This is a genomic window from Aminobacter aminovorans (assembly GCF_900445235.1).
GTDB classification, from domain to species: Bacteria; Pseudomonadota; Alphaproteobacteria; order Rhizobiales; family Rhizobiaceae; genus Aminobacter; species Aminobacter aminovorans.
The window spans coordinates 3,206,972-3,319,672 of record NZ_UFSM01000001.1 but is presented as its reverse complement, the minus strand read 5'-3'; the positions used below and the strand labels follow the sequence as shown (position 1 = coordinate 3,319,672).

General features: G+C 62.3%; 115 protein-coding genes, 1 tRNA gene and 2 pseudogenes (2 of these 118 only partly in view). 77 read left to right on the top strand and 41 right to left on the bottom strand.

Going from position 1 to position 112,701, the window contains the following annotated elements:
* From tuf to DY201_RS16205, 33 genes are all read left to right on the top strand, one after another.
* A protein-coding gene (gene tuf, locus DY201_RS16365) for an elongation factor Tu (RefSeq protein ID WP_115732107.1) crosses the window boundary here: on the top strand, positions 1–1,121 show its 3' portion. 55 nt of this gene lie to the left of the window's left edge; only the last 1,121 of its 1,176 coding nucleotides appear in the window; its start codon lies beyond the left edge, outside the window; its stop codon occupies positions 1,119–1,121.
* Positions 1,122–1,185: 64 nt separating this feature from the next.
* Positions 1,186–1,494, top strand: coding sequence for a 30S ribosomal protein S10 (gene rpsJ / locus DY201_RS16360; RefSeq protein ID WP_006205468.1), 309 nt, complete (start codon positions 1,186–1,188; stop codon positions 1,492–1,494).
* 58 nt (positions 1,495–1,552) lie between these two features.
* Positions 1,553–2,263, top strand: coding sequence for a 50S ribosomal protein L3 (gene rplC, locus DY201_RS16355; RefSeq protein ID WP_115732106.1), 711 nt, complete (start codon positions 1,553–1,555; stop codon positions 2,261–2,263).
* Positions 2,263–2,883 (top strand): 50S ribosomal protein L4, encoded by a 621-nt coding sequence (rplD, locus tag DY201_RS16350; RefSeq protein ID WP_115732105.1) that lies wholly within the window; start codon positions 2,263–2,265, stop codon positions 2,881–2,883. The genes rplC and rplD overlap by 1 nt, the downstream gene beginning before the upstream one ends.
* Positions 2,880–3,173 carry a 50S ribosomal protein L23 gene (locus DY201_RS16345; RefSeq protein WP_067961884.1) on the top strand — a complete coding sequence of 98 codons (294 nt, stop codon included), beginning with the start codon at positions 2,880–2,882 and terminating at the stop codon, positions 3,171–3,173. The genes rplD and DY201_RS16345 overlap by 4 nt, the downstream gene beginning before the upstream one ends.
* A gap of 22 nt (positions 3,174–3,195) precedes the next feature.
* The gene (rplB, locus tag DY201_RS16340) at positions 3,196–4,029 is read left to right on the top strand and encodes a 50S ribosomal protein L2 (protein WP_115732104.1); all 834 of its coding nucleotides are present in this window, start codon (positions 3,196–3,198) and stop codon (positions 4,027–4,029) included.
* A gap of 15 nt (positions 4,030–4,044) precedes the next feature.
* A complete protein-coding gene (gene rpsS, locus DY201_RS16335) occupies positions 4,045–4,323 on the top strand; it encodes a 30S ribosomal protein S19 (protein ID WP_055976414.1) in 279 nt (92 codons plus the stop codon).
* A gap of 1 nt (position 4,324) precedes the next feature.
* On the top strand, positions 4,325–4,714 hold the full coding sequence (rplV, locus tag DY201_RS16330) for a 50S ribosomal protein L22 (RefSeq protein WP_055976417.1): 390 nt from the start codon (positions 4,325–4,327) through the stop codon (positions 4,712–4,714).
* Positions 4,714–5,433: a 30S ribosomal protein S3 gene (gene rpsC / locus DY201_RS16325; protein ID WP_067961888.1), complete on the top strand. Its 720-nt coding sequence runs from the start codon at positions 4,714–4,716 to the stop codon at positions 5,431–5,433. The genes rplV and rpsC overlap by 1 nt, the downstream gene beginning before the upstream one ends.
* A 27-nt stretch (positions 5,434–5,460) precedes the next feature.
* Positions 5,461–5,874, top strand: a complete 414-nt coding sequence (gene rplP, locus DY201_RS16320) for a 50S ribosomal protein L16 (RefSeq protein ID WP_055976423.1) — start codon at positions 5,461–5,463, stop codon at positions 5,872–5,874.
* Positions 5,875–5,887: 13 nt separating this feature from the next.
* Entirely contained in the window at positions 5,888–6,088 is a 201-nt protein-coding gene (rpmC, locus tag DY201_RS16315; protein ID WP_018427849.1) for a 50S ribosomal protein L29, read from the top strand.
* An 11-nt stretch (positions 6,089–6,099) separates the two neighbouring features.
* On the top strand, positions 6,100–6,339 hold the full coding sequence (rpsQ, locus tag DY201_RS16310; protein ID WP_115732103.1) for a 30S ribosomal protein S17: 240 nt from the start codon (positions 6,100–6,102) through the stop codon (positions 6,337–6,339).
* Positions 6,340–6,407: 68 nt separating this feature from the next.
* Positions 6,408–6,776 (top strand): 50S ribosomal protein L14, encoded by a 369-nt coding sequence (gene rplN / locus DY201_RS16305; protein WP_006205457.1) that lies wholly within the window; start codon positions 6,408–6,410, stop codon positions 6,774–6,776.
* 12 nt (positions 6,777–6,788) lie between these two features.
* Positions 6,789–7,103, top strand: a complete 315-nt coding sequence (rplX, locus tag DY201_RS16300) for a 50S ribosomal protein L24 (protein WP_115732102.1) — start codon at positions 6,789–6,791, stop codon at positions 7,101–7,103.
* Positions 7,096–7,653 (top strand): 50S ribosomal protein L5, encoded by a 558-nt coding sequence (gene rplE, locus DY201_RS16295; protein ID WP_115732101.1) that lies wholly within the window; start codon positions 7,096–7,098, stop codon positions 7,651–7,653. The genes rplX and rplE overlap by 8 nt, the downstream gene beginning before the upstream one ends.
* Positions 7,654–7,680: 27 nt before the next feature.
* Positions 7,681–7,986, top strand: a complete 306-nt coding sequence (gene rpsN, locus DY201_RS16290) for a 30S ribosomal protein S14 (protein ID WP_115732100.1) — start codon at positions 7,681–7,683, stop codon at positions 7,984–7,986.
* 12 nt (positions 7,987–7,998) lie between these two features.
* Positions 7,999–8,397, top strand: coding sequence for a 30S ribosomal protein S8 (gene rpsH / locus DY201_RS16285; RefSeq protein WP_067961896.1), 399 nt, complete (start codon positions 7,999–8,001; stop codon positions 8,395–8,397).
* Positions 8,398–8,432: 35 nt separating this feature from the next.
* Entirely contained in the window at positions 8,433–8,966 is a 534-nt protein-coding gene (rplF, locus tag DY201_RS16280; RefSeq protein WP_067961897.1) for a 50S ribosomal protein L6, read from the top strand.
* Between the two features lie 87 nt (positions 8,967–9,053).
* A complete protein-coding gene (gene rplR / locus DY201_RS16275; protein ID WP_055976445.1) occupies positions 9,054–9,413 on the top strand; it encodes a 50S ribosomal protein L18 in 360 nt (119 codons plus the stop codon).
* 128 nt (positions 9,414–9,541) lie between these two features.
* Positions 9,542–10,111 (top strand): 30S ribosomal protein S5, encoded by a 570-nt coding sequence (rpsE, locus tag DY201_RS16270; protein WP_067961902.1) that lies wholly within the window; start codon positions 9,542–9,544, stop codon positions 10,109–10,111.
* Positions 10,112–10,139: 28 nt separating this feature from the next.
* Positions 10,140–10,337, top strand: a complete 198-nt coding sequence (gene rpmD / locus DY201_RS16265) for a 50S ribosomal protein L30 (protein WP_067961904.1) — start codon at positions 10,140–10,142, stop codon at positions 10,335–10,337.
* 21 nt (positions 10,338–10,358) lie between these two features.
* Positions 10,359–10,832: a 50S ribosomal protein L15 gene (rplO, locus tag DY201_RS16260; RefSeq protein ID WP_115732099.1), complete on the top strand. Its 474-nt coding sequence runs from the start codon at positions 10,359–10,361 to the stop codon at positions 10,830–10,832.
* Positions 10,833–10,965: 133 nt separating this feature from the next.
* The gene (secY, locus tag DY201_RS16255) at positions 10,966–12,306 is read left to right on the top strand and encodes a preprotein translocase subunit SecY (RefSeq protein WP_115732098.1); all 1,341 of its coding nucleotides are present in this window, start codon (positions 10,966–10,968) and stop codon (positions 12,304–12,306) included.
* On the top strand, positions 12,303–12,893 hold the full coding sequence (locus DY201_RS16250; protein WP_115732097.1) for an adenylate kinase: 591 nt from the start codon (positions 12,303–12,305) through the stop codon (positions 12,891–12,893). Before secY ends, DY201_RS16250 begins: the two co-directional genes overlap by 4 nt.
* A 188-nt stretch (positions 12,894–13,081) precedes the next feature.
* Positions 13,082–13,450 (top strand): 30S ribosomal protein S13, encoded by a 369-nt coding sequence (gene rpsM, locus DY201_RS16245; protein ID WP_115732096.1) that lies wholly within the window; start codon positions 13,082–13,084, stop codon positions 13,448–13,450.
* A gap of 130 nt (positions 13,451–13,580) precedes the next feature.
* Positions 13,581–13,970 (top strand): 30S ribosomal protein S11, encoded by a 390-nt coding sequence (gene rpsK, locus DY201_RS16240; protein WP_055976460.1) that lies wholly within the window; start codon positions 13,581–13,583, stop codon positions 13,968–13,970.
* Positions 13,971–14,064: 94 nt separating this feature from the next.
* On the top strand, positions 14,065–15,075 hold the full coding sequence (locus DY201_RS16235; protein WP_055976463.1) for a DNA-directed RNA polymerase subunit alpha: 1,011 nt from the start codon (positions 14,065–14,067) through the stop codon (positions 15,073–15,075).
* A 109-nt stretch (positions 15,076–15,184) separates the two neighbouring features.
* Entirely contained in the window at positions 15,185–15,613 is a 429-nt protein-coding gene (gene rplQ, locus DY201_RS16230; RefSeq protein WP_115732095.1) for a 50S ribosomal protein L17, read from the top strand.
* Positions 15,614–15,808: 195 nt separating this feature from the next.
* A complete protein-coding gene (locus tag DY201_RS16225; RefSeq protein ID WP_115732094.1) occupies positions 15,809–17,290 on the top strand; it encodes a DegQ family serine endoprotease in 1,482 nt (493 codons plus the stop codon).
* A gap of 58 nt (positions 17,291–17,348) precedes the next feature.
* Positions 17,349–18,659, top strand: a complete 1,311-nt coding sequence (locus DY201_RS16220; RefSeq protein ID WP_115732093.1) for a replication-associated recombination protein A — start codon at positions 17,349–17,351, stop codon at positions 18,657–18,659.
* Between the two features lie 279 nt (positions 18,660–18,938).
* On the top strand, positions 18,939–19,268 hold the full coding sequence (locus DY201_RS16215; RefSeq protein WP_115732092.1) for an ArsR/SmtB family transcription factor: 330 nt from the start codon (positions 18,939–18,941) through the stop codon (positions 19,266–19,268).
* Positions 19,261–19,689 carry a YeeE/YedE family protein gene (locus DY201_RS16210; protein WP_115732091.1) on the top strand — a complete coding sequence of 143 codons (429 nt, stop codon included), beginning with the start codon at positions 19,261–19,263 and terminating at the stop codon, positions 19,687–19,689. Before DY201_RS16215 ends, DY201_RS16210 begins: the two co-directional genes overlap by 8 nt.
* A 2-nt stretch (positions 19,690–19,691) precedes the next feature.
* The gene (locus DY201_RS16205) at positions 19,692–20,120 is read left to right on the top strand and encodes a DUF6691 family protein (RefSeq protein WP_115732090.1); all 429 of its coding nucleotides are present in this window, start codon (positions 19,692–19,694) and stop codon (positions 20,118–20,120) included.
* A gap of 60 nt (positions 20,121–20,180) precedes the next feature.
* Here the strand turns inward: DY201_RS16205 and DY201_RS16200 are convergent, their stop codons facing one another.
* The 11 genes and pseudogenes from DY201_RS16200 to DY201_RS28760 form a co-directional block, all read right to left on the bottom strand.
* Positions 20,181–20,801 carry a class I SAM-dependent methyltransferase gene (locus tag DY201_RS16200; protein WP_245432019.1) on the bottom strand — a complete coding sequence of 207 codons (621 nt, stop codon included), beginning with the start codon at positions 20,799–20,801 and terminating at the stop codon, positions 20,181–20,183.
* A gap of 139 nt (positions 20,802–20,940) precedes the next feature.
* Positions 20,941–21,072 (bottom strand): annotated as a pseudogene (locus tag DY201_RS16195) (helix-turn-helix domain-containing protein); the annotation flags it as partial.
* 259 nt (positions 21,073–21,331) lie between these two features.
* Positions 21,332–22,704: pseudogene (locus DY201_RS16190) on the bottom strand (ISNCY family transposase).
* Between the two features lie 252 nt (positions 22,705–22,956).
* Complete coding sequence (locus DY201_RS16185) at positions 22,957–23,775, bottom strand: MBL fold metallo-hydrolase (protein WP_115732088.1); 819 nt, start codon at positions 23,773–23,775, stop codon at positions 22,957–22,959.
* Between the two features lie 4 nt (positions 23,776–23,779).
* On the bottom strand, positions 23,780–24,562 hold the full coding sequence (locus tag DY201_RS16180) for a TatD family hydrolase (protein WP_115732087.1): 783 nt from the start codon (positions 24,560–24,562) through the stop codon (positions 23,780–23,782).
* 11 nt (positions 24,563–24,573) lie between these two features.
* On the bottom strand, positions 24,574–26,115 hold the full coding sequence (gene metG / locus DY201_RS16175; protein ID WP_115732086.1) for a methionine--tRNA ligase: 1,542 nt from the start codon (positions 26,113–26,115) through the stop codon (positions 24,574–24,576).
* Between the two features lie 86 nt (positions 26,116–26,201).
* Positions 26,202–27,257: a DNA polymerase III subunit delta' gene (locus DY201_RS16170; protein WP_115732085.1), complete on the bottom strand. Its 1,056-nt coding sequence runs from the start codon at positions 27,255–27,257 to the stop codon at positions 26,202–26,204.
* A complete protein-coding gene (tmk, locus tag DY201_RS16165) occupies positions 27,254–27,925 on the bottom strand; it encodes a dTMP kinase (protein ID WP_115732084.1) in 672 nt (223 codons plus the stop codon). Before tmk ends, DY201_RS16170 begins: the two co-directional genes overlap by 4 nt.
* Before the next feature lie 113 nt (positions 27,926–28,038).
* Positions 28,039–29,172: a D-alanyl-D-alanine carboxypeptidase family protein gene (locus DY201_RS16160; protein WP_245432133.1), complete on the bottom strand. Its 1,134-nt coding sequence runs from the start codon at positions 29,170–29,172 to the stop codon at positions 28,039–28,041.
* 154 nt (positions 29,173–29,326) lie between these two features.
* Positions 29,327–30,625 carry a septal ring lytic transglycosylase RlpA family protein gene (locus DY201_RS16155; RefSeq protein ID WP_115732082.1) on the bottom strand — a complete coding sequence of 433 codons (1,299 nt, stop codon included), beginning with the start codon at positions 30,623–30,625 and terminating at the stop codon, positions 29,327–29,329.
* A gap of 320 nt (positions 30,626–30,945) precedes the next feature.
* Positions 30,946–31,155 carry a hypothetical protein gene (locus DY201_RS28760; RefSeq protein WP_131922269.1) on the bottom strand — a complete coding sequence of 70 codons (210 nt, stop codon included), beginning with the start codon at positions 31,153–31,155 and terminating at the stop codon, positions 30,946–30,948.
* Positions 31,156–31,296: 141 nt separating this feature from the next.
* Between DY201_RS28760 and DY201_RS16150 the strand changes: the two genes are divergently transcribed.
* From DY201_RS16150 to DY201_RS16140, 3 genes are all read left to right on the top strand, one after another.
* Positions 31,297–31,386, top strand: a tRNA-Ser gene (locus DY201_RS16150).
* Positions 31,387–32,103: 717 nt separating this feature from the next.
* Complete coding sequence (locus tag DY201_RS16145) at positions 32,104–32,385, top strand: hypothetical protein (protein ID WP_115732081.1); 282 nt, start codon at positions 32,104–32,106, stop codon at positions 32,383–32,385.
* A gap of 8 nt (positions 32,386–32,393) precedes the next feature.
* Entirely contained in the window at positions 32,394–32,627 is a 234-nt protein-coding gene (locus DY201_RS16140) for a hypothetical protein (RefSeq protein ID WP_115732080.1), read from the top strand.
* Here DY201_RS16140 and DY201_RS16135 read toward each other — a convergent pair.
* Positions 32,624–32,968: a hypothetical protein gene (locus tag DY201_RS16135; protein WP_131922271.1), complete on the bottom strand. Its 345-nt coding sequence runs from the start codon at positions 32,966–32,968 to the stop codon at positions 32,624–32,626. The genes DY201_RS16140 and DY201_RS16135 overlap by 4 nt on opposite strands.
* A gap of 201 nt (positions 32,969–33,169) precedes the next feature.
* Between DY201_RS16135 and DY201_RS16130 the strand changes: the two genes are divergently transcribed.
* Positions 33,170–34,039: a P63C domain-containing protein gene (locus DY201_RS16130; protein WP_165915859.1), complete on the top strand. Its 870-nt coding sequence runs from the start codon at positions 33,170–33,172 to the stop codon at positions 34,037–34,039.
* 61 nt (positions 34,040–34,100) lie between these two features.
* Here DY201_RS16130 and dgt read toward each other — a convergent pair whose 3' ends face one another.
* On the bottom strand, positions 34,101–35,594 hold the full coding sequence (dgt, locus tag DY201_RS16125) for a dGTP triphosphohydrolase (RefSeq protein ID WP_115733828.1): 1,494 nt from the start codon (positions 35,592–35,594) through the stop codon (positions 34,101–34,103).
* Positions 35,595–36,164: 570 nt separating this feature from the next.
* On the opposite strand from dgt, the gene DY201_RS16120 reads away from it, so the two are divergent.
* Complete coding sequence (locus DY201_RS16120) at positions 36,165–36,569, top strand: hypothetical protein (protein ID WP_131922276.1); 405 nt, start codon at positions 36,165–36,167, stop codon at positions 36,567–36,569.
* On the opposite strand, the gene DY201_RS16115 is transcribed toward DY201_RS16120, so the two are convergent.
* From DY201_RS16115 to DY201_RS16070, 10 genes are all read right to left on the bottom strand, one after another.
* Positions 36,566–36,838, bottom strand: coding sequence for a hypothetical protein (locus tag DY201_RS16115; RefSeq protein WP_115732076.1), 273 nt, complete (start codon positions 36,836–36,838; stop codon positions 36,566–36,568). The two genes, DY201_RS16120 and DY201_RS16115, sit on opposite strands and share 4 nt — an antisense overlap.
* Positions 36,835–37,080: a hypothetical protein gene (locus DY201_RS16110; RefSeq protein ID WP_245432018.1), complete on the bottom strand. Its 246-nt coding sequence runs from the start codon at positions 37,078–37,080 to the stop codon at positions 36,835–36,837. Before DY201_RS16110 ends, DY201_RS16115 begins: the two co-directional genes overlap by 4 nt.
* A gap of 37 nt (positions 37,081–37,117) precedes the next feature.
* Positions 37,118–38,200, bottom strand: a complete 1,083-nt coding sequence (locus DY201_RS16105) for a hypothetical protein (protein ID WP_131922278.1) — start codon at positions 38,198–38,200, stop codon at positions 37,118–37,120.
* On the bottom strand, positions 38,197–38,502 hold the full coding sequence (locus DY201_RS16100; RefSeq protein WP_115732073.1) for a hypothetical protein: 306 nt from the start codon (positions 38,500–38,502) through the stop codon (positions 38,197–38,199). The genes DY201_RS16105 and DY201_RS16100 overlap by 4 nt, the downstream gene beginning before the upstream one ends.
* Positions 38,502–41,804: a phage tail length tape measure family protein gene (locus DY201_RS16095; protein WP_115732072.1), complete on the bottom strand. Its 3,303-nt coding sequence runs from the start codon at positions 41,802–41,804 to the stop codon at positions 38,502–38,504. The genes DY201_RS16100 and DY201_RS16095 overlap by 1 nt, the downstream gene beginning before the upstream one ends.
* Positions 41,797–42,222 (bottom strand): hypothetical protein, encoded by a 426-nt coding sequence (locus DY201_RS16090; protein WP_131922280.1) that lies wholly within the window; start codon positions 42,220–42,222, stop codon positions 41,797–41,799. Before DY201_RS16090 ends, DY201_RS16095 begins: the two co-directional genes overlap by 8 nt.
* Positions 42,223–42,315: 93 nt before the next feature.
* Positions 42,316–42,951: an HK97 family phage prohead protease gene (locus tag DY201_RS16085; protein ID WP_115732070.1), complete on the bottom strand. Its 636-nt coding sequence runs from the start codon at positions 42,949–42,951 to the stop codon at positions 42,316–42,318.
* Complete coding sequence (locus tag DY201_RS16080; protein ID WP_131922282.1) at positions 42,948–43,646, bottom strand: hypothetical protein; 699 nt, start codon at positions 43,644–43,646, stop codon at positions 42,948–42,950. The genes DY201_RS16085 and DY201_RS16080 overlap by 4 nt, the downstream gene beginning before the upstream one ends.
* A 60-nt stretch (positions 43,647–43,706) precedes the next feature.
* Positions 43,707–44,036: a hypothetical protein gene (locus DY201_RS16075; RefSeq protein ID WP_115732068.1), complete on the bottom strand. Its 330-nt coding sequence runs from the start codon at positions 44,034–44,036 to the stop codon at positions 43,707–43,709.
* A 6-nt stretch (positions 44,037–44,042) separates the two neighbouring features.
* Complete coding sequence (locus DY201_RS16070; RefSeq protein WP_115732067.1) at positions 44,043–44,624, bottom strand: hypothetical protein; 582 nt, start codon at positions 44,622–44,624, stop codon at positions 44,043–44,045.
* A 536-nt stretch (positions 44,625–45,160) separates the two neighbouring features.
* Between DY201_RS16070 and DY201_RS16060 the strand changes: the two genes are divergently transcribed.
* Positions 45,161–45,475 (top strand): hypothetical protein, encoded by a 315-nt coding sequence (locus tag DY201_RS16060; RefSeq protein ID WP_115732065.1) that lies wholly within the window; start codon positions 45,161–45,163, stop codon positions 45,473–45,475.
* Between the two features lie 80 nt (positions 45,476–45,555).
* Here the strand turns inward: DY201_RS16060 and DY201_RS16055 are convergent, their stop codons facing one another.
* From DY201_RS16055 to DY201_RS16025, 6 genes are all read right to left on the bottom strand, one after another.
* On the bottom strand, positions 45,556–45,864 hold the full coding sequence (locus tag DY201_RS16055; RefSeq protein WP_115732064.1) for a hypothetical protein: 309 nt from the start codon (positions 45,862–45,864) through the stop codon (positions 45,556–45,558).
* Positions 45,851–46,576, bottom strand: coding sequence for a YdaU family protein (locus DY201_RS16050; protein ID WP_115732063.1), 726 nt, complete (start codon positions 46,574–46,576; stop codon positions 45,851–45,853). Before DY201_RS16050 ends, DY201_RS16055 begins: the two co-directional genes overlap by 14 nt.
* A gap of 190 nt (positions 46,577–46,766) precedes the next feature.
* Complete coding sequence (locus tag DY201_RS29070; protein ID WP_165915860.1) at positions 46,767–46,943, bottom strand: hypothetical protein; 177 nt, start codon at positions 46,941–46,943, stop codon at positions 46,767–46,769.
* A gap of 476 nt (positions 46,944–47,419) precedes the next feature.
* Positions 47,420–48,640: a tyrosine-type recombinase/integrase gene (locus DY201_RS16035; RefSeq protein WP_115733826.1), complete on the bottom strand. Its 1,221-nt coding sequence runs from the start codon at positions 48,638–48,640 to the stop codon at positions 47,420–47,422.
* Positions 48,641–49,043: 403 nt separating this feature from the next.
* Entirely contained in the window at positions 49,044–49,526 is a 483-nt protein-coding gene (locus DY201_RS16030; protein ID WP_115732061.1) for an SRPBCC family protein, read from the bottom strand.
* The gene (locus tag DY201_RS16025; protein WP_245432017.1) at positions 49,519–49,851 is read right to left on the bottom strand and encodes an ArsR/SmtB family transcription factor; all 333 of its coding nucleotides are present in this window, start codon (positions 49,849–49,851) and stop codon (positions 49,519–49,521) included. Before DY201_RS16025 ends, DY201_RS16030 begins: the two co-directional genes overlap by 8 nt.
* A 372-nt stretch (positions 49,852–50,223) precedes the next feature.
* Between DY201_RS16025 and DY201_RS16020 the strand changes: the two genes are divergently transcribed.
* Together DY201_RS16020 and DY201_RS16015 are read left to right on the top strand one after the other, a co-directional pair.
* The gene (locus DY201_RS16020) at positions 50,224–51,015 is read left to right on the top strand and encodes a GGDEF domain-containing protein (RefSeq protein ID WP_115732059.1); all 792 of its coding nucleotides are present in this window, start codon (positions 50,224–50,226) and stop codon (positions 51,013–51,015) included.
* A gap of 225 nt (positions 51,016–51,240) precedes the next feature.
* Positions 51,241–51,519 carry a DUF2218 domain-containing protein gene (locus DY201_RS16015; protein ID WP_115732058.1) on the top strand — a complete coding sequence of 93 codons (279 nt, stop codon included), beginning with the start codon at positions 51,241–51,243 and terminating at the stop codon, positions 51,517–51,519.
* Between the two features lie 57 nt (positions 51,520–51,576).
* Here DY201_RS16015 and xth read toward each other — a convergent pair whose 3' ends face one another.
* The 7 genes from xth to DY201_RS15980 all read right to left on the bottom strand — a co-directional run bounded on the left by xth (position 51,577) and on the right by DY201_RS15980 (position 58,710).
* On the bottom strand, positions 51,577–52,347 hold the full coding sequence (gene xth / locus DY201_RS16010; protein WP_115732057.1) for an exodeoxyribonuclease III: 771 nt from the start codon (positions 52,345–52,347) through the stop codon (positions 51,577–51,579).
* 4 nt (positions 52,348–52,351) lie between these two features.
* A complete protein-coding gene (locus DY201_RS16005) occupies positions 52,352–52,990 on the bottom strand; it encodes an alpha/beta hydrolase family protein (protein WP_115732056.1) in 639 nt (212 codons plus the stop codon).
* Positions 52,991–54,079 (bottom strand): tetratricopeptide repeat protein, encoded by a 1,089-nt coding sequence (locus DY201_RS16000; protein ID WP_115732055.1) that lies wholly within the window; start codon positions 54,077–54,079, stop codon positions 52,991–52,993.
* Positions 54,076–54,951: a non-homologous end joining protein Ku gene (gene ku / locus DY201_RS15995; protein WP_115732054.1), complete on the bottom strand. Its 876-nt coding sequence runs from the start codon at positions 54,949–54,951 to the stop codon at positions 54,076–54,078. The genes DY201_RS16000 and ku overlap by 4 nt, the downstream gene beginning before the upstream one ends.
* 40 nt (positions 54,952–54,991) lie before the next feature.
* A complete protein-coding gene (gene ligD, locus DY201_RS15990; RefSeq protein ID WP_115732053.1) occupies positions 54,992–57,451 on the bottom strand; it encodes a DNA ligase D in 2,460 nt (819 codons plus the stop codon).
* Positions 57,452–57,457: 6 nt separating this feature from the next.
* Positions 57,458–57,694, bottom strand: coding sequence for a hypothetical protein (locus DY201_RS15985; protein WP_115732052.1), 237 nt, complete (start codon positions 57,692–57,694; stop codon positions 57,458–57,460).
* A gap of 104 nt (positions 57,695–57,798) precedes the next feature.
* Positions 57,799–58,710 (bottom strand): LysR family transcriptional regulator, encoded by a 912-nt coding sequence (locus DY201_RS15980; RefSeq protein WP_115732051.1) that lies wholly within the window; start codon positions 58,708–58,710, stop codon positions 57,799–57,801.
* 199 nt (positions 58,711–58,909) lie between these two features.
* On the opposite strand from DY201_RS15980, the gene DY201_RS15975 reads away from it, so the two are divergent.
* From DY201_RS15975 to DY201_RS15945, 7 genes are all read left to right on the top strand, one after another.
* A complete protein-coding gene (locus DY201_RS15975; RefSeq protein WP_115732050.1) occupies positions 58,910–59,884 on the top strand; it encodes an ABC transporter permease in 975 nt (324 codons plus the stop codon).
* On the top strand, positions 59,881–60,786 hold the full coding sequence (locus DY201_RS15970; protein WP_115732049.1) for an ABC transporter permease: 906 nt from the start codon (positions 59,881–59,883) through the stop codon (positions 60,784–60,786). The genes DY201_RS15975 and DY201_RS15970 overlap by 4 nt, the downstream gene beginning before the upstream one ends.
* Position 60,787: 1 nt before the next feature.
* Positions 60,788–61,753, top strand: coding sequence for an ABC transporter ATP-binding protein (locus DY201_RS15965; RefSeq protein WP_115732048.1), 966 nt, complete (start codon positions 60,788–60,790; stop codon positions 61,751–61,753).
* Positions 61,750–62,787, top strand: coding sequence for an ABC transporter ATP-binding protein (locus DY201_RS15960; RefSeq protein WP_115732047.1), 1,038 nt, complete (start codon positions 61,750–61,752; stop codon positions 62,785–62,787). The genes DY201_RS15965 and DY201_RS15960 overlap by 4 nt, the downstream gene beginning before the upstream one ends.
* 20 nt (positions 62,788–62,807) lie before the next feature.
* Positions 62,808–64,382 carry an ABC transporter substrate-binding protein gene (locus tag DY201_RS15955; protein WP_115732046.1) on the top strand — a complete coding sequence of 525 codons (1,575 nt, stop codon included), beginning with the start codon at positions 62,808–62,810 and terminating at the stop codon, positions 64,380–64,382.
* Positions 64,383–64,389: 7 nt separating this feature from the next.
* Entirely contained in the window at positions 64,390–66,327 is a 1,938-nt protein-coding gene (locus DY201_RS15950; RefSeq protein WP_115732045.1) for a CocE/NonD family hydrolase, read from the top strand.
* Between the two features lie 273 nt (positions 66,328–66,600).
* A complete protein-coding gene (locus DY201_RS15945; RefSeq protein ID WP_115732044.1) occupies positions 66,601–67,269 on the top strand; it encodes a DUF2161 domain-containing phosphodiesterase in 669 nt (222 codons plus the stop codon).
* Between the two features lie 9 nt (positions 67,270–67,278).
* On the opposite strand, the gene DY201_RS29275 is transcribed toward DY201_RS15945, so the two are convergent.
* Complete coding sequence (locus tag DY201_RS29275) at positions 67,279–69,303, bottom strand: serine/threonine-protein kinase (protein WP_207904328.1); 2,025 nt, start codon at positions 69,301–69,303, stop codon at positions 67,279–67,281.
* 274 nt (positions 69,304–69,577) lie between these two features.
* Between DY201_RS29275 and DY201_RS15935 the strand changes: the two genes are divergently transcribed.
* Positions 69,578–72,364, top strand: coding sequence for a caspase family protein (locus tag DY201_RS15935; RefSeq protein ID WP_165915861.1), 2,787 nt, complete (start codon positions 69,578–69,580; stop codon positions 72,362–72,364).
* A 14-nt stretch (positions 72,365–72,378) separates the two neighbouring features.
* Complete coding sequence (locus DY201_RS15930; protein WP_115732042.1) at positions 72,379–72,645, top strand: hypothetical protein; 267 nt, start codon at positions 72,379–72,381, stop codon at positions 72,643–72,645.
* Positions 72,646–72,666: 21 nt separating this feature from the next.
* On the opposite strand, the gene tssH is transcribed toward DY201_RS15930, so the two are convergent.
* Positions 72,667–75,462, bottom strand: a complete 2,796-nt coding sequence (gene tssH, locus DY201_RS15925) for a type VI secretion system ATPase TssH (protein WP_115733825.1) — start codon at positions 75,460–75,462, stop codon at positions 72,667–72,669.
* A gap of 270 nt (positions 75,463–75,732) precedes the next feature.
* On the opposite strand from tssH, the gene tssA reads away from it, so the two are divergent.
* The 17 genes from tssA to DY201_RS15840 are packed head-to-tail and all read left to right on the top strand — an operon-like array spanning position 75,733 to position 96,006.
* Positions 75,733–76,899 carry a type VI secretion system protein TssA gene (tssA, locus tag DY201_RS15920; protein ID WP_115732041.1) on the top strand — a complete coding sequence of 389 codons (1,167 nt, stop codon included), beginning with the start codon at positions 75,733–75,735 and terminating at the stop codon, positions 76,897–76,899.
* A 6-nt stretch (positions 76,900–76,905) separates the two neighbouring features.
* Positions 76,906–77,445 carry a type VI secretion system contractile sheath small subunit gene (gene tssB / locus DY201_RS15915; protein WP_115732040.1) on the top strand — a complete coding sequence of 180 codons (540 nt, stop codon included), beginning with the start codon at positions 76,906–76,908 and terminating at the stop codon, positions 77,443–77,445.
* Positions 77,446–77,449: 4 nt separating this feature from the next.
* Positions 77,450–78,952, top strand: a complete 1,503-nt coding sequence (tssC, locus tag DY201_RS15910) for a type VI secretion system contractile sheath large subunit (RefSeq protein ID WP_115732039.1) — start codon at positions 77,450–77,452, stop codon at positions 78,950–78,952.
* A gap of 24 nt (positions 78,953–78,976) precedes the next feature.
* Entirely contained in the window at positions 78,977–79,456 is a 480-nt protein-coding gene (locus DY201_RS15905; RefSeq protein WP_055976595.1) for an Hcp family type VI secretion system effector, read from the top strand.
* A gap of 27 nt (positions 79,457–79,483) precedes the next feature.
* Positions 79,484–80,203: a type VI secretion system baseplate subunit TssE gene (tssE, locus tag DY201_RS15900; RefSeq protein ID WP_115732038.1), complete on the top strand. Its 720-nt coding sequence runs from the start codon at positions 79,484–79,486 to the stop codon at positions 80,201–80,203.
* Between the two features lies 1 nt (position 80,204).
* A complete protein-coding gene (tssF, locus tag DY201_RS15895; RefSeq protein WP_115732037.1) occupies positions 80,205–82,079 on the top strand; it encodes a type VI secretion system baseplate subunit TssF in 1,875 nt (624 codons plus the stop codon).
* The gene (tssG, locus tag DY201_RS15890; RefSeq protein WP_115732036.1) at positions 82,043–83,110 is read left to right on the top strand and encodes a type VI secretion system baseplate subunit TssG; all 1,068 of its coding nucleotides are present in this window, start codon (positions 82,043–82,045) and stop codon (positions 83,108–83,110) included. Before tssF ends, tssG begins: the two co-directional genes overlap by 37 nt.
* Positions 83,107–84,621 carry a type VI secretion system-associated FHA domain protein TagH gene (gene tagH, locus DY201_RS15885; protein WP_115732035.1) on the top strand — a complete coding sequence of 505 codons (1,515 nt, stop codon included), beginning with the start codon at positions 83,107–83,109 and terminating at the stop codon, positions 84,619–84,621. The genes tssG and tagH (DY201_RS15885) overlap by 4 nt, the downstream gene beginning before the upstream one ends.
* A 3-nt stretch (positions 84,622–84,624) precedes the next feature.
* On the top strand, positions 84,625–85,077 hold the full coding sequence (tssJ, locus tag DY201_RS15880) for a type VI secretion system lipoprotein TssJ (protein ID WP_115732034.1): 453 nt from the start codon (positions 84,625–84,627) through the stop codon (positions 85,075–85,077).
* A 40-nt stretch (positions 85,078–85,117) separates the two neighbouring features.
* Positions 85,118–86,452, top strand: a complete 1,335-nt coding sequence (gene tssK / locus DY201_RS15875) for a type VI secretion system baseplate subunit TssK (protein ID WP_115732033.1) — start codon at positions 85,118–85,120, stop codon at positions 86,450–86,452.
* Positions 86,453–86,456: 4 nt separating this feature from the next.
* Positions 86,457–87,776 carry a type IVB secretion system protein IcmH/DotU gene (gene icmH, locus DY201_RS15870; protein WP_115732032.1) on the top strand — a complete coding sequence of 440 codons (1,320 nt, stop codon included), beginning with the start codon at positions 86,457–86,459 and terminating at the stop codon, positions 87,774–87,776.
* 3 nt (positions 87,777–87,779) lie between these two features.
* On the top strand, positions 87,780–91,319 hold the full coding sequence (gene tssM / locus DY201_RS15865; protein WP_115732031.1) for a type VI secretion system membrane subunit TssM: 3,540 nt from the start codon (positions 87,780–87,782) through the stop codon (positions 91,317–91,319).
* The gene (tagF, locus tag DY201_RS15860; RefSeq protein WP_115732030.1) at positions 91,301–91,843 is read left to right on the top strand and encodes a type VI secretion system-associated protein TagF; all 543 of its coding nucleotides are present in this window, start codon (positions 91,301–91,303) and stop codon (positions 91,841–91,843) included. Before tssM (DY201_RS15865) ends, tagF begins: the two co-directional genes overlap by 19 nt.
* Positions 91,843–92,940, top strand: coding sequence for a DUF2169 family type VI secretion system accessory protein (locus DY201_RS15855; RefSeq protein ID WP_115732029.1), 1,098 nt, complete (start codon positions 91,843–91,845; stop codon positions 92,938–92,940). Before tagF ends, DY201_RS15855 begins: the two co-directional genes overlap by 1 nt.
* Positions 92,937–93,962 carry a 3-oxoacyl-ACP synthase gene (locus tag DY201_RS15850; RefSeq protein ID WP_115732028.1) on the top strand — a complete coding sequence of 342 codons (1,026 nt, stop codon included), beginning with the start codon at positions 92,937–92,939 and terminating at the stop codon, positions 93,960–93,962. Before DY201_RS15855 ends, DY201_RS15850 begins: the two co-directional genes overlap by 4 nt.
* Positions 93,959–95,041 (top strand): PAAR-like domain-containing protein, encoded by a 1,083-nt coding sequence (locus DY201_RS29510; protein WP_245432016.1) that lies wholly within the window; start codon positions 93,959–93,961, stop codon positions 95,039–95,041. The genes DY201_RS15850 and DY201_RS29510 overlap by 4 nt, the downstream gene beginning before the upstream one ends.
* A gap of 44 nt (positions 95,042–95,085) precedes the next feature.
* A complete protein-coding gene (locus tag DY201_RS15840) occupies positions 95,086–96,006 on the top strand; it encodes a beta propeller repeat protein (RefSeq protein WP_115732027.1) in 921 nt (306 codons plus the stop codon).
* 30 nt (positions 96,007–96,036) lie between these two features.
* Here DY201_RS15840 and DY201_RS15835 read toward each other — a convergent pair whose 3' ends face one another.
* From DY201_RS15835 to DY201_RS15825, 3 genes are read right to left on the bottom strand one after another with little or no spacing between them, the layout of a single operon-like run.
* Positions 96,037–96,372 (bottom strand): hypothetical protein, encoded by a 336-nt coding sequence (locus DY201_RS15835; RefSeq protein ID WP_115732026.1) that lies wholly within the window; start codon positions 96,370–96,372, stop codon positions 96,037–96,039.
* A complete protein-coding gene (locus DY201_RS15830; RefSeq protein ID WP_115732025.1) occupies positions 96,372–96,797 on the bottom strand; it encodes a DUF6484 domain-containing protein in 426 nt (141 codons plus the stop codon). The genes DY201_RS15835 and DY201_RS15830 overlap by 1 nt, the downstream gene beginning before the upstream one ends.
* Positions 96,798–96,808: 11 nt before the next feature.
* Positions 96,809–99,133 (bottom strand): type VI secretion system Vgr family protein, encoded by a 2,325-nt coding sequence (locus tag DY201_RS15825; protein WP_115732024.1) that lies wholly within the window; start codon positions 99,131–99,133, stop codon positions 96,809–96,811.
* A 202-nt stretch (positions 99,134–99,335) separates the two neighbouring features.
* Between DY201_RS15825 and tagH (DY201_RS15820) the strand changes: the two genes are divergently transcribed.
* The 10 genes from tagH (DY201_RS15820) to DY201_RS15775 all read left to right on the top strand — a co-directional run.
* Positions 99,336–100,430, top strand: a complete 1,095-nt coding sequence (tagH, locus tag DY201_RS15820; RefSeq protein WP_115732023.1) for a type VI secretion system-associated FHA domain protein TagH — start codon at positions 99,336–99,338, stop codon at positions 100,428–100,430.
* Between the two features lie 171 nt (positions 100,431–100,601).
* Entirely contained in the window at positions 100,602–102,134 is a 1,533-nt protein-coding gene (gene tssL, locus DY201_RS15815; RefSeq protein WP_115732022.1) for a type VI secretion system protein TssL, long form, read from the top strand.
* A gap of 31 nt (positions 102,135–102,165) precedes the next feature.
* On the top strand, positions 102,166–105,678 hold the full coding sequence (gene tssM, locus DY201_RS15810; RefSeq protein ID WP_342635197.1) for a type VI secretion system membrane subunit TssM: 3,513 nt from the start codon (positions 102,166–102,168) through the stop codon (positions 105,676–105,678).
* Between the two features lie 129 nt (positions 105,679–105,807).
* A complete protein-coding gene (locus DY201_RS15805; protein WP_115732020.1) occupies positions 105,808–106,575 on the top strand; it encodes a PP2C family protein-serine/threonine phosphatase in 768 nt (255 codons plus the stop codon).
* Between the two features lie 55 nt (positions 106,576–106,630).
* Positions 106,631–107,032 (top strand): DUF1036 domain-containing protein, encoded by a 402-nt coding sequence (locus tag DY201_RS15800; protein ID WP_245518479.1) that lies wholly within the window; start codon positions 106,631–106,633, stop codon positions 107,030–107,032.
* Positions 107,029–109,428, top strand: a complete 2,400-nt coding sequence (locus DY201_RS15795) for a peptidoglycan DD-metalloendopeptidase family protein (RefSeq protein WP_115732019.1) — start codon at positions 107,029–107,031, stop codon at positions 109,426–109,428. Before DY201_RS15800 ends, DY201_RS15795 begins: the two co-directional genes overlap by 4 nt.
* Positions 109,429–109,566: 138 nt before the next feature.
* Positions 109,567–109,905 (top strand): hypothetical protein, encoded by a 339-nt coding sequence (locus DY201_RS15790; RefSeq protein ID WP_115732018.1) that lies wholly within the window; start codon positions 109,567–109,569, stop codon positions 109,903–109,905.
* Between the two features lie 196 nt (positions 109,906–110,101).
* Positions 110,102–110,797: a TerC family protein gene (locus DY201_RS15785; protein WP_115732017.1), complete on the top strand. Its 696-nt coding sequence runs from the start codon at positions 110,102–110,104 to the stop codon at positions 110,795–110,797.
* Positions 110,798–110,996: 199 nt separating this feature from the next.
* Positions 110,997–112,313 carry a 30S ribosomal protein S12 methylthiotransferase RimO gene (gene rimO, locus DY201_RS15780; RefSeq protein ID WP_115732016.1) on the top strand — a complete coding sequence of 439 codons (1,317 nt, stop codon included), beginning with the start codon at positions 110,997–110,999 and terminating at the stop codon, positions 112,311–112,313.
* Between the two features lie 166 nt (positions 112,314–112,479).
* Positions 112,480–112,701, top strand: the start of a protein-coding gene (locus DY201_RS15775) for a multidrug effflux MFS transporter (RefSeq protein WP_115732015.1). The gene runs 1,029 nt beyond the window's last position; the window shows 222 of its 1,251 coding nt (coding positions 1–222); its start codon is at positions 112,480–112,482; its stop codon lies beyond the right edge, outside the window.

Here is a 112,701-nt window from a genome sequence, read left to right as displayed (position 1 = left end):
GTCACGTTGACCACGGCAAGACGTCGCTGACGGCGGCGATCACGAAGTATTTCGGCGAGTTCAAGGCCTACGACCAGATCGACGCAGCGCCTGAAGAGAAGGCCCGCGGCATCACCATTTCGACGGCGCACGTCGAATATGAGACGCCTGCTCGTCACTACGCCCACGTCGACTGCCCCGGCCACGCCGACTACGTCAAGAACATGATCACCGGTGCTGCCCAGATGGACGGCGCGATCCTGGTCGTGTCGGCTGCCGACGGCCCGATGCCGCAGACCCGCGAGCACATTCTGCTCGCCCGTCAGGTTGGCGTTCCGGCCCTGGTGGTGTTCCTGAACAAGGTCGACCTGGTCGACGACGCCGAGCTGCTCGAACTGGTCGAGCTCGAAGTTCGCGAGCTGCTGTCGAAGTACGAGTATCCGGGCGACGACATTCCGATGATCAAGGGTTCGGCTGTTGCTGCGCTCAACGATTCGGACAAGAAGATCGGCGAAGACGCGATCCGCGAGCTGATGGCTGCCGTCGACGCCTACATCCCGACGCCTGAGCGTCCGATCGACCGTCCGTTCCTGATGCCGATCGAAGACGTGTTCTCGATCTCGGGTCGCGGCACTGTGGTCACCGGTCGCGTCGAGCGCGGCATCGTCAAGGTTGGCGAAGAAGTCGAGATCGTCGGCATCAAGGCAACCTCGAAGACGACGGTTACCGGCGTTGAAATGTTCCGCAAGCTGCTCGATCAGGGCCAGGCTGGCGACAACATCGGCGCGCTGATCCGCGGCGTTGGCCGTGAAGACGTCGAGCGCGGCCAGGTGCTGTGCAAGCCGGGTTCGGTGAAGCCGCACAAGAAGTTCGTGGCTGAAGCCTACATCCTGACCAAGGAAGAGGGTGGCCGTCACACGCCGTTCTTCACCAACTACCGTCCGCAGTTCTACTTCCGCACGACCGACGTGACCGGCATCGTGTCGCTGCCGGAAGGCACCGAGATGGTCATGCCCGGCGACAACATCACCGTCGACGTCGAGCTGATCGTGCCGATCGCCATGGAAGAGAAGCTCCGCTTCGCTATCCGTGAAGGTGGCCGTACCGTCGGCGCCGGCATCGTCGCTTCGATCAAAGAATAATCCGAATTAACGATCTGTCGCGGGCGGGAATACGCCCGCGCCGCGCCAGAACAAGGAAGTGACCATGAACGGACAGAATATCCGCATCCGCCTCAAGGCGTTTGACCACCGGGTTCTCGACGCTTCGACGCGTGAGATCGTGTCGACCGCGAAGCGCACCGGCGCCAATGTTCGCGGCCCGATCCCGCTGCCGACGCGGATCGAGAAGTTCACGGTGAACCGCTCGCCGCACGTCGACAAGAAGAGCCGCGAGCAGTTCGAAATGCGCACGCACAAGCGTCTGCTGGACATCGTCGATCCGACCCCGCAGACCGTCGATGCTCTGATGAAGCTCGACCTCGCAGCAGGTGTCGACGTCGAAATCAAGCTCTAAGAGCTAACATGAGCCGCGCGAGCAGATCCAAACGGCTCCTCTGAAGGAAAACGAACCGATGCGTTCAGGTGTAATTGCACAGAAGGTGGGAATGACCCGCGTCTATAATGACGCTGGCGAACACGTTCCCGTCACCGTTCTCCGCATGGAGAACTGCCAGGTCGTGGCACAGCTGACTAAAGAGAAGAATGGCTATACTGCCGTTCAGCTCGGCGTTGGCCTGGCCAAGGTCAAGAATACGACGAAGGCGTTGCGCGGTCACTTCGCTGCCGCTTCCGTCGAGCCGAAGTCGAAGGTTGCCGAGTTCCGCGTCTCCGCCGACAACATGCTTGATGTTGGCGCTGAGATTACCGTTGAGCATTTCGTAGCCGGCCAGAAGGTCGACGTGACGGGCACGACGATCGGCAAGGGCTTCCAGGGCGTTATCAAGCGGCACCACTTCGGTGGCGGTCGTGCAACCCACGGTAACTCGGTCTCGCACCGTACGCACGGTTCGACTGGTCAGCGCCAGGATCCGGGCAAGGTGTTCAAGGGCAAGAAGATGGCCGGCCACATGGGCGACGTTCGCGTCACCACCCAGAACGTGGAAGTCGTCTCGACCGACACCGATCGCGGTCTCATCCTGATCCGCGGTGCGGTTCCGGGTTCGAAGGGTGCATGGATCCTGGTTCGCGACGCCGCAAAGGTTGCGCTTCCTGAGAACGCGCCGAAGCCGGCCGCGATCCGCGCTGCCAGCAACAAGGCTGCGGCCAATGAGGGAGCGGAATAATGGACCTCAAGATTACAACCCTCGCAGGCAAAGATGCCGGCAAGGTTGAGCTCTCGGAAGAGATCTTCGGCCTGGACCCGCGCGAAGACGTTCTCCAGCGCGTCGTGCGCTGGCAGCTCGCCAAGAAGCAGCAGGGCACGCACAAGGCCAAAGGTCGCGCGGAAATCGCACGCACCGGCGCCAAGATGTACAAGCAGAAGGGTACGGGCCGCGCTCGTCACCATTCGGCACGCGCTCCGCAGTTCCGCGGCGGCGGCAAGGCCCACGGCCCGGTCGTTCGCAGCCACGAGCATGACCTTCCCAAGAAGGTCCGCGCTCTCGGCCTGAAGCACGCACTCTCGGCCAAGGCCAAGGCATCGAACCTGATCATCGTCGACGAGCTGACGCTCGCCGAGGGCAAGACCAAGGCGCTGCTCGCGAATTTCGCGACGCTGGGCCTGACCAACGCCCTGGTGATCGGTGGCGCCGAGCTTGACGTCAACTTCAAGCGCGCAGCGACCAACATCCCGAACATCGATGTCCTGCCGATCCAGGGCATCAACGTTTACGACATTCTGCGCCGCGGCACGCTGGTCCTTTCGAAGGCCGCCGTCGAGGCTCTCGAGGAGCGCTTCAAATGACGGATCTCCGCCACTATGACGTGATCGTCAGCCCGGCGATCACCGAAAAGTCGACCATGGCTTCGGAAAACAACCAGGTCGTCTTCAATGTCGCCAAGAAGGCGAGCAAGCCCGAGATCAAGGCTGCCGTCGAAGCGCTGTTCGGCGTGAAGGTGACTGCTGTGAACACCCTGGTCCGCAAGGGCAAGGTGAAGCGCTTCCGCGGCACGATCGGCCGCCAGAGCGACGTCAAGAAGGCGGTAGTGACGCTGGCCGACGGCCAGTCGATCGACGTCGCGACGGGTCTCTGAGCTGGGCTGAGAGGACAGGACAATGGCACTTAAGAAATTCAAGCCAGTAACGCCGAGCACGCGCCAGCTGGTCATCGTCGACCGCTCGGGTCTGCACAAGGGCAAGCCCGTCAAGGGTCTGACCGAAGGCCTGACGAAGTCGGGCGGCCGTAACAACTACGGTCGCATCACGGCTCGCTTCATCGGCGGCGGTCACAAGCGTTCGTACCGCATCATCGACTTCAAGCGTCGCAAGTTCGACGTCGTCGGCACGGTCGAGCGTCTCGAGTACGATCCGAACCGCACCGCCTTCATCGCACTGATCAAGTACGACGACGGTGAGCTGAGCTACATCATTGCTCCGCAGCGTCTGCAGGCCGGCGACAAGATCATCGCTGGTGAGCAGGTCGACGTGAAGCCGGGCAATGCAATGCCGCTCGCAGCGATGCCGGTCGGCACGATCGTCCACAACATCGAGCTGAAGCCCGGCAAGGGTGGCCAGGTCGCTCGTTCGGCTGGTGCTTACGCTCAACTCGTCGGTCGTGACCAGGGCATGGCGATCCTTCGCCTCAACTCGGGTGAACAGCGCGTCGTCAGCGGTCTCTGCATCGCCACCGTCGGTGCCGTGTCCAACCCGGACCACGGCAACATCAACGACGGCAAGGCCGGCCGCACCGTCTGGCGTGGCAAGCGCCCGCACAACCGCGGCGTGACCATGAACCCGGTCGACCATCCGCACGGCGGTGGTGAAGGCCGCACCTCGGGCGGACGCCATCCGGTGACCCCGTGGGGCAAGCCCACCAAGGGCAAGAAGACGCGGTCCAACAAGGCGACCGACAAGTTCATCCTGCGCTCGCGCCATCAGCGCAAGAGCTAAGAAGAGGTAACGCCAGTGACTCGTTCAGTCTGGAAAGGCCCGTTCATTGACGGCTATCTGCTCAAGAAGGCAGAGAAGGTTCGTGAAGGCGGTCGCAATGAGGTGATCAAGATGTGGAGCCGTCGCTCCACCGTCCTGCCGCAGTTCGTCGGCCTCACCTTCGGTGTCTACAACGGCCAGAAGCACGTCCCGGTCTCGGTGAACGAGGACATGGTCGGCCACAAGTTCGGTGAGTTCGCTCCCACCAGGACCTACTACGGTCACGGCGCGGACAAGAAGGCAAAGAGGAAGTAACATGGGCAAGGCCAAAGCTCCGCGCAGGCTTGCTGACAACGAGGCACGTGCGGTCCTCCGCACGATCCGGGTCAGCCCGCAGAAGCTCAACCTCGTTGCCGCGCTTATCCGCGGCAAGAAGGTAGCGACCGCGCTTTCGGATCTGGAATTTTCGCGCAAGCGCATCGCCGGAACGGTTAAAAAGACCCTCGAATCGGCTATCGCCAACGCGGAAAACAATCACGACCTCGATGTCGATGCACTGGTGGTGGCGGAAGCCTTTGTCGGTAAGTCGATCGTCATGAAGCGTTTCCACGCTCGTGGCCGTGGTCGCGCCAGCCGCATTGAGAAGCCGTTTTCGCACCTCACGATCGTCGTTCGTGAAGTCGAAGAGAAAGGGGAGGCCGCATAATGGGCCAGAAAATCAATCCAATTGGTCTCCGCCTCGGCATCAACCGCACCTGGGACTCGCGTTGGTACGCAAACACCGGCGAGTACGGCCAACTGCTCCACGAAGACATCAAGATCCGCAAGTATCTTGAAGCTGAGCTGAAGCAGGCCGCGATCTCCAAGGTCGTGATCGAGCGTCCGCACAAGAAGTGCCGCGTGACCATTCACGCAGCGCGTCCGGGCCTGATCATCGGCAAGAAGGGCGCCGACATCGAAAAGCTTCGCAAGAAGCTGATGGAGATGACGAAGTCCGAGACGCACCTCAACATCGTCGAGGTTCGCAAGCCGGAGACCGACGCTACGCTGGTCGCACAGTCGATCGCGCAGCAGCTCGAGCGCCGCATTGCTTTCCGTCGCGCCATGAAGCGCGCGGTGCAGTCGGCCATGCGCCTCGGCGCAGAGGGCATCCGCATCAACTGCTCGGGCCGTCTCGGCGGCGCTGAAATCGCTCGTATGGAGTGGTACCGCGAAGGTCGCGTTCCGCTGCACACCCTGCGCGCTGACGTCGACTACGGCACTGCCGAGGCAAAGACCGCCTATGGCATCTGCGGCGTCAAGGTCTGGGTGTTCAAGGGCGAGATCCTCGAGCACGATCCGATGGCTTCCGAGCGTCGCGCAACCGAAGGCGAGCATTCGCATGCTGGCGAGCGCCCTGAGCGCCGCCGTCGCGAAAACGCCTGACACGCATAGGAATTTGGAGTTAGAACGATGCTGCAGCCAAAGCGCACAAAGTTCCGTAAGCAGTTCAAGGGCCGCATCCACGGTACCGCGAAGGGTGGCACCAACCTGGATTTCGGCGGCTTCGGACTGAAGGCGCTTGAGCCGAACCGCGTCACCGCGCGTGAGATCGAGGCGGCTCGCCGCGCGATCACCCGCGAAATGAAACGTCAGGGCCGCGTCTGGATCCGTATTTTCCCAGACGTTCCCGTCACGTCGAAGCCGACCGAAGTCCGCATGGGTAAGGGCAAGGGCGCCGTCGACTACTGGGCATGCCGCATCAAGCCAGGTCGCGTGATGTTTGAGATCGACGGTGTCTCCGAGGAAGTGGCGCGTGAAGCGCTGCGTCTCGGCGCCGCCAAGCTCTCGGTCAGGACGCGCTTCGTTCAGCGCATCGCAGAATAAGGAAGGGCTGATCATGAAAGCCTCGGACATCAGGACGAAGACCCAGGACCAGCTCACCGACGAGCTCGCCAGCCTCAAGAAGGAGCAGTTCAACCTGCGCTTCCAGAAGGCGACCGGTCAGCTGGAAAAGACGGCGCGCGTGAAACAGGTCCGTAAGGATATCGCGCGTATCAAGACCATCGCCGCCGAAAAATCGGCCGGCAAGAAGGCTTAAGGACGAAAACCATGCCAAAGCGCATCCTGCAGGGTACGGTCGTCAGCGACAAGAACGAGAAGACGGTCGTCGTCAAGGTCGAGCGTCGCTTCACGCACCCGGTGATGAAGAAGACCGTGCGTATGTCGAAGAACTACAAGGCGCACGACGAAAACAACGCCCACAAGGTAGGCGATCAGGTTGCTATCCAGGAATCGAAGCCGATTTCCAAGGATAAGCGCTGGGTCGTCATTACCCCGGACCAGGCGTAACAACGAATTTTGGACAAGCCGGGGAGGGCGGTAGCCCATCCCGTTAGAGAAGAAGAAGGCGGCCAGTCATGATTCAGATGCAAACAAACCTCGACGTCGCGGATAATTCCGGCGCCCGTCGTGTCATGTGCATCAAGGTGCTGGGCGGCTCGAAGCGGAAGTATGCTTCTGTTGGCGACATCATCGTGGTGTCGATCAAGGAAGCCATTCCGCGCGGCCGCGTAAAGAAGGGTGACGTGATGAAGGCGGTCGTGGTTCGCACGGCCAAGGACATCCGTCGTCCGGACGGCAGCGTGATCCGTTTCGACAAGAACGCGGCCGTTCTTGTCGATAACAAGAAAGAACCTATCGGCACGCGTATCTTCGGGCCGGTTCCGCGCGAACTCCGCGCCAAGAACCATATGAAGATCATCTCGCTCGCGCCCGAAGTGCTGTAAGGAGCCGGAACAATGCAGAAGATCCGTAAAGGCGACAAGGTTGTCGTTCTGGCCGGCAAGGACAAGGGCCGCACCGGCGAGGTGCTGTCTGTCCAGCCGAAGGAAGACAAGGCACTTGTCCGCGGCGTGAACATGATCCGCCGCCACCAGAAGCAGTCCCAGACCCAAGAGGGCGGGATCATTACCAAGGAAGCGCCGATCCACCTGTCGAACCTCGCGCTCGCCGACCCCAAGGATGGCAAGCCGACCCGCGTCGGTTTCCAGGTCCAGAAGGACGGCACGAAGGTGCGTGTCGCCAAGCGCTCGGGAGAAGTCATCAATGGCTAAGGCAACCAACGAGCCGCGTCTGAAGAAGGTCTACAACGAGACCATCCGCCAGGCGATGCAGGAACAGTTCAAGTACGACAACGTCATGCAGATCCCACGCATCGACAAGATCGTGCTCAACATGGGTGTTGGCGAAGCCACTGCGGACTCGAAGAAGCCCGCCGTTGCCGCTGAAGACCTGGCGATGATTGCCGGCCAGAAGCCGGTCATCACCCGCGCCCGCAAGTCGATCGCCGGCTTCAAGGTGCGTGAGCAGATGCCGATCGGCGCCAAGGTGACGCTCCGCCAGGAGCGCATGTACGAGTTTCTGGACCGTCTCGTGAACATCGCACTGCCGCGCGTTCGCGACTTTCGCGGTCTGAACCCGAAAAGCTTTGACGGCCGCGGAAATTACGCTATGGGCCTCAAGGAGCATATCGTGTTCCCCGAGATCAACTACGACAAGGTTGATCAGATGTGGGGTATGGACATCATCGTTTGCACGACCGCCAAGACGGACGAAGAAGCCCGGGCTCTGCTCAAGGCCTTCAACTTCCCCTTCCGGCAGTAACGGCAGCGAGAAAAGGAAAAATCTGAAATGGCAAAGACCAGCTCAGTCGAGAAGAACAATCGGCGCCGTAAGCTTGTGGACCAGTACGCTGCCAAGCGTCAGGCCCTCAAGGACGTCATCATGGATCAGTCCAAGCCGATCGAGGAACGCTTCCGCGCGCAGCTCAAGCTCGCCGCGCTGCCGCGCAACTCGGCCAAGATCCGTATCCGTAATCGCTGCGAAGTGACTGGCCGCCCGCGCGCCTACTATCGCAAGCTGAAGATGTCGCGTATCGCGCTTCGCGACCTGGGCTCGATCGGGGCGATCCCCGGTCTGGTCAAGTCGAGCTGGTAAGGAGCATTTGACATGTCTTTGAGTGATCCTCTCGGCGATATGCTGACCCGCATCCGCAATGCCTATGGCCGCAAGAAGTCGACCGTGTCGACGCCTGCGTCCAGGCTGCGCGCCCGTGTTCTCGACGTGCTGAAGGCGGAAGGCTACATTCGCGACTACAGCCAGACCGACTTCGAAAACGGCAAGTCCGAGATCGAAATTGAGCTGAAGTACTTCGACGGCCAGCCGGTTATCCGCGAAATCGCCCGCGTCTCCAAGCCGGGCCGCCGCGTGTACGTCTCGTCCAAGTCGATTCCGCCTGTTGCCAATGGCCTCGGCATCTCGATCCTTTCGACCCCGAAGGGCGTGATGGCCGACCACGAAGCGCGCGAACAGAACGTCGGCGGGGAAATCCTCTGCCAGATCTTCTGATCTGCCTAGGCTGAAACAAGAAAGGCACGAGGACTATGTCTCGTATTGGCAAGAAACCCGTTCAGCTTCCGCAGGGCGTCACCGCTTCCGTCGACGGCCAGACCGTCACGGCGAAGGGCCCCAAGGGCGAGCTGAAGTTCGTGGTCAACAACGAAGTTCTGGTCACGATGGAAAACGGCGAAATCGCTGTTCAGCCGCGCGACCAGTCGAAGGACGCGCGCTCCAAGTGGGGCATGTCGCGGACCCAGATCGTCAACATCCTCACCGGTGTTAAGGACGGCTTCGAAAAGAAGCTTGAGATCACCGGCGTCGGTTACCGCGCAGCACTCCAGGGGAAGAACCTGCAGCTGGCACTTGGCTTCTCGCACGACGTCGTCTATCAGACGCCGGAAGGCATCACCATCACGGTGCCGAAGCCGACCGAAATCGTGGTCAACGGCATCAACAAGCAGCAGGTTGGCCAGGTTGCTGCCGAGATCCGCGAATATCGCGGTCCCGAGCCCTACAAGGGCAAGGGCGTGCGCTATGCAGGCGAGAAGATCGTCCGCAAAGAAGGCAAGAAGAAGTAACAACAACGCCGCGGTGCGCGGTCGCGGGAAGCATTTGGGCTTACCGCCGATGGCCGCGCCCGTTTCAGAAGGCAAGGAACACCTATTATGGCTTCGAAAGAAACCACTCTGCGCCGTTCGGCGCGCATCCGCCGGCAGATCAAGAAGGTCGCCAACGGCCGTCCGCGCCTGTCAGTTCACCGCACGTCTAAGAACATCTATGTTCAGGTCATCGACGACGCCAACGGCCGTACGCTCGCTGCCGCTTCGACCCTCGAGAAGGATCTCAAGGGCTCTCTCAAGACCGGCGCCGACACTGCTGCAGCAACTGCTGTTGGCAAGCTGATTGCCGAGCGCGCTTCGAAGGCCGGCGTCAAGGACGTCGTTTTCGATCGTGGCGCCTACATTTACCATGGCCGCATCAAGGCACTTGCCGAAGCTGCGCGTGAAGGTGGTCTCAACTTCTGATGCAGTTTACGGCGCAGCGCGTGGCGCTGCGCCGCATCACTGACCAGTTGCAATGAATCCGGCGACGCTATAGACGCCGGATTTGGTTTTTAACCCCCGTGCTTCCGGAAAAAAATAAGGATAGGAATATGGCACAAGAACGTAGGGAAGGTGGTCGCGACCGTAGCCGTGACCGCGAAGAGCGCGACAGCGAATTCGTCGATAAGCTCGTCCACATCAACCGCGTTGCCAAGGTCGTCAAGGGCGGCCGGCGTTTCGGTTTTGCAGCACTCGTCGTTGTCGGCGACCAGAAGGGCCGCGTTGGCTTTGGTCACGGCAAGGCGCGCGAAGTGCCGGAAGCGATCCGCAAGGCAACCGAATCGGCCAAGCGCGACATGATTTTCGTGCCGCTCCGCTCGGGCCGCACGCTGCACCACGATGTCGAAGGCCGTTGGGGCGCTGGTCGCGTTCTGCTGCGCTCTGCCAAGCAGGGTACCGGCATCATCGCCGGCGGTCCTATGCGCGCTGTCTTCGAGACGCTCGGCATGCATGACGTCGTCGCCAAGTCGATGGGTTCGTCGAACCCGTACAACATGGTTCGTGCGACCTTCGATGCGCTGAAGAGCCAGATGCATCCTAAGGATGTGGCTGCACAGCGCGGCATCAAGTATTCGACGCTTCAGGCCCGCCGCGGCACCGCCGTTGCGGCTGAAGAATAGTCGCTCGAGCTGACCAGGGACAATGACCATGGCCAAGAAAGCAACCAAGACCATCACCGTCGAGCAGATCGGTAGCCCGATCCGTCGTCCGAAGGAACAGCGTGCAACGCTGGTCGGCCTCGGCCTCAACAAGATGCATCGCAAGCGCACGCTGGAGGATACTCCTTCGGTGCGTGGCATGATCGCAGCTGTCCAGCACCTCGTCCGCGTTGTGGACGAGGCGTAAGCCGAGCGCAGGAGATAGAAGATGAAACTCAACGATCTGCGTGACAACGCCGGCGCGACCCACTCCAAGAAGCGTCTTGGCCGTGGCATCGGCTCCGGCTCCGGTAAGACCGGCGGCCGCGGCGTCAAGGGCCAGAAGGCTCGTTCGGGCGTCGCGATCAACGGCTTCGAGGGTGGCCAGATGCCGCTCTATCGTCGCCTGCCGAAGCGCGGCTTCACCAACATTTTCGCCAAGAGCTACAACACCGTTTCGCTGGCCCGTATCCAGGTTGCGATCGATGCCAAGAAGCTCGACGCGAAAGAGACCGTGACGGCGGAAGCTCTCGTCAAGGCCGGCGTGATTCGCCGCGTCAAGGACGGCGTCCGCATCCTCGGCGACGGCGAACTCAAGGCCAAGGTGGCCTTCGATGTTGCCGGCGCTTCCAAGCCGGCGATCGAGAAGATCGAAAAGGCTGGAGGATCGGTGAAGCTGCCTGAAGTGGCAGCCGCCGAGTAAAAGGCTTTGCAAAGTAAGCGGCGGTAGAGATACCGCCGCTTGCATGTTTGCCTCCCGGAGCCTATCTCGTGGCTTCGGTGACACGCGCCGCGCCCATCGCGGCATTTCGGCGTGACCAAGCGGAGTACCCTGAATGGCATCGGCTGCTGAACAACTAGCATCCAATCTGAATTTCGCAGCCTTCGCCAAGGCCGAAGACCTCAAGAAGCGTATCTGGTTCACGCTTGGCGCGCTTTTGGTCTACCGCCTCGGTACCTACATCCCGCTTCCGGGAATCAACCCCGACGCATTCGCGCAGGCTTTCACCCAGCAGAGCCGCGGCGTGCTCGGCATCTTCAACATGTTTGCCGGTGGTGCTGTCGAGCGCATGGCGCTCTTTGCGCTCGGCATCATGCCCTACATCTCCGCCTCCATCATCATGCAGCTCATGACGTCGGTCGTGCCGTCGCTTGAAGCGCTGAAGAAGGAAGGTGAGCAGGGCCGCAAGGTCATCAACCAGTACACCCGCTACGGCACCGTGCTGTTGGCAGTCGTCCAGGCCTATGGTATTTCCGCCGGCCTCGAGGGCGGCAACGGCATCGTCACCGATCCGGGCATGTTCTTCCGCGCCTCGACTGTTATCACGCTTGTCGGCGGCACCATGTTTCTGATGTGGCTTGGTGAGCAGATCACTGCGCGTGGCATCGGCAACGGCATTTCGCTGATCATCTTCGCCGGCATCGTCGCAGGCCTACCGAGCGCCATCAGTGGCACGCTGGAACTCGGTCGCACCGGTGCTCTGTCGACCGGCCTTATTCTCGCGATCATCGTTCTGGCGATCGTCGTCATCGCACTGATCGTCTTCTTCGAGCGCGCCCAGCGTCGCCTTCTGATCCAGTATCCGAAGCGCCAGGTCGGCAACCGCATGTTCCAGGGCGATACGTCGCACCTGCCGCTCAAGCTGAACACCGCAGGCGTCATTCCCCCGATCTTCGCGTCGTCACTGCTGCTGCTGCCGGCCACCGTCGCGGGCTTCTCGAACACCGCCACGCTGCCCGGCTGGGTGAGCACCGTCATGGCCGCTCTCGGTCATGGTCAGCCGCTCTACATGCTGCTCTACGCCGCGATGATCGTGTTCTTTGCCTTCTTCTACACGGCGATCGTCTTCAATCCGAAGGACACGGCCGATCAGTTGAAGAAGCACTCGGGCTTCATCCCCGGCTATCGTCCCGGCGAGCGCACTGCGGAATACATCGACTACGTGCTGACCCGCGTCACCGTCATCGGCGCTGCCTACCTGGTCGTCATCTGCTTGATGCCCGAGTTCCTGATTTCGGCAACCGGCGTTCCGTTCTACCTTGGTGGTACTTCGCTTCTGATCGTGGTCAATGTAACCCTTGATACCGTGGCGCAGATTCAGGGTCACCTGATCGCCCACCAGTACGAGGGGCTGATCAAGAAGTCGAAGCTCCGTGGAGGTAAGAGGGGAAGATGAAGCTTATATTGCTGGGACCGCCCGGGGCGGGGAAGGGCACTCAGGCGCAGAGGCTGGTCGAAAAGCACGGCATCCCACAGCTTTCCACCGGTGACATGTTGCGGGCCGCAGTGAAGGCCGAGACGGAAGTTGGCAAGCGCGCAAAGGCCGTCATGGACGCCGGCGAACTGGTTTCGGACGAGATCGTCAATGCCATCGTCGCCGAGCGAATCGACCAGGACGACTGCGCCAAGGGCTTCATCCTCGACGGTTATCCGCGCACGCTAGCGCAGGCCGATGCAGTCGCTGACATGCTGGCCGAACGCGGCCTGCATCTCGACGTGGTGATCGAACTCGTCGTCGACGACAAGGCACTCGTTGGCCGGATCCTGAAGCGCGCCGAGGAAGCACAGGCTGCTGGCCAACCGGTTCGCAAGGACGACAACGCCGAGGTGTTCGAAGAGCGCTTGCGCGAGTACTACAAGAAGACCGCGCCGCTGATCGGCTACTACTACGCAAACGACCTGCTCAAGCAGGTCGACGGAATGGCCGATATGGACGACGTTACCGCGCAGATCGAAGCTGTTGTCGCTGAGGTCACGCACTAAAAACAGCTGCCATGCTTGACTGACGGGCCGTACTGGAGTATGGCGGCCCGTCTTCCATTCAGGCATGATGTTGTGTGCCCACTAGGGTACAAAGTCATATTGATACGGAAAACCCGCATGGGCCGGCCTCCACCGGACGCGGGGCAACTTGAAGCGCCGGCATTGTCCGGCCCAAATGGAGTGAAGAGATGGCTCGTATAGCCGGCGTTAATATTCCGACCAACAAGCGCGTTGTGATTGCGCTTCAGTACATTCATGGCATTGGCAAGAAGTTCGCAGCTGAGATCGTCGAGAAGGTCGGCATCCCGGCCGAGCGTCGCGTTAACCAGCTGACCGATGCTGAAGTTCTGGCGATCCGCGAAACCATCGACCGCGACTACCAGGTCGAAGGCGATCTGCGCCGCGAAGTTTCGATCAACATCAAGCGCCTGATGGACCTCGGCTGCTACCGCGGCCTGCGTCACCGTCGTTCGCTTCCGGTTCGTGGCCAGCGCACGCATACCAATGCGCGCACCCGTAAGGGTCCGGCCAAGGCAATTGCCGGCAAGAAGAAGTAATTTCGTTCCCGGCGGGTTTCGGCCCGCCGGTTTCGCCTTTTATGGGCGGGTGTTCGGCCTGACACCTTGAACGCAGGCTGGTGTAGCCGCTGGTATTACGGCGGTGAAGAGATCAACTGAAAGGACTACCATGGCTAAGGAAGCCGCTCGCGTTCGTCGTCGCGAACGCAAGAACATCTCGTCGGGCGTCGCCCACGTGAATTCGACCTTCAACAACACCATGATCACCATCTCCGATGCGCAGGGCAACACGATTGCCTGGTCGTCTGCTGGTGCGCAGGGCTTCAAGGGTTCGCGCAAGTCGACCCCGTTCGCTGCCCAGATGGCTGCCGAAGACTGCGCCAAGAAGGCACAGGAACATGGCATGCGCATGCTGGAAGTCGAAGTCTGCGGTCCGGGTTCGGGTCGTGAATCGGCTCTGCGCGCGCTCCAGGCTGCGGGTTTCACCATCACGTCGATCCGCGACGTGACGCCGATCCCGCACAATGGCTGCCGCCCGCGCAAGAAGCGTCGCGTCTAATATTTCACCCCGTGCGAGCGCCCTGGGCGCTCGTTGCGGTTTCCAGGTCGCCCGTCACGATTGGATGGTGGCGGGGCAACGGAAGGAAGCGAATATGATCCAGAAAAACTGGCAGGAACTGATCAAGCCAAACAAGATCGAGTTCTCGTCCAAGAAGAAGACGCTGACCACGCTCGTCGCCGAACCGCTCGAGCGTGGCTTCGGCCTGACGCTGGGCAACGCGCTCCGTCGCGTGCTGTTGTCGTCGCTTCGCGGCGCTGCCGTCACTGCCGTCCAGATCGACGGCGTGCTGCATGAGTTCTCGTCCATCGGCGGCGTTCGTGAAGACGTCACCGATATCGTGCTCAATATCAAGGAAATCGCCATCCGCATGGAAGGCGACGGCCCGAAGCGCATGGTCGTTCGCAAGCAGGGCCCCGGTGCCGTGCTCGCTGGCGACATCCAGACGGTCGGCGACGTCGAGATCCTGAACCCCGACCACGTCATCTGCACGCTCGACGAGGGCGCGGAGATCCGTATGGAATTCACCGTCGACACCGGCAAGGGCTACGTCCCGGCTGAACGCAACCGTGCTGAAGACGCTCCGATCGGTCTCATCCCGGTCGACAGCCTCTACTCGCCGGTCAAGAAGGTTTCGTACAAGGTCGAGAACACCCGCGAGGGTCAGGTTCTGGACTACGACAAGCTGACCATGACCATCGAGACCGACGGTTCGATCACCGGTGAGGACGCAGTGGCATTTGCTGCTCGCATCCTGCAGGACCAGCTTGCACTGTTCGTCAACTTCGACGAGCCGCAGAAGGAAGTTGCAGCCGAGGCCGTTACCGAGCTCGCCTTCAACCCGGCGCTGCTCAAGAAGGTCGACGAGCTGGAGCTTTCGGTCCGTTCGGCCAACTGCCTCAAGAACGACAACATCGTTTACATCGGCGATCTGATCCAGAAGACGGAAGCCGAGATGCTGCGGACCCCGAATTTCGGCCGCAAGTCGCTCAACGAGATCAAGGAAGTTCTGGCCGCGATGGGTCTGCACCTCGGTATGGAAGTGCAGGACTGGCCGCCGGAAAACATCGAAGACCTCGCCAAGCGATACGAAGACCAGTACTAAGAAGACCTAGTCGAGCATGGTTCCGAGGACCGGATATTCCGGTCCGACGGCCTTGCGGAAAACCATCAGAGGCCGTGGCCTCTTGAACAAATGAAGAAGGAAAAGAGTCATGCGCCACGGTTTCAAAGGCCGTCGCTTCGCCCGCAGCGTAAGCCACCGCAAGTCCATGTTCGCCAACCTCTCCGTCTCGCTGCTCGAACACGAGCAGATCGTGACCACGCTCGAAAAGGCAAAGGACCTGCGTCCGATCGTCGAGAAGCTGGTGACGCTCGGCAAGCGCGGCGACCTGCATGCCCGCCGCCAGGTGATCGCTCAAATCGGCAACGAGAACGTCGTGAAGCGTCTGTTCGACGTCGTTGCGCCGCGTTACGCCACCCGCAACGGCGGCTACCTGCGCATCATGAAGGCTGGCTTCCGCCGCGGTGACAACGCCGCGATGGCTGTCATCGAGTTCGTCGATCGCGACACCTCGGCCAAGGGCGCAGGCGATCGCGTTCGCCTCGAAGCCGAAGCCGCCAACGAAGCTGACGCTGCATAAGCTGTCTGCAACGTTGTTTTGAACCGAAGGGGCCCTCGTGGCCCCTTTTGTTTTGGGCGATTGCCTCAAGGCTGCAGCGGTTCTTCCGCATCTCGCGCCAACTATGCGGAAATAACCGCTTTCGCGCGCATACAGCCTTTCAATTTGCACAATCGTCACGACAATGGCGCCGACTTAGACGTTGGAGGATTCGCAATGCGTGCGAAACGATATTTGCTGCTTGCGCTGGGCGCCTGGATGGCTGTTGCAGGTGGTGTCGCGGCCCAGGAAGCCACCAAGCCCGCTGAGGATCCCGGCCTGTCGGATGTGCTGACCGATCTGCTGAATGGCGGCAAGGACGGCACTGCGACGCCAGGCCCCGACCGTCGCGTGCCCTTCGGCCGCGAGGAGATGCAGCTATCGTTCGCACCACTGGTCAAGGATACGGCCGCTGCGGTGGTCAACGTCTATGCCTCCAAGCAGGTCAAGGCGCGTTCGCCTTTTGAAGGCGACCCGTTCTTCGAACAGTTTTTCGGTCGTGGTGCGCCACGCAACCGCTCTTCGCTCGGTTCCGGGGTGCTGGTCGATGCAAGCGGCATCGTCGTCACCAATAATCACGTCGTCCAGGACGCCGATCAGGTGAAGGTCGCGCTCTCGGATGGCCGCGAATTCACCTCCAAGGTCCTGCTCAAGGACGACACGCTTGATCTGGCGGTGCTGAAGATCGACTCCGACAAGCCGTTTCCGACGATCGCCATCGGCGATTCCGATGCGCTGCAGGTCGGCGATCTTGTGCTCGCCATCGGCAATCCTTTCGGCGTCGGCCAGACCACGACCAGCGGCATCGTCTCCGCACTTGCCCGCACCCATATCGGCGTGTCCGACTCTGGCTTCTTCATCCAGACCGACGCCGCCATCAATCCGGGCAATTCGGGTGGTGCGCTGATCAACATGGGCGGACAGCTCATCGGCATCAACACGGCGATCTTCAGTCGCACCGGCGGTTCGATCGGCATCGGCTTTGCCATTCCCTCCAATATGGTGCGTGCGTTCACCGAAGCCGCCAAGGGCGGTGCCGAGTTCTTCGAGCGGCCGTTCATCGGTGCCTCCTTCGAGCCGGTAACACCACAGATCGCCGAGTCGCTAGGCATGGAACATCCTTCGGGCGCGCTGATCTCATCGATCGACGAGAATGGTCCGGCGGCACGCGCGGGCCTCAAGCCTGGCGACGTCGTGTTGTCGTTCAACGGTGCCGCGATCGAGCACATGGAAGCGCTCGACTATCGCCTGGCAACCCAGCCGATCGGTGGCAAGGCGACATTGCAGGTGCTGACCAAGGGTGAGGAAAAGGCCGTCGAGGTGGCGCTTGAGCGTGCGCCCGAAGGCTCCAGCACCAACGAGGTCCTGCTGGGCGGCCGCAGCCCGTTTGCCGGCGCCAAGGTCGCCGTGCTGTCGCCGCGGCTGGCCCAGCGCCTGCGCGTTGCAACCGACACCAAAGGTGTGGTGATCGTCGGCGTCGATGGCGGCTCGGCTGCTGCAGGTTTCGGTTTCCAGGCGGGTGACATCGTGCGCGAGCTCAACGGCGAAACCATCGACACCGCCGAAAAGCTGAAGCAGCTTGCCGAGGAGGATACGCGCTGGTGGCGGTTCACCGTCGAACGCGACGGTCGCATCATGCGGCAGATGCTGCGCTACTGAGCACCGGCACGATGCTGAAGGTCGCGGCATGTAACTGGATCGCGGGGAGGGCCATTCCTTGAGCTCTCTTTTCGACGAGGTCGTTCCGCGCCCGCTGGCCGAGACGTTGCGCCCGCAAAGCCTGAGCGAGGTCATCGGGCAGGACCATATTCTCGGGCCTGACGGGCCGATCGGGCGCATGGTCAAGTCCAAGAAGGCTTCGTCGTTCATCCTCTGGGGGCCGCCAGGCGTCGGCAAGACGACGATTGCCCGGCTGGTGGCCAGGGAAATCGGCCTCGATTTCGTCCAGCTCTCGGCTGTTCTCTCCGGCGTTGCTGATCTGCGGAAGGTCGTCGATGCCGCCAAACAGCTCCGCAGCGGAGCAGGGCGGCAGACCGTGGTGTTCGTCGACGAACTCCACCGCTTCAACAGGACCACCCAGGACGCGCTGCTGCCCCATGTCGAGGACGGCACCATCGTCCTGATAGGTGCCACGACGGAGAATCCGAGCTTCAGCCTGGTCGCGGCACTGCTGTCACGCGCCAAGGTCTACACGCTCAAGCGCTTCGAAAAACCTGATCTTGCCGTCCTCGCCGAGCGCGCGGAAGCGCATGCCGGCAGGAAGCTGCCGCTGGACGCCGACGCGCGTGACACACTCTTGACCATGGCGGATGGCGACGGGCGCTACCTCATCGGGCTCTGCGAGGAACTGCTTGCGCTGCCTTCAGCTGTGGTGCTCGATGTCGCGGGCCTTGTCGAAACGGTGCAGAAGCGTGCCCCGGTCTACGACAAGGGGCAGGAAGAGCATTACAACCTGCTCAGTTGCTTCCATAAGAGCCTGCGTGGCAGCGATGTGCAAGCAGCACTCTACTGGGCGGCACGCATGGTTGTCGGCGGCGAATCTCCAGCGACGATCTTCCGCCGCCTGGCTTGCGCGGCATCCGAGGATGTCGGCATGGCAGACCCGCAGGCAATGCCGCAGGTCATCGCGGCCTGGACCGCGTTCGAGCGGGTAGGGTGGCCGGAAGGGCGTCTGTTCATGGCCCAGGCGATCACTTATGTCGCGACGGCGCCAAAATCGAACGCCTCCTATATGGGCTTTAACCAGGCGATCGCCATCGCCCAGCAGACCGGTTCGCTGGCGCCGCCCAAGCACATCCTCAATGCGCCGACAAAACTGATGAAAGAACTCGGCTACCACGAGGGCTACCGCTACGACCATGACTATCCCGACGCGTTCTCGGGCCAGGAGTTCATGCCGGATGAGCTTGCCGGCTCCAATCGTCCGGAGTTTTATCAGCCGAACGAACGCGGCTTCGAACGCGACATCAAGAAACGGCTCGAATTCTGGGCCCGGAACAAGGCCAATCGCAGCCAGTCCGACGACTAGTCGCCACTGGTGCCGTCCGTTGAGCATTGTGCCCGGACGCATGTTTGACCACGAACCAGCCCCTAATTTGAGCAGGACGCTGGGCGCAGGCGCTTCGTGTCTGGCCTTCATTTTGCGGAACATTGATTGCAAATTAATGCAATCATATATATGCAACTATAGCGACGCCATAGCGGCGACGCGGCTTGAACGCAGCGCCCAGACCGGCCGATAGCGAAAGGCGGGGCGCGGCGCGGAGCAACCAGGGTTAACATCGTGAATCACGGACCCGACACGGCGATGGCTGAACTGCTTGAACGGGCAGGGGAAGCGTCCGAATTCCTGAAGAAACTCGCCAACCCCAACCGCCTAATGATCGTCTGTGCGCTTGTCGACGGCGAGCGTTCGGTACGCGAGCTCGAAGACAGCCTTGGCATACGCCAGCCGGGCTTGTCACAACAGATCGCGGAACTGCGCGAAGCCGGACTGATCGCCGGCCGCAAGGAATCGAAGTCGGTCTTTTATCGCCTGGCCGACGAGCGGGTCGCGGCGGTCGTTTCGCTGCTTTACCGCATGTTCTGCGCACCGAAGGCTGGAATGGATCCCTTGCGAGGCAACAACAATGACTGAATTCACGCCCATCGCCCCCACAGTAGGTGGCATCCTGATCGGTCTCTCGGCCGTGCTGCTGATGGCCTGGGAAGGGCGCATTGCGGGTGTCAGCGGCATTGCCAGTCGCCTTTTGCCGCCCTATGCCGACGGTGTCTTCCTGTCGCGTCTCGGCTTCATTCTCGGCCTGGTCGCAGCACCGCTGATCTATGTACTGGTGACCGGCAGCGAGGTGCTCCAGACGGTTTCATCAAACCTGCCGCTGATGGCGGTCGCCGGCCTGCTCGTCGGTTTCGGTTCGGCATATGGTAGCGGCTGCACCAGCGGACATGGCGTTTGCGGACTGTCGCGGCTTTCCATTCGCTCGCTGGCGGCGACCGTCACCTTCATGGTCACGGCCTTTGCCACCGTCTTCATCGTCCGGCACGCTTTGGGAGCCTGACCATGTCCTTTGTCGTCAATCTCGCGCTCGGCCTGCTGTTCGGCATCGGTCTCGTCGTTTCAGGCATGTCCGACCCGGCCAAGGTTCTGAATTTCCTCGACCTGGCGGGCACGTGGGACCCGTCGCTGGCCTTTGTCATGGGGGGTGCCGTCATCACCGCGTTCGTCGGCTACCGTCTTGTATTAAAACGCCAAAAGCCGTTGGCAGCACTCGCGTTCCAACTGCCGTCCGGGAAGGAGATCGACCGACCGCTTCTCCTGGGATCGGCCATGTTCGGCATCGGCTGGGCCCTTGGCGGATTTTGCCCGGGGCCAGCGCTGACGGCGACGACGCTCGGAGCCGTGGGCACCTATGCCTTCCTGCCGATGATGTTTGCCGGCATGTGGTTGGCCAGGATAGTTGCTGCCAGGCGCGTCGCGGCGGAGGCATGATCTGAAATCGCCGGATGAGCGGGAACTCCAGTGGCGCCTGACATACGGGCAGGGAGACCATCAGCCCTGTTTGCGGAATGTACTGAACTGGAAATGCTGCAAGCTGTCCCATGGCGTCCGGTGTTCGTGGCGGCGGGTGTCGATCAACTGGAAGCCGTCTCCCAGCAATTTGCCGATGCTGTTGGAATCGTGCCTGACGATCGGCAGCCCACTGCATTTCTCGGGGCCGTCTGCGGCAAAGGTGGCGATGATTGCATGGCCGTTGGGGATGAGCGCCTTGGCAAGCGTGGCGGTGTAGATGGCCTGTTCCGCGGGATCGGTCAGGAAATGAAACGCCGCGCGGTCGTGCCAGACCTCGTAGCTGCGCTCAGGACGCCAACTGACAATGTCGGCGCAAATCCAGCCTACAGTTCCGGCTGAATCGCCGAGGCGCGCCTTGTTGGCGTCCAGTGCGGTCTGTGACAGGTCGAGCACGGTGACGTCGTCAAAGCCACGTGCAAGCAGCGCGTCGACCAGATGCGACTCGCCGCCGCCAATGTCGATGACCGCCGATTTAGGCGCAGCGCCGGCGAGCTCAAGCAGCGTCAGCGATGGCTCCGGCGTCTGCTGATACCAGCTGACGGCGTCCTCGGCCTTGGTGCCGTAGATGCCGTTCCAATGCGATCGGCGTGCGTTGTCCAATGCCGCGTCCTGACTGTTATGCCCATTACCGGAACTGAAGCCGGTGCTACGCGACACCATAGCACCGGCTCAGTGAGAACAACTGCCATTCGCACAATGATGCGAGTCTTCTGGAGAATGGTATGCGCAAGTTCAACGGCCGGCCGAGTTTCTCGGCGATCACATCGACACTGACCCCGGCTTGACGCCAGCGGGCGATCTTGCGCCGCTCATCGAGATCAATCTGCGAGTAAGTGCGTTCATATGCGGTTCCTTGCCTGCGATAACCCATTGGTATCGCTGCAAAGTCGCACTTCAAGGTAGAACCCACCGGCCAATAGACGCTGTGGCGACTAGGTTGGAATGTCCGGTCCCTTGCAAAGTAGAAATGTCGCATCGGCTGTTTCAGCGGGCAGGGCGCAAGTTGGAGATGCGATTGTGACCCACTTCCCGACGCCACGAGAGAGCCTGATCGGGCGTAAGCCGGTCGGGGTTGCGCAGCCCGATCAGGCGCGATCCATTCAAGCTCGCCTCGGCTTTGAGATCTGGTCTCACTCGCCAGAAGCCGACCTTGCCAACGCCCGTTGCCGATGCGCGATGACCGTGGGATCGTTCATGAAATCCGTCCTTTTGCCCGGCTTACGTCCGCGCTTCTTGTAGCCGATCTGCTCACTGTTGGTCTTGATCTTCGGCGCCGGCCGAGCCTCATCCTGCTGGGCCTTGATCCAGGAAAGCACCTCGCCGAGCCGCTTGTTCTCCGTGATCGCCGTGTGTGTGATGCGCTGCTCTTTGTCGAAGACGGTATAGGGCAGGGAACACGCCTTCCACCGGACATCTACGTGAGCGTCGGCAAACTCGTAGATGTCGACGTACTTGCCGACCAGCTCGCACGAAAGCTCGTTCTTCTCGAGCATGATCTGCTTGCGCTCATAGGAAAACGACAGTTGCTGGCCGACATGACGCTGCTCGCGCTTGCACAGCACGTCGCGCAGCCGATCCGGCGCAACATTCAAAACACGATGCAGATTGTCCGGCCGGGCAGGAACCTTGGCGAACTTCTCGTTGAAGTCGGCGGTGAACGCCGGCAGGAACGCATTGGCTAGTGCAATGTCGGATATGCCGGCGAGGCGAAGTTCCTTCACGAGGCGGTCTTGCAGCGTCCGATTGACCCGTTCGACCCGGCCTTTGGCCTGGCTCGAATTGGCGCACAGAATCTCGATGTTGAGCTCAGACAGCGCGCGGCCGAATTGCGTCATGCCGCGGCCTTGGCATCCTTCTTGGAAACACGAAACACCGTATGCTTGTCGGAATAGAACGCCACCGGGCATCCGTGCGACTTCAGATAGAGCTCCAGCGCCTCGAAATAACTGAAGGTGCTCTCCGACTTCACAAAGCGAAGCTGCTGGAGCTTGCTCGTGGCATCATCGATAAAGACGAGCAGGGTGCATGGATCGCCCCGCCCCTCGAACCAACGATGATCACTGCCGTCGATCTGCACCAGCTCGCCATATGACTCCCGACGTAGTCTGGGCTGATGGAACGTCCTGCGCTGCTTTCGCGATAGCCAGATTCCGGCTTCCACCATCCATTTGCGCAACGTCTCTCGCGACACAACCAGACCGTGGCGCGCCGCCAACTTCTCGGCCGCCAAGGTCGGTCCGAAGTCGAGATAGTGTTCCCGAACCAGCTGAACCGCCAACTCGCCGACGCCGGCGACATATCGATGGTTGGACGGCCGGCCTCGAGACTTGTGCCGGAGTGCCGCGGCGCCGCCAGCCTGAAACGTCTTCAAAAGTCGCTGCACCTGGCGCGTCGTCAGTTCGAGGACATGCGCGGCCGAGACAGTCGTCATGCGCCGCTCAACAACCTTCGACAGCACCTCGATCCGTTGCAGCTCACGTTCGCTCATCACGATCAGTCCCATTCCGCTGCCTCCCACTCAACGAGCAGGGCGACATTCCTACTTTGCAGAATCAAGACATTTTAACTTTGCGCCAATAGACGCTTGTCGCATAAGATAGATTATGGAACATGTGTGGCGCACCGAAGCGTTGTTCAGCCGGATTCTTGGTGCTCTCGGCAGCCGCACAACAGATCGGCCTAGAAGCAAGGTCCTCGTAGAGTCCAGTCAGCCTTGGCGGGCCAAGCGGACGCCGGAATGCATCAAGCATTCGGCTTATCGCGCTGAAGGGTAAGGCATTTCGATCGTCATGCCGTCATAGGCAGGCTCGACATGCGCCGGCGTGGCTTCCTGGACGGCAGCGTAGTCCAGCGGCACATGCATATGCGTCAGTACGGCCTTGCTCGGCTTGAGCCTCACGATCCACTCCAGCGCCTCAGAAAGCGACAGATGGCTGACGTGCTGCCTGTGCTGTAAGGCATCGACGACCAGAAGCTCCAGGCCCGTCATCAATGCCGCCGTGGGCTCCGGAAAATCGCTGACGTCTGAACAATATGCCAGCGGCCCGACGCGGAAGCCGAGCGAAACGATGTCGCCATGGATCTGCGGTAGCGGCAGAAAGGTGAGGGCACCCCCCTCTCCCGTTACGACGAACGGTTGATCGTGCGCGATGATATGCGGCCGCACGATCGGCGGATATGAGCTTCCCGGCGGTGTTTCGATGCAGTAGCCGAAGGCCTGTTTCAGCCTGTCGAGCGTGAAATCGTCGGCCCAGATGTCGACAAGGCTGCGGCGCTCGAGCACGTAGCCTCTGAGATCGTCGATGCCATGGATATGGTCGGCATGCGGATGCGTGTAGACCACGCCGTCGATGTGGCGGACGCCGGCGGCCAGCATCTGGGCGCGAAAGTCCGGCCCCGTGTCGATGACGACGCGTGTCACGCCGGCATCGGAAATGCGCTCGACCATGGCAGCCGCGCGCGTCCGCCTGTTCTTCGGATTTGTCGGGTCGCAAGCGCCCCAGTCGCCGGTTATGCGCGGCGTGCCTGGCGACGAGCCGCAGCCCAGAATGGTGAGGCGCAGCACGTCGGCCATGGCGTCAGGCTGGCCTCGGCATCTTGGTGAACAGCCGGAAGAAGTTGGCTGTGGTGATGTCGGCGATTTCAGCTGCGCTGACGCCGATCGTTTCGGCCAGCACGGCGGCCGTCTGCGCCACGAAGGCCGGCTCGTTGCGCTTGCCGCGGTGCGGCGGCGGCGCAAGATAGGGCGCATCGGTTTCGACCAGCAGACGGTCGCGGGGAACGTCCTTGGCGATCTCGCGCAGCTCGGCCGAGTTTTTGAACGTCAGAATGCCGGAGAACGAGACATAGCCGCCAAGCTCGACGCCGATGCGCGCCAGTTCGGCCCCTGACGAGAAGCAGTGCAGGATGAAGGGGAAGGCACCCTTCCCTGTTTCCTCCTTGAGGATGTCAGCCATGTCGTCATCAGCGTTGCGAGCGTGGATGACCAGCGGCAATCCGGTTTCTCGGGACGCTGCGATATGGACGCGCAACCCTTGCGCCTGCGCGTCGCGCGGCGCCTTGTCGTAGAAATAGTCGAGGCCGGCCTCGCCGATCGCCACGACTTTCGGGTGCGCTGCCAGCCGGACCAGATCTGCGGTCGTCACGTCGAGTTCTTCGGCAGCGTTGTGCGGATGAGTACCGACGGAGCAGAAGACCTCGTCGAACGCCTCAGCAATCGCAAGGATTTGCTCGAAGCGCTTGACGCGTGTCGAGATCGTGACCATGCGCTCGACGCCCGCCGCCTTGGCGCGCGCGATGATATCAGCGCGCTCCTCGGCAAAATCGGGGAAGTCGAGATGGCAATGACTGTCGACCAACATTTCTGCCAGCCTCAGCTTTCCGCTGCCTGTTCGACATAGCGCGGGAACACCGGCTGGGGAGCCGGCAGAGCCGCACCCGAGACCAGCGCATGCGCCGCGCCGACATGGACGAAGTCGCGGTCAGTGGCAGCAAGCAGGTCGAGCAGCTTGGCTGCCGAGGTCGGAATGAACGGCTGGCACATGATGCCGACGCGGCGGATCACCTCGGCGGTGGTCCAAAGCACCGTTTCCATGCGCGCCGGGTCGGTCTTCTTCAGCGCCCAAGGCTCCTGTGCCGCGAAATAGCGATTGGCCTCGGCAACGACGGCGAAGATCGCGGCAAGGGCGTGGTGGATGCCCTGCTCCGCCATCGCCTTGCGCGCCGTCGCCAATGCGGCCACGGCCTGGTCGAGGATCGCCTTGTCGGCATCAGTCAGTTCGCCACGTTGCGGCACCACGCCATTGCAGTTCTTGGCGATCATCGACAGAGACCGCTGCGCCAGATTGCCGAGATCGTTGGCGAGGTCGGCATTGGTGCGGTTGACGATTGCCTCATGGCTGTAGCTGCCGTCCTGGCCGAACGGAACCTCGCGCAGCAGGAAGTAGCGCACCTGGTCGAGGCCGTAGTGTTCGACCATGGTGAATGGATCGACGACGTTGCCGAGCGACTTCGACATCTTCTCGCCGCGGTTGAACAGGAAGCCGTGGCCGAACACCCTCTTCGGCAACTCGATGCCGGCTGACATCAGGAAAGCCGGCCAGTAGACGGCGTGAAAGCGCACGATGTCCTTGCCGATGATGTGCACGGCGGGCCAGTAGGTCCACTTTTCGGCGCTTGTATCGGGATAGCCAAGGGCGGTGATGTAGTTGGTCAATGCGTCGACCCAGACATACATCACGTGCTTGTCGTCGCCGGGCACCGGGACGCCCCAGTCGAAGGTCGTGCGCGAGATCGACAGGTCCTTCAGGCCCGAACGGACGAAGCTCGCCACCTCGTTGCGGCGCTCGTTGGGGCCGATGAAATCGGGCTGGTTGTCGTAGAGCGCCAGCAGCTTGTCCTGATAGGCTGACAGGCGGAAGAAATAGCTTTCTTCCTCGACCCATTCGACCGGCGTGCCCTGCGGTCCGTAGCGCACATTGTCGGGACGGACCTCGGTTTCTTCCTCGCCATAATAGGCTTCGTCACGCACCGAATACCAGCCGGCATAGCTGCTCTTGTAGATGTCGCCCCGCTCCGCCATCGCCTTCCAGATAGCCTGGGAGGCAGCGTAGTGACGCTCTTCCGTGGTGCGGATGAAGTCGTCGTTCGACGCGTTCAGAAGCGTTGCCATCTTCTTGAATTCGTTCGAATTACGATCTGCCAGTTCGCGCGCCGTTATGCCTTCGCGATTGGCCGTCTGCAGCATCTTGATGCCGTGCTCGTCGGTGCCGGTGAGGAAGAACACATCCTTGCCGTCATGGCGCTGGAAACGTGCAAGCGCGTCGGTGGCGATCAGCTCGTAGGCGTGGCCGATATGCGGCTTGCCGTTCGGATATGAGATCGCCGTCGTGATGTAGAATTTTTCGCGGGACATGGGTGAACCGTCATGAATGTCGGATTGAAAGGGTCGCGGTCAGATAACGCATCGGCATGGCGTTTGCCATCCGGCTCGGACGAGCGTCACATTCGCAATGCGGCATTCAAGCGGTCGATCATGGCCAGGACGTGTTGTTTCTTGTCGAGATTGTAGGTCTCGGTCTCGGATATCGCGTTTTGCGCGTCGTGCCAAGCATCGGACAAGGCGTTCGCCCGCGAAAGATCGGAGTTGCGCGCCGCGTCTGTCGCCGTATCGGACAAAAGGTCGAGGGCGCGGCGATTGAAGACGTCGAACTGGATGGCGCTGTCCCTGCCTGCCACCGCATCGGCAAGCTTGTGCGAAGCGGCGATGTCGTTGCGTCCCGCGTACACGATCTTGTCCAGCGCTTCGGCAATCTCCAGGCCGCCATATTGGGTGAGCAGAATTGCTGCACGCACGCTTCCCCCTGCCCGTTGCACCAGTGCGGTGCGCGCCTCGGGCTCGTCAGGGGCCGGCTGATCGGTGCCGGCAAGGGCCGCCAGCAGCGCGTCGTCGTCGAGCGGGGTCAGTCGAATGGTCTGGCAACGCGACCGGATCGTCGGTAGCAGGCTGCCGGGTGCATGCACGATCAGGATGAACAGCGTGCGTGCCGGCGGCTCCTCGAGATTCTTGAGCAGCGCGTTGGCGGCATTGGTGTTCATGTCGTCGGCCGGATCGACGATGACCACGCGATAGGCGCCATCATGCGAGGTCATGGACAGGAAACGCGACACCTTGCGGATCTCGTCGACCGTCACGACCGACTTGAAGCCCTTGGTCTTGTCGTTCTGCGGGCGCGTCAGATGCAACACGGAAGGATGCGCGCCGGTGGCGACCTGGCGGAACAGTCCCGACCGCGGATCTGGATCAGCCAGATCTTCCGGCGCACTGCGATAGTCTGGATAACGCAGCAAATGATTGGCGAGATGAAAGGCCAGCGTTGCCTTGCCGATGCCGACCGGTCCGGCGAGGATCAGGGCGTGTGGCAGCTTGCCCGAGCGATAGGCTGATGTCAGCATCGCGATCGCCTGTTCGTGGCCAAACAGATGCGGGTTTTCGGACGGCTCGGGGATGCCGTCGAGCGTGTCGTGCTGTTCGGGGGCAATGCGTTCGAACATCAGGCGTCAGCCCTCGCCCGGCTGCCGGCTGTAGCACGCGCCTCTAGGGCTGCGAAGACGGCGTCGGTGATCGAATGCTCGACCTCTTCCTGATCCTTCGATGCGTCGATCAGGATGCATCGCTCAGGTTCGTTCTCGGCAATCGCCAGATAGGCATCGCGCCGGCGCTGGTGGATCTCGACGGTCTCCTTCTCGAAGCGGTCTGCCACATCCTGCCCGCGCCTGGCAGTGGCGCGCCGCAAGCCTTCGGTCGGGTCGAGATCCAGGATAAGCGTCATGTCAGGCATCATGCCATTGATCGCCACGCGCTCGACCGCCGCCATGAAGTCGGGATCGAGGTCGCCTGTTACGCCTTGGTAGACGCGCGACGAATCGAGGAAGCGATCACACAGCACGATGGCGCCACGTTCGACGGCCGGGCGGATCACCTGCTCGACATGGTCGGAGCGGGCGGCGGCAAACAGCAGTGCTTCCATTTCCGGTCCGAATGGTTCCGCAGCACCTGACAACAACACGTGGCGCACCGCTTCCGCACCGGGCGAGCCCCCGGGCTCACGCGTGACCACGATGTCATAGCGCTTGTCGCGCAGCTTGCCGGCCAGGCGCTCGATCTGTGTCGACTTGCCTGCCCCCTCGCCGCCTTCGAATGTGATGAAGAAGCCGCGCGCCAATCCAATGCCTTTCTGTCCGCTGCATCGCACGTCATGCCGTACGAACGGCCTCACGGCATATCTTATGTAGGTGCCGAAGCTCTAGCGTCGAGAGCAGCAAAGGTCCACCCGAACTATCTGAGCCAGCCGACCGCGAGTTCTTTGACCGCGTCGAGTGCGCGGCTCTGCAGCGAACCGACGTCGACCGCCTCGGCGGCGTAAAGCGGCGTTTCCTGGCTCAGCGTGTCGCCGATCCAGACCTTGAGCGAGCCGATCGGCGTTCCCTGCGCGATCGGCGCTGCGACCGGGCCATCATAGACGATGCGGGCAACGAGCCGTTCGCGATTGGTGATCGGCAAAAACAGCGAAATCGGCTTCTGCGCCACCAGCGCGACATGCGACTTGGTGCCGCCAAACACCTGCGCCTCGCCGACAGTCTCGTTGGCGGCAAATATCTCCGACATCTCGAAGGAGCGCATGCCCCAGTCGAGCAGCTTGCGGGCTTCTTCGGAACGCTCGCGGTCACTGGCAAGACCGGCCATGGCGGCAAACAGCCGTCTGCCGTCGCGATTGACCGAGCCGACGATGGCAAAGCCCTCGCCTTCGGTGAAGCCGGCCGCCATGCCGTCGGCGCCGATGTCCATGGTGATCAACGGGTTGCGGTTGCGCTGCAGGATCTTGTTCCAGTTGAACTCCGGCAGGCTGTAGTAGCGGTAGAATTCGGGATAGGTGCGCCAGATATGCAGGCCGAGCGTGGCAAGCTCGCGCACCGTGGTTGTCTGGCCGGGCGCAGGCAAGCCGGTCGAATTGACGAATGTCGACTTCTCCAAGCCGATTTCGCGGGCACGTTCGGTCATCTGCAGCGCGAAATTGGCCTCCGAGCCGGCCATGCCTTCGGCAAGCACGATGCAGCCGTCATTGGCGAGCTGCACGGTGACGCCTTGGATCAGGTCCTCGATGCGGATCTGCGATCTGACCGCTGCAAACATCGTCGAGGCACGCGATGCGGCACCGCCGGTACGCCAGGCATTCTCGCTCACGGCAAACGTATCGTCGAGCTTGTAGCGGCCGGACTTGATGGCGTTGAAAACAACTTCCATGGTCATCAGCTTGGCCAGCGAGGCCGGCGCCATCGGCTTGTCGGGCTCTTTCGAAAACAGCACCGTGCCGGTTTCGGCATCGATCATGTAGGCCTGGCTCGCCTTGGTTTCGAAAAGCTGGGCGTGCGCCTGTCCTGCGAAAGCAAGCGCTGCAAGCAGGCCGATCATCAAGCTGAGCGGCGCGGATAGTCTGAAATTCATGAGAGATACTGCCCCGTTCGGCCCCGTTCCGGTCGAGCGTCCTGAGCCTATCAGTCTTCGATCGCCGGGATCAACCGTGGCTGGGCAGATAGCCACAGTTCCTCTTTCGCGAAATCTTGCCTTAATCGTGAACCGCAAATGCGTCGGGCGCGCCGTGCGACCAGGCTGCCTTCAGCATGGCGTCGATCGAGGTCTTTCCATCGGGATAGAGGTCGACCGAATACCAGGTCTTGCCTTCGAAATCGGACTGCTCGACCAGGGTGCGGCCATAGGCCGAGAGTGCCTTGGCAACACGCTGGGCTTCCGCGCTGTCCGCAAAGGTGCCGGCAGCGACATAGGCGTCCAGCTCCTGCTCGGCGCGCGGGCCCGGATTGAGGCGCTTCCAGGAATCGACGATGTCGCTCGACGTCATCGACTTGCCCGACAAGGCATTAAAGGCGCGGGTCGCAGCACTCTCGCTTTCACTGGCATAGCCCATGGTGGCGAGCGCCACGCGGGTTTGCGGTACCATCATGCCATCCGGACGTTCCGGCGCGATCGGCCCGAAATCCGGCAGCACGACATCGATGATACCCTGGCCTTGCGCTGCCATCACAGGCTGTTCGTACTGGACCGCCTGCGCCGCAAGCGTGTTGGCCGGCGCACTGGCCTGCTGGATGACGGCAGGTGCCGCATTGTTGGTCATCGTGCCAGGGAAGGCTGCCGCCTGCCCCACGCTGACGCGCGGCGTCGGACCGTTCATGGCAATCATCACGCCAGTCGGCAGACCGTCATTGATCGGGTCGGTCATGCCCTTGCCTGGACGGTAGGATGCCAGCAGATACTGGTCGTCGCGGCCATCGAGCGGCGCACGGCCGACATATTCGACCTTCACATTGGCCGTGCCGCTATGGGCATAGTCGAGCATCTCGGCGGCACGCTTGGACAGATCGATGACACGATCGTTCGAATAAGGCCCGCGATCGTTGATACGAACGATCACCGACGAGCCGTTCTTGGTGTTGGTGACACGCGCATAGCTGGGCAGCGGCATCGTCGGATGGGCCGCGGTCAAATGCGTCATGTCGTAGATTTCGCCATTTGCGGTCAGCCGACCGTGGAAGGCATCGCCGTACCATGAGGCCGGCCCCATCGCGGCGTAGTTCTTGTCTTCTTTCGGATAGTACCACTTGCCGCGCACCTTGTAGGGCTTGCCGGTCTGGTCGCGGCCGCCGCCGCGCGGCAGGTTCGACATCGCTGTCGTCACGCGCGGACTTGCCTTCACACCATATTCGGACTCGGCAAAATACTCCTTGGAGCGCTTCTTGCTGGCGACGGAGGTTGGCTTCTGGGAGGCACAGCCGGCAATGAAAACCGCCGTCGCAGCGAGAATGCTGACCGTGGCTGCGCGCCTGAAACGCGTCCGCGTCGAGTTCTGCATTTTCAAGAAGTCCCCTACCAGTCTACTCCAGCACCGCTAAACGATCGCGGCGCCGTTACGCATAAGTGGAGTTCGCTCGCGCACGTATCCCCAGTCCCCTATGTGCGCAGCTAATGCTTGCCAGCCTATTAATCGACTGTGGTGCGAAACAGGCGAGATTGTGGCGCAATTGCGGCGCCTGCCCTCGGGGAATTTTACTTCAACCAAGTTCGCCGTGGCAGAACAAGTGCAGCGTCGCAGCGTAAGAAAGCTATTATTTTCAGGTCAGTATGACAAGAAACATAACAAGAAGATAATCCACGCCGACGGCTTAAGCGGCCTCATTGGCGGTTGGTGTTTCCGATGGCAGGGAAACTGGCAACCACCTTCACGCCGGGTTTGTTGTCTTCCAGCGTCATCGAAGCGCCGTGCAGATCGGCGATTGCGCGCGCCAGGCTCAGCCCGCCAGGCTTGCGGCGCAGTGTTGCCAACGGTTCGCCGAAGCCGGATGCGCCACTTGCCGCCCAATGACGATGTTGGGCGTTTCTCATCTTGTTTAAGATTCGCGGCGTTGACGGCGAGCTAGGGAAAGCTATAAACGCGGCACTCGTGACCAGATGGTTGCAAGCCCAGCGCGCAAGCCGATCCGATCTTATCGGACCAGGCAAATAGCACAGCGGCTGCAATGGTTTGGAGAGATGGCCGAGTGGTTTAAGGCAACGGTCTTGAAAACCGTCGAGGGCGCAAGTTCTCCGTGGGTTCGAATCCCACTCTCTCCGCCAGATTTTTCACCTATCAGGCTGATAAATATGCAAAAAATAGGGAAGCTAACGAAGCTTCCCCATTTTCTTCCCTACTTTGAGTCTTGCCTACATGGCGTCCGGCATGCTGGATCTCAGCTCAACTGGCGCACTACCCCAAGCCTGAAACCCGGAGCGATATCGTCGCGCTCCTCCCAGGTCTGGAGGTGATAGCTGTCCCCGCATCGGTAGACGTGCGAGCCGCGCAAATGCTGCTGCCTGGGCGCGGCAGCGTTGACGATTGGTCCTGGCCTGTCAGAGGCGGAGGAGGCGGTTAGTAGGCCAAGGACGGAAGGTCGGGTGGTTGTCATGGTGATTTGCTCGCGAACTGCCGGCTTTCGAAGGCCGGGTGCCAGCGGACAGCGCTGGCGCCGGGAAGTTCGAAACATGTCGCGAAACATGCGCCACAGCCTTTCCCCGAAGGGTCTTGTATAACCGCGGCCTTCCCGGCATAGTGGTGCCGGTCACGCCCACGGCTGGGCGCGTCACATTTTTCGGAGCGACTAGGCCGGCAAGCCCGAGCGTTCCTATCGCGATTGCAGCGCAAAACCCCGGCAAGGGTCCGCTGCGAGAGTTTCGAAGCTCCGCGACCACGATGCCTTCAAATCATCAACAGTTCAAGCATTCCCCTTCCGGGGGAATAGCTTGTGTTCATACCTGTCTCGGGCAATCCTTCGGTTCTGATTCAAGGGGAGCGTAATGGACGTCACCGTAAGGATTTGTTTTCGAAACAAGGACGGCTTGATTGAGGATGGAGCAGAAGACTTCGACTTGTCGACCTTCGGTGGCTTTCTGCCCTCCATTGGCGACAAAATTGTCGATCCAGGTGTTCTTAGCGGAATGAACCGAAGCGATCCTTCGAACCGCGAGATATGGACTGTTGTGGAGCGGGTCTTCAACCCGAAAGACAACAGCGAGTATGTCGCGTTGGTGGTAGAGGCGCGCGTCCCTAACGCTAAGGAACGGGCGTTGCTGCCCTAGGGGGTGACATGGAGCTTTCAGATGCTGAGCGTGAGTTGCTGAAGGAGGCGCCCGCTGAGGCTTGGCAGACCGTTCCCTTGCGGCCTTACATAGACCTCATCAAAGCGCTTGATCGGCTTGAAAACGCCAAGCTCATCCGCACCCAGCGGGTGCAGGTCGACACAACCGAGACTGAGGAGAAAATCAGGCTCCAGTGGCGTCTGACAGATTCCGGTCGCAAAGTTCGCGCTCGGTCGTCCTAGTCTTCTCGAGAAACATCGCGAGACCACTTGAAGACGGGGCGAATTCTAGTGCGGCGCTTTTTGACCGGTTTATCCGGTATCATCTCGGTGACGCCATAGTAATCGTCATGTGCCATCTTGCGCGCAAGGGCCTCGATGATCCTGGCGATCTCGGGTTCCAAGCCCGTTGGTGGCGGGATGACCAAGCGCTTTCTCTTACCCATCGGATTCGATTTGTCCTGGATGTCCCGGTTTTCGGCCGAGTTCGACCCGTAACACCCAATAAAATACAGCGCGACGTCCTGCAAGCAAGCATTCATGTGGATTGAAATTTGGCATGCTTGCTGAACAGAAGCAAGCATGCCATTTTTCGCCACAAGCAAGCATCAGAAGGTGATTCGATGTCTCATCAGTCAAAAGGCGGTCGGGCGCGCGCTAAGTCACTAACATCAGAACAACGTCGAGAAATAGCTCAACGTGCGGCCCAAGCACGATGGACCCGATTGTCGGACCAAGGTGATATCCCGAGGGCCAGCCATCAGGGTGTTCTCCCGATCGGTGACGTGGACATTGAGGTATATCGTCTGTTCGACGGCCGGCGCTTGATAGCCAAGAGCGCGATGGCGAAGGCACTGACCTTGAAATCAGAAGGGGGAAACGCCTTTCTCCGCACGGTGACACGGAAAGGGGTACGATCCGCAATCGATGAAAAGTTGTGGGATAAGATCGAGAATCCTATATCTTTCAGATACTTGGATACCGATCCAGACTCTGTGGTTGGAACGGCCGATGGGTACGAGGCAACCACGCTGATTGAGGTGTGTGACGCTTTAATTCAAGCGCGCAATGACAAGCGTCTCGCACCGTCGCAAGCCTTTCTGGCGGTCCAAGCAGAAATCATAGTCCGATCAGCTGCAAAACTAGGGATTGTAGCCCTAGTGGACGCAGCGACCGGCTACATTGAGGATGTCCATCGAACCGAATACCTGCGGCTTTGGCAGGAGTTTGTCTCAGAGGAGTTTCGGCAGTGGGAGAAGGAGTTCCCTGATCAATTCGCTGACATGATCTACAAATTGTACAAGCTGAAACGCCGAGCGCAGCGGTCGTTTAAACACCCGCAATTCTTCGGCTGGTTCACTCGCAAATACATCTATCACCCCCTAGCAAACAGCAATGGTGCCATCCTAGAGATGCTCGATGAGGCCAACCCAGTTGTATATGGCGGCGGAGGGCGTCGATACAAATTGCACCAATTTCTTGCCGATCAGGTCGGCTTGCCAGCACTTCGTCAGCATCTGTGGCAGGTGATCGGCATTGGCAACGCTTCACGCGATAAGACCGATTTTGATAGATCGTTCTATCGTGCATTCCCCCAAGCGATCCCAAAAGAGGATCCTAACCAGTTTGATTTCTTCGAGGTACTAGAGGCCTAGAGGTCCAAACGATCATTGGGCTCCCAGCCACACGTCGTCCCTCGCCAGCAATTTTCCCGCCTTAGTGCGGCTTCCAGATAGTGATTGGGTTCTCACTAGTGATTCGCGCGTACATCTCGACACAATATCGGTCGCTCATGCCAGCGATGTAATCGCACACGACACGCGCCTGCCATGCTTCGTTATCCATTGCCTCGTACAGCTCGCGCCAGTCGGCAGGCAACAGATTTCGATCCGCCATGAAGCATTCAAAGAGTGTTCGGATAATCTGATCGCCTCGTTTTTCTGCGATCTTCAGCATTGGCGACACGATAAGCAGTTCGAAAGCGAAATGCTTAAGAGTTTCGACTCGCTTGAAAGTGTCCACATCGAGTTGGACTTTGGACATCGACGGGGAACTCAAATTTGGACTGACCTTCACGCCGCGAATAAAGCGGCCGACCAAATCGGAAGTAAACGATGTGCGGAGATAACCCTTTTCAACCAGGGCTTGCGATCCTGCGGATGTATGTGCGGCAATCAGAAACGAAAGTTCGGTCGCGGTGACAGGCCTGGACAACGCCTGTGCAGTTTTGACGTCTAGCCCTAAGAGCGGCTTGAAGAGTTCGCCTAGGATATCATTCACGTTAGACACATCGAAGGCCATCTCGGCAGTCGACAGGCCCTCCAGTTTGGATCCCAGGTTCTCTCGCACTTTCGAAGCGATACGCTCTTTGAAATCGTCGTCCTTCGAGATCATCGCGAGAGGCGACAGGAAATTCGCCTTGAATGCATCCTCGATATCGTATGTTGAATATGCAATATCGTCGGCAACGTCCATTATGTGGCATTCGATCGTCTTGAATGGTTCGGCATAACCCGGGGCAACGTGAGCCTTGATGCGCTCGACCAACCTCCCTTCAGACGCATAGTATCCTTTAACTGGCTTCTTCTCAGACCCCTGCCCTTCGCGGCCCGTCTTACTTTCAGGGATCATACGGTCATACTTCAGGATCGACGCGAGCGTTCGATAGGTTAGGTTTAGACCAAGTCGCAGATCTGCAAAGGTAGCCGGGTCGACCGGTCGCGGCGTCTGCGAAACGCTTGGAAATTCCGTAGTTATCTTTTTCTCAATTCGAGCGATTAGCCGGAGCGTCTGAGCATTTCCTTCGAATCCGCCGTAGCGAAGCATCAGCCTGTCGAGTGTGGCTTCGCCGTTATGCCCAAACGGCGGGTGTCCAATGTCGTGCGCTAGCCCGGCGAACTCGACCATATCCAGATTCACGGGGTTCTTCTTAAAGAAGTCGTCAGTGCTGTTGATGCGGATTGCGATCGATTTCGCGATCTGCGCGACTTCCAAGGAGTGTGTCAGCCGGTTGCGAAAGAAATCGCTTTCGTGAGATGGAAAAAGCTGGGTCTTTCCTTGCAGACGCCTAAACGACGGACAATGGATCAGGCGGGCGTAGTCGCGTCGTGCCTGATCTCGATATTTCTCGACGCCGAGTGTGGCGCTCGGCCGTATCGCCGTTTCTCTTTCCCAGTCACCCTTTGCGTATAGTTTTGTCCTTGCCGGCATGCCCCCCACCTCGGCCCTCAGACGATATAAAGCGTCCATCCTTTGCTGACACTGATATCGTCATTTCCCCCTTCGACGCACTGATCCGAACAGTCGAGACCGATGACAATCGCTCCGACGCATAGGAACGCGCCCCATGCAGACCAGCAGAATCTACAGATGTCGCTTGCTTAGCCATCACTGCTCTCCCTGTTCGACTCCGTGCGTGTCCACTGTATGCGGTTGTTGGTATATAAATAGTCTTGACACCCCCGATCGTCCAAAAAAATCAATCGGATTCGTTAGCGTTCGAACTGCGCACGAACTTCCCTCGCTATCGCCATGCATTGGCGCGCCGTATCGTAGTTGAGGCCAGACCGCTCGCGGACCCACGGCCCGAATATGCCCGTGAGGAAGCATTGCCTTGACCTCGAGGAGCCGTCGACCAATAGCCAGCTTCTGCTCCGAGGTACGACGGCCGTTTGGCACAAAGGCCGGGCGGCCCTTATCGCGCTCGCTTGCATTTGCCTTGGCTACATGCCTCCCGGAGCACTCACGTTTCGTGAGCGTGCGCTCGCGGAGCGTCCGAATATGGAGATACAGCATTCCAACCAACGCTTCTCGTTGACGCACGGTCCCCGAGAGCTCGTTGGCGAACGCCATGTAGGGCCCGAAGGGGAGCTGATCGAAGAGCTCGAGGAAGGCGCCGGCGTCGGCCTCGATGAGGTTGGCGCATGCCAAGGCGAGATCCGAAACAGCCCAAAGGCCAACCTCGTCGATAAGGGCGGAGTGCCCCCTGCCCTCGGCAAGGACACAAAGCACGATCCTTGCATGGGCTTCGCCGTGTCGATCGACGATACGCCGGATCGTGGCAACCGCTCTGGTCTGGCCGGGTTGGGGGTAGCGGTGCCCATGGATGATCTCGATGTCAAACTCGTCGCAGAGGGCTTTAACTCGCGCATCGCAGGAACGAACTTCGGGCCTCATATGCGCTAGAGCTTCTCAGCATCCGAAAAGAACTCGTCGACCCGAGCGGCATCGAACCCGAGCGCCGAGAATCCAGACTGCAGCATGGCGTCGGCCCGATCGAAAGTCTTGCTCTCGCGATATGCGATCTGAACAAGCCTGGGCTGCGCGGCAACCCATGCTTCGACCTGGTCCAGTATCTCGTCGAGCTCGAGCTGCATCTTGAACTGGCGCGAAGAGACCCGCTCAGGGATAGCAGGCGGCGGTGCAGGGCGGATGGAAATGACGGGGGCGGTCATTGATCTCCCTCCTGGGCGGCCTGGACGGCAACGATAGCCTGCATCTCCGCAATCCATGACTCGGCACCGATTCCGTAGCCGTCGGGTTGGCTGAAATCGGCGGTCCAGAGCTCCCGTTGCGAACGGTCTTCGGGGATATCAGTCGCCGCCACGATCCTGTAGGGCACACCTGCAGGAACATCCTTGCGGGCGATCTCCTCGATAGGAAGCGCGGCCCTTTCGGCGGGGATGACAACAGCCACACCATCGCCAAGTGGATAGATTATTCGTTGCATGGGTCTAATCCCCGAATCCGGCGACATGGAAGGTGTCACAGTCCAGCGCCGTGTTGTTGACGGCGCGTGTGCGAATGTTCGCAGTAGTCGTGGTAAGCGTAATTTGCTGCAAGAGGCCAAGGTTGTAAGCGCCAGCCCCGGCGTCGTCTCTGCCACTGCCCACCATAACATAGTTGGCATTGGCGAAGGCCGTCGTAAAGTTGATCGTATAGTCGCCGACGCCGTTGTCGGTGATCGACGTGACATTGAAGCTGTCGCGGATGGCAACCGTACCATCACCATTGAAGTTGACCCAAGCTTTCGCCATACCTTGATGGCTTCCCATCGTGGATACGGATGGTGCGCGGGCCGTGTCGGTTCCGGTGGCCACCTCCGCGGCGGTGGCGAGCTCCACCAAACCCGCGAGGGTCGTGGACGCGCCGAGGGCAGCTAAGTTGGACGGCGTGAGCGCCCGCACCGCATCTGCTTTGGCGATTGCCTCGGCATCAGTCGCCAGTTCGACAACGCCAGGCGACGTCAAAGTCGCCGACGGCTCATTCACCAAGACCCATGCGCCGGCACCAGCATTGGCAGCTGTATCGTAATTGGCGGTGTATCGAACGCCATCGAGAATATCACCGGCGACAAGGGCAACATCAGCTCCCGCAGCCATCTTGCGGATCGCCTTGGCGCCAATGTTGGAAACGTTCATGGTCACGGCGGCGCTGTTACTCGATGCAGCCTCGAATGTGAGGACGTCCATATCGGCATAAGCTGTCATCGCAACTGCCGGGGTCAACGTCAGGGCGTTCGCCGTGCCGCCGGCGAGCGGAAATCGTTCTTTCTCGCCGGGGTTAATCGGCCAGGCTCGGTCAGTGCTGCTGTCGACGGCGAACATCGTGATCCAGGATGTCCCGTCGTAAATCTTGTAGAGCCAGAGCGGATCGAGAGCGTCATCGAGCCATACAAGGCCGGTGACAACGTAGCTCGGCGCCGTCGGACCTTTGTGGCTGCTGTGGAGAGCATCGCGAAACGCCATCAAGTCGGTCGCTAGAGCGGAACCGCTCTTGGCGGTGGGATTGATGGTACCGAAATCAGATTGGCTCACTGCAGTCGTTCCTTTTTGAAGAGGGGCGCGAACTCGGGCTCGTCTCGTCGATCGAGGAACACCACCCAAGGCGATTGCCTAGCGAATTCGATAACAGCGTCGCGAAGGCTGGCCGTCCCGGCCTCCGTGGTGGTCCATACCCGCTGATCGATGTCGAAGGTTGCGACTTCGATCCAGCCATTGGCGCGAAGGACGCGAACACGCCACAACGGCTCATCGAGATCCGATATCCAGACCGCGTTGTAGATGTCCTGTTTGGGATACGGCGACAGGAACGCGCATGGAAACGGGGATATCGTCATCACCGCCTCTTCAGGGCTTCGCGAGCCCCGTACTGGGTCCGCAGAACTGAGTTCGCAGCGGTACCTCGGCGTGACAGCTTATCGGCGACGACGCGGTCCACGACGATGTCGATCGAGGTCGTCCCATCGGCTTCCTCCCTTGCTTCGGCTTGCACCGACGCACCTCCGAGGTTGTTGATGTTGATGTTGACCTTGTTGCCGCCGCCGACGACCTGCCGGGCGTGCGCGAACGACTTGAAGACAGGTTCGCCGCGCCGAAGAATCGCGGGGACCTCGTCGGGGCCAAGCCCGGCACCGGGGGTGCCGTTGTGGTACCGCGGTGCCCCGTTGAAGATGCGTGGATCGACGCCGGCGCGGAAGCGGGTCGCACAGCCGGCGACGCCGCCGTCATGGAACAAGCCCCAGGATCCCGACAGGATATCGGCCGTTGCCAGCGGGGAGATCCCGCCCATGAAGCTGAAGGCGCCACCGGCGCCGCCGAACATACCAGCCAGGTTCTGGAACCATGACGACCCACCGCCCTGTGCCGAGGCCATGAAGGTCTGGATCTGTTGCGACAGACCGGCGAGGCTGCCAGCCGCCTGTTGCAAGCCCTGCGTCGCATTCGCTCCTGCGGATCCGAGCTTGCCGATACCTCCTGTCGCTTTGTCAGCGGTGCCGCCGAGCTTGTCGAGCTGGGCGTTGAACTTGTCGACATAGACGGAACCAGACGTGCCAAGAACATCCTTGGCGCCGGCCCCACCGCTGAGCGGCTTGCCCGTAAACCACACCGACGCGGCGTCCTGTGGGTTCCCATACTTCGACAGCGATTTTCCGAAGTAGTGATCGAATACCGAGTCCTGAGCGCGCGGGTCCGCGAGAAACTGGCTTGGCGTCATCGAGTTGCCGAGAGCCTGCTTCGTCCACGACGGAATGTTGGCGCCCATGACCTGATAGGCGCCGTATGCCCTGTCACCTTTCGTCCAGGGACCCAGAGCCGAATATCCACCGCTGCCAGCACTCTCGATCGCCGAGATCGCCTGCCGGAAGATGGACATGTCTTGGTTCGAGTTCGCCGGCGAGAACAACCTGGAAACATTGGAACCCGAGGTGACGTCGCGCAGCGCACCCCAAGGATCAGCGCCGGAGCTGCCACCTGAGTTTCCACCGAGGCCGATGGCGCCAAGAATCGCACCGACGATGCCGGAACCCGATCCGCCGCCGGTGGCACCCCCGACAAGCGAGTTCACGATCGACTTGACGAGGTTATCGAGCACCTTGTCGAGGACACGGTTCAGCGCGTTGAGGATCGCGTTCCCGAGCGCCTTCCCGAAGGAGTCGCCCTGCATCAAGCCGGCCAGGAAATCGTCGAAGAATCCACGGATGCCGGCGCGGAGCTCTTCGATCCGCTGGTTTTCGCGGATCGCCCGCGCGATATCGGAATTGAGGTCTACCGGCAGCCCGGCGCCGCGAAGCCGGGACGCAATGCTCTGGTCGCCGGCGGACCGGAAAAGCTGGTCGCGTTCGAATTGGACCTCGCGCAGCAGGTTGGTCCGCGCGATCTCTTCGGCGTAGCGGCCGTATTCGGCAGCCTTCTGCTTGATGAGGTCGATCTCTTTCTGGTCGGCCTCGATGCCATTCCGGGCGGCTTCCTCCCGCAGTTTCGAGGTCAGATCGTACTCCATGCGGAGCCGGGCGACCTCGCCGACGGTCTGGCCGATGAGACCGAGTTCGAGCTGCTGTGACGCCAGCGTTTCTTCGAGAGACCTCGCACGATCGCGGCGCGCCTCGGCAAGCGCCTTTTCGGCCTCGGCCAAGGCGAGCTTGCCGGCGATATCGATCCGATCGGCGCGAGCCGCTGCGCTTTCGTTGTCGTTGTACTGGGCCCCGGCGGCGGAACGAGCAGCTGCGGCCTTTTCGGCCGGCGACCTCGCCAGCAAGCTCTCAAGCTGGGCTTGAGCAGCGGCACGACGGCGAGCCGCCGCAATGGCCTCCTGGGCTTCGAACAGGGCGAGGTTGCCCATATCGTCGCGATTGGTCTGACCGCGCGACAACAGCATCCCGTTGGGGCCGCGATCGTTGAAGAGCCGCTTCAACTCCCGGTCGGCGGCCTGGATGGCTTCGGCGAGATCCTTGAACGGCGCCAATGCCGCGATGGCATCGGCTGCAATTGCCTTGATGCCGGCGTTCGATGAGGTCTGGCCGATCTCTTCGAGATGCTTGATGAGCCCGAGCACATCGGGCCGGCCCTGTATCGTAGCCTTCTGCAAGGCTTCGAAGTCGATCTGCAGGGTCTTGAAGAGTGTGGTGCCTCTGAACTCGCGGGCACCGAGACCGGTGAGGTCCATGTTCTTGTTGATCGCGGCCGTCACGGCTTCGCCGATGTCGCCGCCGCCGAACATCGTGGTCTTGTTGGCGTCACGGAGCCGCTTCACCAGCTCGGCGAGGTTGTTTTCGAGTCCGAAGGTGACGGCCCCGGTGCTCTCGCGGCCGTACTTGCTGCGCTCGTCGGCGGCTTCGCCCCAGAGATCTCGGACGCGGCCAATGGCCTTCTCGTGTTCCTTGAGGACGTCGTCGAGTGATTTCGTCTCCGCCTTCGACTTCGAGAAATACTGGATCGCTGCGGCAGCGGCGCCGACGAGACCAATGGTGATCAGCGAAACCGGGCTGACAATCGACAGCAGGGCGGCACCGAGGGTGCGTGCCGCGCCAGCGGCGCCCTGCTGGCCCAGAACGGCGGAAAGCTGGGTGCCCTGCTGCAACGCGATCTGCAGGGGCGACATCCCCATAGCCGAAGTGACCGCGATGTCCTGGAACTGGGCCGCAACGTTCGAGGTGTTGAACTGGTTGACGCTGCCACGCCTGTTCTGATTGGCGGCGATGACGGGGGTATCCGCCATCGTGGAATTCAGGCGCTGCTGGGCTTGCCTGACCGCGTCGATATCCACGATCTGCTTCTGGCGCAGCGCTGAGATCACGCGAGCAGCATCCTGCTGTGACGTCACCCCGCGTTTTACCGCGGAATCGGCGGTCAGCATCGCCCTGTTGAGTTCGCGAGCTGCGGCGACCTCGGCCCGCGTCACCGGATCGATCGAGGCGCGGAGACGATCCCATGAAGCCGCAACACGGCCGATCGAGGCCGACTGGACCATGAGCATGTCGGTGGCCTTGCCGGCGCCGGCGGCGAGCTTGGCCTCACGGTCCATCAATCGGTCGACAGCGGCCTGGGCGACAGCCATGGCCCGGACATAGTCCGCCGAGCCTGCGGCCGAACCGCGAGCATCAATCGTAATTTCGGTTACGACCCGGTTTGTTTCAGCCACCTTGGCGCTCCGGGAAAGGGCTGAAAATCGTGTTTGACCACTGCAACGGCTCCAACACCGGCGCCGGTTCACGCTCGAAGATGGTCGATGCTGCGCCGCGCAGCAGGTCGCGGGCCTCACGCTTACGGTGGGCTTCGAAGAGTTCCCGGATGCGACAGACAACCCCTAGATGGGCAGCTAGAGCGTCCTGCGTGCCCTCGAGAGCGCGGGCCGCCTTATTGTTGTTCTCGCGCAGCGTGTCGACGCTGCTTTGCAAGTATTCGACTGCGTCAGCGAGCTTGAGGGCGTGCTCTGCGATCTCCGCCGGCGTCATTCTGGAATGCGCAAATGCCAGCGTGTCGCGCGCCGATGGCTTTAAAGCGGGGCCTCCCGCCCCAATCGCGTCGCAGGAACTCGGCCGATCCTGAATATCAGTCAATGTCGCCACCTTGGAAGAGATGAGCCCGGCACGCCAGGAGGGACACGTGCCGGGCCCGCCGATCGCGCAGCAAGGTGAAGGGCCGATCGGATTTCATAGCGAATCCAGAAGTTGGCGGAACGCGCGGCTTCGCGCGTCGAGTGCGTCTTCAAGACCCTGGAATGCTTTCAAAAGGGAGCTGTCACTAGCGTAGCGAATCGAAGCGGATGTGCCCGGCACGGCTCCCTTGCGCACCAAACTGATCTCCAGGAGGCGGGCGTCGGTGATAAATTTTACGCTTTCACTTTCGATCAAGCGCTCGTAGCTCTCCACGACGTTGTAGCCGACCGAACACTCCATCCGGCCGCCTTCGTTCACAGCCGCCTTCATCACGGCCCCGGCCGATGTTCCTGCAACCTTGCAGCGAATTGTCAGTCTCAGGTCGTCACTTTCGATCCTCAGGGAGTCAGCGCGCGTTGCAATGAGCTTCGACTCATCGTGATCGAGAAGCAACCTGATCGCCTGCTGGCTGGCCAACGAGCGCGCAAAACAGCCAGGCACAAAGACCTCCCGCTGACGGTTCTTGCCATAATGTGGGACGCCATACACACACGCGGTTCCGACGAGCTCATCCCCGTCGGCCACGACAGATTTCGTGAATGGCGCCGGCCGCGCTGCAGCAGGGCGCTCGATGAAACCGGTGGCGCTATATTCGATCCCGTCGCTTGCCGATCGCCTCTCGAGTCTCACCGGATCGCCTCCGGAACTTTGTTGGCAGAGATGAACCCATGCTTCGCCGCCTCACGGAGGTATTGTGCGACGGGCGAATAGCGATCCCTGCCGTTTGCGAACTGCAGTGGCATGCCGACAAGGGAAGACCAAGCGACTTCATCCGCGTTCAAGCTGTCGGTGAAGGCTTCGTACCGCTCGACCGCACCATGAAGAGCGATAAGCTGTTCACAAATCGCTGAGACCAGTGCCCGATATTCTGGCTCGACTTGATCGCGGACCATCGCGGAAGCTGCCATGCGCGCCGCGGCAATTCGCCTGTCAAGCGCTGCCAAGGCGACGTTCAGGTCGAGATGCCGAGCCTCCAACACCTCGAGAGAATCCAAGGCGGCACTGTCGCGCGAGGGCGCCGGTCGCGGATCCTCCAGCAGCTCGGCTACGCGAGTTTCCTGCGCCGTTGGCAATCTCCGGATGATGTTCTCGCGATGTCCTCTGATCCCATTGGACACTTTGGCACTTTGCGTCGCGATCTCGACTTGTTCAGCGAGTAACTTGGCGCGCTTCGCTTTCAGTCGCGCATACTCAGGCGAAACAGCTTCGAGCCGAGAAATCTCGCCAGAGCCTTCCCGCCCTATTGCGTACGCGGCCGGCGACAACACCGGCGCGATGGTCTTCCTAGATCCGATTTTGGCAAGGGTGGCGCTGATAGCATTCATTGCAAGCTCCGGCACGATCTGCACGGGGAGCATGCTGACAAACGGCGTCGTCCAAAAAAACTATTTCCCGGACGTTTTCTTCAAGCCGGAAGCAATTTTTTGACGGAGACGTTCCGCAAACGAGCGATGGCAAGTCGTGATATTGGCGCTTCGAGCGACCATCAGCAGCGCTCTATTAAGGTTTTTGACCTGGCCGCTATCAAGTAACCATTTCGCTTCTTCGATTAGCCGTTCGTCGTCGACCCTTGGCCTCCCAGGCGACGCCGCAGCTAAGGCGTTTCTGGCTCGCACATAGCGCCGGTCGCCGCTCCGTTCTGCGGCATCGTCGAGCGTGGCGATGATGTCGAGAATATCTGGCTCGATCTCAGGCGGAAGAAGGCTGCGACGCATAGCGGCTCATTTCGCGCCTTTTTCATCGAGGCGCCGCCGTTGGCTCGGTTTCGCGCGCCAAAGCGCTTCCAGCGCTCGGTCTGCCTCGGCCTGCTGTTGGACGGTTTCATAGAGGAGTGCATTCCAAGATGGTTCGCCGTACTTGGCCTCCAGCCGCTCAGCCTCGAGCCTATGCATGTCCCTTGAAGCGCTAGCATCCCTTATCAGGCCTTTGCCAGTCAGAAAGTGAGCGCGCCAGGCCGCATCCGCCTCGCTTTGATCGCCGGCGACGATCACTTCGGTGAAGGCTTCCAGGCTTGGAAGGACTTCCTCGAGCCGTTTGGCTCCCGCGAAAAGACGTTGGTGCAGGCGCCTGCGCTCCGCCGTGGCGACGTTGAGGGCCCTGGCCCTGGCGAGCTTCATGTCGCCGGTACCCTTCGATTGAGGTCGCAGGCTGGTGATATGGTTCTCTGCGTCAACATAGTCACTGATGAGTTCGACGCGCGCTGATGCGTCGAGGCCGTGCTTGATCAGGTCCTCGGCGATACGCGTCCAACGTTCGCGCGCCAGCTTTGACCTAAATCGCGGAGGAACATCAGGAATTTTCAAAATTTTTCTCCCGCAGTTCTGTAAAATCTGGACATGAGCCCATGGCGGTCGGGGCCCCCGAAAGGCTGTGGAGATTTACCCCGCCCCACCCCTCTTGCCCTTGCACGACCTGAGGTTGAAGCGGATGCTCCGTGTCGCCCATCAAACAAAGGGAGGACGACCGAGATGGCGAACGTGAAGGGCGGTAAAGACCATTCAGACGGGATCGAAACTCTTGCTGGCCAGGTGCTTGCAGACAAGACAGCGAAGGCTCGTGAGAAGAGACTGGCTGCAGCGGTCTTGGCACATGCTGACGGCAAACCGGCCGCAGCTGCGAAGGCAAAACCAGCTGCGAAACCCAGAGCTGCACCAGTCGCCAACAAGCCAGCGCCGAAACCCAGGGCTGCGCCCGCGAAAGCGGCACCTAAGGCAAAGGCCCCGGTTAAGAAGAGGTAATCACTGCCTTCTTTGGCGAGGTGTTGTTGCGAGACGTCTCGTCGCCTTCTGGTCACAGCGCCGTCGAGCTGTCGATGTGAATGGTCTAAGGAAACCAACAGATGCCGAAGTTCATCGTGACGTATGATCTCCCTGACAGCATCCCGAATTCGCCAGATCCGCATGCCACGTTCCTTGAAGAAGCTAGAAAGCTCGATTGGGACTATTGGATTCTTGTCAACCACGTCTGGTACCGACTGCCGAACACGACGCTCATCGGTCAGTTCAGCGACATTGCTGCTGCCACCGCGTCGTTCCATGCAATCGAGGCAGCGACTACGAAAGCACTTAGACGCACTGTCAAAGCGGATAAGTTTTTCGTCGCGAACTACATCACGTCGCGCCTGAGCTCTGACGAACAGGAGAAAGAGCAGTAGCTCGCGCGGAGACGCCAAACCTGAAAGGTCGCAACTGAAATCAGCCGCCCGGTGGGAGTTCGACGTGGAACACGGGACGGTCACGCCGCATCCCCCTCATTGAAGCTCCCGAGTCGCCGCGATCGCCGCAGCAGCTCGCAGACTATCTCCTGCCGCCACCGAGTTGCAGAACGATCAATTTCGGCTGAGGGAAGGCCAAGGACGATCAGCCGAACCCGCCATAGCACGGCCTGTCGATTGAGCTCTTGCCGTCCGGAGGAACCTGCAGCGATAACCTGGTCGGCGGCATGCATGATGGCACCGGTCATTTTCTCCGACGGAAATGCACGGATCTCTGCAGACCGTTTTATCGGCTGATCGAACAGATCGAAGAGGCTAAGCTGCGTCATCGTCGACCTCGATTTCATCATTCAGCCACGTCTTGTCGACGAGCCGCAACTGGTTACCGGGCAGGACCTCGACCTCGTAGTCGCGCCCATCGGCCTCGGCCCTCACCGTAACGAAACCAACGGAATCAGCTCTGGAGATTGTTGCAGGTCCAATGCCGGCAACCTCGACGTCGTCGTCGACCATGAAAGTTTTTCGGAGAGAGAGGGGCGCGCCAGAAGGCGCGACCCTTCTACTACCTTCCAACGTAGAGCTCGAATCCACGCCTACCGTAGAGCTCGCTGAGGTCGAGCGGGGTGGCGGGTTGCCCCCGCCACCCTCTTCTTCTCTGGACTCTGGACTCTGGTGTGCTTTTGCATTTTCGTCGCGTTGATTTTGTTCAACTTTTGCCCACCGCTGGCCCGCATTTTTGCGGCGAACGTCGCTAACATTTTTGCGGTGTTCGAATTCGGCTTGCATGACTGGGGACCACAGTCCGCCGTGCTTTTCGACGATGCGACCATCGGCGAGAAATAGCTCGATCGCGCGGCTGAACGTTCGAATGTCGGCGCCACAGAGGCGAGCAAGGCGAGCGTGATCACCCGCGATCGGGCCGCCTCTTTCGTGCATATGCGCGAGCAAATCTATCAGAATGCCTTTCTCGGCAGCCTTGAGATCACGGGTCGCGGTGATCCAGTCCGAGGTGTGCAACCGAAACCAAGGGGCTGCACTCATGGCTGCCCGCCCTTGTTCTGCCGCCGCTCCGCCATAAGCCTCTCCAGCTCGGCGCGTAGCTCGACCTTCGATGGTCTGCGCCGCGGCGGCTGACCGCTAGGGATATACGGCGCCGACTGGTCCGAGATATCGTCGACGCCATGCCGGCGGATCTGGTCGCGCGATCGGGCCTTGTCCCAATTCCGGCCGCTCATATCGACCTCGCCCGGTAGAGATCACGGCAAACGTTGCAGGCCTCGGCCGGTGAAAGGCCGAACCGGCCCTGCAGTTCGACAATGGCGGGACCGCGTTGATCGCGTGGTGTCGACGCAAGCCATTTAACCGCCTCGGCGATCTTGTCATGAGACGATTGATCGACGGTTTTCATGCGGCATTCCGCCCGCTCGGGAGCGCGTCGAGCCATGCCTGAGCATCAACCGCTCGAATGAGCGTTCGCCTACCCGCTTTCCTCGTTAGAAGTCTACCGGCAGCAACTTCGTCGTACGCGAGCGTTCTGCCGACGCCGAAGGTCTCGCAAAACTCGTCGATGGAGTAAGCGGCCTTTGACGGGGCTGCCGTTGTACGCTCTTCACTCACCTCACTCACTTCAAGCTCCTTTCTAGCTTCGAGGCCATAAAAAAACGGCCGCCACCGAAACCCCTTTCCTCGAAAGAAAAAGGAGTTCGATGGCGGCCGTTGCACTTTGACTGTCTGGCCCGACTGTGGATGTAGCCGTGGCACGGCGGGCGAAGACAGGTTCCGGTCCGTAATGTCGAAACGCTCTGCTTGTCGGTCCGGCCCAGCTAAGGCGAGGCGTTATCTAGAGCAGTCTTAGTACGTATGGTGAAGCACATTTCGGGATTGTCAACCGCCTGTAACCGCCTGGGATCGTTGGCGTTTCATCCGAACCACGTTCGACGACTCGCCTTTGACACAAAAATTGGCCCACGCGGTCATCAGCTTGCGACGTTTCTCCAGGGCGTCAGAACGGCGGTAGGCCAGTTCGACCTTGTTTCCGACCTCGTGGGCGAGCGCCGCTTCGGCGACCTCCCGCGCGAACGTTGTGCAGTCGCCTGTCCAATCACGAAACGAGCTTCTGAAACCGTGGGCAGTGTACTGGCCGACCTTCATACGGCGCAGCAGCATAGTGAAGGCCATGACGGAAAGCGGCCGGTCTTTCCTATGACCAGGGAACACGTAGTTGTTGATCCTGGTTTCGTACAGCGCCCGCACAATCGAAAGGGCGCGGTCAGACAGAGGAACACGATGCTCCTTACCAGCTTTCATTCTTCGCGCGGGCACTGTCCATACACCCGTGTCGAGGTCAAATTCTGTCCATTCGGCCTCTAGCACTTCGCCTGATCGCCCGGCGGTGAGGATTAGGAACTCAAGCCCGCGCGCCGCCATGGCGTCGGCTACTTGGAGCCGCGCGACGAAGTCTGGTACATCACCATACGGCATCGCAGGATGGTGACCGCGCTGGAGCTTCTGTCGCGTCGGCAAAAGGCTTTTGAGATGCCCGCGCCACAAGGCCGGATTCTCACCTTGGCGCCATCCCTTAGCTCGTGCGAAATCCAACACCCGCTCGATGCGCCCACGGAGCCGAGAAGCCGTCTCAGCCTTGTCGTGCCAGATCGGTGTGAGCACAGCGAGGATATCGTCGGTGCCTATTGCGGAGACTCGCTTTGCCCTCATCGGCGCACAGTATTGCTCCAGCGTCATCTTCCATTGCGCGCGATGCTTCTCATTTTTCCAGCTCTTCTCCATGCTGGCGAGGAATTTGTCCGCGGCATCGCCGAACGTGGACTCCGCTTCCTTATCGCGTTCGATGATTGGATCTCGACCGTCTGCAACGACTGTCCGAAACTCGATGGCCTTTGCTCTGGCCTTGGCAAGTGAAACAGCTGGAAAGGCGCCCATGCCCATCTCGCGGCGCTTTCCATCGCGAGCCCACATGAAAAGCCATGACTTCGAACCGCCAGTGGCAACGTTCAGATAGAGCCCTCCGCCGTCGCTGTGACGGCCGGCCTCCAGCTTCGTTGAACGGACGTAAACATCGGAGAGCCGGTTAAGCGCGCGAGCCATCTTTCCCCACTTCTTTCCCCACTTTGATTTAAGGATGATAGCGGACAGCAACGGACGTAGAAACACCGAAATGCCTTGAAGGCCTTGGTATTCATAGATGTGTGCGATCTCCAGCGAACGTAGGAAAACGCTGATGTAGAGGCCACTCTCTCCGCCAATTCCTTTGTCTCACGCCGGTTTGCTTCGCTGACGGCTCCGATGGGGCGCACTGGCCGCGCGATGCCCGCTCGGGCTTGCGAAGCCCGCGGGCTCGAAATGTCTTCGCGACGTTGGGCCATTAACGGCAAGTGCGCGAGATACCCCCTATTCATAGAGGATAGCTGCACGAGGTCGTGCGGGCTTGATCCGGGCGGGCATCGCAGGATTGTGACCCGTTGCGGGGCGCCTCGCAATGCATACCCGCCTACTGGACGCTGCTCTGGTCGCCGTTTGCGTCCGCCCCGAAATACAAGTCGATCTGGCGCAGCATGAAGGCCCAGCCAGCCGCTGTCTGCTTCGCCCATTCGGCCCAGCGCTCATCCATACTGTGCACGATGGTCGCTCGGCATCCGTTGTCGAGCGGTTCGATTGTCAGGGTGACGAGGGAGTTGTTCTCCTGTTCTTCCTCCTCCGAGGTGAACCAGGTGAAGACAAGCTTCCGGGGTCGATCGATTTCGAGGTAGTAGCCCCAATGGACTGCCTCGCCGTCTTCCCGCATATCTGAAAAGGTGAACTTGCCGCCGACTCGCGCGTCGATCTCGACCCTACGAATATCGAATGAGGGCATTCCCGGGACAGGTTGCGCCGCCCAGGACCGCATTTTCACCGGATCGAGCCATGCATCGAATACGCGCTCGGCCGACGCCTTGAACTCATGGCGCGTCTTCGCTTCAATGGTTCTAGACACGCTTCTTCTCCTTGCGAGGTGGTATCTCATTCGCCGCATCTTCGGCCGTCAAAAGATCGTCGATGGCTTGAAGCCGGCTCGCCCAGAAGGCTTGCTGAGCCGCGATCCATTGTTGAACCTCAGAGAGCGGCTCGGGGCGGAAGCGAAGTATGTGCTCACGCCCGGACACATTCCGCTCGATGAGCCTCGCTCGCTCCAAAAGACGGATGTGCTTGCTCACCGAATTCAGCGAGATTGAAAACTCGGCGGCAACATCGGTGACGCGGGATTCTGAGGCCCCCAATCGCTGCAATATGCGCCGCCGAACAGGATCGGCGAGCGCCATTAGCGTCCTGTCCAAGTAAGCCGATGGTCCTTCGTAGCGCATAATTCATCCTTTTGGGTGAATTATGCGGACGCTGTCCCGCTTGTCAAGCGCGCGGAGCGCCTAACCAAGCGGCGCTCATGCCGAGTGGAGGAACGTAGTTCTCCGCTTCATCGGCTACGGTCCGCCACGGGTCTTATGCGAAAGATCGCTATTGTTAGGCTAGATGCCAGCAAGGCACGCCGGTCAGTTTGCGAAGCGGTCCTTAGCCCTCCCTTAACCATAACACTTCGTAACTGTGGCCTCTTGGTCAAAGTGCCCCCTCGCCGCGCGTATTACGTAGATATGGCGGATAAGGTTCAAATCCTTGGATAGATCTTCGGCTGGGCACGCATGTTAGACAGGCTGAATGCAATAACACATCGCCGGTGGGGCCAGGTTGCGCTCCTGACGTTGGCTGGCGCGCTTTTGTTCGTGCTCGTCGGACTGGCCTTCCGCATGCTTGTCTTTGCCGGCGCGGATGCCGAAATGCTCTGGCGCGAAGCGGTCAACGCTTTCGTCTTACCGCTCCTCTTCATCACGCCTCTGCTGGTCCTGCTCGGCCTCAGCGAGACAGAAAATGCCTCGCTCAGGCAGAAATATGCCCAGGAGCTGGCGCATGACAGTCTGACGTCATGCCTCACCGGCCCGTTGTTCACGGCTGCAATCGACGTTGTCGCCACAAGTTCAGGCTCCGCGCGGCGGCCGGGCGCGCTGCTGGTGGTCGACATCGATCATCTCAGGCGGCTCAACGAGCAGATCGGCTATGGCGCCGGCAACCAGGCGCTCAGCGCGGTTGCCGGCATCATCCGTGCTTCGGTGCGAAGCGGCGATCTTGTCGGGCGCATCGGCGGCGACGAATTCGCCGTCTATCTCCCTGGGGCAAACAAGGCGAATGCCGAGAAGGTCGCCGAGCGTATCCGGCATGCAGTTGCCGAGGCGCACTTCGAACCCGTGGCCGGCGGTTTGACCTGGCCCTTGACCGTCAGCGTCGGCGCCGTACTGTTTGAAACGGACGCGACCGCCGACGAACTGCTTCTCACCGCCGATCGCCAGATGCAGGCCGCCAAGGATAAGGGGCGCAACCGCATCGAGTACGCCCATCTCCGGCAAGACTCCTCATCATCCCACCCCTCGCTTCATTGACGACGGAACGGCCTTTCGCAAGGCGACTGCCGGCGCTCGGGAATCGTCGCTGGCTCTAAGCATCAGCTTGTCTGACAGATTTCTTTTCGTCTTCCGACAGGGCAAGGCTTGGCGCGCAGAGCCACCTTGCCATGCACATCGCGCTGGCCTCGCATTTTTGACGGGATCGCGAGACGAGTTCCGCCCCGTCGGCGCACAGGGCGACATTCCAATTCGAGGACACTCATGCCGAAATCAACTGCATCGGTCGCTACCGAACATGCCAGCCGCTACCTGCAGCAGCTCTGCAAGCACTGGAGCCACAAGTTTTCAGTCGACTTTTCACCTGCTGAAGGGCGCATCGACCTTGGCGAAGGACGCATTGTCGACCTGCGCGCCGACGACCATACGCTGACGGTCCATATCGAGGCCGAAGACCTGCCGCGCATGGAACAGGTCGTTGTCGACCATATCGTGCGTTTCGCCTTCCGCGAGGAGCTGAAATTCGAGTGGCGCCCGGCCTGAGCGGCCAGCGGCGCCTGACCTGCTCGAAGCGAATCTGTCGCGAGGTAGCCGCGAGGGCTATTTCGTACAGATCCACACCGGGGCATGGTCGCTCGCGTCTTCGTGGCCGCGTACATCGCGATCCACGCCTGCGCCGGTGAGGCGCTTGGCCATCTTCTTGCTCAGCAGCAGATGGTCGAGCCGCAGCCCGGCGTCGCGCGGCCAACGGTTTCGCCTGTAGTCCCAGAAGGTGTAGACCATCTCGGCGGGAAAGGTCTTGCGGATGGCATCGGTCCAGCCCTGATCGAGCAATTGCCTGAAGGCGGTACGGCTCTCGGGCTGGACGAGCGCGTTGTCGTCGTAAGATTTGGTTGCGTAGACGTCGCGGGGCTCGGGCGCGACATTGAAGTCGCCCGCAAGCACCGCCGGAACATCGGCCGCAAGCAGCGTTGCCGCATGGGCATTGAGCCTGCTGTGCCAGGCCAGCTTGTAGTCGAATTTGGGCCCCGGTTGTGGATTGCCGTTCGGCGCATAGAGCGAAGCGATCAGCACGCCGTTCACCGCAGCCTCGATATAGCGGGCATGGCGGTCGTCGGGATCGCCGGGCAGCTCCCAGCGTGTCACGACCGGCTCGGCATCGCGCGCGAGGATCGCCACGCCGTTCCAGGTCGGCTGTCCCAGCCAGACTGCTCCATATCCCGCCGCCTCGATGGCTGAACGCGGCAGCTGTCTATCAGCCGCCTTCAACTCCTGCAGGCACACCACATCGGGATCTGACTCCTTTAGCCATGCCAGAAGATTTTCGAGCCTGCGATTGACGTTGTTGACGTTGAAGGTGGCGATCTTCATCCTGTCAGGTCAGCCGGGTCGACCAGGCAGCAACCGCATCGCTCAACGTTTTCAGATGGTCGGCGGCGGAGAAGCCTGAAATGCTCTTGCGCGGCTTGAGATCGTGGTCGCCATCCTCGAGCCACAACAGCTCGATGCGATCGGACAGCTCATAGCCGGGAACCTCCTCGACCGTGCCGAACTCGTCGCGCGTGCCCTGTACGATCAGTGTCGGCGTCGCGAGCGCCGCGAGATGTCTGGTGCGCAACTGCGTCGGCTTGGCCGGCGGGTGGAACGGATAGCCCAGGCACAGAAGCCCAACGATCTTGCCCGACGCATACAATTCGTCGGCGATCATGCTGGCAACGCGCCCGCCCATCGACTTGCCGCCGATGACAAGCGGTCCTTTGGCGGTAAGTTGGTCAACGGCTGCCTTGTATTCGGGGTTCAGGGTTTCAGCCCTTGGCGGCGGCTTGCGGGCACCTTCGCTACGCCGCGCCGCCATGTAGCCGAATTCGAAGCGCGCCACCCGAAGTCCAGCCTTTGCAAGCGCATTGGCGGCAGCCGTCATCGACGCCGAATCCATCGGCGCGCCCGCGCCATGGGCCAAAAGCACTGATATATCGGCGTCTTCTGGACCATCGAAAAGAAAACTCACCGCCATCTAGCTTGCCGTTCGTTCCCTGAGATGCAGATCGGCATACTGGATGCCCTTGGCGGCGGTCTTGGCCCATTCCGACGTGCCGTCAATTTCGAGATAGAGCGACCACCAGTGCCTGGCTTCGGCCAGGTCGCCGGCCTCATATTCAAGATTGGCGAGATTGAACATCGCATCGGCATAGGTCGGGTCGAGTGCCACGGCCTTCTTGAGGTGGCGTCGGGCGGTGAGCACCTTGCCTTCGGCGGCAAACAGCCCGCCGAGGTTGAACCAGGCTTCGACGAATTTCGGGTCGAGCTTTATCGCCCTGAGATAGGTCTGCATCGCCTCCTGGCTGTTGCCGGCCGCGCGCAGGCAGTTGGCGCGGTTGAATGCCGCCACGCTGTCGCTCGGATCGGCGGCAAGGCAGCGGGCATAGAGCGCCGCAGCCTCGGCGTAGGAGCCGCCCTCTTCCGCCTCTTCGGCAAGCACGAACATCTCCTCGAGTTCGGCGTCACCGCTTCGCCCAAGCGGCAACAGCCGCTGGCCATCCAACTCGGCGAGATCAGCGCCAAGACGGGCGTAGATCACGTCCTTGCCGTCGGCATGCAGCGACAGCGCACTCAGCGATGCCACCGCACCCGAACGTTGGACCGACCTGGCGATAGCGCTCCAGGTCGCGCCGCCGGCCAAAAGCCCGGCATATTTCCTGGCCAGGATCAGGTCGCGAAACGCGTAGGGCTCGCTGTCGCTTTCGAAGGCGTCGAACAGCGACAGGAAGTCGAAGGCGTGTGGCGCGATGCGTGACTGATCGACCAGCGATTGCCGGGTCATCTCCGCGCCCTCGACCCGGTCCAGCAGGTCGAGCGCCCGGAGAAATCCATTTTCGCTGAGCACCGGGCGACCCGAGCCGGAGGCAGCCTGAAGCCGTGCTTCCAACTGCGCTTCATCAAGCTTGCCAAGAAGGGTTCTGCCGACAACGACATCGGTCGTACGCCGCGTCACGCCATGCTGCAGTTCGCCGCCCTGGCGGGCGACCTCGCGCACGGCGAGCCGCCTGGGAAAGGCGGCGAGCGCACCGACCAGGCCAAAGATCCTGCCCGAAATTGCCCTCACTTCTTGCCTTTCGCTGCCTTGCCACCACCAACGACCGAAAGTTTGGCCGCCGGCTTCTCTGCCGCCGGCTCGGCCTTGGTCTTGCTCTTGGCCGGCGGTTTGGCCTGGCCGAGGCTGGCCTTCAGCGCATCCATCAGGTTGACCACATTGCCACGCTCGGGAGCGGCCGCGATGATCGGCTTGTGCCCTTTCAGCTTCTCCTTGATCATCTTCATCAAGGCAATCTCGTAGCGGTCCTCGTAATTCTTCGGATCGAACGTCGTATGCTTCTGCTTGATCAGCGCCTCGGCCAGTTCGAGCATTTCCGGCTCCGGCTTGCCGGCCGGGATGTTGCCGAAATACTCTGCCGTGCCGCGCACTTCGTTGGGATTGCGCAAGGTGCAGACGAACATGCCGTTTTCGCGCGCACCGATGGTCACCACGCGCTCGCGGCTCGACAGGACCAGGCGGGCTATGGCGAGCTTGCCTGACTTGCGCAGTGCCTCACGCAGCACGGCAAACGTTTCCTCGGCCATCGCGCCATCGGGCGCCAGATAATAGGGCGCATCCTGATAGATCACGTCGACGGAATCCTCGTCGACAAAGGCCTCGATGTTCATCGTGTGATTGGATTCGATCTTTACGCTGTCGATGTCTGCTTCGTCGATGACGACGTACTTCTTGTCTTCGTATTCGTAGCCTTTGACCAGATCGGAGCGCTCGACAAGGCCCAGCTCCGGATCGACCGGCTTCATGTTGATGCGGTTGTGCGTGTCCTTGTGCAGCTGATTGAAGCTGATGCGCTCGCTCGTGCTGGTCGCCGGGTACAGCCGTACCGGGCAGCTGACCAGACTTAGTTTCAGATACCCCTTCCAACTTGCCCTTGGTGCCATGCTTGTCTCCTACGCGATACAATTCAAGACATACTCTTGGTCAAGACTTACTCTTGGCGATGACCGCGGCCGGCAAGTCCTTGGCATGATCTGATATCTCTGCCCAAGGATCGCCCGACCTGACCACAAGTCCGGGAAGCGAAGAATAGTTCAAATCCGCTGGAGCGTCGATGGACTCGAGATCCGCCCAGTTGAGCGGCGTCGACGCCGGCATGTTTGTACGGGCGCGAAGACTGTATGGCGCGGCAGCCGTCGCGCTGCGCGCGTTGCGGTGGAAGTCTATGAAGATGCGCTTCTTCCGGTTGTCCTTGCCCATCACAGTGGTGAAGGTGTCGGGCGCGGTGCTGGCGATCCGCGACGAGATTTCGCTGCTTGCCTGATGGAACTGCTTCCAGCCGAGCTTGCCTGTGGTCGGCACGACGACGTGGATGCCGCTGCCGCCCGATGTCTTCACGAAAGGCACAAGCCCCATCTTCGTCAGCTCGTCGCGGACATGCACTGCCGCCTCGACGACCTCGCGCCAGCCGATGCCCTCGCCCGGGTCGAGATCGAAGACGACCCGGTCAGGCTTGTCCAGGCGCTTGCGCAATGCACCCCAGACGTGAAACTCGACGACGCCGAACTGCGCCAGCGCGAGGTAGCCCTTGGCGTCCTCGACCGAAATGTAGGTCTTGCTCTCGTCCTCGGAGTTCTTGGTCTCGAACGAGGCGATCGATGCCGGCATGCCGGTAAAGGCGTGGCGCTGGAAAAAGCAATCCTTGTGCTGCCCGGTCGGGCACCTGAACAGCGAGACCGGTCGCCCCATGATATGCGGCAGCATGAAGTCACCGACGGCGGCGTAATAGACGGCAATGTCGAGCTTGGTCGGACCTGACTTGCCGAGCATCCGGCGTTCCGGATTGGTGATCGTGACGGCGGCAAGGTCGGCGTCGGTGATCAGCCGCTTGCGGGGCGCCTGGGGCGCCTCTGACAGCTCCGCTTCGCGCAGCCCTTTGAATACCGCGTGACGCAGCGCATTGTCGCTGGTGCGGTTGGCAAAATGGATATGGGCGTTGAGCACCGGCCGCACTGGGATGACCTCCTTCGGCGCGCCATCAAGCTTCGCCGCACCTTCGCGCAGGCCTTCCAGCCGATGCAGCAATGACTGCAACGTCTCGGCGTCGAAGCCGGTTCCAACCTTGCCGCGATACTGCAACTCGCCATCGACCCATTCGCCGAGCGCTAGGGCGGCCAGCCCCTCGGCGGCGCGCGAGGTGGTGTAGCCGGCGATGACGAAGTCGTCCTTGTCCAGCGCCTTGGTCTTGGACCAGCTGTGCGAACGCCCGGAGTTGTAGTGCGCCGTGGCCCGTTTCGACACCACGCCCTCGAGCCCCATCTCGGTCGCCTGGTCGTACAGCGCCTGCCCGTCGCCCTCGACGTGCCCACTGAGCTGAAGCGCCGACTGGGCGTGGACATGGCCGGCAAGCAGCGTCTCCAGCAGGCCCTTGCGCTTCGCGAGCTCCGTACCCGTCAGGTCCCAGCCGTTGAGATGGACAAGGTCGAAGGCATAAAACACCAGAAGCTCGTCGTGTCCGCTGGCTAGCGCGTCCTGCAGTGCGGCGAACCGGCTGATGCCCTTGTCGTCGAGCACGACGATCTCGCCGTCGATGACGGCGTCGCTGCATGGCAGGTCGCGAAACGCCGCCGCAAGCTTGCCATAACGTTTCGTCCAGTCGATGCCGCTACGCGTGATCAGTCTGGCCGAACCGCCTTCGAGATGCACCATGGTGCGGTAGCCGTCGAACTTGATCTCGTGCAGCCATCCCTCGCCCGATGGCGGCTTGAGTGCTGCGGTGGCCAATTGTGGTTCGATCCGTGCCGGCATCGACGCCCGTACCGCCCCGGCAAGCTTGCCGGGCTTGAGATCTCCGGGTTTCGATGGTGGCTTTTTCGGCGCGGCGACCAGTTCCTCGATGCGCCGCCCCGACTTCACGCTTTCGGGCCGGGCTTCGAGAATGTCCGTCGTCTCGTCGACTGCCGGATCGTGTTCCTTGAACAGCAGCCAGTTGCGCTTGTCTTCGCCTGGCTTTGGCTTCAGCCGCGCCAGCATCCAGCCGCCCTTGAGCTTTTCGCCCCACAGCCGGAACTTGAACGCGCCTTTCTCAAGCGACGCCCGTGCGTCCTCCATCGGCGCCCATACGCCGGCGTCCCAGACGATCATCGGCCCGCCGCCATACTCGCCTTCCGGGATCAGTCCTTCGAAGTCGATGTAGTCGAGCGGGTGGTCCTCGGTCTCCACCGCAAGGCGCTTGTCGGCCGGATTGAGCGAGGGGCCACGCGGCACGGCCCAGCTCTTGAGCACGCCGTCGAGTTCGAGGCGAAGATCGTAGTGGTCGGCAGTGGCATGATGCTTGTGCACGACAAAGCGGTTGCCCTCGCTCGCCTGCTCGACGCCGCGCGGCTCGCGCGTCTTTGAGAAATCGCGCTTTTGCCGGTAGGTGCGAAGCTTTTCCGCTGCCATCCCGGCCTAGCGCGCCGCATCTTCCGGAGCGGGCTCCAGTTCCAGCTCCTTTGGCGTCGCACCTGCCATCAGCCTGTCGAGCAGGGTGTCGTTGACGTCATAGTACTGGCCCGAGACCAGAACCCGTGAAACGGTCTGACCATCGCCTCGAAACAGCCTGGAACTGACGAATACCTTGTGGCGGCCGAGCGCGTCGGAGACGGCCCTGCGCTTCCTGATCTGGTTGGCAACCGGTGTACGCATACGCCCAAGGCTCCTGAACCAACGGGCCGACTATCTCCTAAAGTCGATCCTTGATCAATGCAGGCGTTGTTGGTCCATCACGTGGCATGTTTTTATGGCCCAGCTCAGATCGGCTTGGTCAGCACGCCATCACCGACAAGTCGCTCTTTCAACATGGCGATGAACATCAACATCGGCCTGGAAAGTGGCGCTTCGCGCAGCGTGGCGATACCGTAGTCGCTCCACAGCGGCGGCGCGAATGGCCGCATGACAACGCGTTCGGACTTCAGCAGGCTGCCGATCAGCGCCGGGATGATCGAAACGCCTATGCCCTCGGCGACCAGAGCGACGCTTGCCTCCACCGAATGCGCTTCGACCCGGCAACGGACCGCGCCCTGGGCACGCCGCAGCCGCTCTTCGATGTCTTCGCGGCTCGATCTCAGTCGCCCGAGCAGCACCAGATCGGAGCCTGCAAGATCGTCGGCACTGATGGTCTCGCGCGTAGCCAGTGGATGACCGGCCGGCAAAACACACAGCTGCCCGCTCGACACCAGCGGCATCGTCACCAGGCCACGATCTTCGGTCGGCAGCCGGACAAAGCCGAAATCGACGCTGCGGCCCATGACCGCGCGTTCGATCATATCATAGGGCCCGGCCACCAGCTCGATACTGACCTGATCCTGCGTTGCCAGAAAGTCGGCGACCAGCTTCGGCAACAGCGTCGTGGTCAGCGAATGCGGAAACCCCATCTTGATCAGCGTCCGGCCCGAGCGCCCGGCACTGAGTTCGTCGGTCCGGCGCTTCAGCCGTGCCAAAACGTCCGAGAGTTCGCCGACCTCCAGGAGCAGTGCGGTTGCCTCAGGCTTTGGAACCAGCCTGCCCTTCTCGCGACGAAACAGCTCAAAACCGATCTCTTCCTCCAGGCTCGTGAGCTGGCGGCTGATTGCCGACTGTGACAAGGCGAGCACGCCCGATGCGCCGATCGTCGAACCGGTCTGCATCACCGCGCGAAAGACGTCCAACTGCTTCAGGTTCATTCAGCTTTCAGTTCCCCACGCTGCTGCACGGCCCTTTTCGCATCGAGTAATGCACAAAACTCATAAGATTGCGCGCCTGCCGCCCTCGCTGTTACGTCGCACGACAATAGGCAGTCGGCAACCGACGCCGGGAGGAGAGCATTCACGTGATGACCGGGTGCAGCCCATTCAGGCAAGTCATGCAAGGAGCGCAACCGCGATGACGATTTTCATCATCCGCCGCTTCAGCCAGAGCCTGTTTGTCGTATTCCTGACGTCGCTTCTGGTTTTTGTCGGCGTCTACGCCATCGGCAATCCAGTCGACATCCTGATCCCCGCCGATGCCAGCTTCGCCGAGCGCGAGGCGGCGATCCGCGCGCTCGGGCTCGACCGCTCGCTGGTCGCGCAATACGGCACCTTCCTCGTCAACGCGCTGCACGGTGATTTCGGCCGCTCCTTCGTCTTCAACCAGCCGGCCATCAGCCTCATCTTTCAGCGGCTGCCGGCCACACTCGAACTCGCTTTCGTCGCACTCACCATCGCGCTCGTGCTCGGCATTCCCCTCGGCCTGATCGCGGGGCTCAAGCCGCGTTCGGTGATGGACGAAACCATCATGACCGGTTCGATTCTCGGTTTCAGCCTGCCAAATTTCTGGCAAGGCATGATGCTGATCATGATTTTTTCGGTCTGGCTCGGTTGGCTGCCGTCATCCGGGCGCGGCGAAACCGGCGAGATCTTCGGCATCGCAACGTCCCTGGCTACGTGGGACGGGCTTGCTCATCTCATCTTGCCGGCGACCAACCTTGCGTTGTTCCAGCTGTCGCTGGTCATCCGGCTGACCCGCACCGGCGTGCGCGAAACGATGCCGCTCGACTTTATCAAGTTCGCCCGCGCCAAGGGCCTGTCCGAACGCCGCATCATTTCCGTCCATGTCATGAAGAACATCCTGATCCCGATCGTCACCGTGGTCGGCATGGAATTCGGTTCGCTGATCGCCTTTGCGGTGGTGACCGAGACCATCTTCGCGTGGCCCGGCATCGGCAAGCTCCTGATCGATTCCATCACCGTGCTCGACCGGCCCGTGGTCGTTGCCTACCTGCTGGTCGTCGTCACCATGTTCATCTTCATCAATCTTGCCGTCGACATCGTCTACTCGATGCTCGATCCGCGCATCCGGCTGAGTGAAACGCAATGACAGCGCTCACCCACCGTTTCCAGGAAAGCCAGTCGTTCTGGGCGCGTTCGCTGCGCGGCATTCTCGGCAGCCCCAAGGCGACGATCGCGCTCGCGATCTGCCTGATCTTGATCGCCACGGCCATTTTCGGCCCCTCGCTGGTACCGCAGAACCCGTATGATCTCGCAGCGATCGACTTCTTCGACGCGCGCCTGCCACCGATGTCCAACAGCATGTCGGGCACGACCTATTGGCTCGGAACCGACGGCCAGGGCCGCGACATGTTCTCGGCGATGGTCTACGGCCTGCGGACGTCGATGGGCGTCGGCCTGTTCTCCGGAGTCATCGCTCTTGCGGTCGGCACGGCACTTGGCCTCACCGCAGCCTATTATGGCGGCCGCATCGACACGCTGATCATGCGCCTTGTCGACCTGATGCTCGGCTTCCCCACCATCCTGGTGGCATTGATGCTGTTGGCGTTGCTTGGCCAGGGCGTGTGGAAGGTGGTGCTGGCATTGGTCATCGTACAGTGGGCGCAGTTTGCCCGCGCGGTGCGTGCAGCAGCGCTGATCGAGCGCGGCAAGGAATATGTCGAGGCCGCCGCATCGCTGGGGCTTTCCAAGCCGCGCATCCTGTTCGGCCATATGCTGCCCAACTGCCTGCCGCCGATCATCGTCATCGGAACGCTTCAGGTGGCCAACGCCATTTCAGCCGAAGCAACGCTGTCCTTCCTTGGCATCGGGCTGCCGATCACCGAGCCGTCGCTCGGCCTGTTGATCGCCAATGGTTACCAGACGCTGTTGTCGGGCCAATACTGGATATCGGTCTATCCCGGCCTTTTGCTGCTGGCGCTGGTCTTCAGCATCAACATCGTCGGCGACCGTCTCCGTGAAGTGCTCAACCCCCGACTTTCGGAGCGATGAGATGACGCTGAAGGTCGAAAATCTCTGCACCTACTTCTTCACCCGAGCCGGCGTGGCCAAGGCGGTGGACGGCGTGTCGTTCGAGGTTGGCCGTGGCGAAATCCTCGGCCTGGTCGGCGAGTCCGGTTCCGGCAAATCGATCACCGGCTTTTCAATTCTGGGCCTTGTCGATCCGCCGGGACGTATCGCCGGCGGCAGAATCCTGTTTCATGGCGAAGACCTTGTCGGCCGCTCGCAGGGCGAGATGCGGACACTCAGGGGCAAGAAGATCGCCATGATCTTCCAGGACCCGATGATGACGCTCAACCCAGTGCTGTCGATCGAGACCCAGATGGTCGAGACGGTGCGCGCCCATGACCGCGTCTCCAAGGCGGAGGCGCGGGCTCGCGCCGTCGAAGCGCTCGGACTGGTTGGCATCCCCTCTCCCGACGAACGGCTTGCCGCCTATCCGCATCAGTTTTCCGGCGGCATGCGCCAGCGTGTCGCCATCGCCATGGCACTGCTACACCGACCGGAGCTCATCATCGCCGATGAGCCGACGACAGCGCTCGACGTCACCATCCAGTCGCAGATCCTGGCGGTAATCCAGGGACTGAGCCGCGACTTCGGCATGTCGCTGATCTGGATCAGCCATGATCTTGGCGTCGTCGCCGGTCTCGCCCACCGGATTGCGGTGATGTATGCCGGCAGGATCGTCGAGACCGGCGAAACCGACACCGTGCTCGACAATCCGGTCCATCCCTACACGATCGGCCTGATGCGTTCGGTTCCAGCCAATCTCGAACGGGGCGAACCGCTGACGCCCATTCCCGGCATGGCGCCGCCACCGCTTGGGCGACCTGCGGGCTGCCCATTCCGCCTGCGCTGCTTTGCGGCCACAGCAGCCTGCAAAACCGAACCAGAAGAAACCGCAGCCGACGGCCACCGCTGGCGCTGCTTCCACCCGCAGATCGCGAGGGCAGCATGACGCCTCTTGTCGAAGCCACATCGATCTCTCGACGTTTCACGCGCGGGCTCGATTACGCCGAACGCCTGGCGCGCTTTCTTGGCGCCAATATAGAGGAGCGCGTCGTTCATGCCGTCGACGGCGTCTCGCTAACGATTAGCCCCGGCGAAGTCGTCGGACTCGTCGGCGAGTCCGGCTGCGGCAAATCCACGCTCGGCCGCATCATGGCTGGCATCCTGCCTCAGTCCGATGGCGTGATGAAGTGGCAGGGCAAGGATATGTCGGCGCTGCCGCGTGCCGAGGCAAAGGCCGCGCGGCTTGCCTCGCAGATGATCTTCCAGGATCCGATGTCTTCGCTCAATCCGCGCAAGACGATACGCGACATCATCGGCGAAGCGCCGGTCGCCCATGGCATGGTGGCGCGGCGTGATGCAGCCGAAATGGTGACTGCGCTGATGCAGCGTGTCGGCCTCGACCCGTCCTACCTCAACCGTTACCCGCATCAGTTCTCTGGTGGCCAGCGCCAGCGCATCGGCATCGCGCGTGCCCTGGCGGTGAATCCGCGCTTCATCATCTGCGATGAATCGGTGTCGGCGCTCGACGTCTCTATCCAGGCGCAGATCCTCAACCTGTTCATGGAGCTCAGGCAGGAACTCGGTCTGACCTACCTGTTCATTAGCCACGACCTTGGCGTGGTCAAGCATATCTCCGACCGCGTTGCGATCATGTATCTCGGCCGCATCGTCGAAAGCGCTCCGGCGGACGCCTTCTTCGCCGCGCCCAATCATCCCTACACGATCGCACTCCTTTCCGAAGTGCCGACGATCAAGCAGCGCAGACGCCAATTCAATCCGGTGAAAGGCGAGATTCCCTCACCGCTTCATCCGCCTTCGGGCTGCCATTTCCATCCACGCTGCCCGCATGCCTTCGACCGTTGCCGCATCGAGCGGCCGATCTTGCGCGAGATCGCGGCGGGCCACGTCAGCGCCTGCCATCTCAACGAGATGGCGGGCAAGGCGGCCTCGCCCGCCATCCCGACAACCGCAATTGCATGAACAGAAAAGGGAACACGACCATGCAGATCATCCGTTCGTCTTTCGCAGCTTTGCTTTTGGCCAGCAGCTTTTCCATAGCGGCATCTGCCGCCGACCTTACAGTGGGCATCTCCGCCGAACCTTCCGCCATCGACCCGCAATTCTCGCGCACCGGCAACAACCAGAATGCCGCCCAGCATATTTTCGGGCGGCTGGTCGAGCAGGACGAAAACCTTCAGATCAAGCCGAACCTGGCCGAATCCTGGAAGAATACCGATCCGCTTACTTGGGAAGTTAAGCTGCGCCAGGGCGTCGAGTTCCACGACGGATCACCGCTGAGCGCTGAGGACGTCGTCTATTCGCTCGAACGCGTGTCGACGATCGAAAACAGCCCGGCACCGTTCACTGCCAATGTCGGCTCCATCGCAAAGATGGAGATCGTCGATCCGACCACCATCCGCTTCACCACCAAGAAGCCGACGCCGCAATTCATGGAACTGGCCGGCATGGTCTACATCGTTTCCAGGCAGGCCTCCGAAGGCAAAGGCATTGCGGACTTCAACAGTGGCGCTGCGACCATCGGCACCGGCCCCTACAAATTCGTCGAATGGGTGCCGGGCGATCGCCTTGTGCTTCAGCGCAACGACGATTTCTGGGGCGACAAGCCGGAATTCGAAAAGGTCACTTTCCGCACGATCTCCAACAACGCCGCACGCGTGGCGGCGCTTCGTTCCGGCGCTGTCGATCTGATCGACGCCGTGCCGCCGGCGGATGTCGCAACGCTGAAGAGCGTCGAGGGCATCGCACTGCACTCCACGCCCTCGGCACGGATTATCTATCTGGCACTCGACAGCGCGCGTGACGAGAGCCCGTTCGTCACCGACAAGGCGGGCGCCAAGCTGGCGCCGAGCCCGCTGAAGGACGTTCGCGTAAGACAGGCGATGTCGAAGATGGTCGATCGCCAGCTTCTGATCGACCGCATCCTGTCGGGCGCAGGTGCGGCCGCCGGCCAGCTCGTGCCTGAAGGCATCGGCGGCCACTCGGCCAATCTCAAGCCGGAAGCGATCGATCTCGCCGGCGCCAAGGCTTTGCTCGCCGAGGCGGGTTATCCCGACGGTTTCGGCATCACAGTGCATTCGTCCAACGACCGTTTTGCCGGCGACGCCGATGTCGGCCAGGCACTCGGCCAACTGTTTGCGCGTGGTGGACTTAAGGTCAACGGCGTCGTCACCCAGCCCTACAGCGTCTACGTCGCGGCGGCCGGCAAACAGGAATTCTCGGCCTTCGTTTTCTCCTTCGGCACAACCACCCCGTCTGCGGCGCCCGGCATGACCAACGTGCTGATGACGTTCGACAAGGAAGCTGGCACCGGCTCCTTCAATCGGGCGCGTTATTCCAATCCCACCTACGATGCCAAGATGAAGGAGGCGCTGGCCGAATTCGACGTCGACAAGCGCAACGCACTGTTGGCCGAAGCTGCCGAGGTCGCCTTCGGCGACGTCGCCATCATGCCGCTCTACTGGCCGGTGGTCACTTGGGCGAGCCGCGACAGCATCGCTTACACCCCTTCCAAGGGCGAAGACACGCTCGCCACCTTTGCCCACACGACGAAGTAAGGCAGTCATGAAAGCAGCAGCGGAAACGATGGGCGTCGCGTCCTTGCCCGCACTCGAGCCGGTGAGCCCCGGCGTCGTGGTCCACCGCGATGTGATGGTGGCGATGCGCGACGGTGTCCGGCTCGCGGCCGACATCTATCGTCCGGCAAATGACGGCAGGGTGTTGGAAGACGCCCTGCCCGTCATCCTGGAACGTACCGCCTACGGCAAGGATGAGCGCTCGCGCTCGGAAATCGAACTCGGCATGGCAAGGCCGATGACGCGGGCCGAAGTCGCAAGCCACTTCGTCCGCCACGGCTATGTCGTGATCTATCAGGATTGCCGCGGCCGACATGGTTCGGAAGGCGCGTTCACCAAGTACCTCGCCGAAGGTCCTGACGGTTACGACACGCTTGCCTGGATCGTCGAGCAACCCTGGTCGAATGGCAAGATCGGCACGATGGGGCTTTCATATGCCGCGCACACCCAGATGGCGCTGGCCTGTCTAAACCCGCCCGGCCTTGCTGCGATGGTCATGGACTCCGGTGGGTTCTCGAACGCCTTTACCTGCGGCATTCGCCAGGGCGGCGCGTTTGAATTGAAGCAGGCAACCTGGGCGTACAACAATGCCCGCGAGAGCACCGCGGCCAAACACGACCCCAACCTGCTGCGCGCACTGGAAGCGGAGGATGTCAGAAGCTGGTTCAACGCCATGCCCTGGTCCGAGCGGCGCTCACCGGTGCGTTGGGTCCCCGAATACGAGGACTATCTGCTCGAACAGTGGCGTCACGGCACCTTCGACGACTACTGGAAGCAGCCCGGCATCTATGCTGCCGAAAGCTACGATACTTTCCCGAATGTGCCGGTCGCGCTGTTGTCGAGCTGGTACGATGCCTATGTGAAAACCACCTTCGAGAACTACGCAGGACTGGCGCGTGACCGGGATCGTCCGATGGCGCTCATCATGGGCCCCAATCTGCACGGCAACCGCAACGCCACCTTCGCCGGCGATGTCGAGTTCGGAGCGGCCGCCCCCTTGGGCGGCAATGTCAGCGAAAGCTGGCTGGAGTTTCGTCGCCGCTGGTTCGACCGCTGGATGAAGGACGCAGACAATGGCGTTGACAGAGAACCCCGCGCGCGCCTGTTCGTCATGGGCGGTGGGTCGGGCCGCAAGAATCCGCAAGGCCGCCTCGACCATGGCGGGCGCTGGATCGCCGCGCCCGATTGGCCGGTACCGACCTCCGAGGAAACGGTGCTGCACCTCCACGAGGACGGCCGCCTGTCGACCTTGGCCCCTGCCCGCACGGCAGCTCCATTCGTCTACGACTTCGATCCGAAGCACCCCGTGCCGACCATCGGCGGCGCGCTGACCAGCGGCCAACCGGTGTTCGAGGGCGGCGGCTTCGATCAGCGCGAGCAGGCGCGGTTCTTCGGCTGTGACAACACCAATCTGCCGCTTTCGGCTCGGCTGGACGTTCTCTCCTTCGAAACCGAGCCATTTGTCGAAGACATTGCCGTCGTCGGTCCGGTGACCGTTGAGCTTTTTGCTTCCACTGACGGCCCCGATACCGACTTCACCGCAAAGCTGATCGACGTTTATCCACCGAGCGAGGACTATCCCACCGGCTTCGCCATGATCCTGACGGACGGCATATTCCGCTGCCGATACCGCGATGGCTTCGATGCGCCGAAACCCTGCGTCCCGGGCGAGGTGATGAGCATCACCATCGAACCCTTTGCCACGGCCAATCTGTTCAAGAAGGGCCATCGGCTTCGGCTCGACATATCCTCGAGCAATTTTCCCAAGTTCGACGTCAATCCCAACACCGGCGCACCGGAAGGCCGCGGCCGCGCCAAGCGTGTCGCCCGCAACATGGTCTATTGCGACCAGGAGCGCGCCTCCCGCATCAGGTTGAGGACACTCTCGGCGGCTGCATTGCAGGATATCGCCCCGATTTCGGACTAGCGTCTCCGCTTTTCCTAGAATCGCAGAAACTCTCTATCTTCTTGTTTCTGCGCAATTCCGGACAGAAAACCGATGCACACTTTTCCTGGAATTGCTCCAGGCCCTGTCCTGGCGATTTGACCGCCAACCGCGTCGAATGTCCCGATGCTGGATGCCACCGCTCGACTATGGCGGTGGCATCGGCATGATATCCTGAATGATTCGACGCAGACCTGGCCAGCGCCAGCGACGAGGCACAGCCTTGGCCCAGCGTTAATGTGGTGAGAAAACCTGTTGCTCGAGACGGCACTCTACAGCCCGGTGAAGCGCTTCCTCGAAGGACTCGGCTTCGAGGTCAAGGGCGAGATCGGCGGCTGCGACCTGCTGGCGCTGAGCAACGATGCGCCGCCCATCGTCGTGGTTTGCGAACTCAAGCTGCAGTTCAATCTCGAGCTTATCCTGCAAGGCGTCGACCGTGCCGCAGCCGCCGACGAAATCTGGCTCGCCGCGCGCATGTCGCCGCGTGGCAAGGGCCGCGAGGGCGACAAACGGTTCCGCAATTTGTGCCGGCGGTTGGGTTTTGGCCTGCTTGGCATTTTTGACGACGAGCGTATCGAAGTCTTGCTCAGCCCGGAGGCGCCTGCTCCCAGGCGCGATGCCAAGCGCCGCTCTCGCCTTGTGTCAGAACATCGTCGCAGACAGGGCGACCCTGTTGCTGGCGGAGGCTCGCGCGCACCGATCATGACCGCCTATCGCCAGGACGCGCTGAGGTGCGCGGCGGCGCTGGTCGATGGCCCCAGGCGGCCACGCGACCTGAGCCAGGCGGTGTCTCGTGCACCCAAGATCCTGCTCGACAATGTTTATGGCTGGTTCGTCCGCGTCGATCGCGGCATCTACGATCTGACTGATACGGGTCGTGAGGCGCTGCAACGCTGGCCGCAGCAGGCGCTCAGGGCGGGCTGAGGCCCCAGTTCAACGGTCGAACAGGAAGTAGCCGAAGGCGACGCCGGCGGCGTTCGGCTGAGCCTCGATCTCGGTGCGGATTTTTGGGAACAGGTCGGAGGCGAGCTCAGGGTCCTTGATGTCGGCCGCCTTGATGCCGTTGTCGCTGGCCAACGCCACGATCAGATGCGGTTCGGATGCTGTGGCCTCCTGATCATTGAGTGGGAACAGCTTCATGCTGAAGCTCGCCGCGTCGGGGCCGGACTTCTTGAGCAGGCTGGCGAAGTTATAGACGACCCCGTCCTTGCCGATCAGGAGCAGATTGACGTTTCGGCTGCCGGTCCGGCTCAGCGTGCCCTGAAGCGAGTCCCCGACCTTGAGGTTGTCCTTGTTCAATTGCAGGGTCGGACCCTGGCTATTATCGGGATGCACCGCCTCGAGGAAATCGGCGACCGGGCACTGCTCGCGTTCGATCATCCGGGGATTGACCTTGGGACCTTTGCCGAAGGCCGAGGCGAAATCCCGGCTCAGCTTGTCGAACGGCGCCTTCGAGGTCGCGAGCCCCTCGACCTCGGGGCTGGGCGCCGAGGCGTTGGCCACCGAAGCATAGAAGCAGGGACCGCCGTCGAAGGCCTTGAACCAGTCGGCAGCGCTGACCGCCTCCGGTGGTGCCGGCAGCGCCACCGGCTTGGCGGCCGGTTTCGGCTTGGCGATGTCGGTCGGCGCGGGCGCTTTGGCTTCGGTGACGGGTGCGGGCGCAGGCAACGGTGCGACCGGCGGCTGGGCTATCTCCTTGGGTGCCGGCGGCGCAGGCATGAGCTTGCCGCCTGCCGGGCCTTCCGCTGATGTGACCTTCGTATCGCCGGTCAAGAGCCCGTCCAGCAGCCCGGAAAAATAGGCGCCGGCGCCCAAGGTCGCCACGGTGGCCAGCAGAACCGCGCCGAGCAGCGCCCCGCTCCGTGACTTGGGCACGTTCGCCGCAGGCGCGGCCTTGGGCGCTGCCTTCTGCCTGATGTCGGGCATCGGCCTGCCCGTCGTGCCTGCCGTGCGCCACGGTGCATCGCGCGGCAGCACCGCCTCAGGCGGCAGCGACTTCTGCCCGCTCGATGCCGATCCCGGCGGCCGCCAGGCCTCGGCAGGCTTGCGCTCCTGGTCGTGCGGCGGCACGCCGGGCAGCGTGACGGGGGGCGCCGTTGCACCACTCGTTTCGCGCAGCCATTCGACGATCGCGGCCGCACTCTCCGGGCGATCCCTCGGGTCAGGCTGCAGCATCGATTGCAGCAGCGGCAGAAGATCAGGGTCGATTCCGCTCAGGTCGGGCACGGTCCGGCGCTTCTCGATCACCTCGACCGGCGATCCGCCCATGTCGAGCTGCTTGCCACGCAAGGCGGCCGCAAGCACCAGGCCTAGGCTGTAGATGTCGGACTGGTCGGTAATCTCACCGCCATACAGCCCAAGCTGTTCGGGGGAAACAAAGCTGTATTTGCCGGCGAAGCTGCCGCCGAGCAAAGTGCCGCCGCCGACATTGGCCGAGCGGGCAATGCCGAAATCGATGATCTTGGTCTTCTCGACCTTGCCGCCGGGCAGGACGATGTTGTCGGGCGACAGGTCGCGGTGGATGACGCCGGCCTCATGCGCCACCGACAGGCCGGAAGCCACCCGCGCCAGCATCTTGCGCGCCTCGCGCGTGTCGAGCGGGCCATTGCGGATGCGCTCACCCAGCGACTGGCCGTCGACGAACTCCATTGCCAGATAAGGCCGGCCGATCGTCGGGTCGATGGTGAAGACGTGATAGCGCACGATGGCGTCGTTGGAGAGGTGGTTGAGGATCGACGCCTCTTTGCGAAACAGCGCCAGAATGCCCTGGTCGCGCGCGAATTCGCGCAGCACCACCTTGATCGCAACGGGATCGCCGGTCTGGATGTTATGACCGCGATAGACCTCGCCCATGCCGCCGGTGGCGATATGCTCGTCGATTTCGTAGATGCCGTTGAGCTGCACGCCCTGATGGACACCGGTATCGGGCGCGATGCGTGTCTTGTCCTCCGGCGTCATGACCTGGTTCCATCCATGCGTGAGCGCCGTTCGGCCATTGCTTCACACCTGCGATTTTTCGATCACCGGACTGACAATAACACGGATTTTCGCCATGGGGACTTTTGCTCGCACGGCTGTCGCATCGGCCGGGCAATAGGCCGTTTGATCTATGTCGCCCACGTTGACACCGATCCACGTCAGGAGGATGCTTGAACGCTAACAAATGCAAGCCGTGCCAAGCCTGTAAAGACTGCGCGTCCGAAAGGAGCAGTTCATGGTATGCGAAGGCTGCTTGCCTGCTCGCAATGATGGCATTATCGCGCGCCTGATCGGCGCCATTGCCGCCTGCGGTGTCCTCCTGCTGCTTGCGCTGAGCACAGCCTTTGCGGCTGACGGTGTGTCCGGTCGCCGCGCAGCGCTGGTCATCGGCAACAGCGCCTACCAGCACCTTGCTCAGTTGCCCAATGCCGCCAACGACGCCGATCGCATCCGTGAAGTGCTGGAGCGCGCCAATTTCGAGGTGACGCTCGGCAAGGACCTCGACAAGCAAGGCCTGGAGGAAACCATCCTCGGTTTTCTCAGAACGCTCAACGATGGCGACGTCGCGCTGTTTTATTACAGCGGCCACGCCGTGCAGGTCGGCGGCCACAATTTCATGATCCCGGTCGACGCGACCCTGGCCACCTCCTACGACCTCGAGGTGCAGGCCTACAACATGTCGAGCCTGCTCGAGTACATGCGCGAAACCTCCTCGCTGCAGATTGCGATCCTCGACGCCTGCCGCGACAATCCCTTCGCCAACAATTCCTATTATGTCGGCCAGGCCAAGGTCGCCGTCGAGGGCAAGAAGGGGCTGGCCTCGGTCGCGCCCCAGGATGGCACGCTGATCGTCTATTCGACGGCGCCCGACCGTGTCGCGCTCGATGGCAATGATGGCTTGAGCCCGTTCACCGGTACCTTCGCCGAATATGCGCTGAAGCCGAATGTCGAGGTCAGGAAGCTGCTCAGCGACATTCGCGCCGAGGTCATCAAGCGTACCGACGGGCGCCAGACGCCGTGGGATGCGTCGAGCCTTACCTCATCTTTCTTCTTCGTAACCCGCCAGAACCTGTTGATTATAGAGGACATGCGCGAAGTTCGCGTGCCGCCTTCTCCCAAGGAGGTGGCGTTGCGTATATCGCCGCCAATCACCAGCGGCAATGCCGAGCTGACGATCAATTTCACCAAGCTGCCCGACCAGGGCACGCTCTGGCTCGGCGACCAGCAGCTCGGCCTCGACAGCAAGATCGCCGCCGACCGTATCGAAGACGTCATGTTCAAGCCGGCTTCCGCCGACATGACCGCTGACGAGGTACGCTACACCGTCACCACCGACAGCGGCCGCAGCGCCAGCGGCATCGTCCGCGTCGTCGTCGATGCGCAGGCTGTCGCCGAGGCTGAGGTCAAGCCGGCGCTGAACATCCAGCAGGGCGATGAGCCGAAGCCGGCAGCACCCGAACAGGCCAAGCCGATCCTCGTCGCCATGGCTTCCGACATCGGCACCGGTTTCGCAGCCATGCCCGAAGAGGTGGTGCGTTCGACTAGTGCGGCCCCCACCGGCTGGCTCCGCCTGGAAAAGCGCGATCCGGACACGCAGGTGGCGGTCGACGGCAAGATCGTTTCCGAAGGCGACCTGATCAAGGCCGAAGACATTACCAAGCTGCGCATCCGCCCGTCGCTCAAGCTCGTCGCCGCCGAGGACGAGACAAAGCCGGTGGCCGAGACGGTGGCGATGAACACCAGCGGCAGCGCCGGCAAGGTCGACACAAGCACCGACAGCATGGAGGTCAAGCCGATCCCCCTTCCCGCCGACAAGGCGCCTGCCAAGGAACCGCTGCGCACCGTCGTGCTGATGCCGGCTGCCAAGACCGCAGCGCCCGCCCCGATCACCATCAACGTCGCCGTCTCGGTCAATGAATGCGACACGCTCGCCGCCGAGCCGCTCGACGTCCAGGCAGTTGCCGACGGCAAACTGCCCAACGACATCGACGTGACCAAGGCCCTGAGCGCCTGCAAGGCAGCCGTCGACCAGCATCCCGAGATCGCCCGGTTCAAGTACCAGTACGCTCGTGCCCTCTATGCCCAGGGCGATTTCAAGGACGCGCTGACCGAGCTCAACGCCGCCAGCGACGCCGGCCATGTCCGCGCCAGCTATCTGCTCGGCAGGCTTTATCAGTTCGGTGCCGCGGTCGAGCGCGATCCGGCCAAAGCGATCCCACTCTTCGAAGCCGGCGCCAAGCGCGGCGATCCCTATTCGCAATATGCGCTGGGCCGTGCATTGGTCACGGGCCTCGGTACCAAACCTGACATCGATCGTGGCATGGCAATGGTCGCGAGCGCGGCAGAGTCCGGTCACACCTATGCAATGAACATGTTGGGCACCGAGTACCTCTCAGGTGAGCATGTCGCCAAGGACGAAGCCCGCGCCCTGAAATTCATCACGGAGTCGTCTGATCGCAATGATGTCTATGGCATGGTTTTGCTTGGCATCCTCTATCGCGACGGAGCAGGCGTACAGAAGGACACCAAGCACGCGGCCGAATTGTTTGAGAAGGCCCGCGCAATGGGACATCCCTACGCTGGTCGGCTGCTTGCGCGTCTTGCCCAGCGAGAAAATACCTCTGACGCCGCGACAGTATCGGGCTGGTACCGCGAAAGCGCCGAGAGGGGCGACGCGTGGGGCGCTTTCTACGCAGCCGAGCTGCTGAAGGACAATCCGACACTGCAGAAGGACAGCGGCGAGATCGCCCGCCTATATGCCTTGTCCGCCTCTTTCAACTTCAAGGGCGCCTCCGATCAAGCGAAGAAGGCTTTGGGTGGCGTCGACGGGCTGACAATCGGCAAGGAAGTGCAGCTTGCGCTGAAACGGGCAGGCAAGGATGTCGGCGAAATTGATGGCCGGCTCGGACCACGAACCCGCGAAGCAGCAAGCGCTGTTCTTGGAACAGCCGCACCCCGCAACCCCGGGGAGTTGCTGGGAGATCTTCTGCACAAGGAATGGATCGATACACGACCACGTCTGGACATGCTGGGCTCATAACGGGGAGACGTTACATGCGATCGCATACCATCAGTCTTCTTATGGCAACTGTACTTCTGCCGCTCGGCGGCTGCGGTTCCATGATGAAAGTCGAGGAACAGGCAGCGGCTCAACCCGTGCAGCCAGTGCAGGTCAAGAAAGCGGCTCCGGTGAGGAAGGTGGCGGTCGCGGCCCCGGTTCAGCCACGGGTCGTCAAGAAGCCGATCGTTCCGGCCACTCCAAGCAGTGAACGTAGCGAGAAGAGCGACAGTGGTGGTGGCGATGGCGGAAGCCCATGGTAGCGCACTTCGCGTTGCCTGCGACTACCCAAACTCGTAGCTGAACCCCTCATCTGACGCGCCGACTGTCACGCGCGTCAGCTTTTCCCCATCCAGCGAACGGTTGAGCACGCCTCGGCTCAGTTCCGGCAACAGCGTGTTGGTCAGGATCGCATCGATCATGCGGCCACCGGACTCGATCTCGGTGCAGCGCGCCTTGATCATTTCCATCACGCCATCGCCGATCACCAGTTCCGCGCCGTGGCTGACCTGCAGCCGGCGGGCAATCTTGCCGAACTGGTGGCGGGTGATCGCCTCGATCATCTCGCCCGACAGCGGATAATAGGGGATCGTCACGACGCGGCCGATGAAGGCCGCCGGGAACACCTTGAGCAAGGGCGCGCGCAAGGCCGCGTCGAGGTTCTCGACATTCTCGCGCAGCTCGCCGCCCTTGGTCTTGGTCATGATGACCTCGGAGCCGACATTGGAAGTGAGCAGGATCAGCGTGTTCTTGAAGTCGATCCGCCGGCCCTCGCTGTCGTCCATCATGCCCTTGTCGAAGACCTGGAAGAAAATCTCATGCACGTCGGGATGCGCCTTCTCGACCTCGTCGAGCAGGATCACCGAATAAGGCCTGCGGCGCACAGCCTCGGTGAGGATACCGCCCTTGCCATAGCCGACATATCCAGGAGGTGCCCCCTTCAGCGTCGACACCGTATGCGCTTCCTGGAACTCCGACATGTTGATGGAGATCAGGTTCTGCTCGCCGCCGTACAGCGTCTCGGCCAGGGCAAGCGCCGTCTCGGTCTTGCCGACACCTGAGGGGCCACAGAGCAGGAACACCCCGACCGGCTTTTCCGGTGCCCCAAGCCCGGCGCGGCTGGTCTGGACGCGCCTTGCGATCATCTCCATCGCATGGTCCTGGCCGACGACGCGCTCGGATAAAGTCTGCGCCAGCCGCAGCGCCTTTTCGGTCTGGCTGGTCAGCATCCGTCCCGTGGGGATGCCGGTCCAGTCCTGCACCACTGCCGCCACCGCATTGCGGTCGACGGAGAGCAGGATCAACGGCGTTTCGCCCTGCGCCTCGGCCAGCACCGCCATCAGCTCCTTGAGCCGTACAAGGTCGGCCCCGGGATCGGAGACAGCTTCCATTTGTTCGGCGGTTCCAGCCTGCTCAACCTGGGGTATGCTGCCAGCAGCGACATCTTGATCGACAGCAGCATCGTCATTGGCAGCGATCGGTTCCTCGGCTGCTTCTTCCGTCGCCTGCGCATCCGCAACAACGGGATCGAGGGGCACGCCCTGCCCGCGCAGCCTGGCGCGCAGCTCGAGGATTTCGGCGACGGCCGCCTTCTCCTTGTCCCAGCGCTCCTGTGCCGCTGCCAGTGCCGCGTCGGTCTCGACCAGCCCGGCCTCGACGCGCGCCTTGCGATCGTCCACCTCGATGCCGATCGCTGCCTCGCGACCGATGATGCCTCGCTCGATCTCGAGCGCCTGGCGGCGGCGCATCAGATCTTCGACTTCGCCTGGCCTGGAATGCTGCGAGATGGCGACGCGGGCACAAGCCGTGTCCAGCAGGCTGACGGCCTTGTCGGGCAACTGGCGCGCCGGAATGTAGCGATGCGACAGCTTGACGGCTGTTTCGATGGCCTCGTCGAGGATCTGCACCTCATGGTGCTTTTCGAGCACGCCGGCAACGCCACGCAGCATCAGGATGGCGGCGGCCTCGTCGGGCTCCTCGATCTTGACCACCTGGAAACGCCGGGTCAGCGCCGGATCCTTCTCGATATGCTGCTTGTATTCGGCCCAGGTGGTGGCGGCGATGGTACGCAGCTCGCCGCGCGCCAGCGCCGGCTTCAGCAGGTTGGCGGCATCACCCGTGCCGGCAGCACCTCCGGCACCGATCAGCGTATGGGCCTCGTCGATGAACAGGATGACCGGTGTCTCCGAAGATTGAACTTCGTCGATGACGGCCTTCAGCCGCTTCTCGAATTCGCCCTTGACGCTGGCGCCGGCCTGCATCAGCCCGACGTCGAGCATGCGCAGGCTGACCCCTTGCAGCATCGGCGGCACGTCGCCTTCGGCGATGCGCAGCGCAAAACCCTCGACCACCGCCGTCTTGCCGACGCCGGCCTCGCCGGTCAGGATCGGGTTGTTCTGCCGCCGCCGCATCAGGATGTCGACGATCTGGCGGATTTCCGGGTCGCGGCCGACGACGGCGTCGATCTTGCCGTCACGTGCCCGCTGCGTAAGGTCCGTGGCATATTTGGCCAGCGCCGACTCCCCGCCGGGCGGCAGGCGCCGCGGCGCCTCGTCGGAGGGCGTCGCTGCACTTGCCGCGGATCCTTCCAGTGAGCCGTCGATCACATCGGCAAAGCGCGAGATCACGCCGTCGGCGTCGATCTTGTCGAACTCGGTGCTGATCTTCGACACCAGCCCTTCCAGCACAGGCACCTTGAGACAGGCAAGGATCACATGCGCGCTTCGCACTTCTTCGCTGCCGAATTCCAGCGTCGCCAGGTTCCAGGCCTCCTGGATGGCATGGAAGATATGGTCGGAGAACTCCTCGATCGACGTCGCGCCGTAAGGCAGCTTGTCGACGGCGCGTGTCATGTCGCCGGCGACGCGGGCAGCATCAACGCCGGCGTCGGCCAGGATCATCTGCACGTCCGAGCGATCGGAGAGCACAAGTTGTTCAATGAAATGAACGAGTTCGACGTAAGGGTTACCGCGCAGCTTCGCCGCATCGGCCGCCGCCTTGAAGGCGCGCAAGCAGGTGGGATTGAGCTTGCCGACCAGTTCTTTGCGCTTGAAGCCCTGAGACGACCTGCGCGGCTGCATGCCCTTCTGTTCCATGGAATTTCTCCAATGGCCGGACTGCGATCCCCTCCAATCTGACACACAAACGGCGACTTTACAAAGTGCGGCCATGGACGGGTGCGGACGGCATCCGTGTGCCGGCCACTGACGACAATAACAATTCGCGCAGCGTTGGTGACTAACGCTTAAGGGCTAGACGCGTCCAACTTTGAGCCGCGCCTGAACTGTGCTAAAACTGAAATCGAGTGGAATACCGGCTACTTCCGACCTGAGTATGGCGTGGGGGGGTGCGTGGTTGATCTTGCTCTTTGGCTCAACCCTTTGAACGGTGAAAACCCGTCGGGGGAAGATTTGCGCAACGATCCGCGCTTTCACGAGCTCGAACGTCTCGCCATTCCGCAATCCGATGTCGTCCACGATGACCGCAACCGGCCTTCGGCGGAAGTCAGTATTCCCGTCGACTGGGATGCCGTCCTCGAAAAAGCCGACGAACTGCGCAACCAGGGGCGCGACCTGCGCCTGCTGACGCTGGTCACCCGCGCCTTGGCCAATTCCCGCGGGCTCGCCGGCCTTGCCGAAGGCCTGATGCTGATCGCCCGCACCTTCGAGAGCCATTGGGAAACGATGCACCCCGCCCTGCGGGCCAATGCGCCCCCGCGCGATGCAGCACTCCGCCGCATCAATGCCGTCCTCGACCTGCAGAACGGTCAGGCGCCCGGACTGCTCCACGATCTCAGGAAGACGGTGTTCTTCACGCCGCGCGGCTTCGGACCGGTTACCGGCCGCGAACTCGAACAGGGCGCGCTCGACGACCGCGTCATGCTGCAGGAGGCGGCGCAGGGCCTGAACAATACAGAGCGGGCAGCACTTTCCACCGCCCATGAGCAGCTTTTGACTAGGCTGCGCAGCGCCTGCGCGGCACAAGCCGATCAAGCCGGCGCGGCCCTCGAGCAACTGGTTGCCGATGCACGGGCCGCGGGCGCAGCCCTCGCTGCCCTCGACAGCGCGCTCAACAAGCGTCTGGAAAGCACCGGGCCGGCCGTTCCAGACCTCAAGAAGTTCCTCGACAGGATGCTGACCACGCTTGAGCGTGGCGCATCGGCGCGTCCGGCGCCCAGTGGCGCGGCGAAACCCGAGCTCACCCAGGCGGTACCTGCGACGGCACAGCCCAACGGCCACGCGCCAGAACCCGTGGCCAACCATGCGGGACCGACCATGGCCCTCCCTGAACGCCTTACGTCGCGCGACGATGTCGTCAAATGCCTCGACCTCGTCGTTGCCTTCTACGACCGCACCGAGCCATCGAGCCCGATCCCGCACCTCGCCCGGCGCGTGCGCCGCATGGTGCATATGGATTTCGTCGAGCTGATGGAAGATCTCGCCCCCTCGGGGCTCAAGGAGTTCCGGCTCCTCGCCGGCGTAACTGACAAGAAGACGCCTCAGAAGGATGAAAGGTAGCCAAGCATGCCAGCCGAAAGCAAAGCAAAGGTCATCGAGCGTAACCGCGCCCCGCGCGTCCAGATCGCCTATGACGTCGAGACCTACGGCAGCCCGACGACGATAGAACTGCCTTTCGTGATGGGCGTGATGGCCGATCTCGCCGGATCATCGCAGACCAAGGAAGCGCAGAAGACGGTGCTCGATCGCACCTTCGTCGAGACCGACGCCAACAGGTTCCCGCGCTTCATGGAAGCGCTCGGACCGCGGGTAAAGGCGCGGGTGAAAAATACCCTGCCCCAGGCCGAGGGTGCCGAGCAGGAGGAAGAGCTGGCGATCGACCTGACCTTCTCCAAGATGGGCGACTTCGCCCCCGACAAGATCGCCGAGCAGGTCCCGCAACTGGCCGAAATCCTCAAGATGCGCCGCCAGCTGGAAGAGCTGCTGGGCTTCATGGACGGCCGCGCCGATGCGGAAAAGCGCATCGCCCAACTGCTGAACAACGAGCCGCTGCTCGGCCAGATCGCCAGCCAGGCGCTCTCCGACAGCGACAAGGTCGAGGAATAGAGCCATGGCCGAGCAGCAAAAGAGCCCGACGGTCGCCGAGGCAGAGGCCATCGACCTCGGTGAATTCAGCGATCTGCTGGAGAAGGACTTCAAGGTCAGGAAAGACGATAGCGAGAAGCTGCAGCAGCTTGTCCGCAATCTCGCGCTCGCCGCACAGTCGCGCTCCGAGACGACCACCATCTCGTCGAATGCGATCAAGTCGATCAAGTCGCTGATCGCCGGCATCGACAAGATGCTGACCGTCCAGCTCAACGAAATCCTGCACGCACCGGAAGTGCGCGAGATGGAAGGCACCTGGCGCGGTCTCTGGTATCTCGTCAACAACACCGAGACCGACCAGAAGCTGAAGATCCGGGTGATGAACATCTCCAAGGAACAGCTGGCCGACACGCTGGAGGACTATGAAGGCCAGATGTGGGACCAGAGCCCGGTCTTCAAAAAGGTCTATACCGACGAATATTCGATGTTCGGCGGCGAGCCCTTCGGCTGCCTGATCGGCGCCTACGAATTCTCCAACCACCCGCGTGACGTCGGGCTTCTGCGCAACATCTCCGGCGTCTGCGCCTCTGCGCATACGCCGTTCATTGCTGCCGCCTCGCCGCGCCTGTTCCGCATGGACAGCTGGCAGGAACTGCCCAATCCGCAGGACCTGCAGCAGATCGTCTCCAATCCGGCCTACGCCTCATGGCAGTCGCTGCGTGAGAGCGAGGACGCCCGATATATCGGCCTTGCCATGCCGCGCGTCCTGGCCCGGCTGCCTTATGGAGCCGACACCGTACCGGTAAAGGGCTTCGCCTTCGAGGAGGAGGTCCAGGGCGACCACCACAAATATGTCTGGATGAATGCCGCCTTCCCGATGGGCGTGAACATCAACCGCAGCCACAAGCTGTTCGGCTGGGGCACCCAGATCCGCGGCGTCGAGAATGGCGGCACGGTGATCAACCTGCCGGTGCACAGCTTCCCCACAGACGACGGCTCGGTGGCAATGAAATGCCCGACCGAAGTGGCCATCGACGATCGGCGCGAGGCGGAACTTGCCAAGCTCGGGCTGATGCCGATCCTGCATCGCAAGAACACCGATCTCGCCGCCTTCATCGGCGCCCATTCGCTGCAGGACGATGAAACCCGGGCCGGCCGGCTTGTCGATCCCGACGCGCAGTCCAACGAACGGCTCAGCGCCAACCTGCCCTATTTGTTCCCTGTCTCGCGCTTTGCCCACTATCTCAAGGCGATCGCGCGCGACAAGGTCGGCTCCTTCAAGGAACGTGCCGATATGCAGATATGGCTGACCGAGTGGATCAACCGCTATGTGCTGGCCAATCCGGCCTTTGCCGACGACAAGGCCCGCGCCAAGCGCCCGCTGGCAGCCGCCGAGGTCCAGGTCGACAGCGTCGAGGGCCGTCCCGGCTACTACAACGCCCGCTTCTATCTGCGCCCGCACTATCAACTGGAAGGAATAAACGCGTCGCTTCGGCTCGTGTCGGAGCTGCCTTCGGTCAAGTCCTGAACTGTTCAGTAACGGAGAGAGACAATGGCATCGGATGACGATCTCAGAAAATCCACGAAGATCGACGGCTTCCTGAAGGTTCCCGATATCAAGGGGCCGAGCACGCGCGACGGCCACGACGAGGAGATCGAGATATTCAACGTCGCCTTCAACATGGTTGCGCCATTCGATCCCAATTCGCTTTCGCGCAAAGGCCGTGTCGCACTCGGCACGGTGAGTTGCTCCAAGGACGTCGACATGTCGTCGCCATATCTGGCCAAGGCATGTCACGAGAACAAGCAGTTCGACGAAGTGGTGATCTCCTGCCGCCGCACGATCGATGGCGAGACGAGCGATTATTTCGTCGTCACCATGAAGGAGGCGTCAGTCGTATCCTATGGCTTCGGCGCCAGCACGACCAACAGCGACACGCTCGAGGACTTCGTGCAGTTCGCCTACAAGACGATCGAGCTGGTCTACGACACCGACCATACGCAAGAGATGAGCGTTGCAACCGGCTTGTGACGCGCCGCATAGACGCCCTGGTGTTGCATGATGAAGGCCAGTGGAGTTCAGCAAGCAAGGCGAGAGGCGTCGCAGCCTTCGCTATGGGACCGGCTGGTGAACGACCTGCCAGGACTAAGCTCGGAAATCGAAGCCTTGCACCGGGCACTGGACAATGAACTTGGCAGCGAGCGTGTCGAAGCGTTCGCCAGCGGCAGTGCGCGCGCGATCGATTCCGATCTCGATCTCACGCCCGACCACAAGCAGCGCCTGCACAGGCTCGTCTTCCTGAACCGTAACCGGGTCGAGCTCGAAAACCGGGGCATCGTCGTGTCGGCGCGTGTCCTGCGCGAGGCGGTGCGCCGTGACATCGAGGCACTGTTCAACACCGAACGCTTCGATGCCGTCCCGCTGCTGTCCGACGTCGAGGACGAGCAGGCGGCCGAGAACCGCCTGAAGCTCGACGACTTCCCGGAGGTGCGGCGCAGCGTGGTCAATTACGGCGTGCCTTCATTCTCCGGCCGGTCGTCGCGCGACTTCGACAAGGATGCGCTCGCCCGCGAAATCAAGACGGTCCTGGCCAATTTCGAGCCGCGTCTCAAGGAGAGCGCGACCAAGGTCACGGTCACCCTCAACGACAAGAGCATGGGCATCAAGATCGAAATCGACGGGGTCCTGATCATGACGCCGACGCCGGAACGGCTGCGGCTCAGGACCACGATCAACCTCGACAACGGCTTGGCGCGGACCGAATACGGCGAGGCATAGAATGGATCGGATCTTCCTGGAGTATTACGAGGAGGAGCTGACCCACATCCGCACGCTTGCAGCTGAGTTCGCCGACATGCATCCGGCGGTCGCGCGCAACCTCTCGCTCGATACCGTGCCCTGCCCCGACCCTTATGTCGAGCGCCTGCTCGACGGTGTCGCCTTCCTTGCCGCACGCACCCGGCTCAAGGTCGATGCCGAACGCTCGAGGTTTGCGCGCAGCGTCCTTGAAGTCCTCTATCCCGATTTGCTGACGCAGGCGCCTGCCGTCACCATGGCCGTGCTGAAACCAGGCCAGCAGATCCAGACGATGAATGCCGGCCATGTCGTCAAACGCGGCACCCGACTGGTCGCCAACCTGCAGCCGAGCCTTTCCACCCGTTCCACCTTCACGACGGCGCAGGATGTCACCTTGTGGCCGATCGAGATTGCATCGGTCGGCTACTACCAGGATCGCAGCGCGCTCGCCGCAGCCGGGATCTCGCCGATCAGCGGTGTCGTGTGCGAAGCGGCGCTGCGCGTTTCCATTGCCAGGTCAGGCAAAGGCAAGCTCAACGAGCTGGGGCTCGACCGGCTCGACCTGCATTTTGCCGGGCGCACCAAAGCTGCGCTGCTATTCGATACGATCTTCGGCGTCTGCACTGCAATCGGCGCCCGTCAAAACGGCAAGTCAGGAAAGCTCACGGTCCTGCCCCAACCGGAGATGATCGGCATCAGCGACAGCGAGGCCTTGATGCCGCGCACGCGCCCGACATTTGAAGGTTACCGGCTGTTGCGCGAGTACTTCATGATGCCGGAGCGCTTCCACTATGCGCGTGTCCAAGGCCTGCTGCCGGTGGTGCGCGGTACCGAGGCCGGGCTCGAAATCTTCTTCTTGCTGCGCCGGTCCGTGCCTGAGCTCGCCGACCTTGCTCCCGCCGATTTCGAACTGTTTGCGACGCCCGTGATCAATCTGTTCGAGCGCGAATGCAACGTCATCGAACTCGATGCGCGCAAGACGCGGCAAGTGCTTTATGCCGATCGCACCCGGCCCCGGGATTTCGAGATTTTCCGCGTCACCCATGTCGAGGACGCCGAGGCCCAGGGACCCGATGCCGAGATACCGGCACTTTTCAGCCTGGGGCAAAACAGGGGTAGTGGCTGGGTCTATTCGATCGAACGCCGCCCGCGCCGCGCCACCGAAGACGAGCGTCGCGAGGGCATGACGCGCACCTCCTACACCGGTGACGATGTCTTTCTGGCGATCTCGCGCCCGGCAGGCATTCCCGCCGGGCGGCCGCTCAAGCGCATCGAGGTCACGGCGCTCTGCACCAACCGTGACCTGCCGATCCTCGATGACAACCCGACACTGACGCTGGAGAGCGGCGATCCCGTCGAAGCGGTACGGCTGCTCGGGGCATTGCGTGCGCCGCAGCCATCTATTCCGGCGGCGCTGCCTGCCGGAGCCGATGCGGAATCTCGTGCCGATGAACTCGCCTGGCGGCTGGTGGCGCAACTGGCGCTCAACTTCCTCAGCCTGGCCAAGGAGGGGCGTGGCGTCGATCCGCTGCACGCGCTGCTCGACCTCTATGCCGATCGCGGCGATCCCGGACTTGCCCGTCACGTCCGCTCGATCGTCCGCATCGATTCCCAGCCGGTGATCGAGCGCCTGGCCATACCCGGGCCAATGTGCTTCGGCCGTGGCACCGAGATCCTGCTCCACATCGACCAGTCGGTCCTTTCGGGGCAAAGCTCGCTGCTGCTTTCCGCTCTTCTGGCGCGCCTGTTTGCCCGCCACGCAGGTATCAATGGCTTCGTGCGTACCCGCACGCGGCTGCTCCAGAAGCAGGAGGATGTGCCATGGCCGATGACGCCCGGCAACCGCTTCCTGATCTAGCGGCGGCGCCAGACACGCTGACAGAGGGCTACGACTTTTTCGAGCTGTTGCGCCAGCTTGAGAACCGGGGCGGCCGTCTGTTCGGCCATTCCGGTCGTCCTGACCGCGAGCCGGCGCGTCTCGGCCAGCATGTGCGCCTCGGATTTGCGACTCAGGACGTCGTCAAGTTCGAGGCGGCCACAGACAAGGGTGCCGCGCGTGTCACAGTCGCCAATCTGGGGGTGCTTGGCCCGGAAGGCCCGCTGCCGCTGCATGTGACAAGGTGGGTGCTCGATCGCATGTCGCAGCGCTGGTTTGCCGGTGCCGACGCGCACCAGACAAGCGACACGACCTTCGTCGAGTTCGTCAACATCCTGCAGCACCGCATGATCGCTCTGTTCTATCGCGCCTGGGCGGATGCGCATCCAGGCGTGCAGGTCGAGCGTGCCGTCGGCGGGCGTGTCCGCACGATGCTGGAGGCTATGGCGGGCACCGGACTACCCGAAACCAACAATGCCGAGGATCCGGACGTCGATTCGGTCAAACTCCGCCAGGCAGCGGCCCTTGCCGGACAGGTCGACGGACCCGAGCGGCTGACCCTGTTTATCGCTGAAGTGTTCAATGTGAGGGTCCAGCTGAAGGAGTTCGTAGCGTCCTGGTTGGAGATTCCAGCCGCGCTGCAGACGAGACTCGGCATGGCCAGCGCTTCGCTGGGCAGAAGTGCGACCATCGGTCCGCGCAGCTTCAGCCGGCAAAACCGTGTCGAGCTGCGCCTCGGCCCGCTCGATTTGAATACCTATTCATCCTTCCTTCCCGGCAGCCGGCGGCTGGCTGTTCTGAAGCGCGCCATAAGCGACCTCCTCGGTGAATTGCTCGACGTCGATCTCAGGATCGTGCTGGCCCGCGACGAGGTGCCGCCGGCCCGCATCGGGGCTGCGCAGCTCGGCCGAACTGCGTGGCTTGCGCCCCCTGCGGAAAGGGACGATGCTGAGGATATGCGCCTGCGGACGATCGTCGGCTGGCGGCCCGAAATGGCGGGAGTCGGGGCATGAGCTTGCTCCTCACGCTCGAGCAGGGACCGCGCGCACAGGCAGTGCGCCAGACCCGGCTGGATCAGGGTGAACTGGTGATCGGTCGCAGTCCCGATGCGGACTGGCAGATCGACGACCCAGACATGTTCGTCTCGCGCGCCCACTGCAAGATCACATCAGGGCAGGACGGCTATATCGTCATCGACACGTCGAGCAGCGGCCTCTTCATCGACGACGCCGGCAGCGCGCTTGGCCCGGGCAATTCGGCGCGGCTGCGCCATGGCATGCGGCTCCGTCTCGGTGACTATGTCGTTTCGGTCGAGCTGCAGCCGACCGAAGGTCACCAACAACACTTCAAGCCGGCACCATCCAGGACATCGGTGGCGCAACCGGCGCCTGCGCCGTCTCGCGCACCGGCTGGTCTCGGTGGCGACGATTTCTTCTCGCTCAAGACCGACGAAGAGCCTCAGCGTCCCCGCCCCGCAGATCTCCCCAATCCGTTCGAGCATCCCGAACCCGGTGCGTTCCGTGCCTATGAGCGTGCCGGCGGCTCCGAGCGGAATTCGCCTGCCTTCGACGATCCGTTCAGCCTCGATCCGGTGGCGACACCTGTTGCAAACGGCCATGCCGACGACGTCCAGAACGGTACGGCGGCCTTCGCCGATCCTTTTGGCGTCGCTTCGAGCGAAACGCCGCCGCCCAAGCAAAGGTCGGAGCCGGTCGTGACGCAGTCGCCGTCATTCGATGACGGTTTCGACCTGCCGCCCGTGGCATTGCCTCCACCTGTCGCCGAGGCAAAGCCAGGCGATCCCGCCCCTGCCTCCGCCTCGGCAAGACCGGCCTCGCCGGCACCCTGGGATCTGCCGGTTCGCTTGCCAGATGCACCGCCTCCACCACCGATGTCCCTGCGCGCGCGGGAGAAGGCAGCGGCAAGCTCGCCGGCCCCCACGACCGCTCCCTCCGACAGTGCACTCAGGTCCGCCTTCCTGCGCGGACTGGGCCTTGATGAAAGCGTCGCCTCCAATCGCGATCCGCTTGTCGAAATGGAGAAGTTCGGCCGCGAATATCGCCTGATGCTCGAAGGCCTGATGCAACTCCTGCGCAAGCGCGCCGAGGAAAAGGGCAACGCCCGCATCGAGCAGACCATCGTCGGCTCGTCCGAGGTCAACCCGCTCAAGTTCCTGCCCACCGTCGACGATGCGCTGGCAACCATCCTGGCCGAACGCAGCCCGGGTTTTCTCGCCGGCGAGCCGGCCATAGCGGATGCGATCCGCGACCTCGCCCATCATCATGTTCGCGCCTGGCGCGGGCTGCAGGGCGCGCTGCGCCACATGATCGACCGCTTCGATCCCGTCGCGCTCGAGGAGGAGCTGAAGTCGAGCTCGTCGATCGAGAAACTGCTCGCCGGCGGCCGCAGCGCCAAGCTTTGGGATCTCTACAAGAAACGCCATCGCGAGATCGCCGTGAGCGCCGAGACGCGCTTCATGGGCGAAATAGGGGCCGACTTCCGCAACGCATATGAAGAGGAGTGACGCATGATCGACCGGCGCGACTTCATTATCGCTCTCGGCGCTACAGGACTGGTGTCCGCCTGCCAGAGCGGGCCACCGAAACCGTCCACCGTTACCGTCAATGTGAGCGGTCAAGCCGGCATGAATCCCGGACCTGACGGCGGCGACAGGCCGGTGACGGTTCTGGTCATGCGATTGAAAAGCACGGGCAAGTTCAACTCGGCCGACTATTTCGCGCTGCAGGGTGACGCGGGTTCGGCACTTGCCGGCGATCTCATCGGCTCGGACCAGCTTTCGGTCGGACCCGGTGCGGCGGCATCGAAGACGATCACCGTCGAACCGGAGGCAACCGCGCTCGGCTTCGTCGCCCTTGTTCGCGAACCCACAGGTCGCACCTGGCGGACGACGAAGTCGGTTTCGCCGGGTTCGACGGTGACCATCACCGTGAGACTCGGCAGCGGAGGCATTTCGGCCTGACCGGGCCATATCAGGGGTTGTCGATGCAGAGAGTTGCCGCATGACCGACGCAAACAGGGTGCTCTGGTCCGAAGGGTTGTTCCTTCGGACCCAGCACTTCCAGCAACAGGACCGCTTCATCGAGGCGACGGTGCGCGGCGCGCTGCAGGCCGGGCAACTGCACACCTACGGCTTTCGCACCCTCACCCTCGACCCTGCCCTGCTGGAAGCCGGACAGGTCGCCGTCCTCTCTGCGCGTGGCATCTTTCCCGACGGCACGCCTTTCGCAATTCCCGACACCATGGACGCGCCAAAGCCGCTCGCCATCACCGCCGACATGGGCGGAGGCCCGGTGCTGATCGCGGTACCGTTGGAGCCGCCTGGCGGCGTCGGCTTCGATCCGGCGCATGCCGAGACCAGCGGCGCGCGCTACCGCGGCCGCATCGTCACCGTCCGCGATGCGGTGCAAGGCGGTTCGGATCCCGAGGAGATCGAGATCGCCCGCCCTCAGGCCTTGCTGCTCGCGCCCGGAAAATCGGTCGGTGGCTACACGGCGCTGCCGATCACCGAAATCACCGGCCTCCGCGCCGATGGTGGCGTCTCGTTGGATGCCGACTTCCTGCCGCCGACGCTCGCGACCGGCGCCGTCCATTGGTACGCCCAGCTTCTCCAGGAGGTCATCACCGGTCTCGACCAGATCGCCGAGGCGCATGCCAAGATGGTGCTCGGCGGCCCCGGCCGCAGCGTCGAGGACCTGTTGATGCTCAACCTTGCCAATGCCGCACGGCCGCGCCTGGCGCATATGCTGGCCCAGGACATTTTCCATCCGGCCGAGCTCTATCTCGAGCTTGCCGGGCTTGCAGGCTCCATGGCGACCTACGGCTCGAATTCGCGCCGACTTGCCGAACTGCCTGTCTATGACCACATGGCGCCGGGTCCGGCCTATTCGGCGCTTGCCGACACGTTGCGCTCGCTGATCCTCAGCCTGCGTTATGTCGAGCCGAAATCGCGGGCATTGCCCGTCATGCGCCACTCGACCAATGTGTGGAAGGTGCGCATCGACAACCCGAAGCTGCTTGTCGCCAGCCGCATCGTCATCCGCGTCGGCTCCGAACTGTCGGAGGACGCGTTGCGCAAGATCTTCGTCAACCAGGCGACCGTGGGCGCGGCAAGCGAATTCGAAGGCCTGTGGAAGTCACGCCTGCCGGGCATTCCGCTCAAGCCGTTGCATTCGCAGCCGCGCGAGATCCCCTATGACGGCGACCGCCTTTGCCTTGAACTGGATCAAAGAAGCGAGCACTGGGCCTCCCTCCTCGATGCACCCGGATTCGTCATTGGCGTTTCCGGCGTGCTGCCGAGCGAGCCGCAGGTCGATTGCTATTCGGTGAACAGGTGACGCGATGAGCCAAGACGATCCTTTCGGCTTGTCGGAGGATCGTGAGCGTACCCGGATACGCATGGTCGGCACGCCGCAGCCGCGCATGCCGATGCCGTTTTCGTCCGCGCCGCTGAAGCGCTCGCGCGCCCATCCAAACACACTGGTCAATGCGTTTTCGGCCCTGCTGGAATTCGCGCCCGAACTCGAAAACGCACTGCCGCCCGAGAACCCGGAGCACCTTCGCACCCGCCTGCAGGAAGAACTGGTGCGCGGGCGCGATGCCGCCGTTGCCGCCGGATCGTCGGTCGAGCGAGCGGATCAGGCCGCATGGGCGGTGGCAGCCTTGCTCGACGATCTCGCGCTGAACACGCCGTGGGGCGGCTCGAGCGCCTGGCCGCGGCAACCATTGGTTGTCATGTTGCGCGGCGACGTCGATGCCGGTGCCCAGTTCTTCTCGCGCCTGGAGGAGCTCGAACGTCACCCCAACCGCGACAAGGAAATGCTGGAACTGCAGTATCACTGCATGGCGCTGGGCTTCCGCGGCAAGTACCGGGTGCCGGGCCGTTCGGGCGACAGGTCGCTCAATGCCGTGCGTGTCGCCGCGGCCCGCTTCCTGCGTGACGCCGATGCCGAGGACGCGCCGCTGTCGCCCAACTGGCGCGGCGTGGTCGCCGCTGACGAGGCGCCGCGCTTTACCGTGCCGATCTGGGTTATGGGGGTCATCGCTGCGGTGCTCGCCACGGCGATCTATATCGCCTTCTCGCTGGGGTTAAGCAACCAGGCCGTCCAGCTCTCGGCACTCGTCCGTGCGCTTCCGCCGGCCGACCGCGCCGAGGTGCTGCGAACCACGCCCAAGGCGGAAGCACCGCCGGTCGAAACGGTCGACTTCGCGCTGCTGCCGGAATTCGCCGCGGCCACGCCCGAGGGCCTTCGCCCGGCACTCAAGGGCGCTGAAAGCGTCTCGCTTGCCCGTCTCGTCATCCAGGCTTCAAATCCGGAGCTGTTCCAGTCTTCACGCGCCGAACTAACCGATGGCTTCCAGCCCCTCATCGAGGCGATCGCCAAGGTGATCGTCGAGAACCAGGAACTGATCGGCAACGTCACAATAGTCGGACATACCGACGGCATCCCGCTGCAACGAACCAACCCGCTTTCCACCAACCAGCGCCTTTCGGAGGCCCGCGCTGCAACAATCGCCGACATGCTGGTCCGGAACGGCGTGCCGCGGGAGCGGGTCCGTTCCGAAGGACGTGCTGCCACCGATCCCGTTGCCGACGACGGCACGCGCGAGGGCCGCGCGCTCAATCGCCGGGTCGAAGTGCTGGTTGAAAAGAGGCTGTGACAGATGTTCATCCTGCGCTTCCTCTGGTCGGTACTGACATCGCGGTGGCTCTGGACGCTGATCGGCCTGACATTGCTTTCGCTGATCATCTGGATTTTCGGCCCCATCGTCGCGGTCGGCCAGAGCACGCCGTTCGCGTCCGAAACGGTGCGTATGGCGTTGATCGCTGGCCTTGTCATCCTGTGGTTGATCTGGCTGATCCTGGCGCAGCGCCGCGCCATCCGCGCCAATCGCATGTTCGTCGCCGAGATCGCCGCGGCCCCGGTCGAAAAGCCGCTGACGGCGGGCGAGCAGAGCGTTGCCGCCGTCGGTGCGAAGTTCCAGGGGCTGATGGACGAGATGAAACGGCGCAAGCTCGGTGGCCGCAAGCTGCTGCGCGACATGCCATGGTACGTCATCGTCGGACCACCGGCCACCGGCAAGACCACGGCCTTGCGCCAGTCCGGGCTGAATTTCCCGATCGACCTCACCGACGACATCCAGGGCGTTGGCGGCACCCGCAACTGTGACTGGTTCTTTGCCGAACACGCGGTGCTGATCGACACCGCCGGCCGCTACGTGCAGCAGGAAAGCCAACCCGATGTCGACGCCGCCGAATGGCTCGGTTTCCTCGACCTTTTGAAGAAACATCGCGGCCGGCGCGCCTTGAACGGCGTCATCGTCGCGCAGTCGATCGATGCGTTCTCGGAGGGTGACGAAGCCATCAAGGCACATGGCCGCAAGATCCGCCGCCGCCTTGCCGAACTGAACGAACGCCTCGAAATCCGGCTCCCGGTCTATCTGATGCTGACCAAGGCCGACCTGATCAAGGGCTTCGAGCCCTTCTTCGGCGGACTGTCGACTTCAGCCCGCGAGCAGGTCTGGGGTACGACATTCGCGCCGGACGCACGTGTCGACGGCAAGATGGTCGCAAGCGAGATCTCGCTGCTGGCGACCGAGCTCGAGCGGCGCCTCGTCCCTCGCCTCGAGGACGAAGACAGCCTCGCCGCACGCGCCGAAATCTTCAGGTTCCCGGCCCAGGTCGAAAGCCTGTCCGAACCCATCCGTCTGCTCGTCGAACAGATCTTCGGCGAAAGCCGCTATGAAGACAGCGCCTGGCTGCGCGGCGTCTACCTGACATCGGCCACGCAGGAAGGCGCGCCCATCGACCGGCTCACCGCCGCGCTGTCCTCCTCGTTCGGGTTGCCGCCGCGTCGTGCCATGTCGTCGCCGCGCGTCGAAAAGCGCAGCTTCTTCCTCAAGAACCTGCTCACCGAAGTGATCTTCAGGGAAGCCGGGCTCGGCATGTTCGACCCCCTGGCACAACGCCGCCGGACCTGGATCTGGCGCGGCGCTGCTGCAGCCTCCGGCGCTGCGGTGCTGCTCGCCGGAGCGCTGTTCGGTCTGTCCTACTACGACAACCGCAATGCCATCGCCGCCCAGGCCGGCCAGCTGGAGGCGCTGCAGGCGCCGCTTGCACCATTCGCAGCGGCTCCAGCCCCTGTCGACGCGCCCGACATCGATGTGGCACTGGCTGCGATGGACGAGGTCACCAATGCGCGAACGCCACCACCCAGCGGCATTCGCGACCTGGTTGGTCCGACAGCCTCGCCGGAGCTGCTGCGGGCCCAGGCCGACAGCTACAACCACGCCCTGCGCAACATCCTCGAACCACGCATGGTCGCCCTGCTTGAAACGACCATGTGGCGCCAGGTCCGCGATCCGGAATTCATGCTCGGGGCGCTCAAGACCTACCGCATGATGACCGGCCTTTCCCAGATGGACGCGGATTTCGCCCAGAGCTGGTGGGTCAACGACCTGCCTGAATTCGCGCCCGTCGCGCCCTTCCCGACGCCCAACGCCGAAGAGCACCAGCTTGCCGCCATTCGCCGCATGACGATCGACGCGAGTTATGTCGCACCCGATCCGGCGCTTGTCGCCGAGGCCTTGAAAAGCGTCTGCACCATTTCGCTGCCGGCACGCGCCTACAAGCAGTTGCTGGCCGATCCCGCCGTCTCCGAATTGAAAGAATGGATCCCGGCGAATTTTGCCGGCCCCAACGGCTCCAAGGTGTTTGCCCGCCGCTCCGACAAGACGATGCGTGTCGGCCTGCCCGGCGCATTCACCTATGCCGGCTTCCACGACGTCATTCTCGACCGGCTGGAGGATGTCGCCGCCCAGGCGGCACTCGACCGCGCCGTCTTCGCCGGCGGCTGCGAAGAGAATTCCGAGACCTCGGTGTCGGCGCTGTCCGAGGACATTCTCAAACTCTACTACGAGGATTTCATTGCCCAGTGGGACAGCCTGCTGCGCGACATCCGTCTCGCGCCACTGACCGATCTCAACGTTGCCAGCGAGAATCTGAAGGACCTGTCGAGCGCTGATTCAGCGCTGAAGCGCCTCGTCACCGCCGTCGTCCATGAGACCGATCTCATCCGCTCCGACGAGGAGCCGGCGGGCGACAACAAGGCCGCCTCGAAAGGTGCCTCCAAGCTATTGGGCAAGCTCGGCAAGGTTGGCAAACTGGCCAAGGCAGGCGCCAAGCTGTTGCCGCGCGCCGGTTCGGCGGCGGAGGTCGACATGACGGGCACGCTCGTCGCCGAGCACTTCAAGCCGCTGAAAAGTGCGGTCGCCGAAGTCGACGGCCAGCCGCCGATGCTCGACGCGGCAGTCGTTGCCCTCACGGCATTGTCGAATGTGCTGCAGACCGTCACCGCCAACCCCGATCCCCAGGATGCCATCAAGAAGCAAGGCGGCCTTGCCGAACTGACCGGGGCCGTCGCCCGCCAGGCGCAGATCCTGCCCGATCCGATCGACGACTGGCTCGGCGGCATCGCCGGCGACACCAGCGGCCTGACCGAAAAGGCCGTCACCTCCGAGCTCAATGCCATCTGGCGCGCCGACATCCTGCCATTTTGCCAGGCCGCGCTGACCAACCGCTACCCGTTCAGCCCGGAGAGTGCCGTTGACGTCAACGTCCGCGATTTCGCCCGCCTGTTCGGCCCCGGTGGACTGATCGACGCGTTCACCAACGACCACCTGATCAGCTATGTCGACACCGCCAAGCAACCATGGACGTGGCGTGCCGACATGGGGCTGGATTCCTCGGCGCTTGCCGCCTTCGAGCAGGCCCGCCGCATCCGCGACGACCTGTTTCCTGGAGGCACGGGGCCCCTGATGAGCTTTACGCTCGAGCCCAAGGATTTGTCGCCGACCGTCACGCGGGTCACGCTCAATCTCGATGGCCAAAGCCTGGTCTACTACAACAACGCCACCCGCCCGCAGCCGATGACCTGGCCGGGCAAGGACGGCACAGGCACCATCTCGCTGGCCTTCCAGCCCATCGACGGCTCGCCTGAAGTCATCGTCAATGAAACCGGGAGTTGGGCCTGGCTCAGGCTACTCACCAAAGGGCGCTTCACCGCGACATCGCTGTCCGACGTCTACAATCTGCGCCTTGGCGCCAAGAGTTTCTACGCCGACTTCGAGCTCAAGGCGGCAAGCGTGGAGAACCCCTACAACCTCCAGATGTTCAAGAGGTTCACGTGCCCGCAGAACATCTAGCCACCGGCTTCTACGGCAAGATCCCTGCGACCGGAGATTTTGTCGGCCGGGGGCTTCCGGGCGACTTCGTGCGCGCATGGGACCGTTGGGTGGCGAGCTATCTGGCGCCATTGCAAAGCTCGGGCGCCTGGCCGGAGGACGTCGCACTGCGTTTTCTGCTCGGCCCTGATGCCAATGGCCCGATGGCCGGCATCGTCGTGACGAGCAACGATCGCGCCGGCCGCCGTTTTCCGCTGACCGTCGCAGCCCCCCTCGCCGCCGCCAAATCCGGCGTGGCTGAAATGGCAGCGAAATGGTTCGACGACATCGAGATGGCGGCCGACGCGGCGCGCTATGGCTATGTCGGCGCCGACGAATTCGCCGCCAGCCTTGCCGAGCTGCCGTTTCCAATCGTCGACATGACTGGAGAGCCGGTGCTCGGCATGGTCTTGTGGGCCGGCCCGTGGGTGCCGGTGGATGTCGATCCGGCAGCCCCGCAAGCCGCTCTGGACCGGCTTCTTACCGCGAGCTGGGAGACCAGCTGATGCAGATCTGGAACCAGACCGGCTATGTCCATCAATTCACCGTGGCCATGGACAAGGCGGCCCACGAATATATCGTCGTCGTGGTCAAGGGCACGTTCGACCTTCCCGACGCCCCTGGCGGACTGGTGCGCAAATCGGCCGAGCAGGCGCCGCTGGTCTTTGCCGACACGCAAACGGGCGTCCCGGGCTATTCCGCCACGCTTTGGGAAACCGATTTTGCCTTCCGCAAACCGCGCTGCGACGTGATTGCCAATGGCTGTGCTTATGCGCCCGGCGGCCGGCCGGCGGAACGTGTGCCAGTGGGCATCAAGGTCGGCAACTGGTCAAAACTGTTCGAGGTGGTCGGCCATCGCGAATGGCGCGCCATCGGCCCGGTCTTCACCGCGACCGCGCCTCAGCCCTTTCTGAAGCTGCCGATCAGCTATGATGTTGCCTGGGGCGGGGTCGACAAGCTTGACCCCGAGGACAAGATGCCGGGCGTCTACGCCGCCAATCCGGTCGGCACCGGCTGGTCGCGCACCAGGAACCAGCACCTCATTCCGGGCCTGCGGCTGCCAAACACACAGAAGGTCGGCGAGGAAGTCCGCTCACCCTTCGGCGACTACTCACCGATGAGCTTCGGGCCCATGGGCCGCGGCTGGCCCGGTCGCATCGAACATGGCGGCACATACGACGATAACTGGACGAAAAACATCTTCCCGTTCCTGCCGTCCGACTTCGACGAGCGCTATTTGCAGATGGCTCCGCCCGACCAGCAGATCGACCATCCAAGGGGCGGCGAAGAGGTGCAACTGGTGAACCTGACGCCCGACGGTCGGGTAAGCTTCAGACTGCCACCGACAGGCCTTGAGATGACCCTGTTCAAGGATGGCGCCAAGAGCTTCGAGGGCGTGCTGCACCCCGACACTATTCTGTTTGATCCGGAAAACCGCCGCTACCAACTGGTCTGGCGGGTTGCGCAGCGGATCGAGCGCACGATCCTGGACTTTACCGAATGCTGGGTCGGCCCTCCCACCGAATCCATGTTGCGGGCACGGGCAGCCGGCCGCACGTTCGTCCGTGCTGACGGGGTCGCGCCGGAGGAAGAAGAGGCATGAGCGCAGGCGTCGCAGTCATTTCGATCGGCATGGCCACGGCCGTCGGGCTTGATGCGCCTTCTGCTTGCGCGGCCATGCGCGCGCGTCTGGACGGCTTCCAGGAAACGCGCTTCCTCGGCTCGCCGGAGGGATGGCTCACCGGCGCGCCGGTACCACTGCCGCGCAACTGGATCGGCGAGAAGCGCATGGCGCATCTGGCAGCTGGCGCCATCACCGAGGCGTTCGAGCGCGCGCCTGAAGCGCGTGGCCAGACGGCACTTATCCTCTGCCTTCCCGAGGAGAACCGCCCAGGCAGGCCGGTGCGAGACAACTCCGGCCTCCTCAGGCGGATCGGCGAAATCGTCAAGGTCGCCCCCCATAGCCGCTCCCGCACCGTGGCGCATGGGCGCCCGGCCGGACATGTCGCATTCGATCATGCCCGCAGGCTCCTGGCATCAGGCGAAGTGCCCTATGTGATGATCGCTGGCGTCGACAGCTATCTGACCGCGCCGACGATTTCCCATTATCTCAAGGGACGCCGTCTGCTGACCGCCGACAACTCGAACGGCTTCATTCCCGGCGAGGCAGCGGCGGCGGTGTTGTGCACCCGCCCGAATGGCGGAAACTTTCAGCTGTTCGGCCTCGGCCTCTCACGCGAAACAGCTTCGATCTACAACCATGACGATTTGCCCTTGCGGGCCGATGGCATGACGGCGGCCTATGAAGCGGCGTTTGGCGAAACCGGCATCGAGATGAACCGGCTGGGCTACCGCATCTCCGACCTTATCGGTGAGCAATACTGGTTCAAGCAGACCGCACTTGCCTCGATCCGGCTGCTGCGTGGCCGGCACGAATTCCAGGATCTGTGGTCGCCTGCGGAATCGCTCGGCAACATCGGTGCCGCGGCGGTTCCGGTGATGGTGGGAATGGCCTGGACCGCGGCGACTAAAGGCTACGCGGCGGGCAATCCGGTGCTCATCGAGGCGTCGTCGGATGACGGCGCGTGTGGAGCTGCGGTGTTTGCATCGAGGAGAGCGGCATGACCGTTTATGCCAACGGTCTGGAGATCGCCTGCAAGGCGCAGGCCAACAAGATCATTGCCGCTTTCCCCTATGTCTGCTTCACGCCGCCGCAGACGCCCGTGACGCCGCCCGGCGTGCCGATCCCCTATCCTACCTTCAGTATGGATGACGACACCGACAGCGGCACCAGCACGGTCAAGATCGGTGGCAAGACGATCACCCAGAAGAACAAGTCCTACTACACGAAATGTTCGGGCAACGAGGCCGGATGTGCGCCGAAGAAGAACATCATCACCTCGGTGAACACGGGCAAGGAATACGCGCACGCCTGGTCAGGCAACGTCAAGATGGACGGCGAACCCATCAGCCGCTTCTCCGATATCGGCTCCAATGACCACGCGTCGCCGACCGCCGGCGGACCGCCGATGCCGAACATCTCCAAGGCAAAGCCGGCAACATTCAAGTGCAGCATGCTGGAGATCAAGCCGTACAACCAGCTGAAATGCCCGGAAGGATACGAGAAGGAGCATACCACGGAAGTGCGCTTTTTCACCGCCAAGGGCGTGCGCGACCTGACCCTGGACTGCTGTCAGGCCTATGACGAAAGCAAGGCCCCCTGCATCTGCATGAAGGCGAAATGGGTTCCGGGCGAAGCTGCCAAGGCAAAGAAAGCTGGCGCCACCGGCACAGTCATCGGCAAGGGGTCGAAGACGCCTCACAACCTCAAGACCCAGGAAGCGGCCAAGTGGATCAAGCTCAACCAGGAGGGAAAGCTCGGTGATTTCAACGAGAAATGCGCCAGGGCAACGGTCGACAACATGGATGACCCAAAAATTCCTGACGAAGTGAAGGATGCTGCCGCGGAGTGCCTCAGGAAGGCGAACCAGGACTATCAGAAAAAGAGCATGGGCAAGGATGCGCAGGAGGTGAAGGACACGAAGCGCTGTGTCGACACCTGCCCGAAGGCAATCGACCAGGGTCGCCTCGCCCAGGTTGCCAAGAAGCGATTGAAAAAGGAGGCCGTGAGCCTCGGAAAAGATCCGAAGAAAGTCGTCGTCAGGGCGTCCGACGTCGCCACGTCGAAGAAGGACTGCACTTGAACCGGATGATCTCCGCCTAGCCAACCGCCAGGGAGGCGTTAGCCATGATCGGTAAGCTGAAGATGGACAAGGAAGAGCTGGAAGACTTCGTCGAAGATGAGGACACCTCGATCGAATGCCTTCAGGTCGCGCCGATGGGGAATGGCAAGGTGGCCATTCTGTTTCTGCTCGCGGATTCCGACTACGACACAACGGTGTCGGTCATCTTTGTGGTCGACGACTTCAATCCGAAGACGGCGAAGGGCGTCCTGTTCACGTCCGAATGGCTGACGTCGCTGTCGGCGTCGCCCTCGGGCGAACTGTTTGCGCTCGAGGCAACCATCTGGATCTGGCGCTATGGCGGAAAGCAATGGACCCGCGATCAGGTCGGCACCGAGAGTTTTCGCCAGGTCTGGGCCGCGGATCCGGGCGGCGCCATGATGGTCGGCTCTTCCGGCGGCGCCGTAAGGCTGGTTGGGGACGATTGGCGTCCGATCACGCCGATCACCCAGGCTGAATATCTGGACATTCACGGCGATGCGAAACACGGCATATGGGTTTGCGGAAAATCAGGATCGGTGCACAAGCTCGCGGGCTCGACGTGGCAGGCACTTGAGCTTCATCGCCAGGAATCGCTCTACGGCATCGACGTTGCCGCGGACGGCACCATACGGGTCGCCGGCGAAGACGGAACGTGCCTGCGCATCGTCAACGAGGAAGCGGTCGAGCTCGAACCGGCAGATGCCACCACCCACCTCGCCGTGCGCACCTACAACGGCAAGGCCTACTGGGGCGACGAGGGCGGAATAGGCGTGGAGAAAGGCAGCGCCATCGTGCCCCTGGAGGTGGAAACCGGCACCGCGTCGGACATCCGTACCGACGGCGACTATCTTTATGTCGCGGGCACCGACAGCGCCTGGCGCTTCGACGGCAAGAAATGGAAGACGCTGTCGCTCGAATACGACAACGGTTTCAAGCTCACCTGAAACCAGGCCGTGCGACCTTGCTCAGGCGTATCAGCCGCCGTTGGCGCTGAGATAGGCCCGAACCTTTTCCAGGTCGAGTTCAGCTATTCGCTGCGGTGCGCCTTGCTGAAGCATCCGCAAGACGAACAGTTCTCCGGCTTCCGGATACTCGGCATGTATTTCCTCGGCGATCTCCCGCCCCGTCTCGCCGGCAATGCGCAGGCCGTCGAGATGGGCATCCAGCCGCTCGACCAGCCGCGCAAGACGCTCCTCGTCCATGTCGGGGTTCTCATCCGGATGAAGCAGGTGATGGTCGTAGACGGTCCACAGAAATGCCGCCATTTCCGCATGCTGCCGCACGATCTCGCGTAGGACGATCTTCGGCATCAGTTTAGGTTTATGGAGCCGCCACGGATGCGGTTGGCAGCGCTGGCATGGCTGGTGACATAGCTGCCGCGAATGGTGATATGCCCATCCTTCTCCATGATGATGGTGGCCTTGCCGCAGCGCAGTTCGAGGCGCTCCCCGGCCACGATCTTGACCTGCTCGCCGTCGCGGACGACCTGCGGTGTCTGTGCCTTGCGTACGGGCTCGACGATGCGCCCGACGATCAGCGGTCGGCCAGGGTCGCCGCCCTCGAACAGCAGCGCCACCTCCGCGCCAATCATATCCGAACTCATCTCAGTCAGACTGCGGGCCCGAACCGCGGTCTCCTTGGCATTGCCAGGGAACACGACAAGCGGCGCCTCCCCGTCCAAGCCAAGGAAAATTCCGATCACAACCCCATCGATGCGCTTCACGGTCTTGGTCATTGCCGCCGCCCTCAGTTCTGCTTGATCTCCGAGCCCTTCATGACGATGTCGCTGGAAGCCTTGATGTTGATCTTGCCCGATCCCTTGATGCTGATGTCCTTGCCTTCGATGGTGATCGTTCCGTCCTTCTTCATGGAGATGCTCGCCGAGCCGCATTTCAGCGCAATGGCGTCGCCGGCTTCGATCAGGAATGTCTTGCCGACATTCATCTTCCCGTCTTCGCCGATCTGAACCATGCTGGCCTTGGCGATCCGCAACTCATAGGCGCCGCCCACCTTGGTTCCGTCGTCGGCGGAGATTTCGGTCCGCCTTCCCTTGCCGATCTTCGATTTCTGGTCGCCGGCGATGTTGAAGGTCTGGTCAGCGCCGATCGTCACCTCCTGGTTCGAGGCGATGTTCCAGCTATCCTCGGCACCGATCTGATGGGTTTGGGCCGCACCCACGGTGACAGCGCGCGTCGACCCGATCGTGTTGGTTTGCGCCGACCCGACCGTACGCGTCTCAGTCGCGCCAACCGTATCCACCCGCGCCGCGCCAACCGTTATCGCTTGGGCGATGGCGACCGTCTGGGCATGATTGGCGCCGATCGTCTCCGTCGAGTTTGAACCGATGCTGATGGTCTCATTGGACCCCACCTTCAACGATCGGTTTTTGCCCACCGTCTCGGTGTCGTTGGAGCCAATATCCGTCGTCTGGTCGACACCAACCTTGACCGTCTTGTTGTTGCCGACGTCTTCATCGAGGTTGTGGCCGACGGAATGCTTTGCGTCGTGGTCGATGCGGTCCGACTGATCGTGCTGGACAAGCTTGGTACGGTCGTTCTTGATCAGCAGGTTGTGGTCCTTCTGGGCCTGGAAATTGACCAGTTCGGAACCGGCCTTGTCCTCGAACATCAGCTCGTTGTAGCCGCCGCCCCCTTTGGACGAGTTCGACTTCCAGCCAGACTGCGTTGCACTTCCGGGCAAGCCATAGGGAGGCATCTGGGCGGCATTGTACACGCGGCCCGTGATGATCGGCTGGTCTGGATCGCCCTCGATGAAGTCGACGATGACCTCCTGACCGATGCGCGGGATCTGGATGAAGCCCCAGCCGCTGCCGGCCCAGGTCTGCGAAACGCGCACGAAGCACGAACTGTCCTGGTCCTTCTTGCCCAGACGATCCCAGTGGAACTGCACCTTCACCCGGGCGTATTCGTCGGTGAAGATCTCCTCGCCCGACGGGCCGACGACACGCGCTGTCTGCGGTCCGCGCATGATCGGGCGTGGCGTGATCCGCGGCGGACGATATGGCAGGCTGGCCGGTGCGACGCCGAGAACGACGGTAAAGCTCTCGCCCGCCGTCTCGATGCCGCTGCGATAGCCCGGGTCGAAGATGCGGTATTCGACGCTGACTACGAGATATTCCTGATTCTGGTCGTCGCGCGGAAAGCCGTCGAGCTTGAAGGTGCAGCCCGAAAACAGCCCGCGCACAGTGCCGGCAGCGGCGATGCGCTGGTGCACGGCCTGGAGTTCCTCGCGGCGTATGCCGGCGATCTTGTCGCCACGGCCGACATCCAGATGGGCGCCGGGCTGGCGATAGTTTTCCCCTGATGCGAGCTTGTGGCCGAACGCCTGATCGGACTTGGCCATCAGGCTGGCATCCGGCTTCTTGAAGTCGTAGTCGGTATGGGTGTAGGCGCCGGGCCTGACCGAACTGCCGGGGATCCACTCGGTGATGTACTCGACGTCGCGCCGCGCGCCCTGCCCTTCGAAATGATACGGCACCTTCTCGTAACCCGGCGCCGGCTTGAGCTTGTTCATCGCGTCGGCAAGGATCAGCGTGTGTTCGCCGTCGCCGTGTTCGAAGAAATACATGATGCCTTCATGCTCGAGCAGGCGCTGGACGAAATCGAGGTCGGTTTCATCATACTGTACGCAATAGTCGCGCGGCGGATACGAACCTTGCAGCCGCTTCTCGAACTTCGCCGCGCCGTATTTCGAGAATATCTTCTCGACGATCTCGACGATGCTCATGTTCTGGAAAATGCGGCAATCGGTGGCCGTGCCGAGAAACCACAGCCATGGCCGGACGACCGCTTCGTAAAAGATTTGCCGATCCTCGATGCGGGTCAGGCGGAAATCCGACACCAGACCGCTGAACCAGCGTTTCGGGTCGGACTCGCCCTCGACCGAGACGGCACCGCCCAGCATCTTCAATGGATCGATATCAGGGTCGCTGCTGACGAAGCCGACGGTGTAGGCGAAACAGCGGCTGATCTCGTCGCGGCCGGCCAAATGGGTGAATGTCAACGTCTCGCCGAGCGGTGTCCGGACCACAGTCGCGCGATCGTTAGCCATGCGTCGTGCCTCTCCGCGGGGACGGCCGGACATCTGAATTGAAGCTTAGCACAAGTTTTTCAACCGGCCAAAACCGGCGCGGCGCAAGCGCCGAACCTGCCGCGCCCAAAAGCCCCTGTGCTGCGGTCGCAGCAAACTGCTAGAATAAAATAAGGAATTTGGACGAGGCTGCCGGGAACAGAGGTTTGGCGGACGAATTCGGATGCTCATCACTTTGACCATCGAAAATGTCGACAGGCTGCCTGACGGCGGACCGCTGTTCTACAGTTCGAATGGTCGCAGCTTTGCCATCGGGCGTGAAAATCGCGACTGGAACCTGCCCGACCCCAATCTCTTCATCTCCGGCCTGCATTGCGAAGTCCGCTACGACAGGGGCACGTTCTGGCTCTACGACGTCTCGCGCAACGGCACATTCGTCAATGGCTCCAGCCAGCGTGTGACCGACCCGCATCCGCTCGCCCCTGGCGACCAGCTTTCGATCGGGCGCTACATCGTATCCGTCGCAATCGAGGACGACCGGAGCGCCAGCAACGACTGGGGCAATCCGATCCCGGCCCGCCATACAGCGGACATCGGCCAGCCTCCGCCGCAACTGGCGGATCCGTTCTTCGGCGGCGCGAGCAACGGCCAGTCGGCGGCCGGTGTCGTCGCGCGACAGCCAGCCCAGCATGCGCGGGCGCCGCAGCCCGTGCCAATCCAACCAGCGCCTCCACCGCAGCAACGGCCGGAGGCGGCCGAACTTCTCCGGCTCATCGCTGCGGGCGCCGGCGTTTCTCCAGAGGTGTTCCTGCAGCGCGACCCGAAAGACGTCGCCGCCGAAGTGGGCGCGGTGCTGCGCGCGGTCGTCGACGAGCTTGCCTTGCTGCTCAAGGCGCGCGCCGCCGCCAAGGCGCTCGCCAAGAGCAGTCAGCGCACGATGATCGGCGGCGTCGACAACAACCCGCTGAAGTTCATTCCGCGCTCGGAGGAAATCCTCGAGATCATGTTTGCCCAGCGCCGCTCCGGTTATCTCGACGCCAGGCACAGCGTCGAGGAGGCATTCCGCGATCTCAAGACCCACGAACTCGCGACCTATGCGGCGATGCAGGCCGCGCTGTCGCGGCTGCTGTCGGAATTGTCACCTGACGCCATTGAGCGGAAGCTTCCCGCCTCGGCCTTCGTGTCGAAGAAGGGCCGCGCCTGGGATATGTTCGTCGCGACATGGGAAGCAAAGGAAGCCGCGCATGAGAACGGCATGCTCGACGTCTTCCTGGCCTATTTCAGCGAAGCCTACGCCAAATCGGCGAACAAGAAGTAGTGCCGCCCGACGAAACCGATCTCGCTGCAGAGGCCTCGGTTGCTCCCGCCGCCTCGGACCCGGTTCCCATCGGCATTTCCTTGCATTACGATACATTGTTGGCACGTGACCGGAGGCGCCTGCGGTATTGTCATGGCATGACAGCCGTCGCGCGAAAGCGGGTAATCGGCGATGAGTTCGAAGGACGATCCTTCCGGCTCCGACGGCAGAACCGTCATTCGCGGATCGCCGCGCCGCGCGCCGCGGCAAGATCAGGCACCGCCGCCCTTGCCACAACCGCCGGCATCCGATCCGACGATCATCTACAGCGGCAGCCTCGAACAGCAGATGCCTGCTTCAGCTACTGTCATCTATCAGTCCAGTCCCTTCGGCGAACGACCTGACGACACGGCCCGCAACAACCACAAACAGCGCAACCGGGCAGCGACGGAACCAGGCACATCTCAAGAGGCGCTGTTCGAGGCCGCAGAGCGTGTCCAGGTCGCCGGTGCCAACCCGCTTATGTCAGCGGCAACCCCACTTCTGATCCTGTTCGGCCATCTCAGAACGGTGACGGTCGAGACCGATACAGCGGTGCTGGCCCAGCACGTCGCCGAAAGCATCGAGGAATTCGAATGGAAAGCCGCCGAAGCCGGCGTTGCCGAAGACGACGTGCATATCGCGAAATACGCCCTTAGCGAGACCGCTGACGACATCGTTGCGAACCTGCCGGGCATCGGGCCCGAAATCTGGGCGCAGCACGGCATGTTGTCGCGCTTCTATGGCATCGATGGGCCCGGCAACGGCTTTTTCGAGGCGCTGAATTCGGTGCTTGCCGATCCGGCGGAGCGGGGCGATCTGCTCGAACTGCTGCACGCCTGCATGTCGCTCGGCTTCCAGGGCCCATATCGTGGCGTCGCCGGCGGTGAACGGAGCCTCGAGCTCGTGCGCCAGGACATCTATGCCGCGCTGCGCTACTTCAGGCCACTCGTCGATGACGGCATTTCCCCACGCTGGCAGGGCCTCGCAGCCAGCGTAAGCCGGCGCCCCTACAGGGTGCCACTGTGGGCGATCGGCGCTTTCGCCCTCGCTTTGGTCACTGCCGCCTTTTTCTGGATGCGCGACGACGTGACCAGGGACGGCGACACGCTCGCGGCAACATTGCTGGCACTTACCCCCGCGACGCCTGTCGTCATCGAACGCACCGACTTCGCCCCGCCCGTCGAGCATGCCGAACCGGTCGAGAAAGCCAATCCTGTCGAGGCGGCCCCGACCATGGCGCAGATCTACCGTATCCGGGCAGCACTCGCCCAGGATATCGGCGCCGGCGGATTGACCGTTGCGACCAAGGGCGAGTTCATAGTCGTCGAGCTCAACAACGAACTGCTCTTCGAGCCGGGCAAGGCTGAGACGAGGTCCGAATTCGCACCTGTGGCAGCGCGCGTCGCCGCAGCATTTGCCAACGAACCGGGCTCGATCAAGATCGTCGGCCACACCGACAATGTGAAGCCGCGCCAGTCCAGCGCTTACAAGTCGAACTACGACCTCTCCGTTGCCCGGGCCGAGGCGGTGGCGAAAGCCCTTGCACCTGGAATCGGCGATGCCTCGCGAATGACCGTAGAAGGCAAGGGCGAGGATGTGCCGATCGCTGACAACGCAACCGCCGACGGCCGCGCCTTGAACCGGCGTGTCGACGTCATGATCCGCCGGGAGGGGGCCTCGTGAGCACCCGTCGCCGCGTCGCATGGTGGCGATGATGGCCTGGCTGCTCAGAACATTGAGCGGTATGGCGCTTGCTGGACTTGCCACGGCAGTGTGGTTCGCCGGCCCGCTGATCGTCTGGGCCGACAGCCGGCCGCTCGAACCAGTCTGGTCGCGAGTGGCCGTCATCGCCGTCATCCTGGCCTTGGTCGCTGGCGTCGCCTTGTTCCGCTTCTGGCATGCCCATCGGGCGCAACAGGCGCTCGCAGCCGCCGTCGCAAGCGACAGTGCCTATGACGGTGACGCCAGCTTGCTCGAAACGGGCATGACCAAGGCCATCGCCGCGCTCAAGCGCGCCAGCGGCAGACACAACTTCCTCTATGAGGTGCCCTGGTATCTGATCATCGGCCCGCCAGGCGCCGGCAAGACCACGGCGCTGGTCAATTCGGGCCTGAAGTTTCCGCTCGCAGTTTCGGGCATGGCCCAGCCGGTTCCCGGCGTCGGCGGCACCAGAAATTGCGACTGGTGGTTCACCGACGAAGCGGTGTTGATCGACACCGCCGGCCGCTACACCAGCCAGGATTCCGATACCGAAAGCGACCGCAAGGCCTGGCTCGCCTTTCTGTCGCTGCTCAAGAAACACCGCGCCAGACAGCCGATCAATGGCGTGATCGTCGCCATCAGCCTGGCCGACGTGATGAGCTCAAGCGACCAGGAACTCGATGCCCACGCCGTTATCATCCGCAATCGCCTGCAGGAAATCCATGAGACGCTGAACGTCGGCTTTCCCGTCTATGTGCTGTTCACCAAGGCCGACCTGATCGCCGGCTTCATGGAAAGCTTCGGCAATCTCGATGAAACCGGCCGGCGCATGGTCTGGGGCGCGACATTCCAGGGTGCCGACCGCAAGGCGAACATGGCCGGCGAAGTATCTACCGAGTTCGACGCGCTGGTGCGCCGCTTATCCGAGGACATGCCCGATCGTCTGCAAGGCGAGCTCGATCCGGTCGCACGTATCGCCATCTTTAGCTTCGCCGCGCAATTCGCTTCGCTCAGGCAGCGCAGTACAAGCTTCCTCAGCCGGGTCTTCGAGCCGACGAAGAAGCAGGCCAGTGCCATCCTGCGCGGATTCTATTTCTCCTCCGGCACGCAGGAGGGCACGCCGATCGATCGCGTGCTCGGCGCCATCGGGCGAGGTTTTGGCAACGGCTCCCAGGCGCAACTCTCCGGAACAGGCAAAAGCTTCTTCCTGCACGACCTGCTGACCAGGGTCATCTTCGCCGAAGCCGGCTGGGTCTCCTACGATGATGCTGCCGACCGTCGCGCCAGGTTCGCCCGTTATGCCGGTATCGGCGCCATCACAATAGTCACTGCTGCCGCGCTGGGCGCGCTGGGCATGAGCTACACAGCCAACAAGGCGCTGATCGCGACCACCAGCCAGGCGGCTGAAAGCTATGCGTCGTCCGCAGCCGGGCTGCTTCAGGCGGAAACCGTGTCCGACGTCGACCTCGAGAATGTCATCGACGCGCTTGAGAGCATTCGCAGCATGCCGACCGGCTACGAGAACCGCGACCAGCCTTCGCCGGCTCGGGAAACGCTCGGGCTAAGCCAGCGCGCGCGGCTGCTTTCGGCATCGGAAACTAGCTACCGGCTGGCGTTGGAGCGCCTGCTGCGCCCTCGCCTGCTGCTGCACCTCGAGCGCACCATCGGGGCGAAGATGAGCGATCCTGCAGCACTCTACGAGGCGCTCAAGATCTACCTCATGCTTGGCGGCAAAGCGCCGAAGGTCGACGACGAACAGATCGTCTCGTGGATGAAGAAGGACTGGGAACAGAACCGCTATCCCGGTCCGCAAAACCGCGAAGGCCGGCTCGTCTTGGAAAAGCACCTGCGGGCGATGCTCTCACTCGATGACGAGTTCGATCCGGTATTCGAGATCAATCGCCCCGTCGTCGAGTCTGCGCAGCGCGCGCTGGGTCGCATGACGGTCGCAGACCGCGCTTCCGCCCTGATCGCCTCGGCGCTGTCCGCCGCCACGCTCGACGACTTCGTCGTCGCGTCGAAAGGCGGCCAGGAGGCAAAGCTGGTGTTTGAGACTGTCGATGGCAGCGATCTGTCGGCGCTGCGCATCCCCGGCCTCTACACTTATGCCGGCTTCAGCAATTTCTACCTGACGCAGCTTGCCGGTATCGCGCAAAAGCTCGCCGACGAGCAATGGGTCATTGGTGCCGGCGGCGAGCAAGGCGATGTAGACCAGGAGTTGCTGCGGCTCGGCCCCGAAATGCTCGAGCGCTACAGCAACGAATTTTCCGCCGCATGGAACGGTGCCCTCGACAAGCTCAAATTCAGGCCGATGTCGGCGGACAAGCCCGAATATTTGGCGCTCTCCGCCGCCGGCTCGGCGAGTTCGCCGCTGGCCCAACTGTTCGAGGCGATCGCCCGCGAGACGGCCCTGACACGCGGCACGACAACCGCAGCCGATGCCGACGCCCGCGCCGAAGGCCTCGCCCGCATCGGCATCGAGTTGCCTGGTCGCAAATCCGCCAGTCGGGCCGGCGCGGCATTCGCCAACGCGCCGACAGTCGTGCCAGGCGCAAACATCGAGGCGCAGTTCCGACCGTTCCAGCTTCTTGTCGACGGCCGTCCCGGACAGCGGCCCATCGATGCGCTGATCCAGAATTTCCATGCCGTCTATCAGAGCCTGACGATCTCGGCGGCCGCGCCATCGCAGGCCGGCCGGATCAACGCCAATCTGCAGCTGCAGATATCGAACCTCCGCGCCAATGCCTCGCGCCTGCCCAAGACATTGTCGCGCATGGTCCACGCCGCCGCCGATGATTTCGAGGGCGATGTTGCCGAAACCTCAGTAGCACAGCTCAATCAGTCGCTGCAGGAAACTGTCACCGGCCTGTGCGAGGAAATCATCGCCAACCGCTATCCCTTTGGTAGCGGCGCCAGCCAGGACGTGCCGATCGGAGATTTCGCCCGGCTTTTTGCGCCCAGCGGCGTCATCGACAGGTTTTTCGCCCAGAACCTTGCCTCCTTCGCCGATATGTCTGGCCAGGAGTGGCAGTGGAAGCAGGAGTCGCGTCTCGGCCGTGGACTGTCGAGGTCGACGTTGAAGCAGTTCCAGCTTGCCGCGGAAATCCGCGACGCGTTCTTCCCGCTTGGGGGCTCGACGCCGGCGGTCAACATCACCTTCACGCCGTTTTCGTTGCATGGCGACGCCGACATGGCCCTGCTCGACGTTAACGGCCAGGTCGTCCAGAGCTACCAGAACGGCAGCAGCCCGGGCATAGTAACCTGGCCCGGCAACGCCTCCGCCGCTTCGGCCAATCTCAGCCTGACGCCGGAGCTGCCCGGGCGCGAATCCGCCATCAGTTTCGAAGGCCCTTGGTCGCTCAAGCGGCTGCTCGACGCAGGGACCTCGACCGTCAACGGCGACAAGCTCGAATTGCGCTACGTCATCGGCGGCCGCGATGTCGCCTACACCGTTCAGATCAATCCGCCTGGCAACCCGTTTTCACTTGCCGCATTCTCCGGTTTCACCTGTCCGAAGGGGCTTTGAAACAGTGGGCAGGCACAGGCGGTCCGGCACGTGTTAATTTCTGTACTCTAACGCACGGGCCTGTGGCAGACTGAAAGGCGCGCGCGTCAATACGCAACGCAGAGGGGCGCCCGAGTGCGCTTGAGGCCATTGAACGATGTCGTCCTCCCCTTCGAAAGCTATGGCGTCAGCCACAAGGGCTGCGTCCGTCAGGTCAATGAAGACAGCTACCTGATAGAGCCTCGCAGCGGCTTGTGGGTGGTCGCCGACGGCATGGGCGGCCACGACGCCGGCGAGGTCGCCTCCGCCAGCATCGTCGAACATTTGTCGACGATCGGCATTCCTGAATCGGCGCCCGATCTGCGCGCACGCTTCGTCGACAGGCTCAGGCTGGCCCATTCCGACATCCGCGAAATATCGGACTCGCGTGGCGCGACGATGGGTTCGACGGTCGCAGCACTGCTTGCCATGGACGGCAAATTTGCCTGCCTTTGGCTCGGCGACAGCCGTGTCTACCTGGTGCGCGATGGCTCGATCTCGCAAGTCTCGCACGATCACACCGAGGTCCAGGAACTGCTCGATCGCGGCGCAATCACCGCAGAGGAAGCGCAGACCTGGCCGCGCCGCAATGTCATCACCCGCGCCATCGGCGTCAGCGACGATATCGACGTCGACTTCCGCCAGGGCGATCTCCTTCCCGGCGATGTCTTCATTCTCGGCACTGACGGGCTGACCGCCCATGTTTCGGACGACGAGATCGAGGCGGCAGTGGTATCGACGTCACCGCAGGCGGCATGCGAAGACTTGCTCGCAAAGGTTCTCGAGCGCGGCGGAACGGACAACGTCACCATTGTACTGGTGCGGATTCGGGGCGAGGCCGACGGTGCAGCTTCTGGGGCTTTGGCGGGAGGCCGATAGCGGCCGGCAAGACGATGCGGGTGGGATCGGACACCGAACCGATCCACACGCAGCTTTGTTCGTCTTACTGACACTGCTGTCGCTGCTGTTTGCGCCAAGCGTGGCCCGCGCGGAATTCACCGTCTGCAACCAGACGCTCGACGTCGTCAACCTGGCCGTCGGCCAGGAGGTCGACGCCGCGTTCCAGACCGACGGCTGGTGGACGATCGGCGCGAACCAGTGCGTCAACGTCATTCGTGAAGAACTGACCAACCGCTACATCTACGTCTACGCGACCGACGTCTTCGGCAATGCAATCCTCAGCGGCTCGACCGACATGTGCGTCGAGCGCAAGCGTTTCACCGTGCGCGGCATCGACGAATGCTGGCAGAGCGGCCACATCGCTGCCCGGTTCTTTGAAGTCGATACGCTCGAACAGGCCCGCTGGACTTTCTTCCTGACCGGGTCTTCGCCATGACGCATGGCATCGACACGAGCTTCAAGCAGCAAAAACAACAACGTATGGCCAAACGCTCGCGTGAGCGGCGGCTGAAGGCGGTGATCGCGGCGGGGATCCTCATACTGGCCGGTGTTGTTGCGGCGGCCATCTACTTCGGCGCGGATTACTGGCCATCAGGCGAATATGAGGGCGATCTCCAACCGACGGAGGAAACCGACATCGTGCCGGCAGACGCCGCTGTCTACGTCCCAGCCATCGTCGATCTTCCCGGCGACCCGATGTGGATCAACCTGGCGCATGAGGCCGGCACAGAGACCAAGCGACGCCAGCTTTCACGCCCGGCTGAGCTTACCGAGGACGGCATCTCGCCCAGCATCGAATACCTGTCCGACACGATGCTGAGCTCCAGCGAACGCTTCATGACCGCCATCCCGTCGACCCAGGAGGATTTTGCCTTCTTCCAGGCGCAGCGCGCTGTCGCCGAGCCTCTGCCAGGACAGCAAACAAACGTCCAGCCGACGCCGTCGGCAGCGAGCGACCTTGATGAGATCGGGCCCGAGGGCGACGACACCTCCGATCTCGGCGCCGGCTGGGGCGAAACCATCGACCAGGGCGAGGCCGCCCTGCCCACCTTCGAAAAAACCGCCGTCGAAAACAACACCAGCGTGGCGACCGTGACCCCGGAGCCCGAGCGGTTCACAGCCACCGAAGACATCTTCGTCAAGATCCTCACCAACCGCACGCTCGAAAGCGTGGCGCTCGAGGCGCATTTTGCGACCGACGAAGCCAGGCTGGTGAGCGACGCTGTCAAGGCGGTCTTCAAGCTGGAGAACCTGGAACCCGGCTATGTCGTCGCCCTGCGCGGCTTCCGCCCCCGGCGCAGCGCGCCCGCGATGGCGCTGATGCAGGTTTCGGTCTACGCCATGAACAGGTTCGTCGGCACGCTTGCCCGCAATTCGGCCGGCCAGTTCGTCTCCGGCGTCGATCCATGGGTGCGCGACGACCTGTTCAACTATTCCGGCGCACCGCAGGTTGGCGCGCAGAAACGCCAGTACCGGCTGCTCGACGCGATCTATTCGACCGCCGCCCGCAACAACGTGCCGACAGGCGTGCTCGGCGAGGCGATCATGTATCTGTCGCGCGGCCAGGACCTGAATGCCTTCGCCACCGAGGACCAGCGCCTTGTCCTGCTTTATTCGGCGACGGCGCGCGGCAAGGATGGCGTTGCCGGCCGCGTGCTCTATGTCGGCGTCCACGGCAGCGACAAGAGGCTCGAATGCTTCGTCTTCCAGCAAAGCGACGGCCAGTTCTCCTGCGTCAGCGGTGACGATCAGGTTCGCTCGCTGGCGACGACGAACGGCATGTTGACCCCGGTCAATGGCGTCATGACCTCGACCTTCGGGCCGCGCAAGCATCCGATCCTGAAGACCGTCCGCATCCATAAGGGCGTCGACTGGGCAGCCCCTATCGGCACGCCGATTGCCGCTGCCTTCGACGGCCAGGTCGTATTCGAGGGCGACGGCAAGGGCTACGGCAACCTCATCCGCATCTCCCATGCCAACAACCGTGAAACCCGCTATGCCCACATGCAGCGTTTCGCCGACGGCATCAGCGTCGGCACGACAGTCAAGGCCGGCGACGTCATCGGCTATATCGGCACCACCGGCCTGTCGACCGGTCCGCATCTGCATTTCGAGCTCTACCAGGACGGTCAGGCCATCGATCCGCTCGGCACGGTCACGGTCGCCGTGGCGACGACCAAGACGCCAACCACCACGACGACCACAACCACCGTCGCGACAACCTCTTCTGACGATCAGGCCATCGAGATCCTTACCAACCGCATCATCCATGTCGAAAGCGGCGGCAGCGCGCGCGCCAAGAACCCGCTGTCGTCGGCGACGGGCCTCGGGCAGTTCATCAGCAGCACCTGGATCCGGATGATGAATACCTACCGACCCGATCTGGCGCGCTCGCTGTCGACTGCCGAACTGCTCGAACTGCGCTTCGATCCGACAATCTCGCGCGAAATGGTGCGCAACCTGGCCCGCGAGGGCGAAGCCTATCTCAAGCAGCGCGGCCACCAGATCACCGCCGGGCGGCTCTACCTCTGTCACTTCCTGGGCATGGAAGGTGCCCACCAGATCCTGTCGGCCTCTGGCGACGCCATGATCGCCGACGTCCTCGGAGCTGTCGTCATTAAGGCCAACCCATTTCTGACTGGCAAGAACGCCACCTATGTCGTTGCCTGGGCGGAGAAGAAGATGACCGGCCGCGCTCCTGCCACGACCTCGCAGCCCAGTTCCACCCCCGCGTCACCACCGCCACAGGTAGTCAGGCAGACGTCGCCGGAATTCGAGAGATACAAGCAGGCAATCGCGACAACGCTGAGTTCGGTTGGCAGCACGCTGTGAGTGCCTGAAACCGCAGGCTTCCAAACAAGGCGGCGCTGCAAATCAGCGTCGATCTGTCCTGGACGATTTTTCTTATTTATCCCAACTGCTTGAACAGAAGGACTTTATCGACGCCTTCGGCCGCGATATAGCATTCGCATGAGTTTTGGTTCGACATTGACGCTTGCTCTGACCCTGGGTTTCTCCGCCACGCTGTTTGGCGGCTGCAGTCGCGCGTCCGACGGCACCGTCGTCATTCCGAAACAGATGGACTCCCGGCGCTTCTGGCAGGACGACGAAGCAAAGCGTGCCGCGGCCGAGCGCCAGCAGGCAGCCGCCTTTCCAACCGGGCCTGATATCCGCTTCGCCACCGAGCAGCCTGGCCCTCGCCCGGTGACGCGCGCACCAAGCCGTGCGACGACCACCGGTAATTCCAAACCGATATCCTGCCGCGCCGTAAGCGGCCCCACGGGTCGCGTCAGATACGTCTGCGAATAGGCCGCGAGATCGGCCGGTCGAGCTCCACTCGCGGCCGGCTAGCCGCCATTATCACCAAGTTTCGTCAGCTTCGCGTCAGGGATGGAGCCGATTCAAGCGGTTTCGAATAAACGCGCTGCTTGTCTGTTGACGCACGCGCGTCGGGCGTTATAGCCGACATCAAGACATTGGAACTGAACGGAGAGGGTCCCGTCCGATGGAGATATTCACTGCTGCAGGCTTTACAGCCCTTCTGCAGGTCATAGCTATCGACCTCGTGCTTGCTGGCGACAATGCCATCGTCATCGGCCTTGCCGCGGCGGGCCTTCCGGCCGACCAGCGCAAGAAGGCCATCCTCGTCGGCATCGCGGCGGCGACCGTTCTCCGTATCGGTTTCGCGCTGATCACCCAGTGGCTTTTGGCCATCGGGCCGATGCTGCTCATCGCCGGCGGCCTGCTGCTGCTGTGGGTGTGCTGGAAGATGTGGCGTGAACTCAGCGTCAGCCACGAGCAGGAGCATGAAGCGACCGAGGCACTGTCCGACGCGGATTACGATAAGGACGGCAAGATCGCCGGCAAAGGCCCGCGCAAGACCTTCGCGCAGGCCGCCTGGCAGATCGTCATCGCCGACGTGTCGATGTCGCTCGACAACGTGCTTGCGGTTGCCGGTGCCGCCATGGACCATCCGACTGTTCTGATCATCGGTCTCGCGCTCTCGATCGCGCTGATGGGCTTTGCCGCCTCCTTCGTCGCACGCCTGCTGCACCGCTACCGCTGGATCGCCTATATCGGCCTGCTGATCATCCTTTATGTCGCCATCAAGATGCTGCTCGACGGTGCCGTCGACCAGTTCCCGGAGCAATTCGGCTTCCTCAGCGAATGGTTCGGCGGTCATAGCGCTCCGGCCCACTGAGCTGAAGCAACAGACAAAAAAGGGCCGGAGGCGATCCGGCCCTTTCTGCTTGCGACGATCAGCCGGTTTGCTTGGGCCCCGATCTGTGCTATTGCGCCGCCCGAATTGAGCTCGTTGTCGAGCCGCCAGATCGACACATCAACAGATTTCCGGGCCGGACCTCATGGGTTACCGGCCCGTGTCCATTGGAAACCTGCCTATGTCAGCAGCACCCCGCGTCAGCTTCGTCAGCCTCGGATGCCCGAAGGCGCTTGTCGATTCCGAACGCATCCTCACCCAGCTTCGCGCCGAGGGTTATGAAATCGCCCGCAAGCATGACGGCGCCGACCTCGTCGTCGTCAACACCTGCGGATTCCTCGATTCCGCGCGCACCGAGTCGCTCGACGCGATCGGCACGGCGATGAAGGAGAACGGCAAGGTCATCGTCACCGGCTGCATGGGTGCCACGCCCGAACTGATCCGCGAGAAACACCCCAACGTCTTCGCCATCACCGGTCCACAGGCTTATGAAAGCGTCATGGCCGCCGTGCACGAAGCCGCCCCGCCGGCGCACGACCCGTTTACCGATCTGGTGCCGCCGCAGGGCGTCAAGCTCACGCCGCGCCATTACGCCTATCTGAAGATTTCAGAGGGCTGCAACAACCGCTGCACCTTCTGCATCATCCCCGACCTGCGCGGCGATCTCGTCTCGCGCCCTGCGGCCGACGTGCTGCGCGAGGCGGAAAAGCTGGCGAATGCCGGCGTCAAGGAGTTGCTCGTCATCTCCCAGGACACCAGCGCCTACGGCATCGACGTCAAATATGCGACCAGCGTCTGGAAGGAGCGCGAGGTCCGCGCCAAATTCCTCGACCTGTCGCAGGAGCTTGGCGAACTCGGCATCTGGGTGCGCATGCACTATGTCTACCCCTACCCGCATGTCGCCGACGTCATCCCGCTGATGGCCGAAGGCAAGATCCTTCCCTATCTCGACATCCCCTTCCAGCATGCCTCGCCGCAGGTTCTCAAGAACATGCGCCGCCCGGCCCATGGCGAAAAGGCGCTCGAGCGCATTCGCGGCTGGCGCGACGTCTGCCCGGATCTCGCTATCCGCTCGACCTTCATCGTCGGCTTCCCCGGTGAAACGGAGGAAGACTTCGAGATGCTGCTCGACTGGATCGACGAGGCCAAGATCGACCGTGCCGGCTGCTTCAAATATGAGCCGGTCAAAGGCGCGCGCTCCAACGACCTCGGCCTCGAGCAGGTCCCCGAGGAGGTCAAGGAAGCCCGCTGGCACCGCTTCATGCAGCGCCAGCAGAAGATTTCTGCCGCCGCGCAGGCCAGGAAGGTCGGCAAGCGCCTGCCCGTTATCATCGACGAGGCCAACGGCACGTCGGCCAAAGGCCGTACCAAATATGACGCGCCAGAGATCGACGGTTCGGTCCACATCCAGTCACGCCGCCCGCTGCGCGTCGGCGACATCGTCACCGTCAAGGTCGATCGCTCCGATCCCTACGATCTCTACGGCACCGCTGTCTGAGATATGTCGAAGGGCCGCAACATGCGGCCCTTTTCCTTGGACGACGCGAGCCAAATTGTCCCGGCGCTAGTCCGTATGACGGATGACCTTTCCCAGCACCGGTTCGATCTGGATGCAGGCACTCCGCCGATGAGGCGCCTGCCATCCATCGAGCCGGGGCGAGCGCATGACATCAGACCGAGAAGAACTGCAGCCCGCCGTCATGAGCGAGCGGCGGGTCACCATCGTCGGCGCGGTATTGGCCGGGCTCGGGCCGGCCTCGCTTTCACTGTTCACGCCCGCCATGCCCGAGATCGTCCACGCCTTCGGCACGACCGAAGAGGCGGTGAAGATGACGCTGGGGCTCTATTTCGCCGGCTTCGCCCTCACCCAGTTGGTCTGCGGACCA

Excerpts from the sequence above, each read along its gene's own strand:
- rplR (WP_055976445.1), top strand. The coding sequence starts at position 9,054 with ATGGCTTCGAAAGAAACCACTCTGCGCCGTTCGGCGCGCATCCGCCGG.
- DY201_RS16055 (WP_115732064.1), bottom strand. The coding sequence starts at position 45,864 with ATGACGCAGCTTAGCCTCTTCGATCTGTTCGATCAGCCGATAAAACGG.
- DY201_RS16145 (WP_115732081.1), top strand. The coding sequence starts at position 32,104 with ATGGACGTCACCGTAAGGATTTGTTTTCGAAACAAGGACGGCTTGATT.
- DY201_RS16185 (WP_115732088.1), bottom strand. The coding sequence starts at position 23,775 with ATGGCCGACGTGCTGCGCCTCACCATTCTGGGCTGCGGCTCGTCGCCA.
- tssM (WP_342635197.1), top strand. The coding sequence starts at position 102,166 with ATGGCCTGGCTGCTCAGAACATTGAGCGGTATGGCGCTTGCTGGACTT.
- tagH (WP_115732023.1), top strand. The coding sequence starts at position 99,336 with ATGCTCATCACTTTGACCATCGAAAATGTCGACAGGCTGCCTGACGGC.
- tssF (WP_115732037.1), top strand. The coding sequence starts at position 80,205 with ATGGATCGGATCTTCCTGGAGTATTACGAGGAGGAGCTGACCCACATC.
- DY201_RS28760 (WP_131922269.1), bottom strand. The coding sequence starts at position 31,155 with ATGAGAAACGCCCAACATCGTCATTGGGCGGCAAGTGGCGCATCCGGC.
- rplX (WP_115732102.1), top strand. The coding sequence starts at position 6,789 with ATGCAGAAGATCCGTAAAGGCGACAAGGTTGTCGTTCTGGCCGGCAAG.
- tssH (WP_115733825.1), bottom strand. The coding sequence starts at position 75,462 with ATGCAGCCGCGCAGGTCGTCTCAGGGCTTCAAGCGCAAAGAACTGGTC.
- DY201_RS16060 (WP_115732065.1), top strand. The coding sequence starts at position 45,161 with ATGCCGAAGTTCATCGTGACGTATGATCTCCCTGACAGCATCCCGAAT.
- rpsE (WP_067961902.1), top strand. The coding sequence starts at position 9,542 with ATGGCACAAGAACGTAGGGAAGGTGGTCGCGACCGTAGCCGTGACCGC.
- rplQ (WP_115732095.1), top strand. The coding sequence starts at position 15,185 with ATGCGCCACGGTTTCAAAGGCCGTCGCTTCGCCCGCAGCGTAAGCCAC.
- DY201_RS16155 (WP_115732082.1), bottom strand. The coding sequence starts at position 30,625 with ATGCAGAACTCGACGCGGACGCGTTTCAGGCGCGCAGCCACGGTCAGC.
- DY201_RS16005 (WP_115732056.1), bottom strand. The coding sequence starts at position 52,990 with ATGGCGGTGAGTTTTCTTTTCGATGGTCCAGAAGACGCCGATATATCA.
- DY201_RS29070 (WP_165915860.1), bottom strand. The coding sequence starts at position 46,943 with ATGAAAACCGTCGATCAATCGTCTCATGACAAGATCGCCGAGGCGGTT.
- dgt (WP_115733828.1), bottom strand. The coding sequence starts at position 35,594 with ATGCCGGCAAGGACAAAACTATACGCAAAGGGTGACTGGGAAAGAGAA.
- DY201_RS15785 (WP_115732017.1), top strand. The coding sequence starts at position 110,102 with ATGGAGATATTCACTGCTGCAGGCTTTACAGCCCTTCTGCAGGTCATA.
- DY201_RS16180 (WP_115732087.1), bottom strand. The coding sequence starts at position 24,562 with ATGTTGGTCGACAGTCATTGCCATCTCGACTTCCCCGATTTTGCCGAG.
- DY201_RS16115 (WP_115732076.1), bottom strand. The coding sequence starts at position 36,838 with ATGACCGCCCCCGTCATTTCCATCCGCCCTGCACCGCCGCCTGCTATC.
- rpsJ (WP_006205468.1), top strand. The coding sequence starts at position 1,186 with ATGAACGGACAGAATATCCGCATCCGCCTCAAGGCGTTTGACCACCGG.
- tagH (WP_115732035.1), top strand. The coding sequence starts at position 83,107 with ATGAGCTTGCTCCTCACGCTCGAGCAGGGACCGCGCGCACAGGCAGTG.
- DY201_RS15985 (WP_115732052.1), bottom strand. The coding sequence starts at position 57,694 with ATGCGTACACCGGTTGCCAACCAGATCAGGAAGCGCAGGGCCGTCTCC.
- tssG (WP_115732036.1), top strand. The coding sequence starts at position 82,043 with ATGGCCGATGACGCCCGGCAACCGCTTCCTGATCTAGCGGCGGCGCCA.
- tssK (WP_115732033.1), top strand. The coding sequence starts at position 85,118 with ATGACCGACGCAAACAGGGTGCTCTGGTCCGAAGGGTTGTTCCTTCGG.
- DY201_RS15835 (WP_115732026.1), bottom strand. The coding sequence starts at position 96,372 with ATGCCGAAGATCGTCCTACGCGAGATCGTGCGGCAGCATGCGGAAATG.
- DY201_RS16080 (WP_131922282.1), bottom strand. The coding sequence starts at position 43,646 with ATGAATGCTATCAGCGCCACCCTTGCCAAAATCGGATCTAGGAAGACC.
- DY201_RS29510 (WP_245432016.1), top strand. The coding sequence starts at position 93,959 with ATGACCGTTTATGCCAACGGTCTGGAGATCGCCTGCAAGGCGCAGGCC.
- rplE (WP_115732101.1), top strand. The coding sequence starts at position 7,096 with ATGGCTAAGGCAACCAACGAGCCGCGTCTGAAGAAGGTCTACAACGAG.
- DY201_RS15960 (WP_115732047.1), top strand. The coding sequence starts at position 61,750 with ATGACGCCTCTTGTCGAAGCCACATCGATCTCTCGACGTTTCACGCGC.
- DY201_RS16225 (WP_115732094.1), top strand. The coding sequence starts at position 15,809 with ATGCGTGCGAAACGATATTTGCTGCTTGCGCTGGGCGCCTGGATGGCT.
- rpsK (WP_055976460.1), top strand. The coding sequence starts at position 13,581 with ATGGCTAAGGAAGCCGCTCGCGTTCGTCGTCGCGAACGCAAGAACATC.
- DY201_RS15970 (WP_115732049.1), top strand. The coding sequence starts at position 59,881 with ATGACAGCGCTCACCCACCGTTTCCAGGAAAGCCAGTCGTTCTGGGCG.
- DY201_RS16100 (WP_115732073.1), bottom strand. The coding sequence starts at position 38,502 with ATGACGATATCCCCGTTTCCATGCGCGTTCCTGTCGCCGTATCCCAAA.
- rimO (WP_115732016.1), top strand. The coding sequence starts at position 110,997 with ATGTCAGCAGCACCCCGCGTCAGCTTCGTCAGCCTCGGATGCCCGAAG.
- tssC (WP_115732039.1), top strand. The coding sequence starts at position 77,450 with ATGGCCGAGCAGCAAAAGAGCCCGACGGTCGCCGAGGCAGAGGCCATC.
- DY201_RS16050 (WP_115732063.1), bottom strand. The coding sequence starts at position 46,576 with ATGAGTGCAGCCCCTTGGTTTCGGTTGCACACCTCGGACTGGATCACC.
- rplN (WP_006205457.1), top strand. The coding sequence starts at position 6,408 with ATGATTCAGATGCAAACAAACCTCGACGTCGCGGATAATTCCGGCGCC.
- DY201_RS16160 (WP_245432133.1), bottom strand. The coding sequence starts at position 29,172 with ATGATCGGCCTGCTTGCAGCGCTTGCTTTCGCAGGACAGGCGCACGCC.
- DY201_RS15905 (WP_055976595.1), top strand. The coding sequence starts at position 78,977 with ATGGCATCGGATGACGATCTCAGAAAATCCACGAAGATCGACGGCTTC.
- DY201_RS15965 (WP_115732048.1), top strand. The coding sequence starts at position 60,788 with ATGACGCTGAAGGTCGAAAATCTCTGCACCTACTTCTTCACCCGAGCC.
- DY201_RS16015 (WP_115732058.1), top strand. The coding sequence starts at position 51,241 with ATGCCGAAATCAACTGCATCGGTCGCTACCGAACATGCCAGCCGCTAC.
- DY201_RS16345 (WP_067961884.1), top strand. The coding sequence starts at position 2,880 with ATGACGGATCTCCGCCACTATGACGTGATCGTCAGCCCGGCGATCACC.
- rpmD (WP_067961904.1), top strand. The coding sequence starts at position 10,140 with ATGGCCAAGAAAGCAACCAAGACCATCACCGTCGAGCAGATCGGTAGC.
- ligD (WP_115732053.1), bottom strand. The coding sequence starts at position 57,451 with ATGGCAGCGGAAAAGCTTCGCACCTACCGGCAAAAGCGCGATTTCTCA.
- DY201_RS16210 (WP_115732091.1), top strand. The coding sequence starts at position 19,261 with ATGACTGAATTCACGCCCATCGCCCCCACAGTAGGTGGCATCCTGATC.
- secY (WP_115732098.1), top strand. The coding sequence starts at position 10,966 with ATGGCATCGGCTGCTGAACAACTAGCATCCAATCTGAATTTCGCAGCC.
- DY201_RS15795 (WP_115732019.1), top strand. The coding sequence starts at position 107,029 with ATGACGCATGGCATCGACACGAGCTTCAAGCAGCAAAAACAACAACGT.
- rplF (WP_067961897.1), top strand. The coding sequence starts at position 8,433 with ATGTCTCGTATTGGCAAGAAACCCGTTCAGCTTCCGCAGGGCGTCACC.
- DY201_RS15790 (WP_115732018.1), top strand. The coding sequence starts at position 109,567 with ATGAGTTTTGGTTCGACATTGACGCTTGCTCTGACCCTGGGTTTCTCC.
- DY201_RS16035 (WP_115733826.1), bottom strand. The coding sequence starts at position 48,640 with ATGGCTCGCGCGCTTAACCGGCTCTCCGATGTTTACGTCCGTTCAACG.
- DY201_RS15850 (WP_115732028.1), top strand. The coding sequence starts at position 92,937 with ATGAGCGCAGGCGTCGCAGTCATTTCGATCGGCATGGCCACGGCCGTC.
- tssB (WP_115732040.1), top strand. The coding sequence starts at position 76,906 with ATGCCAGCCGAAAGCAAAGCAAAGGTCATCGAGCGTAACCGCGCCCCG.
- rplP (WP_055976423.1), top strand. The coding sequence starts at position 5,461 with ATGCTGCAGCCAAAGCGCACAAAGTTCCGTAAGCAGTTCAAGGGCCGC.
- rplO (WP_115732099.1), top strand. The coding sequence starts at position 10,359 with ATGAAACTCAACGATCTGCGTGACAACGCCGGCGCGACCCACTCCAAG.
- DY201_RS16120 (WP_131922276.1), top strand. The coding sequence starts at position 36,165 with ATGGAGATACAGCATTCCAACCAACGCTTCTCGTTGACGCACGGTCCC.
- xth (WP_115732057.1), bottom strand. The coding sequence starts at position 52,347 with ATGAAGATCGCCACCTTCAACGTCAACAACGTCAATCGCAGGCTCGAA.
- DY201_RS29275 (WP_207904328.1), bottom strand. The coding sequence starts at position 69,303 with ATGACGCCGGAGGACAAGACACGCATCGCGCCCGATACCGGTGTCCAT.
- rpsH (WP_067961896.1), top strand. The coding sequence starts at position 7,999 with ATGTCTTTGAGTGATCCTCTCGGCGATATGCTGACCCGCATCCGCAAT.
- DY201_RS16025 (WP_245432017.1), bottom strand. The coding sequence starts at position 49,851 with ATGGCGCTCGCCGATCCTGTTCGGCGGCGCATATTGCAGCGATTGGGG.
- DY201_RS16020 (WP_115732059.1), top strand. The coding sequence starts at position 50,224 with ATGTTAGACAGGCTGAATGCAATAACACATCGCCGGTGGGGCCAGGTT.
- DY201_RS16135 (WP_131922271.1), bottom strand. The coding sequence starts at position 32,968 with ATGCTTGCTTCTGTTCAGCAAGCATGCCAAATTTCAATCCACATGAAT.
- rpmC (WP_018427849.1), top strand. The coding sequence starts at position 5,888 with ATGAAAGCCTCGGACATCAGGACGAAGACCCAGGACCAGCTCACCGAC.
- DY201_RS15840 (WP_115732027.1), top strand. The coding sequence starts at position 95,086 with ATGATCGGTAAGCTGAAGATGGACAAGGAAGAGCTGGAAGACTTCGTC.
- DY201_RS15975 (WP_115732050.1), top strand. The coding sequence starts at position 58,910 with ATGACGATTTTCATCATCCGCCGCTTCAGCCAGAGCCTGTTTGTCGTA.
- DY201_RS16250 (WP_115732097.1), top strand. The coding sequence starts at position 12,303 with ATGAAGCTTATATTGCTGGGACCGCCCGGGGCGGGGAAGGGCACTCAG.
- rplV (WP_055976417.1), top strand. The coding sequence starts at position 4,325 with ATGGGCAAGGCCAAAGCTCCGCGCAGGCTTGCTGACAACGAGGCACGT.
- DY201_RS15930 (WP_115732042.1), top strand. The coding sequence starts at position 72,379 with ATGCGATCGCATACCATCAGTCTTCTTATGGCAACTGTACTTCTGCCG.
- rplD (WP_115732105.1), top strand. The coding sequence starts at position 2,263 with ATGGACCTCAAGATTACAACCCTCGCAGGCAAAGATGCCGGCAAGGTT.
- rplC (WP_115732106.1), top strand. The coding sequence starts at position 1,553 with ATGCGTTCAGGTGTAATTGCACAGAAGGTGGGAATGACCCGCGTCTAT.
- DY201_RS15825 (WP_115732024.1), bottom strand. The coding sequence starts at position 99,133 with ATGGCTAACGATCGCGCGACTGTGGTCCGGACACCGCTCGGCGAGACG.
- DY201_RS15830 (WP_115732025.1), bottom strand. The coding sequence starts at position 96,797 with ATGACCAAGACCGTGAAGCGCATCGATGGGGTTGTGATCGGAATTTTC.
- DY201_RS15980 (WP_115732051.1), bottom strand. The coding sequence starts at position 58,710 with ATGAACCTGAAGCAGTTGGACGTCTTTCGCGCGGTGATGCAGACCGGT.
- DY201_RS16235 (WP_055976463.1), top strand. The coding sequence starts at position 14,065 with ATGATCCAGAAAAACTGGCAGGAACTGATCAAGCCAAACAAGATCGAG.
- metG (WP_115732086.1), bottom strand. The coding sequence starts at position 26,115 with ATGTCCCGCGAAAAATTCTACATCACGACGGCGATCTCATATCCGAAC.
- tssJ (WP_115732034.1), top strand. The coding sequence starts at position 84,625 with ATGATCGACCGGCGCGACTTCATTATCGCTCTCGGCGCTACAGGACTG.
- DY201_RS16215 (WP_115732092.1), top strand. The coding sequence starts at position 18,939 with ATGGCTGAACTGCTTGAACGGGCAGGGGAAGCGTCCGAATTCCTGAAG.
- tssL (WP_115732022.1), top strand. The coding sequence starts at position 100,602 with ATGAGTTCGAAGGACGATCCTTCCGGCTCCGACGGCAGAACCGTCATT.
- DY201_RS15950 (WP_115732045.1), top strand. The coding sequence starts at position 64,390 with ATGAAAGCAGCAGCGGAAACGATGGGCGTCGCGTCCTTGCCCGCACTC.
- DY201_RS16140 (WP_115732080.1), top strand. The coding sequence starts at position 32,394 with ATGGAGCTTTCAGATGCTGAGCGTGAGTTGCTGAAGGAGGCGCCCGCT.
- DY201_RS15955 (WP_115732046.1), top strand. The coding sequence starts at position 62,808 with ATGCAGATCATCCGTTCGTCTTTCGCAGCTTTGCTTTTGGCCAGCAGC.
- rpsM (WP_115732096.1), top strand. The coding sequence starts at position 13,082 with ATGGCTCGTATAGCCGGCGTTAATATTCCGACCAACAAGCGCGTTGTG.
- ku (WP_115732054.1), bottom strand. The coding sequence starts at position 54,951 with ATGGCACCAAGGGCAAGTTGGAAGGGGTATCTGAAACTAAGTCTGGTC.
- rpsN (WP_115732100.1), top strand. The coding sequence starts at position 7,681 with ATGGCAAAGACCAGCTCAGTCGAGAAGAACAATCGGCGCCGTAAGCTT.
- DY201_RS15855 (WP_115732029.1), top strand. The coding sequence starts at position 91,843 with ATGCAGATCTGGAACCAGACCGGCTATGTCCATCAATTCACCGTGGCC.
- tssE (WP_115732038.1), top strand. The coding sequence starts at position 79,484 with ATGATGAAGGCCAGTGGAGTTCAGCAAGCAAGGCGAGAGGCGTCGCAG.
- DY201_RS16205 (WP_115732090.1), top strand. The coding sequence starts at position 19,692 with ATGTCCTTTGTCGTCAATCTCGCGCTCGGCCTGCTGTTCGGCATCGGT.
- rplB (WP_115732104.1), top strand. The coding sequence starts at position 3,196 with ATGGCACTTAAGAAATTCAAGCCAGTAACGCCGAGCACGCGCCAGCTG.
- rpsC (WP_067961888.1), top strand. The coding sequence starts at position 4,714 with ATGGGCCAGAAAATCAATCCAATTGGTCTCCGCCTCGGCATCAACCGC.
- tssM (WP_115732031.1), top strand. The coding sequence starts at position 87,780 with ATGTTCATCCTGCGCTTCCTCTGGTCGGTACTGACATCGCGGTGGCTC.
- rpsQ (WP_115732103.1), top strand. The coding sequence starts at position 6,100 with ATGCCAAAGCGCATCCTGCAGGGTACGGTCGTCAGCGACAAGAACGAG.
- icmH (WP_115732032.1), top strand. The coding sequence starts at position 86,457 with ATGAGCCAAGACGATCCTTTCGGCTTGTCGGAGGATCGTGAGCGTACC.
- DY201_RS16075 (WP_115732068.1), bottom strand. The coding sequence starts at position 44,036 with ATGCGTCGCAGCCTTCTTCCGCCTGAGATCGAGCCAGATATTCTCGAC.